This window comes from Brenneria izbisi (genome assembly GCF_025840185.1).
Lineage (GTDB): Bacteria > Pseudomonadota > Gammaproteobacteria > Enterobacterales > Enterobacteriaceae > Brenneria > Brenneria izbisi.
This window is the reverse complement of the sequence record NZ_JAMPJU010000015.1, coordinates 1-86,613: the sequence shown is the minus strand read 5'-3', so window position 1 is coordinate 86,613 and position 86,613 is coordinate 1. Positions and strand designations below refer to the sequence as shown.

General features: G+C 50.8%; 64 protein-coding genes, 1 tRNA gene and 2 pseudogenes. 42 read left to right on the top strand and 25 right to left on the bottom strand.

What is annotated here, in order from left to right; translation table 11 throughout:
• Window positions 1–74: 74 nt before the first annotated feature.
• Both pelN and NC856_RS15925 read left to right on the top strand, forming a co-directional pair.
• Window positions 75–1,305: pseudogene (gene pelN / locus NC856_RS15930) on the top strand (pectate lyase PelN); the annotation flags it as partial.
• Between the two features lie 215 nt (window positions 1,306–1,520).
• Window positions 1,521–2,414 carry a YcbJ family phosphotransferase gene (locus NC856_RS15925; RefSeq protein WP_264091436.1) on the top strand — a complete coding sequence of 298 codons (894 nt, stop codon included), beginning with the start codon at window positions 1,521–1,523 and terminating at the stop codon, window positions 2,412–2,414.
• On the opposite strand, the gene elyC is transcribed toward NC856_RS15925, so the two are convergent.
• Complete coding sequence (elyC, locus tag NC856_RS15920; RefSeq protein ID WP_264091435.1) at window positions 2,415–3,194, bottom strand: envelope biogenesis factor ElyC; 780 nt, start codon at window positions 3,192–3,194, stop codon at window positions 2,415–2,417. It abuts the gene before it with no gap.
• Between the two features lie 182 nt (window positions 3,195–3,376).
• Between elyC and cmoM the strand changes: the two genes are divergently transcribed.
• From cmoM to NC856_RS15885, 7 genes are all read left to right on the top strand, one after another.
• Window positions 3,377–4,162, top strand: a complete 786-nt coding sequence (cmoM, locus tag NC856_RS15915) for a tRNA uridine 5-oxyacetic acid(34) methyltransferase CmoM (protein ID WP_264091439.1) — start codon at window positions 3,377–3,379, stop codon at window positions 4,160–4,162.
• Window positions 4,159–5,484, top strand: coding sequence for a chromosome partition protein MukF (gene mukF, locus NC856_RS15910; protein WP_264091434.1), 1,326 nt, complete (start codon window positions 4,159–4,161; stop codon window positions 5,482–5,484). The genes cmoM and mukF overlap by 4 nt, the downstream gene beginning before the upstream one ends.
• Complete coding sequence (gene mukE, locus NC856_RS15905) at window positions 5,465–6,193, top strand: chromosome partition protein MukE (RefSeq protein WP_264091433.1); 729 nt, start codon at window positions 5,465–5,467, stop codon at window positions 6,191–6,193. Before mukF ends, mukE begins: the two co-directional genes overlap by 20 nt.
• Window positions 6,190–10,629, top strand: coding sequence for a chromosome partition protein MukB (mukB, locus tag NC856_RS15900; RefSeq protein ID WP_264091432.1), 4,440 nt, complete (start codon window positions 6,190–6,192; stop codon window positions 10,627–10,629). The genes mukE and mukB overlap by 4 nt, the downstream gene beginning before the upstream one ends.
• Before the next feature lie 332 nt (window positions 10,630–10,961).
• Window positions 10,962–12,701, top strand: a complete 1,740-nt coding sequence (gene ldtD, locus NC856_RS15895) for a L,D-transpeptidase (protein ID WP_264091431.1) — start codon at window positions 10,962–10,964, stop codon at window positions 12,699–12,701.
• 180 nt (window positions 12,702–12,881) lie between these two features.
• Window positions 12,882–13,430 (top strand): YcbK family protein, encoded by a 549-nt coding sequence (locus tag NC856_RS15890; RefSeq protein WP_264091430.1) that lies wholly within the window; start codon window positions 12,882–12,884, stop codon window positions 13,428–13,430.
• A 101-nt stretch (window positions 13,431–13,531) separates the two neighbouring features.
• A complete protein-coding gene (locus tag NC856_RS15885; protein ID WP_264091429.1) occupies window positions 13,532–14,179 on the top strand; it encodes an MBL fold metallo-hydrolase in 648 nt (215 codons plus the stop codon).
• 67 nt (window positions 14,180–14,246) lie between these two features.
• Here the strand turns inward: NC856_RS15885 and NC856_RS15880 are convergent, their stop codons facing one another.
• From NC856_RS15880 to pncB, 4 genes are all read right to left on the bottom strand, one after another.
• On the bottom strand, window positions 14,247–15,437 hold the full coding sequence (locus NC856_RS15880; protein WP_264091428.1) for an amino acid aminotransferase: 1,191 nt from the start codon (window positions 15,435–15,437) through the stop codon (window positions 14,247–14,249).
• Window positions 15,438–15,682: 245 nt separating this feature from the next.
• Entirely contained in the window at window positions 15,683–16,759 is a 1,077-nt protein-coding gene (locus NC856_RS15875) for a porin (RefSeq protein WP_318841740.1), read from the bottom strand.
• Window positions 16,760–17,052: 293 nt separating this feature from the next.
• Entirely contained in the window at window positions 17,053–18,453 is a 1,401-nt protein-coding gene (gene asnS / locus NC856_RS15870) for an asparagine--tRNA ligase (RefSeq protein WP_264091427.1), read from the bottom strand.
• Window positions 18,454–18,623: 170 nt separating this feature from the next.
• Window positions 18,624–19,829, bottom strand: a complete 1,206-nt coding sequence (pncB, locus tag NC856_RS15865; RefSeq protein WP_264091425.1) for a nicotinate phosphoribosyltransferase — start codon at window positions 19,827–19,829, stop codon at window positions 18,624–18,626.
• Between the two features lie 291 nt (window positions 19,830–20,120).
• Between pncB and pepN the strand changes: the two genes are divergently transcribed.
• The 3 genes from pepN (at window position 20,121) to NC856_RS15850 (ending at window position 24,765) form a co-directional block, all read left to right on the top strand.
• Entirely contained in the window at window positions 20,121–22,736 is a 2,616-nt protein-coding gene (pepN, locus tag NC856_RS15860; protein ID WP_264091424.1) for an aminopeptidase N, read from the top strand.
• A 207-nt stretch (window positions 22,737–22,943) separates the two neighbouring features.
• Window positions 22,944–23,954, top strand: a complete 1,011-nt coding sequence (gene pyrD, locus NC856_RS15855) for a quinone-dependent dihydroorotate dehydrogenase (RefSeq protein WP_264091423.1) — start codon at window positions 22,944–22,946, stop codon at window positions 23,952–23,954.
• A gap of 241 nt (window positions 23,955–24,195) precedes the next feature.
• Complete coding sequence (locus NC856_RS15850) at window positions 24,196–24,765, top strand: cell division protein ZapC (protein ID WP_264091422.1); 570 nt, start codon at window positions 24,196–24,198, stop codon at window positions 24,763–24,765.
• A 37-nt stretch (window positions 24,766–24,802) separates the two neighbouring features.
• On the opposite strand, the gene NC856_RS15845 is transcribed toward NC856_RS15850, so the two are convergent.
• On the bottom strand, window positions 24,803–25,906 hold the full coding sequence (locus NC856_RS15845; RefSeq protein WP_264091421.1) for a YcbX family protein: 1,104 nt from the start codon (window positions 25,904–25,906) through the stop codon (window positions 24,803–24,805).
• Between the two features lie 110 nt (window positions 25,907–26,016).
• Between NC856_RS15845 and rlmKL the strand changes: the two genes are divergently transcribed.
• From rlmKL to rmf, 6 genes are all read left to right on the top strand, one after another.
• Window positions 26,017–28,134 carry a bifunctional 23S rRNA (guanine(2069)-N(7))-methyltransferase RlmK/23S rRNA (guanine(2445)-N(2))-methyltransferase RlmL gene (gene rlmKL / locus NC856_RS15840; RefSeq protein WP_264091420.1) on the top strand — a complete coding sequence of 706 codons (2,118 nt, stop codon included), beginning with the start codon at window positions 26,017–26,019 and terminating at the stop codon, window positions 28,132–28,134.
• A gap of 3 nt (window positions 28,135–28,137) precedes the next feature.
• Window positions 28,138–30,051 carry an ABC transporter ATP-binding protein gene (locus NC856_RS15835; protein ID WP_264091419.1) on the top strand — a complete coding sequence of 638 codons (1,914 nt, stop codon included), beginning with the start codon at window positions 28,138–28,140 and terminating at the stop codon, window positions 30,049–30,051.
• 159 nt (window positions 30,052–30,210) lie between these two features.
• On the top strand, window positions 30,211–31,509 hold the full coding sequence (gene pqiA, locus NC856_RS15830) for a membrane integrity-associated transporter subunit PqiA (RefSeq protein ID WP_264091417.1): 1,299 nt from the start codon (window positions 30,211–30,213) through the stop codon (window positions 31,507–31,509).
• Window positions 31,469–33,136 (top strand): intermembrane transport protein PqiB, encoded by a 1,668-nt coding sequence (gene pqiB / locus NC856_RS15825; protein WP_404802340.1) that lies wholly within the window; start codon window positions 31,469–31,471, stop codon window positions 33,134–33,136. The genes pqiA and pqiB overlap by 41 nt, the downstream gene beginning before the upstream one ends.
• The gene (gene pqiC, locus NC856_RS15820) at window positions 33,136–33,717 is read left to right on the top strand and encodes a membrane integrity-associated transporter subunit PqiC (protein WP_264091413.1); all 582 of its coding nucleotides are present in this window, start codon (window positions 33,136–33,138) and stop codon (window positions 33,715–33,717) included. The genes pqiB and pqiC overlap by 1 nt, the downstream gene beginning before the upstream one ends.
• A gap of 281 nt (window positions 33,718–33,998) precedes the next feature.
• On the top strand, window positions 33,999–34,166 hold the full coding sequence (rmf, locus tag NC856_RS15815; protein WP_009113168.1) for a ribosome modulation factor: 168 nt from the start codon (window positions 33,999–34,001) through the stop codon (window positions 34,164–34,166).
• Window positions 34,167–34,318: 152 nt separating this feature from the next.
• Here rmf and NC856_RS15810 read toward each other — a convergent pair.
• Window positions 34,319–34,408 (bottom strand) — tRNA-Ser (locus tag NC856_RS15810).
• A gap of 266 nt (window positions 34,409–34,674) precedes the next feature.
• Between NC856_RS15810 and NC856_RS15805 the strand changes: the two genes are divergently transcribed.
• Entirely contained in the window at window positions 34,675–35,412 is a 738-nt protein-coding gene (locus NC856_RS15805) for a phosphatase (protein ID WP_264091411.1), read from the top strand.
• Window positions 35,413–35,444: 32 nt separating this feature from the next.
• Window positions 35,445–36,020 (top strand): TorD/DmsD family molecular chaperone, encoded by a 576-nt coding sequence (locus NC856_RS15800; protein ID WP_264091410.1) that lies wholly within the window; start codon window positions 35,445–35,447, stop codon window positions 36,018–36,020.
• A 60-nt stretch (window positions 36,021–36,080) separates the two neighbouring features.
• On the opposite strand, the gene NC856_RS15795 is transcribed toward NC856_RS15800, so the two are convergent.
• The 3 genes from NC856_RS15795 to mdtH form a co-directional block, all read right to left on the bottom strand.
• Window positions 36,081–36,644: a lipoprotein gene (locus tag NC856_RS15795; RefSeq protein ID WP_264091409.1), complete on the bottom strand. Its 564-nt coding sequence runs from the start codon at window positions 36,642–36,644 to the stop codon at window positions 36,081–36,083.
• Between the two features lie 213 nt (window positions 36,645–36,857).
• Window positions 36,858–37,505, bottom strand: a complete 648-nt coding sequence (grxB, locus tag NC856_RS15790) for a glutaredoxin 2 (protein ID WP_264091408.1) — start codon at window positions 37,503–37,505, stop codon at window positions 36,858–36,860.
• Between the two features lie 238 nt (window positions 37,506–37,743).
• The gene (gene mdtH, locus NC856_RS15785) at window positions 37,744–38,949 is read right to left on the bottom strand and encodes a multidrug efflux MFS transporter MdtH (RefSeq protein ID WP_264091406.1); all 1,206 of its coding nucleotides are present in this window, start codon (window positions 38,947–38,949) and stop codon (window positions 37,744–37,746) included.
• 307 nt (window positions 38,950–39,256) lie between these two features.
• On the opposite strand from mdtH, the gene rimJ reads away from it, so the two are divergent.
• Entirely contained in the window at window positions 39,257–39,841 is a 585-nt protein-coding gene (rimJ, locus tag NC856_RS15780; protein ID WP_264091405.1) for a ribosomal protein S5-alanine N-acetyltransferase, read from the top strand.
• Window positions 39,842–40,096: 255 nt separating this feature from the next.
• Entirely contained in the window at window positions 40,097–41,635 is a 1,539-nt protein-coding gene (gene murJ / locus NC856_RS15775; RefSeq protein ID WP_264091403.1) for a murein biosynthesis integral membrane protein MurJ, read from the top strand.
• A 69-nt stretch (window positions 41,636–41,704) separates the two neighbouring features.
• Here the strand turns inward: murJ and argS are convergent, their stop codons facing one another.
• Window positions 41,705–43,435: an arginine--tRNA ligase gene (gene argS, locus NC856_RS15770; protein WP_264091402.1), complete on the bottom strand. Its 1,731-nt coding sequence runs from the start codon at window positions 43,433–43,435 to the stop codon at window positions 41,705–41,707.
• Window positions 43,436–44,066: 631 nt separating this feature from the next.
• Between argS and NC856_RS15765 the strand changes: the two genes are divergently transcribed.
• Together NC856_RS15765 and cutC are read left to right on the top strand one after the other, a co-directional pair.
• Window positions 44,067–44,612 (top strand): VOC family protein, encoded by a 546-nt coding sequence (locus NC856_RS15765; protein WP_264091401.1) that lies wholly within the window; start codon window positions 44,067–44,069, stop codon window positions 44,610–44,612.
• A 206-nt stretch (window positions 44,613–44,818) separates the two neighbouring features.
• Window positions 44,819–45,580 carry a copper homeostasis protein CutC gene (gene cutC, locus NC856_RS15760; RefSeq protein ID WP_264091400.1) on the top strand — a complete coding sequence of 254 codons (762 nt, stop codon included), beginning with the start codon at window positions 44,819–44,821 and terminating at the stop codon, window positions 45,578–45,580.
• Window positions 45,581–45,822: 242 nt separating this feature from the next.
• Here the strand turns inward: cutC and cmoB are convergent, their stop codons facing one another.
• From cmoB to NC856_RS15740, 4 genes are all read right to left on the bottom strand, one after another.
• Entirely contained in the window at window positions 45,823–46,794 is a 972-nt protein-coding gene (gene cmoB, locus NC856_RS15755) for a tRNA 5-methoxyuridine(34)/uridine 5-oxyacetic acid(34) synthase CmoB (protein WP_264091399.1), read from the bottom strand.
• A complete protein-coding gene (gene cmoA, locus NC856_RS15750; RefSeq protein ID WP_264091398.1) occupies window positions 46,791–47,534 on the bottom strand; it encodes a carboxy-S-adenosyl-L-methionine synthase CmoA in 744 nt (247 codons plus the stop codon). Before cmoA ends, cmoB begins: the two co-directional genes overlap by 4 nt.
• Window positions 47,535–47,718: 184 nt before the next feature.
• Complete coding sequence (locus NC856_RS15745) at window positions 47,719–48,114, bottom strand: MAPEG family protein (RefSeq protein ID WP_264091397.1); 396 nt, start codon at window positions 48,112–48,114, stop codon at window positions 47,719–47,721.
• A 178-nt stretch (window positions 48,115–48,292) separates the two neighbouring features.
• Window positions 48,293–49,108 carry a DUF72 domain-containing protein gene (locus tag NC856_RS15740; RefSeq protein WP_264091396.1) on the bottom strand — a complete coding sequence of 272 codons (816 nt, stop codon included), beginning with the start codon at window positions 49,106–49,108 and terminating at the stop codon, window positions 48,293–48,295.
• Window positions 49,109–49,226: 118 nt separating this feature from the next.
• Here NC856_RS15740 and NC856_RS15735 point away from each other — a divergent pair, with 118 nt between their 5' ends.
• From NC856_RS15735 to NC856_RS15720, 4 genes are all read left to right on the top strand, one after another.
• A complete protein-coding gene (locus tag NC856_RS15735) occupies window positions 49,227–49,388 on the top strand; it encodes a YnfU family zinc-binding protein (RefSeq protein ID WP_264091395.1) in 162 nt (53 codons plus the stop codon).
• Between the two features lie 73 nt (window positions 49,389–49,461).
• Window positions 49,462–49,620, top strand: a complete 159-nt coding sequence (locus tag NC856_RS15730; protein WP_264091394.1) for a hypothetical protein — start codon at window positions 49,462–49,464, stop codon at window positions 49,618–49,620.
• A gap of 164 nt (window positions 49,621–49,784) precedes the next feature.
• The gene (gene lpxL / locus NC856_RS15725; RefSeq protein ID WP_264091437.1) at window positions 49,785–50,708 is read left to right on the top strand and encodes an LpxL/LpxP family Kdo(2)-lipid IV(A) lauroyl/palmitoleoyl acyltransferase; all 924 of its coding nucleotides are present in this window, start codon (window positions 49,785–49,787) and stop codon (window positions 50,706–50,708) included.
• 278 nt (window positions 50,709–50,986) lie between these two features.
• Entirely contained in the window at window positions 50,987–59,584 is an 8,598-nt protein-coding gene (locus NC856_RS15720; RefSeq protein ID WP_264091393.1) for a GH36-type glycosyl hydrolase domain-containing protein, read from the top strand.
• 77 nt (window positions 59,585–59,661) lie between these two features.
• Here the strand turns inward: NC856_RS15720 and NC856_RS15715 are convergent, their stop codons facing one another.
• Window positions 59,662–60,879, bottom strand: a complete 1,218-nt coding sequence (locus NC856_RS15715; protein ID WP_264091392.1) for an EAL and HDOD domain-containing protein — start codon at window positions 60,877–60,879, stop codon at window positions 59,662–59,664.
• 494 nt (window positions 60,880–61,373) lie between these two features.
• Here NC856_RS15715 and aspS point away from each other — a divergent pair, with 494 nt between their 5' ends.
• The 6 genes from aspS (at window position 61,374) to ruvB (ending at window position 66,686) form a co-directional block, all read left to right on the top strand.
• A complete protein-coding gene (aspS, locus tag NC856_RS15710) occupies window positions 61,374–63,170 on the top strand; it encodes an aspartate--tRNA ligase (RefSeq protein ID WP_264091391.1) in 1,797 nt (598 codons plus the stop codon).
• Between the two features lies 1 nt (window position 63,171).
• Window positions 63,172–63,615, top strand: a complete 444-nt coding sequence (gene nudB / locus NC856_RS15705; protein ID WP_264091390.1) for a dihydroneopterin triphosphate diphosphatase — start codon at window positions 63,172–63,174, stop codon at window positions 63,613–63,615.
• A 23-nt stretch (window positions 63,616–63,638) separates the two neighbouring features.
• Window positions 63,639–64,382: a YebC/PmpR family DNA-binding transcriptional regulator gene (locus NC856_RS15700; RefSeq protein ID WP_264091389.1), complete on the top strand. Its 744-nt coding sequence runs from the start codon at window positions 63,639–63,641 to the stop codon at window positions 64,380–64,382.
• Window positions 64,383–64,445: 63 nt separating this feature from the next.
• On the top strand, window positions 64,446–64,967 hold the full coding sequence (gene ruvC, locus NC856_RS15695) for a crossover junction endodeoxyribonuclease RuvC (RefSeq protein WP_264091388.1): 522 nt from the start codon (window positions 64,446–64,448) through the stop codon (window positions 64,965–64,967).
• 86 nt (window positions 64,968–65,053) lie between these two features.
• Window positions 65,054–65,674: a Holliday junction branch migration protein RuvA gene (gene ruvA / locus NC856_RS15690; RefSeq protein WP_264091386.1), complete on the top strand. Its 621-nt coding sequence runs from the start codon at window positions 65,054–65,056 to the stop codon at window positions 65,672–65,674.
• A 7-nt stretch (window positions 65,675–65,681) separates the two neighbouring features.
• Window positions 65,682–66,686, top strand: coding sequence for a Holliday junction branch migration DNA helicase RuvB (gene ruvB / locus NC856_RS15685; protein ID WP_113869235.1), 1,005 nt, complete (start codon window positions 65,682–65,684; stop codon window positions 66,684–66,686).
• 57 nt (window positions 66,687–66,743) lie between these two features.
• Here ruvB and znuB read toward each other — a convergent pair whose 3' ends face one another.
• Both znuB and znuC read right to left on the bottom strand, forming a co-directional pair.
• The gene (gene znuB / locus NC856_RS15680) at window positions 66,744–67,529 is read right to left on the bottom strand and encodes a zinc ABC transporter permease subunit ZnuB (RefSeq protein ID WP_264091385.1); all 786 of its coding nucleotides are present in this window, start codon (window positions 67,527–67,529) and stop codon (window positions 66,744–66,746) included.
• On the bottom strand, window positions 67,526–68,308 hold the full coding sequence (znuC, locus tag NC856_RS15675; protein WP_264091383.1) for a zinc ABC transporter ATP-binding protein ZnuC: 783 nt from the start codon (window positions 68,306–68,308) through the stop codon (window positions 67,526–67,528). Before znuC ends, znuB begins: the two co-directional genes overlap by 4 nt.
• Window positions 68,309–68,384: 76 nt before the next feature.
• Between znuC and znuA the strand changes: the two genes are divergently transcribed.
• The 3 genes from znuA to lpxM all read left to right on the top strand — a co-directional run bounded on the left by znuA (window position 68,385) and on the right by lpxM (window position 71,803).
• Entirely contained in the window at window positions 68,385–69,359 is a 975-nt protein-coding gene (znuA, locus tag NC856_RS15670; protein WP_264091381.1) for a zinc ABC transporter substrate-binding protein ZnuA, read from the top strand.
• Between the two features lie 12 nt (window positions 69,360–69,371).
• Window positions 69,372–70,694 carry a murein DD-endopeptidase MepM gene (gene mepM, locus NC856_RS15665; protein WP_264091379.1) on the top strand — a complete coding sequence of 441 codons (1,323 nt, stop codon included), beginning with the start codon at window positions 69,372–69,374 and terminating at the stop codon, window positions 70,692–70,694.
• Between the two features lie 140 nt (window positions 70,695–70,834).
• Window positions 70,835–71,803 (top strand): lauroyl-Kdo(2)-lipid IV(A) myristoyltransferase, encoded by a 969-nt coding sequence (gene lpxM, locus NC856_RS15660; RefSeq protein WP_264091378.1) that lies wholly within the window; start codon window positions 70,835–70,837, stop codon window positions 71,801–71,803.
• A 106-nt stretch (window positions 71,804–71,909) separates the two neighbouring features.
• Here the strand turns inward: lpxM and pyk are convergent, their stop codons facing one another.
• Both pyk and NC856_RS15650 read right to left on the bottom strand, forming a co-directional pair.
• Entirely contained in the window at window positions 71,910–73,352 is a 1,443-nt protein-coding gene (gene pyk, locus NC856_RS15655) for a pyruvate kinase (RefSeq protein WP_264091377.1), read from the bottom strand.
• 225 nt (window positions 73,353–73,577) lie between these two features.
• Complete coding sequence (locus NC856_RS15650; RefSeq protein WP_264091376.1) at window positions 73,578–74,447, bottom strand: MurR/RpiR family transcriptional regulator; 870 nt, start codon at window positions 74,445–74,447, stop codon at window positions 73,578–73,580.
• A 363-nt stretch (window positions 74,448–74,810) separates the two neighbouring features.
• Between NC856_RS15650 and zwf the strand changes: the two genes are divergently transcribed.
• The gene (gene zwf, locus NC856_RS15645; RefSeq protein WP_264091375.1) at window positions 74,811–76,286 is read left to right on the top strand and encodes a glucose-6-phosphate dehydrogenase; all 1,476 of its coding nucleotides are present in this window, start codon (window positions 74,811–74,813) and stop codon (window positions 76,284–76,286) included.
• A gap of 112 nt (window positions 76,287–76,398) precedes the next feature.
• Window positions 76,399–77,040, top strand: a complete 642-nt coding sequence (locus NC856_RS15640; protein ID WP_264091373.1) for a bifunctional 4-hydroxy-2-oxoglutarate aldolase/2-dehydro-3-deoxy-phosphogluconate aldolase — start codon at window positions 76,399–76,401, stop codon at window positions 77,038–77,040.
• Between the two features lie 61 nt (window positions 77,041–77,101).
• Here the strand turns inward: NC856_RS15640 and purT are convergent, their stop codons facing one another.
• Window positions 77,102–78,280, bottom strand: a complete 1,179-nt coding sequence (gene purT / locus NC856_RS15635) for a formate-dependent phosphoribosylglycinamide formyltransferase (RefSeq protein ID WP_264091372.1) — start codon at window positions 78,278–78,280, stop codon at window positions 77,102–77,104.
• Window positions 78,281–78,533: 253 nt separating this feature from the next.
• On the opposite strand from purT, the gene NC856_RS15630 reads away from it, so the two are divergent.
• Window positions 78,534–80,576, top strand: coding sequence for a S9 family peptidase (locus tag NC856_RS15630; protein ID WP_264091371.1), 2,043 nt, complete (start codon window positions 78,534–78,536; stop codon window positions 80,574–80,576).
• Window positions 80,577–80,864: 288 nt separating this feature from the next.
• Here the strand turns inward: NC856_RS15630 and NC856_RS15625 are convergent, their stop codons facing one another.
• A complete protein-coding gene (locus tag NC856_RS15625; RefSeq protein ID WP_264091370.1) occupies window positions 80,865–81,095 on the bottom strand; it encodes a DNA polymerase III subunit theta in 231 nt (76 codons plus the stop codon).
• A 410-nt stretch (window positions 81,096–81,505) separates the two neighbouring features.
• On the opposite strand from NC856_RS15625, the gene ftnA reads away from it, so the two are divergent.
• Both ftnA and NC856_RS15615 read left to right on the top strand, forming a co-directional pair.
• Window positions 81,506–82,018, top strand: coding sequence for a non-heme ferritin (gene ftnA, locus NC856_RS15620; RefSeq protein ID WP_264091369.1), 513 nt, complete (start codon window positions 81,506–81,508; stop codon window positions 82,016–82,018).
• Between the two features lie 322 nt (window positions 82,019–82,340).
• Window positions 82,341–82,694: a YebY family protein gene (locus NC856_RS15615; protein ID WP_264091368.1), complete on the top strand. Its 354-nt coding sequence runs from the start codon at window positions 82,341–82,343 to the stop codon at window positions 82,692–82,694.
• A gap of 328 nt (window positions 82,695–83,022) precedes the next feature.
• On the opposite strand, the pseudogene NC856_RS15610 reads toward NC856_RS15615, so the two are convergent.
• From NC856_RS15610 to NC856_RS15600, 3 genes and pseudogenes are all read right to left on the bottom strand, one after another.
• Window positions 83,023–83,157, bottom strand: a pseudogene (locus NC856_RS15610) (tyrosine-type recombinase/integrase); the annotation flags it as partial.
• A gap of 418 nt (window positions 83,158–83,575) precedes the next feature.
• Entirely contained in the window at window positions 83,576–85,519 is a 1,944-nt protein-coding gene (locus tag NC856_RS15605) for an acyltransferase family protein (RefSeq protein ID WP_264091367.1), read from the bottom strand.
• Window positions 85,520–86,208: 689 nt separating this feature from the next.
• Window positions 86,209–86,613: tyrosine-type recombinase/integrase (locus tag NC856_RS15600; RefSeq protein WP_264091366.1), on the bottom strand; the 405-nt coding region annotated here is incomplete at its 5' end.

Below are 86,613 nucleotides of genomic sequence, written 5' to 3'. Positions count from 1 at the left end.
TTGGCGATTGATCAGATCGCACAATTCGGACTGAGTTCCCTTCAGGTGATCTACTATTTTGCGAAGTTATTTAGTATATGGCGCCAAATGGCGATGATAAAAACAACGGTAGTAAAGGTTCGCCCTGGAAAAGCATTGACCGGGCGCAAAGGACGTTGAAAGCCGGTGACCGTTTGTGGATCCGCGGCGGGAAATATGTCTTCACCAAGGGGCTGAATGTTTGTAAGACGCAGACTGATACAGTAAATACCATTACATTAAGTAAAAGTGGCGCGGCGAATAAACGGATTGAGTATTGGGCTTATAATAGAGAAGTACCCGTATTTGATTTTAGTCAGATGCGGGATGATTGCCGGGTTAAAGGATTCAATGTCGTGGCAAACTGGATTTCGTTGAAGGGGCTTGAAATTACGGGCGTTCCACAGCGAAATAAGCGTAACCATGAATCATGGGGCGTATGGATAAAAGGCAGTAATAATATTTTTGAACGGCCTAATATTCACCATATTATGGGGGCCGAACTTTTTTTTTGCAGAATGGCGCGAATAATCTGTTCCTTAATTCCGATTCTCACCATAATTATGATCCACTGACGTCGAATGGCGCAGGCCAAAGCGCCGATGGTTTTGGCGCTCATATTTCTGCTAATCAACCGGGGAATATTTTCCGCGGCTGTCGCGCATGGTCAAATTCGGATGACGGATTCGATCTGATTAATGCTTATTCCCCGGTGGTTATTGAGAATTCCTGGGCCTGGTCACATGGTTATCTGCCGGGCACCACCACCTCGTTAGCCGCAGGTAATGGCAACGGCTTTAAAATAGGCGGATACGGCGGCATATATGTCAAAAATGCGGTTAGTCATACGGTGCGTAATTCCGTTGCATTTCGGAATAAGGCGGCGGGTTTCTATGCTAACCACCATCCCGTTGCGAATGTTTTTTCAATAATACGGGGTTTAAAAACAATCCGAACTTCAATTTACGTGGCATTAACGCCAGGGGCCAGGCGATTGGGCTTGGAACATTGCGTAACAACATTTCTTATGGCGGCAAATCACTCTCTTATTCTAAGGGTGCTAACATGAGATATAACTCATGGGATCTGAACATCAAGGTATCAGATGCCGATTTTGAGAGCGTCTCGGTTAGCAGGTGGGATGCGCCGCGGCAAGCCAATGGCAGCTTGCCTGTACTGAAAAATTTGCATCTGGCTGCTGGTAGCGCATTGATTAATAAAGGGGGCAACGTGAGAATACCTTATAAAGGTGCAGCGCCGGATCTGGGCGCATTCGAACGCGAATAAGTTGTTTGCGCACGCTTTTCTGCGCGTAATGTCTGATGGCGGACGACAATTATCCGGCTTCAGTTTACGTTCGGGAAAGTGTTTTCCATCGGCTTTGCCCGCCCGACCTGAGTACCACTGATCTGGTTTTATTTGATCTGCATTGGGGAAATTGTCATCCGCTGACCGCATCATGACAACCGGGTCGCTTCTGCTCAGTCGAGGGTTTGCCGTTTATGGAACAGTTGAAAGCGGAATTAAGTGCGGTATTAGGGGAAAGCCTGAGCCGTCTTGAACGTATTAGCGAGCAACCCTATGCGGATTTATATGCTTTGTACGATAAGGAAGGTCATGCTATTCCTTTACTCGCTAAAAGTTATATATGTCAGGGGGTTGCTCAGCAGGAAGCGTATAAGTTGTCCATGCTGGCGCGTGAAGGCGATGTTCGTCTGCCTACGGTATACGGTTTGGTCATTACCCAGCAAGCGCCTTATAAAGAACTGCTGCTGATCGAGCGCCTGCGCGGGGTGTCGGTTGAAGCGCCGACCCGTACTGCACAGCGCTGGGCGTTGCTGATGGATCAAATTGTGGAGAATGTGCTGGCCTGGCATCGTATTGATAGCCATGGCTGTGTCGGCTCTGTTGATAGCACTCAGGAAAACGAGTGGGTTAGCTGGTATAAGCAACGTCTGGAAGTGTTGTGGTCCACTCTGCTCAATATTACCGCGCCGCTGTTAACACAAGCCGATCGCAGCCTGCTGTATCGTTCCCGTCAGGAATTACCCGCGTTATTTGATGATTTTCATGACAGTTGTGTGTTGGTACACGGCAATCTCTCGTTACGTAGTATGTTGAAGGATGCTCGCACCGATCAATTACTGGCGATGATTAATCCAGGAATGATGCTTTGGGCGCCCAGAGAGTATGAGCTTTTCCGGCTTTGTGAGTCAGGGATGCCGCAACAGTTGTTATATCACTACCTGAAGAAAGCGCCGGTGGCGGAATCCTTTGTGTACCGGCGCTGGTTGTATGTCATCTGGGAAGCGGTTTCCCGCTACATCCACACCGGACAACTGGATCGGCAACTTTTCGATATCGCATCACGTGAGCTTGCGCCCTGGCTTGAGTAGCTATTGCGCTGGTGTTGTTTGCGTTCCTTTCAGGCGTTGCCAGATTCGCCCCAGGGTTTCATACCAGGCCCGTTCGCTATGAGAGAGGTAATAGGCTGATGGGAAGATTTTTTCCCACGGGTTAAGGGCGGTGGTGATGGCTAACTGGTTAGCTGGCGCAGGCATGGGATTAAGTCCCGCCGCCTGGAAAAATTGCATGGCGCGCGGTAAATGATTTGCCGAGGTGACCAGCCAGAACGGTTGCGAACCGACGATTTTCGCGGTGCCGGCCGCTTCCTCTTCCGTATCCCTTGCGGTATCCACCAGCAGAATATCCTGTGGCGGTACTCCCAGACTTTCGGCAACCAGCGCCGCGGTTTTAGCGCTGCTGAGCGGATTCCCGCGCGCTGCCGCACCGGTGAAAATCATTTTTGCCCCAGGATTGGCATGATAGAGACGAATTCCTTCGGTGACGCGCGGCAGGCTGTTGCTGATGAGGTTGGAACTGGGCGCCCAGTCAGGGTTATAGGTATAGCCGCCGCCCAGCACCACGATATAATCGGCCTGAGATCGATCGGCTTGCCAGGTAGGATAGCGTGTTTCCAGCGGCAGCAGCAGGCGATCGGCAATCGGCTGGATGCTGATCAACATCAGGATAAGCCAGCTTGCCAGAATCAGCGTTTTGCCAGTGCGTTGGCGACGGGTGAACCACAGCAGCAGTAAGCCGACGCCCATCACCAACAACAGCAATGGAAGGGGCTGCAACAGGCCGCCGACAAATTTTTTTAGCGCGAAAAGCATAAAATGGCATTCCTTTTGGGTGAAAAAACCGCAACCGGGCAGATATTATGCGGTAAGACGATTTATTCTAAGTCAGCCTGTGCGAAAATGGCAGGTCAAAGCATCCGCGCTGCTATATTGCCGGGCGCTCTTTATTTGCCCTGAATACTAATGCGGGACCATTAATGCGGAACCATAGAGCCATGCAGGATCGCAACTTTAACGACATCGCAGAAAAATTTGCCCAGAACATTTATGGCACAACCAAAGGTACACTGCGACAAGCGGTTTTATGGCAGGATCTGGCAGGTCTGCTCGACCGGTTTTCGGCACGGCCATTGAATATTCTGGATGCGGGCGGCGGCGAGGGGCATATGGCCTGCCGTCTGGCAGCTTTAGGACATCAGGTCTTGTTGTGCGATTTATCAGATGAGATGATTCAGCGCGCTAAACAGGCGGCGTCCACACAAAATGTGATCCACAATATGCGTTTCGTACAAAGCGCCGCGCAGGATATCGCGCAATATATGGAAAGGCCCGCCGATCTGATATTGTTTCATGCGGTGCTGGAATGGGTGGCGCAGCCGAGGCAGGCGCTGGAAAAACTGAATGAGTGTCTGTCGCCGGGGGGCGCATTATCCCTGATGTTTTATAACCAACACGGTTTGCTGATGCGCAATATGGTGTTGGGTAATTTTGCCTATGTGCAGGCCGGAATGCCCAAGCGTAAGCGACGGTCATTGTCACCGGATCATCCGCTGGAGCCTCAGCAGGTTTACGGGTGGCTTGAAGCGATGGGGCTGTCGATCAGCGGTAAAACCGGCGTCCGGGTATTTCACGATTATTTGCAGAATAAACAGCAACAACGTGATAATTTTGCTGAGATTCTTGAGCTTGAACAGCGTTATTGCCGGCAGGAACCCTTCGTCAGTTTGGGTCGTTATATCCATGTCATGGCGCATAAACCCCATTTGAAGGATGCATTATGAGTGATTTTTCCCAGACTGTACCCGAACTGGTCGCCTGGGCACGAAAAAATGATTTTTCCCTTTCCCTTCCCACTGAGCGGCTGGCCTTTTTACTGGCGATAGCCACGCTCAATGGCGAACGGATGGATGGTGAAATGAGCGAAGGCGAACTGGTTGATGCGTTTCGCCATGTCAGTCAGGGATTTGAACAAACGAATGAAACCATTACGGTTCGTGCCAATAACGCTATCAACGATTTGGTGCGCCAGCGATTGCTCAACCGCTTTACCAGCGAACAGGCGGAAGGCCATGCCATCTATCGGCTGACGCCGCTGGGCATCGGCATCACCGACTACTATATTCGGCAGCGAGAGTTTTCCGCGCTGCGCCTTTCCATGCAGCTTTCGATTGTGGCTCAGGAGCTCAGCCGGGCGGCGGATGCGGCGCAAGAGGGCGGCGATGCGTTTCATTGGCATCGCAATGTGTTCGCGCCGTTGAAATACTCGGTCGCGGAAATTTTTGACAGTATCGATTTATCCCAGCGCGTAATGGATGAGCAACAACAGGGCGTGAAAGAGGATATTGCCGCGCTGTTGAATCAGGACTGGCGAGCGGCGATCAGCAGTTGCGAACAGTTGCTGACGGAAACCTCAAGCACTTTGCGTGAGTTGCAGGATACGCTGGAGGCCGCGGGTGACAAGCTTCAGGCCAGCCTGCTGAGTATTCAGGACGCAATCCTCAATAATCCCCACAATCTGGAGTTTGTCGATAAGCTGGTCTTTGATCTGCAAGGCAAACTTGATCGCATTGTCAGTTGGGGCCAGCAAACCATTGATTTATGGATTGGCTATGATCGGCATGTGCATAAATTTATCCGTACCGCCATTGATATGGATAAAAACCGGGTATTCGCCCAACGCCTGCGTCAGTCGCTGCAAAGCTATTTTGACCACCCCTGGGCGCTCACCTTCGCCAATGCCGATCGCCTGCTGGATATGCGCGATGAAGAGTTGACGTTGCGCAGCGACGAGGTGACCGGGGAATTGCCGCCCGATCTGGAATATGAAGAATTCAGTGAAATACGCGAGCAGTTGATTGCGTTGGTCGAACAGTCGTTACAGAAATATAAAGAGCAGCAAATACCGCTTAATTTAAGCGATGTGATGCGCGATTATCTTGCGCAGTATCCTCGTTACCAGCACTTTGATGTTGCCCGAATCGTGGTCGACCAGGCGGTGCGTCTGGGCGTGGCCGAAGCAGATTTCACCGGATTGCCTGCATTGTGGCAGGTAATCAATGATTACGGAGCCAAGGTACAGGCCCATGTCATCGACAAATATTGAACATATCATGCCAGCCAGACTGGTCACGGCGCTGTCGAATATGCTGTTTCCCACGCTGGACAGTCAGCTACGCTCAGGCCGTCATATCGGCATTGAAGAGTTGGAAAACCATGCGTTCCTGATGGATTTTCAGGAAGAACTGGAAACGTTTTACAGCCGCTATAACGTCGAACTGATCCGTGCGCCGGAAGGTTTCTTCTATCTGCGTCCGCGATCCACCACATTAATTCCGCGTTCGGTGCTGTCCGAACTGGATATGATGGTGGGGAAAATTCTGTGCTATCTCTACCTTAGCCCGGAGCGTTTGGCGCACGAGGGGATTTTCAGCCAGCAGGAATTGTATGAAGAGTTGCTCAGCCTGGCGGATGAAAACAAATTACTCAAGCTGGTTAATCAGCGTTCAACAGGTTCCGATCTGGATCGTCAGAAATTACAGGAAAAAGTAAGAACCTCGCTGAATCGCTTGCGAAGGCTGGGGATGATCTACTTTATGGGCAACGACGGCAGCAAGTTTCGTATCACCGAGTCGGTGTTCCGTTTCGGCGCCGATGTCCGCAGCGGCGATGACGCGCGCGAGGCGCAATTACGGATGATCCGTGATGGTGAAGCGATGCCGGTTGACGGCAACCTGTCACTGAAAGATGAAAGCGACGAAAATGATCGCACAGACGATACCCCGCCTGAGAGTATTGAGGATGAACAGGAATGATTGAACGCGGTAAATTTCGCTCACTGACGCTGGTCAACTGGAATGGTTTTTTCGCCCGCACGTTTGATCTGGATGAACTGGTCACCACGTTGTCGGGCGGTAATGGGGCCGGGAAATCCACCACAATGGCGGCGTTTATTACGGCTTTGATCCCCGATCTGACGTTGTTGCACTTCAGAAACACCACGGAAGCAGGCGCCACCAGTGGTTCCCGTGATAAAGGGTTGCACGGCAAATTGCGCGCCGGCGTATGTTATTCCACGCTGGATGTGGTCAATTCCCGTCATCAGCGCGTGCTGGTGGGGGTTCGTTTGCAGCAGGTCGCCGGACGTGATCGCAAAGTCGATATCAAACCGTTTACCATTCAGGGGCTGCCCACCTCAATGCAGCCAACGCAATTGCTGACCCAGACGGTGGGCGATCGTCAGGCGCGGGTGCTGTCCCTGGCGGAACTGAAAGAACGTGTTGAAGAGATGGAAGGCGTACAGTTCAAGCAGTTCAATTCCATTACCGATTACCACTCCCTGATGTTTGATCTGGGGGTGGTGCCGCGTCGTCTGCGTTCCGCCGCCGACCGCAGCAAGTTCTATCGTTTGATTGAAGCCTCGTTGTATGGCGGTATTTCCAGCGCCATTACCCGCTCATTGCGTGATTATCTGCTGCCGGAAAACAGCGGGGTGCGCAAGGCGTTTCAGGATATGGAAGCGGCGTTGCGTGAAAACCGCATGACGCTGGAAGCGATTCGCGTTACCCAGTCCGATCGTGATCTGTTCAAACATTTGATTTCCGAAGCGACATCCTATGTGGCCGCCGACTACATGCGTCATGCCAATGAACGCCGAATTCATCTGGATAGCGCGCTGGAACTGCGGCGCGACCTGTTCGGCAGCCGTAAGCAGCTTTCCGCCGAGCAATATCGTCATGTAGAAATGGCGCGTGAACTGGAAGAACAGAGCGGGGCGGAAAATGATCTGGAAACGGATTATCAGGCGGCCAGCGATCACCTGAATCTGGTGCAGACCGCGCTGCGTCAACAGGAAAAAATCGAGCGGTATAACGCGGATCTGGAAGAGCTTAGCTACCGTCTCGAAGAGCAAAATGAGATTGTTGAAGAAGCGCGCGAACAGCAGACGGAAAATGAAGCGCGCGCCGATGCCGCCGAGCAGGAAGTGGATGAACTGAAAAGCCAGTTGGCGGACTATCAGCAGGCGCTGGACGTACAGCAGACGCGTGCGATTCAGTATCAGCAGGCGCAACAAGCGCTGGAGCGCGCCCGCGCCTTATGTCAATTGCCGGATCTGACGGCGGATAACGCTGATGAATGGCTGGACAGTTATCAGGCGAAAGAGCAGGAAGCCACGGAAATGTTGCTGATGCTTGAGCAAAAGCTGAGCGTGGCCGATGCCGCGCATAGCCAGTTTGAGCAGGCATATGATTTGGTTTCCCGCATTGCCGGCGCGGTCAGTCGCAGCGAGGCCTGGCAGGTGGCGCGCGATTTGTTGCGCGAGAGTTCTTCCCAGCGCTATCAGGCCGAGCAGGTGCAACCGTTGCGGATGCGTTTATCGGAACTGGAGCAGCGTCTGCGTGAGCAGCAGGATGCCGAGCGCTTGTTGCAGGAGTTCAACAAACGCTACGGGCAGGATTGCCAACCGGAAGAACTGGATTCCCTGCAACAGGAACTGGATGCGCAGATCGAATCGTTGTCCTCGCTGGTAGCCGAGGCCGGCGAGCGTCGTATGGCGTTGCGCCAGGAACTGGAACAGATCCAGCAACGTATTCAGCAGTTGACCGCTCGCGCACCGGTGTGGCTGGCCGCGCAGGAAACGTTGACCCAACTGAGCGAGCAAAGCGGCGAAACATTCGCGGACGGTCGTCAGGTGACGGCGTTCATGCAGCAATTGCTGGAGCGCGAGCGCGAAACCACGGTGGAGCGCGATGAGATCGCGACGCGCAAACGCCAGATTGAAGCCCAGATCGAACGGCTGAGTCAGCCTGGCGGTTCGGAAGATCCGCGCCTGAATGCGTTGGCGGAGCGCTTTGGTGGCGTCCTGCTGTCAGAGATTTATGACGATGTCACGCTGGATGATGCGCCTTATTTTTCCGCGCTTTACGGCCCTTCGCGGCATGGGATTGTGGTCGCGGATCTGTCGCTGGTGCGGGAACAATTGGCGGGGCTGGAAGATTGCCCGGAAGACTTATATCTGATCGAAGGTGATCCGCAGTCGTTCGACGACAGCGTGTTTGCGGTGGAGGAACTGGAGCGCGCGGTGGTGGTGAAAGTCGCGGAGCGTCAGTGGCGCTATTCCCGTTTCCCGGAGGTGCCGCTGTTTGGGCGGGCGGCGCGTGAAATGCGGCTGGAAAGTCTGCGTGATGAGCGTGAAGCACTGGCGGAACAGTATGCGACCCTCTCGTTTGATGTGCAAAAGACGCAACGTTTACATCAATCGTTCAGCCGTTTTATCGGTACGCATCTGGCCGTCGCGTTTGACGACGACCCGGAAGCGGATATTCGCGACTTAACTTCCCGCCGTGGTGAGCTAGAGCGCGCTATCGCCAACTTTGATGGTGAAAATCAGCAGCAACGTCAGCAGTACGAACAGGCAAAAGAACTCAGCGCCATGCTGAACAAGTTGATCCCGCGCATCAGCCTGCTGGCCGATGACAGCCTGTATGATCGGGTTGAAGAAATTCGCGCGGAGTTAGAAGAAACCGAAGAGTCGGCGCGTTTTATTCAGCAACATGGCGCGACGTTGACAAAACTGGAGCCGATGATTTCGGTGCTACAAAACGATCCACAGCAGCATGAGCAGCTAACAGAAGACTATGCGCAGGCGCAGAATGCGCAGCGCCACGCCAAACAACAGGCATTTTCCCTTACGGAAGTGGTGCAGCGTCGGGCACATTTCAGCTACACCGATGCTGTCGGAATGCTGAGCGAAAACAGCGATTTGAACGACAAACTGCGTCAACGTCTGGAACAGGTGGAAGCCGAACGGACGAAAGCCCGTGAGCAACTGCGCCAGCATCAGTCACTGTTGACGCAATACAGTCAGTTGCAGGCTTCACTGAAAAGCGCCTATGACGCCAAACGCGACATGCTGAAAGAACTGACCCAGGAGCTTGAGGATATTGGCGTTCGCGCCGATCCTGATGCCGAATCGCGTGCTCGTCAGCGCCGCGACGAACTGCATGCCGCGTTGAGCGCCAATCGTTCGCGCCGTAATCAGTTGGAAAAACAACTCACGTTCTGCGAAGCGGAAATGGAAAGCCTGCAAAAGAAACTGCGTAAGCTGGAACGTGATTATCATCAGATGCGTGAGCAGGTGGTCAGCGCGAAAGCGGGTTGGTGCGCAGTGATGCGTCTGGTTAAAGATAACGGCGTGGAGCGTCGCTTGCATCGCCGTGAATTGGCCTACATGGATGGCGAAGCACTGCGCTCGATGTCGGATAAGGCATTGGGCGCCTTGCGTCTGGCGGTAGCGGATAACGAACATCTGCGTGATGTCCTGCGTCTTTCAGAAGATCCCAAGCGTCCTGAGCGTAAAATTCAGTTTTATATCGCGGTATACCAGCACCTGCGCGAACGTATCCGGCAGGATATCATCCGCACTGATGATCCGGTCGAAGCCATTGAACAGATGGAAATCGAGCTTAATCGTCTGACCGAAGAACTGACGGCGCGTGAACAAATGCTGGCAATCAGTTCACGCAGCGTGGCGAACATTATCCGCAAGACCATCCAGCGCGAACAGAACCGTATTCGGATGTTGAATCAGGGGCTGCAATCGGTGGCGTTTGGTCAGGTAAAAAGTGTGCGTCTGAACGTAAATGTGCGTGAAACGCATACCACGCTGTTGAATGTGTTGGCGGAACAACAAGAGATCCATCAGGATCTGTTCAACAGTAACCGGCTGACCTTTTCTGAGGCGCTGGCGAAGCTGTATCAACGGCTGAACCCGGAAATCGACATGGGCCAACGGACGCCGCAAACCATTGGCGAGGAACTGCTGGATTACCGTAACTATCTGGAAATGGAAGTTGAGGTTAACCGTGGCGCCGATGGCTGGTTACGTGCCGAAAGCGGCGCTTTGTCAACCGGGGAAGCGATTGGGACGGGAATGTCGATTCTGGTCATGGTGGTTCAGAGTTGGGAAGAAGAGTCCAAGCGGTTACGCGGCAAAGATATTTCGCCGTGTCGTTTACTGTTTCTGGATGAGGCGGCGCGCCTGGATGCTAAATCGATCGCGACCTTGTTCGAACTCTGTGATCGTCTGGAAATGCAGTTGATCATCGCCGCGCCGGAAAATATCAGCCCGGAAAAAGGCACGACATATAAGCTGGTGCGCAAGGTGCATCAAAACCATGAGCATGTGCATGTGGTGGGCTTACGTGGTTTTGCAAGCGACGCGCCGGAAATTGCTGAACGGGCTTCTTAGCATCTTTTTTGCCGATATTGGATGATAAAGCCGCTTTTTTAAGCGGCTTTACTTTTGGGGCGTGATTGAGATTGGCGTATCGATAATAAATAACTCGCCAGTCCAGTAAGATAATCGAGTGATGAGAGAAGCAAAATTATTTTTCTCTTTATATACTGATGAACAGACGGAGGAATTATTCCAGTCTGAAAGGGAATATTCGGCGTATTGAATATCACCACTTAAAATCATAATTTTTTCTTTGCAATAATTGAATTCGGTTATTTTATTTCCACTATCAAAACCGTTTGTCGTGGAAGAAATGAGTGTTAATGCGTACAGGGGATAACGGGATGTTGTTATATAAGCGAAAAATGCAGAGGCTACTGTGGAGCGCTGGTTATATTTGGGTATGTGGCCTGCTTCCTTCTTTTTCGGTACTGGCAGCATTACCCCAGGCGGCTGTTGCACAAGGCAGCGGGACGGTTTCGACGGAGCCGGTTTTAACAGATCAAAGCAGGGCATCTTTATTGGCGGCATTGCCTAAATCGGTGACGCCGAAATATCTCTCCGAACTGTCATCATTATATGCTGTTCAGGCTATGCAACCCATGTGGGCCGATAGCCGCGCCGTGCAGCAATTTCAACAACAACTGGCCGAGTTAGCGATCGCCGGGGTTCAGCCTCAGTTTACCACTTGGATCACCTGGCTGACCGATCCGCAAATCACCGGTTTTGCTCGCGACATTGTATTATCCGATGCCATGCTGGGATATTTGCAGTTTGTTTCCGAGGTTGAGCGCAATGGCAATAGCTGGTTGTACAGCAGTGTGCCTTATCGTCTGCAATCCCCCTCGGCCAGCGTGGTGGATCAATGGCAACAGTCAGTGAGTTCAGGGAGCAGCGCGGCATATATCGCTTCTCTGGCGCCTCAGCATTCGCAATATGCCAAGATGCATGATGCGTTGAAAAATATGCTGATGGATAATCGCCCCTGGCCGAAATTAAATTCCACTGAAACACTGCGTCCTGAACAACAAAGTCAGGAATTAGCGGTACTGCGAGAAATATTGCAACGCACCGGCATGTTAACGGCGACACAAAATATTGCGCTGTTTAGTGATCCTTCGTCAAGCTCAGAGCAGGAAGCGACAATTGCTGACAACACCGCCATAAACCCGGAGAACCGTTATACCGGCGAACTGGTTGAGGCGGTCAAACGTTTCCAGCACTGGCAAGGGCTGGCGGCTGACGGCGTGATCGGTAAACGAACTCGCGACTGGCTGAATGTCTCACCACAGATGCGGGCAACATTGCTGGCGTTAAATATCCAGCGGTTGCGTTTGCTGCCGGACAATGTCAACACCGGCATCATGGTGAATATCCCCAATTATTCGCTGATTTACTATCAGGATGGCGCTGAACGATTGTCATCGCGGGTGATTGTGGGGCAACCTAAACGTAAAACGCCTTTGATGCGTAGCTCGCTCTATAATGTGGTGGTCAACCCGCCGTGGAATGTTCCCACTTCGCTGACGCGGCAGGATATTATTCCCAAGGTGATTCAGGACCCTGGTTATTTGCAGCGTCACGGTTACACTGTGCTGTCCGGTTGGAGTCAGGATTCGGAAGAGATTGATCCGTCAATGATTGAATGGCCGATGGTTTCGCCAGAGCGTTTTCCTTACCGTTTGCGTCAGGCGCCTGGCGCCAATAACTCGTTGGGACGCTATAAGTTCAATATGCCGAATTCAGAAGCCATTTATCTGCACGATACGCCGAATCATAATCTGTTTCAGCGTGATATCCGGGCGCTGAGTTCGGGATGTGTGCGCGTTAACAAGGCATCTGAACTGGCGGGGATGCTATTGCAGGATGCCGGCTGGAATAACGCGCGCATCTCTTCAACGCTGGATCAGGGCAATACCACCTATGTGCCGATGAAGCACCGTATCCCGGTCAGCTTGTACTATTTAACCGCATGGGTGGCAGAGGATGGCAAACCTCAGTTCAGAACAGATATTTACAATTATGATGCTACGGCGCGTTCTGGTACGCACATCCTGCCAAAAGCGGGATTATTACTGCTGTAAGTATTGAAAATAGCGTGACTTAGCGTTGTGGACATCGATTTTACTCACCGGGGATGATTGCGATCCCCGTCAAACACGTGGATAAAGCGGGTTGACTCACTTTTCATAGCCAGTTAAGGTTCAAAATTGTGTATTTTGTGTACCCCATCAATACCGTTTTTATCCAGGATAACTCGTTCTATGGAACATATTGACAATCATCGGCGCAAATGGCTTGCGCTGGGTGGCGTAGCATTAGGGATGACATTGCTTCCCGGTCAGGTATTCGCCACATTATCGACACCGCGCCCACGTACTTTAATACTGAATAACCTAAATACCGGCGAACATCTCAAAGCAGAGTTTTTCGATGGCAGAAACTACATTAAAGAAGAACTGTCCCGTTTGAATCACTTCTTCCGCGATTATCGGGCAAATAAAGTTAAAGCGATTGATCCACTCCTTTTTGATCAGCTATACCGTTTACAAGTGATGTTGGAAACACGTAAACCGGTACAGTTGATTTCCGGCTATCGGGCCATTGATACCAATAATGAGCTACGGGCGCACCGCAAAGGCGTGGCCAAACAAAGCTATCACACGAAAGGACAAGCTATGGACTTTCACATCGAAGGTATTCAGCTTGCCAATCTGCGTAAAGCGGCATTAAAAATGCGGGCCGGGGGAGTGGGTTACTATCCCCGCAGCAATTTTGTTCATATTGATACCGGCCCGGTGCGCACCTGGTAGTATTTCTGGTTATGATGGGATGTCACAACATTATTTACCCTGACAACCGCCGTTGCATTTGATGTAACGGCGGTTGTCAGTTTGTTCTAAACTGGAGCGGTATGAAATATCAAATAGTCCCTGTTACGGCGTTCAGCCAGAACTGTACGTTACTGTGGTGTGAAACGACGAACGAGGCCGCTATTGTCGATCCCGGCGGTGAGGCGGAAAAAATTAAACGGGCGGTCGCCAACGCTGGCATCATCGTAAAGCAAATCTTGCTGACCCACGGACATTTAGACCACGTTGGTGCGGCGGCTGAACTTGCGGAACATTATCAGGCGCCGATTGTTGGTCCTCACGTTGCAGATACCTTCTGGCTGGAAGGGTTGCCGGTGCAGAGTCGTATGTTTGGGTTGGATGAATGTGCGCCGTTAACGCCTTCTCGTTGGTTGCAAGAAGGGGATAAGGTCAATGTAGGTAATGTCACGCTGAAGGTATTTCACTGTCCCGGTCATACGCCAGGTCATATTGTCTTTTTTGATCAGGTTTCACGGCTGGCTCAGGTTGGCGATGTGATTTTCAATGGCGGCGTAGGGCGTACCGATTTCCCCCAGGGCGACCATCAGGCGTTGATTGCTTCGATCAAGAATACGTTATTTCCCTTAGGCGATGATGTCACGTTCATACCCGGTCACGGTCCAATCTCGACGTTAGGTCAGGAGCGTAAAACCAACCCATTCGTGCGTGATGAACCGGCGATTTGGTAGTTTTATAGAGAATAAATACATAAAAAAGCCGACTAATTTGTCGGCTTTTTCGTTAATAACACGCGGGTTACAGCACCGCGACGATGGACTCACACAGTGGTGCCATGTTTTCAGGTGTCATGCCGGCCACATTGATACGGCCTGAGTTAACGGCATAGACGCCAAACTCATCACGCAGACGCAGTACCTGTTCTTTATTCAACCCGCTGAATGAGAACATGCCATTTTGGTTAATGATGAAAGAGAAATCCTGTTTGGCGCCTTTTTCCTGAAGCGTGTTCACAAACAACTGACGCATACGTTGAATACGTTCGCGCATGGCGGTCAGTTCCTGTTCCCAGATGGCGCGCAGCGCATCGTTGCCCAGAATGGTGGCGACCACCGTGGCGCCGTGTGACGGCGGATTGGAATAGTTGGCGCGGATCGCGGCTTTCACCTGACTGGCGACTTTATCGGCGGTATCTGCATCGGCGGCAACCACGGTACAGGCGCCTACGCGCTCGTTATACAGCCCGAAATTCTTGGAATACGAGCTACAAACGATCAATTCATGGTGTTTGGCGGCAAAGATGCGCAAACCTTCCGCATCTTCCTCCAGACCACGGGCAAAACCCTGATAGGCGAAATCGAACAGCGGCAGCCAACCTTTCTGTACGGAAAGGTCCGCCAGCGTATTCCATTGTTCAGCCGTAGGATCGATCCCAGTCGGGTTATGGCAGCAACCGTGGAAAAGCACCACGTCGCCAGCTTGCGCGGCATTAAGGCTGCTCAGCAAGCCGTCAAAGTCCAGCGAGTGATTGGCGGCATCGTAGTAATTATATTCGCAGATTTCCAGTCCGACCGCGGAGAACACATTTTTATGATTTGGCCAGGTTGGGTTGCTGATCCAGATGCGTTTTGCGGATGTCTGATTAGCGATGAAATCAGCCGCGACACGCAGCGCGCCAGTACCGCCTGGCGTTTGCGCCGTCCGCGCGCGTTTATCGGCAATAATGCTGCTTTGTTTTCCAAACAGCAGTTCCTGTGTACAACGGCCAAAGGCGGGAAGGCCGTCGATGCCCAAATAATTTTTTGTCGTCTCGTTTTCCAACAGGAACTGCTCGGCTTTTTTAACGCTGGTCAATACTGGTGTTTTACCCGTTTCATCTTTGTATACGCCAATCCCCAGGTTGATTTTATTCGAACGATCATCAGCGCGGAAAAGGTCGGTCAGTCCAAGAATAGGATCGGCGGGTGCGGCGGAGATATTTTCAAACATTGGTAGGGTATTCCATGACAGAGTGTAAGAAAGTAATCTCAGATTACCGCCAGTATCAGGCTTTGCCAACCGCCGGTTTAAAAAAGAAAGGGAAATAATCAGGGAAATGCGATAGACAAAATAAAAGACTGATTAACAGAAAATAGCGGGGCTTTAAAAGCAAAAAGTAAAAACAAAAAGACAGAGCCGAAGCTCTGCCTTTTCTGCACAATAAACGGTTAAACCGTTATGTGATATGTGTCAACTTAGAACTGATAAGTCAGACCAACTGCAACGGTATCATCCGTGCCAGCGCCATAGGTGTCTTTGTCGGAATCAATCAGGTTGATATCATATTCAACATAGGTGGACATATTTTTGTTGAACGCGTAAGTCGCACCAAGGCTAATATATTTGGTCAAATATGCATTGTTACCGTTAGAATCATCTTTGGCTTTAGAAGAAACATAACCCAGAGAAGGTGTCAAACCAAAATCAAAGGTATATTGAGCAACAGCTTCAAATACTTTGGTTTTATCTGCAAACACAGTTGTAGTATTGTTACCCGTCACACGGCTCAGATTGCGATATTGTCCATACGTCGCAGCAATGTAGATATTATTGGCATCATATTTAGCTGTAGTCGCCCATGCATCTGCTCTTGAACCTTTGCCGTCAGCGGATTGCGCATCAGTACGGTCATAAGAACCATAAGAACCAGCGACACCTAAGCCCATGTCAGATACATAGCTTAAAGATGTACCCCAACCGTCACCATTAGATCTTCTTGGGTTAGTACGTTCATTCTTACCAATGTATTGTAAGCCGAAGTCAAGTCCGTCGACTAAACCAAAGAAATCAGAATTACGGTAAGTCGCCACACCAGACGTACGACCTGTCAGACCATCCGTGTAGCTGGAATCACCACCGAATTCTGGCAGTACGTCGGTCCATGCCAACGCATCGTAAACAATCGCAAGGTTACGACCATAGTCAAAAGAACCATAGTCGCCAAATTTCAGACCAGCAAACGCATAACGGGTTTTGTCACCACCAGCGCCGGCACCCTCTTCTTCTGATTGGTTAGCATTGAATTGATATTCAAAACGACCATAACCAATCAGTTGATCGCTAATCTGGGTTTCACCTTTGAAGCCAAGACGAGCATAGGTTTGGTCGCCGTCATCATTTTGGCTGTTGTTATCAGCAAAGTAATGCAAAGCCGTTACGCGGCCATACAGATCCAGCTTGTTGCCGTCCTTATTGTAGACTTCTGCTGCATTCGCTGCACCAGCGGCTAACAGAGCCGGAACTACCACTGCAAGAATATTGCGCTTCATCATTATTACCCTCATTGGTGTTGTTTAGAACCTGCAACTGCCATCAATAATCCCAAAAGGAACTATCCTGAACATTTAGTGTCTTCCTGTGTCAGAACGCAGTTTTCCATTCACACGCCCGTTAATCCACCCAGAAAATGATACTAACTTCGTAATCCAGTAACTAATGGAAAATATGTATTTCAAAATGTAAATGAAAATGAACTTTGTGATCCATAACTAAAATTAACAAAAAAGAGTCGGGCAGCCCGACTCTTTTTTCCTACATATTTGTTTTACTTATATTAAATTTTTATTTAGAAACTGGCGTTTCTCGGCGTGCGCGGGAACGGGATGACATCGCGTACATTTTGTACCCCGGTAACGTAAGCGATCAGACGTTCGAATCCCAATCCAAACCCGGAATGAGGAATGGTGCCGTAACGTCGCAAATCACGATACCACCAGTAGTCTTCTTTATTCAGTCCCATCTCTTGCAAACGGATATCTAACTGGTCCAGCCGCTCTTCACGTTGAGAACCACCGATAATTTCACCGATGCCCGGCGCCAGCACATCCATGGCGGCAACGGTTTTCCCATCGCCGTTCATCCGCATATAGAAGGCTTTGATGTCTTTCGGATAGTTTTTAACCACCACCGGCGCTTTGAAATGTTTCTCCGCCAGATAACGCTCGTGTTCGGAAGAGAGGTCAACACCCCAGTAAACCGGGTTTTCAAACGACTGGCCACAGTTCAGCAAGATGTCTACCGCGTCGGTATAGTCCACCTGAGCAAAGTCAGAGGTGATAAAGCTTTCCAGACGGCTGATCGCCTCTTTATCCACCCGCTCAGCGAAGAACGCCATATCATCCGCGCGTTCATCAAGAACAGCCTGAAAGACATATTTAAGCAGACTTTCCGCCAGACCAGCGATATCGTCCAGTGACGCAAAAGCGACTTCCGGCTCGATCATCCAGAACTCGGCCAGGTGACGGCTGGTATTGGAGTTTTCCGCCCGGAACGTTGGGCCAAAGGTATACACTTTGGAAAGCGCGCACGCGTATGCTTCACCATTCAACTGACCGGATACGGTAAGAAACGCTTCTTTGCCGAAAAAGTCTTCGCTGAAATCGATTTTGCCTTGCTCGGTACGCGGCAGGTTTTCCAGATCGAGGGTGGAAACGCGGAACATTTCTCCCGCGCCTTCTGTATCGGAGGCGGTGATCAGCGGCGTTGAAACCCAGAAATAGCCATTTTCATGGAAAAAACGGTGAATAGCCTGAGCCAGTGTATGACGAACACGGGCGACGGCGCCGATCAGATTGGTGCGCGGGCGCAAGTGCGCCACTTCGCGCAGATATTCAATGCTGTGGCGTTTGGCCGCCATCGGGTAGGTATCGGGATCATCAACCCAGCCAACCACCTTGACGGCGCTCGCCTGCAACTCAAAACTCTGGCCTTCGCCGGGGGAAGCCACCACTTTTCCCGTTACTTCCACGGAACAACCGGTGGTCAGGCGCAGAACGTCATTCTGATAATTGGAGAGATTATTATTAACGACAGCCTGTAATGGATTAAAGCAGGAGCCGTCATAAACGGCAACAAAGGAAATACCGGCCTTAGAATCTCTCCGGGTACGTACCCAGCCGCGCACGGTGACTTCACTGTCAACGACGACACGGCCTTGCAGTACGTCGACTACAGGCACTACGCTCATAAAATTCTCTCTTCAATTAAATATTATTTAAAAACAGTGGATGGCCCTGAAAAGGGTAACTCGCTATGTTACTTGCCGTCGGGCAGGAAACAAGCAGAAATCACCGGAATGCTATAAGTTTTATGCATTCCTGTTGATCTGGGCTAAAAGTTAGGCGGGGTTGCAAGGGTTCAACTGGCTTTTCTGATGCGGGGCAGGTCGAATGCTTTGCGCAATTCGCATACAAAAGCTTGATCCTGACAAATCGTTTTGCCGGGGCTATCGGAAAGCTTGGCCACCGGCTTACCGTTGCACTCTACCAGTTTAATCACGATATTCAACGGGTTAACCTCCTGAATGTCGCAAGTCAGGCGCGTGCCAATACCAAATACAAGATTGATGCGCGGCCAGAAATGACGATACAGTTTGAGCGCTTTATCAAGATTGAGGTTATCGGAAAATACCAGCGTTTTGCTCATCGGATCGATATCTAAACGCTGATAATGGGCAATCGCTTTTTCTCCCCAATCCATCGGATCGCCGGAGTCATGCCGCAGCCCTTGATAGGATTCGGCAAAGTGGAAGTCGAAATCGCGCAGGAAGGCATCCATGGTGATGCAGTCAGTCAGCGCAATGCCCAACTGATCGGGATATTCGTTGAGCCACATCTGTAAGGCGGCGCGCTGGCTGTTGGCAAGCACTGGACTGATTTGCTGATGCGCCTGAAACCATTCATGGGCCTGCGTACCAACGGGCGTCAGTGCTAAGCGGCGCGCCAGATCGTAGTTGCTGGTGCCGATTAAATATGGGAACTCGGCCTGCAACTGACTGACGATCGCCTGTTGCACATCGCGTGAAAAACGACGACGCGTACCAAAATCCATCAGTTTGAACTGGCTGAGGTCGGCATCGGCGCTGATCCGGCGAAAATGAGCCAGGGTTTTATCAAGCTGCGCGACAGCCTGCTCAGGGCCGACGCGCGGAGTACGATTCCGGTGCACCACTTCACTGATCACCGCCAGCAACGGAACTTCCCACAGGATGACTTCGTGCCAAGGTCCGGCAATGCGAATATCCAGTTTGCCGTGGTTATTCCTGATGCTGACCTGCTGGGGATTGAAACGAAACGTTCTCAGCCAGTTTAGATAATCCTGCCTGAAGAAAGGCAGAGAACAAAGGTAGGCAAGCTCTTCGTCGTTCAGCGACAAAAAGCGCATCAGAGCAACCTGCTCGGTTATCTCTTCAGCATAGATCCCCAACTGTTCATCACCGCGACAGCGGAATTCAGCCGCAACGTCGACATGATAATAATGGTGATACACCGCCTGCTGCATATGCAGCTTGTAAGCATCGGTATCCAGTAATGACGTTAGAATCGGAGAAGTGTGTAAAGTCATAATGCGTTACAGGCATCCTCGTTAGACGCATATCCATTTTCATGACCATCGTTTTCAGGACAGTCGGCAAGGTTCGAGCAGTATACCTTGATTCTTATTTTTTTACCGTATCACAACATTATGTTGAGCCAACGGCGCGAAGCAAACCTGCTCTGACAAGGATTATCTTCATATTATCTTGGTAACATCAGCGTAACAGGAATAGACTCTGTTTCTAAAGCCATTTGTTTCTAAAACGATTTGTTTCTAAAACCATTTGTTTCTAAAACCATGAGGAGATGGAAACGTTATATGAATCAACAGTTGCAAGTGAAATATCGTCACGACTATCGGGCGCCGGATTACACCATTACGGATATTGCTCTGGATTTTGAACTGCATGCGGAAAAAACCCGCGTAAAAGCCGTCAGCCAGGTGGTATTACAAGGGGAGGCGGGCGCGCCGCTCAAGCTGGACGGAGAGGGTCTGACACTGGTGAGTTTGAATGTTGATGGCGTGGCATGGCCGCACTATGACCAACGGGATGACGGACTGATACTGACGCAGTTGCCCGCCAGATTTACGCTCGCTATCGAAACCGATATCAACCCGGCGGCCAACAGCGCGCTGGAAGGGTTATATCAGTCAGGCGACGCGTTGTGCACCCAGTGCGAAGCGGAAGGTTTCCGGCATATCACTTATTATCTCGACCGCCCCGATGTGTTAGCCAAATTCACCACGCGGATCACCGCCGACAAAGCCCGCTATCCGTATTTGCTGTCCAATGGCAACCGCATGGCCCAGGGAGAACTGGAAGGCGGTCGTCATTGGATTGAATGGCAGGATCCGTTCCCTAAACCCTGTTACCTGTTTGCACTGGTCGCTGGTGATTTTGATGTGTTGCAGGATAGCTTCACCACCCGTTCCGGGCGTGAAGTGGCGTTGGCGCTTTATGTGGATCGCGGCAATCTCGATCGCGCTGACTGGGCGATGACCTCGCTGAAAAACGCCATGAAATGGGATGAAACCCGGTTTGGCCTCGAATATGATCTTGATATCTATATGATCGTGGCCGTGGATTTCTTCAATATGGGCGCCATGGAAAACAAAGGGTTGAACGTGTTCAACTCCAGATATGTGCTGGCGAAAGCGGAAACCGCCACAGATAAAGACTATTTGAATATTGAAGCGGTAATCGGTCATGAGTATTTCCATAACTGGACCGGCAACCGCGTCACCTGTCGTGACTGGTTCCAGCTTAGTCTGAAAGAGGGGCTGACGGTATTCCGCGATCAGGAGTTCAGTTCTGATTTGGGGTCACGCCCAGTTAACCGCATTAATAATGTGCGCGTTATGCGCGGCGCGCAGTTTGCCGAGGATGCCGGCCCGATGTCGCATCCGATACGTCCCGATCAGGTGATAGAAATGAATAACTTCTATACCCTGACGGTGTATGAGAAGGGCGCGGAAGTGATCCGTATGATGCACACCTTATTAGGCGAAGAGAAATTCCAGGCCGGGATGCGTCTCTACTTCGAACGTCATGATGGCAGCGCCGCCACCTGCGATGATTTTGTTCAGGCGATGGAAGCGGCGTCAGGGGTGGATCTGTCACAGTTCCGCCGCTGGTACAGCCAATCAGGTACGCCGGTGCTGACCATTCGTGATGATTACGATCCGCAAACACAGCAATATTTGCTGAGCGTCAGCCAGAAGACGCCGGTAGGCGCGGATAAGCAGAGCAAGTTGCCGCTGCATATCCCGCTGGATATTGAACTGTACGATCAGCAAGGGCAGGTGATCCCGCTACAGAAAGCAGGGAAAAAGTTATCGTCGGTATTAAATGTGACGGAATCCGAGCAGACCTTTATTTTCGATCAGGTTCCTTGTCAGCCGGTGCCTTCTTTATTACGCGAGTTTTCCGCGCCGGTAAAACTGAATTACGCCTGGAGTGATGCGCAACTGACTTTCCTGATGCGTCACGCCAGCAATGCGTTTTCCCGTTGGGACGCGGCGCAGAGTCTGCTGGCCAATTACATCCGGCTGAATGTTTCCCGCTATCAGCAAAAGCAGGCGCTTTCCTTACCGATGCATGTGGTGGATGCGTTTCGCGGCGTGTTGCTGGATGAGAAACTGGATCCGATGCTAGCCTCTCAGATCCTGACATTGCCCAGTGAAAATGAGATCGCCGAACTGTTTGAGATGATCGATCCCGCGGCGATAGCCGCTGTGCGCGATGGTATGGTGCGGGCGATGGCCAAAGAGATGGCGGATGAATGGCTGGCGCTTTATCACGTCAACCGGATGTCTGAATATCGGATTGAACATGCGGATATGGGTAAACGCGCATTGCGTAATGTGTGTCTGCATTATCTGGCAGTTGGCGACGCGGTTCAGGCCGATAAACTGGTAACGACGCAGTTCGCCCAGGCAGATAACATGACTGATTCGCTGGCGGCATTGTCCGCGGCGGTGAGCGCCCAATTACCTTGTGGCGAGGAACTGATGTCGCGGTTTGATGAGCGCTGGCATCAGGATGGTCTGGTGATGGACAAATGGTTCACGTTGCAGGCCACCAGCCCGGCGGCGGATGTATTGAGCCGGGTGCGGGCATTGCTGCAACACCGCTCGTTCAGCCTGAATAATCCTAACCGTCTGCGTTCGCTGGTGGGGTCGTTTACCGCCGCTAATCCTGCGGCTTTCCACGCGGAGGATGGCAGCGGTTACCGTTTCCTGAGTGAGATCCTGACCGATTTGAACACGCGTAACCCGCAGGTCGCGGCACGGTTGATCGAACCATTGATCCGCCTGAAACGCTATGATGCCAAACGGCAGGCATTGATGCGTGAGTCGCTGGAACAGCTTAAAATGCTGGAAAACCTGTCAGGCGATCTGTTCGAGAAGATCAGTAAAGCGCTGCAAGACTAAAAGCGAACCTTTATCGATTTACTCTTTCTTTTATGTCATCGAGTGCCTGTCAACGCAGGCACTTATTTCGATCATCTATTTCGATCATCACGCCCGAACAAATGTTTTACTTTACGCCGCGTTTACTTTACGTCGTGATAGAATTACCATCACGCGCAAACCGTATTCCGACTTTGTTTATTTGCGATAGGGATCCCAGGAGACGATATGTTCTATCCCGTTATCAGGAAAGCGTTATTTCAGCTTGATCCAGAACGAGCACATGATCTGACCTTCCAGCAATTACGCCGTATCACCCATACGCCCTTTGAATTTCTCGTCCGTCAGTCTGTTCCCACCAAACCAGTCACCTGCATGGGGCTATCATTTAAAAACCCGCTGGGTCTGGCCGCCGGTCTTGATAAAGACGGGGAGTGTATTGATGCGCTGGGCGCGATGGGATTCGGATTTATTGAGGTGGGAACGGTGACGCCTCGTCCACAAGCCGGTAATGATAAACCGAGGTTGTTCCGAATTGTTGAAGCGGAAGGGTTAATTAACCGCATGGGTTTCAATAATAAGGGCGTCGATTATCTGGTTGAGAATGTCAAGAAGACCGGTTTCGGCGGCGTAATAGGGATCAATATCGGTAAAAATAAAGATACGCCGGTTGAGCAGGGCAAAGAGGATTATTTGATCTGCATGGATAAAATTTATCCTTATGCGGGTTATATCGCGATCAATATTTCCTCACCCAATACCCCAGGATTGCGTAGCTTGCAATATGGCGAGGCGCTGGACGATCTTTTGCAATCAATAAAAAATAAGCAATCCGAATTACAGGCTAAGTATCAGAAATATGTTCCAGTGGCAGTAAAGATCGCGCCGGATCTTTCTGAGGAAGAATTGATCCAGGTTGCCGATAGTCTGGTGCGGCATAACATTGATGGCGTTATTGCCACCAATACCACGCTCGATAGAAAATTGATTCAGGGATTAAATCATTGTGGTCAAACCGGCGGATTAAGCGGTCGGCCTTTACAGTTGCACAGTACGGAAATTATCCGTCGTTTATCACAGGAATTATCTGGGCGCTTACCCATTATCGGCGTCGGTGGTATTGATTCCCTGATGGCGGCCCGCGAGAAATTGGATGCTGGCGCGACGTTGATTCAGATCTATTCCGGCTTTATTTTCCGTGGACCGGCTCTGATAAAAGATATCGTTACACATATTTAAACTTTTCCTGTCTTTGATTTATCTCCGGGGGTTTATTTATTCCCCCGGCTAGTCTATATTTTATCCGTTCAAGCTAATAAACGATCACTCTTAGCCTGATTTTTATGACGCGCTATTTTGCCCGTCACCGGCGATGTTAAAAGTTTCTCCGGGAATTTTTTTATTGCAGCATTCTGCAATCAGTTATTTCTGATTCTTTTTAACTAAAGAGCGTTTTAACACAGAGCGAAGGATAAATAAGATGAAGTTAAAACCTGATGATAACTGGCGCTGGTATTTTGATGCCGAACACGATCGCCTGATGTTGGATTTGGCAAACGGCATGTTATTCCGTTCGCGCTTTCCCTCTAAAATGCTGACGCCGGATGCGTTTAATGAATGCGCTTTCTGCGTCGAGGATGCGGCTTTATTTTTTACCTATAACGAAAAGTGTCAGAAGATGGCATTAACGCGCTCGCTGCAAAACGAATTAATATTGAATGCGCTGGTGGCCAGTCGTTTTCTTAAGCCGTTAATGCCAAAAAGCTGGCACTTCATCCAACAGCATGTGCCGCATACGTATGCGCCGCAGACCGGAGATCTGGTTCAGGTGCAAGTCAGCGAGAGTGAGGAAACCGCCTGTTTTCTGGTCGCTGAGGTGGGTGAGAAAGCCAGCTTGTGTCTGTTGGCGCAAGAACATTTAATGTTGAATGCGAAGACGATGATATTGAGCGATGCCATCAAAATCATGCATGACAGATTATTGCCAGCGACTGAGCAGCATGCGACGGAACAGGTATCTTCCGCGTTTCAATATGCCAAAGTTGTTTAACGCCTCTGGCATCATGTTCTTTATCGCGGGCTGATATTTATTGCAGATTGATATCGCCGAGTGGAATACAGCTACAGGCGAGAATGGCGCCATTTTCCCCGATTGCACTTTTTTTGAGCGCGGAAACCTCCCCACTGATTAACGTCATCTTACAGCAGCCGCATACGCCGGCACGACACGAGTAGGGTACACGCACGCCGTGTTGTTCCAGTTGCTCCAGCAGGATTTGCTGATTATTTCCCGGCAAGCGCTTTCCCTGATATTCAATGGTTAGCGTCTGTTCGCTTTGCGCGTTGACCGCGATGCTTTCAGCGACGTTGCCCGCGTAATAAGGGCGCGGCGGTTTGGTGGCAAGAACATCCAGCATATCGCCGACGCGAATAATACCGCTGTTGCGGGCAATCAGATTCAGACCAAAATCGACATCGCCGTTTTCAGCGGTGCGGAAGGATTGCAATGTCGCCAGAGGTTCGCACGACGGGTGCTTTCTACCCTGCTCAATGCTGACGGTGGTCAGAACGCAACGGCTGCAAGGCTTGGCGACATCAAAAATGACATCGCCGATCCGCACTGTTTGCCAGCTATCCTCGGCGAACGCCGCCGCGCCGGTCACGACCAGATTGGGGCGAAACTGTTCGAGTTTGATCCCCGCCGGACAGCGCTGACGCAGATCCTGAAAGGAAGCCTCGTTGATTAACAGAAACGGATAACCGTCGGCAAACGCGAGCGGGATGTCGGGATGGCGCTTGACCCGGCGTGATGGCGCGTCGCCAGCCCAACGCAATTGCACCGGACGTTGAAAATAAGTGCTCAGCCAGGCGTTTACCGCATCCGGGGCTACCCATGAGGTAAAGTGATTTCCCCAAACTTCGGTGGGTTGCGGCATATTGACAAAATCAGTGACGCGAACATTGGCGCTTTGTCCGTCCGGCGCAGAGATAAACAGCCCATCGGGTAACAGCGCGGGGGTGAACAACACCATTTGCGGATATTGGCGGGCGGTAATAAAGGTGCCATCGGTTTCGGTGATCATGAAGGTTCGGTCCTGCGCCAATCCGCTGGCGCTGGCCATGGCATGAGACAACTGCAAACCACGCATGGATTTTACCGGATGAATATAGAGCCGCGTTACGCCGATCACTACTGATTCCTTGTCGCTATAAAACGGCAACTTTATGACAAGCGTCCCGGATTAGCTATAATGCGCGTCAATTTTCTTTTTGGCGCCATCTCTTTGGTGATTGTGACGATATGAATGCTCTGTTTGCCAGCACTGCCCGTGGCCTGGAAGAACTATTAAAAAGCGAACTTGAAGCGCTGGGCGCCCAGGCTTGCGCCGTGGTGCAAGGCGGGGTGCATTTTCAGGGCGATAATCGCCTGTTGTATCAGAGCCTGTTGTGGAGTCGGCTGGCTTCGCGCATTTTACTGCCGCTCAATGAATTCAAGGTGTACAGCGATTTGGATTTGTACCTTGGCGTACAAGCGATCGACTGGCCGACGATTTTTGCTGTCGATAAAACCTTTGCCGTGCATTTTACCGGCACTAACGATGATATCCGCAATAGCCAGTATGGGGCGTTGAAAGTGAAAGACGCCATTGTGGACAGCTTCACCCGCAAAACCGGACAACGCCCGGATGTGGCGAAACAACAACCGGATATTCGCATCAATGTCTTTTTACAGCGCGATACCGCCAGCGTAGCATTGGATCTGAGCGGCGAAGGCTTGCACCAGCGTGGTTATCGCGATCAGGCTGGATTGGCGCCGCTGAAAGAAAATCTGGCGGCGGCGATTGTTCTGCGCTCTGGTTGGCAAACCGGCGAGCCGATGGTCGATCCGATGTGTGGTTCCGGCACGCTGCTGATTGAGGCGGCGATGATCGCCGCCGATCGCGCGCCTGGTCTGTATCGTTCCCGCTGGGGATTCAATGCCTGGTTGCAACACGATGCCGAACTGTGGCGTGACGTGACGGCGCAGGCGCAGCAGCGCGCCCGCCTGGGCCAGCGTGAGACGACGTCGCGCTTTTTTGGTTCAGATATCGATCGGCGGGTGATCGACATTGCCAGGGCCAATGCCCGTCGCGCCGGGGTAGCGGAATTGATCTCGTTTACGGTAAACGATGTGGCGCAGCTCCAGAATCCACTACCAGCAGGAGCGAAAGGCACCGTACTCAGCAACCCGCCTTACGGCGAACGTCTGGAGAGCGAACCGGCATTGATTGCGTTGCACAACCTACTGGGCCGCAAAATGAAAAGCGATTTTGGCGGCTGGCAACTGTCGTTGTTCAGTGCCTCGCCGGAACTGTTGAGTTGTCTGCAATTGCGCGCAGAGCGTCAGTTCAAAGCCAAAAACGGTCCGCTGGATTGCGTGCAGAAGAACTATCAGCTTGCTGAAAGTCAGGGACAGGCAAGCGGCCAGATTGCCGAGGATTTTGCCAATCGTCTGCGTAAAAATCTGCGTAAACTGGAGAAATGGGCGAAGCAGCAGGGCATTGAGTGTTACCGTCTCTACGATGCCGACCTGCCCGAATACAACGTGGCGGTCGATCGTTACGGCAGTTGGGTGGTGGTGCAGGAATACGCGCCGCCGAAAACCATTGATGCGCAGAAAGCGCGTCAGCGTCTGTTCGATGTGATCAATGCGACGCTGAGCGTATTGGAATTGCCGTCCAACCGGTTGATTTTGAAAACCCGCGAACGACAGAAAGGTAAAAGCCAGTATGAGAAACTGGCGCAGAAAGGCGAATTTTTACGGGTAGAAGAGTATAACGCTAAGCTGTGGGTCAACCTGACTGACTATCTGGACACCGGTCTGTTTCTCGATCATCGCATCGCGCGCAAAATGCTGGGCGAAATGAGCAACGGGAAAGATTTCCTCAACCTGTTCGCCTATACCGGCACGGCCAGCGTTCATGCCGGATTGGGCGGGGCGCGCACCACCACGACGGTGGATATGTCGCGCACCTATCTGGAATGGGCGGAAAAAAACCTGCGCGCCAATGGCCTGACCGGACGCCAGCATCGTTTAATTCATGCCGATTGCCTGTCATGGCTGCGTGAAGCCAATGAACAGTTTGACGTTATTTTTATCGATCCGCCGACGTTTTCGAACTCGAAACGCATGGAGGATACCTTTGATGTCCAGCGTGATCATCTGGCGTTAATGAAAGATCTTAAACGACTGCTACGTCGAGGCGGCACGATCATGTTTTCCAACAATAAACGCGGCTTCCAGATGGATATGCCGGGATTGGCGGCGTTGGGGCTGGCGGCGAAAGAGATTACCTCGCTGACGCAATCACAGGATTTTGCCCGCAACCGTCAAATTCATAACTGCTGGTTGCTGACGCATACTGGCGAGGAAAAGTAACAGATGTCATTAATCAGTATATCGGGCGCGTGGCTGTCATTTAGCGATGCTCCGTTGTTAGACAATACCGAACTTCATATTGAAGAAAACGAACGCGTTTGTCTGGTGGGCCGCAATGGAGCGGGCAAGTCCACGTTGCTAAAGATATTGGCGAAAGAAATTCCGCTGGATGATGGACGCATTACCTATGAGCAGGATCTGATTGTCGCCCGTTTGCAGCAAGATCCGCCGCGTAATGTGGCTGGCAGCGTGTTCGACTTTGTCGCCGAGGGGGTGGCGGAGCAGGCGGATTACCTGAAAAAATATCATGCGACGTTGCGCCTGATTGAAACCGATCCCAGCGACAATCATCTGAATCAGTTGGCGAAGTTGCAGGAGATTCTTGAGCATCAGGGGCTATGGCAATTGGAAAGCCGTATCCACGAAGTATTGGCGCAACTCGGTCTGGATGCCGATGCGTCTCTGTCCTCGTTGTCCGGCGGCTGGTTGCGTAAAGCCGCGCTGGGACGGGCTCTGGTCAGCGCGCCACGCGTATTGCTGTTGGACGAACCGACCAACCATCTGGATATCGAAACCATCGACTGGCTGGAAACTTTCCTGAAAACCTTTCAGGGCAGCATGGTCTTTATCTCGCACGACCGTTCGTTTATTCGCAACATGGCGACCCGGATTGTCGATCTTGACCGCGGCAAGCTGGTGTCCTGGCCGGGAAATTACGATAAGTATCTGGCTGGCAAAGAAGAAGCGTTGCGGGTGGAAGAACTGCAAAACGCCGAGTTTGATCGCAAACTGGCGCAAGAGGAAGTCTGGATTCGTCAGGGGATCAAAGCGCGCCGCACCCGCAATGAAGGTCGCGTCCGGGCGCTGAAAGCCCTGCGCAATGAACGTTCGCAACGGCGCGAGGTGATGGGCGCGGCAAAAATGCAGGTAGAGGAAGCCGCCCGCTCCGGTAAAATTGTGTTTGAACTGGAAGAGGTGAACTATCAGATCGATAATAAGGTTCTGACCCGCAATTTTTCCGCTCAGGTGCAGCGCGGCGATAAAATCGCGCTGGTCGGGCCGAATGGCTGCGGTAAAACCACATTACTGAAACTGATGTTGGGGGAATTGACACCCACCAGCGGACGAGTGCATTGCGGCACCAAGCTGGAAGTGGCTTATTTTGATCAGCACCGCGCCGAGTTGGATCCTGAACGTACCGTGATGGATAACCTGGCGGAAGGGAAACAGGAAGTCATGGTAAATGGTCGTCCGCGCCATGTGCTCGGCTACCTGCAAGACTTTCTGTTCCACCCGAAACGCGCGATGACGCCGGTGAAGGCGCTGTCAGGCGGCGAGCGCAACCGCTTATTGCTGGCGCGGTTATTTCTTAAACCCAGCAACCTGTTGATTCTTGATGAGCCCACCAATGATCTGGATGTGGAAACGCTGGAGTTACTGGAAGAATTGATCGACAGTTATCAGGGGACGGTGCTGCTGGTCAGCCATGATCGTCAGTTTGTTGATAACTCGGTGACGGAATGCTGGATCTTTGAGGGCGACGGGGTGATATCCCGTTATGTCGGCGGTTATTACGACGCGCAGCAACAACGCGCGGAATCGACGCCGCTGCGCGCCGCCGCCCCGACGCCAAGGAGCGCGACGACGACGTCTGCCGCCAATAGCGCACCGCCCGCTAAACGCAATGCGGGTAAACTAAGTTATAACCAACAGCGTGAATTGGAGCAGTTACCGCTGAAAATCGAGCAACTGGAACAGGAAATCAACGAACTGCAAGCGCAGATGAACGATGTGGGGTTTTTCAGCCGTCCGCGTGAGGAAACACAACGGGTGCTGAATGCGTTTGCCGCGGCGGAAGCTTCGCTGGAATCCTGTTTTGAACGTTGGGAAGCGCTGGAGGCACAAAGGAATGGCTAATCGTTATATCCCATCTTCTCCTATGATGAGGGCCGGCGACGCGAACCACTTTTCCAGCGGGGAAGTATGTTCGTGTGGTAATCGCCACTTGAAATGATGACGGGTATCGTCGAAACGGTCTGATATTGTCCTTGCGGCAGGCCAGGAAGGAGGCTATGCGTGTGTTCCCATAATCATGTTCACGAAGACGATATTCATGAGCACCAACATGACGATTACATATTGTGTCCGCACTGTGATCTGCTGGTCAGGTTGCCAGTCCTGTCGTACGGACAGAAAGCGACCTGTCCGCAATGCAAAGCCACGTTGACCAGTTATCAGATCGAGCCGCGCAAACGTCCGGTTGGGTATGCGCTAAGTGCCTTATTGATGCTGGTGTTGTCAAATCTGTTTCCGTTTGTGTCAATGCGCGTTGCCGGCATTAGCAGCGAAATCAGTCTGTTTGAAATACCCAAAGTCATGGTGGCGGAGAATTATGCCAGCGTCGCCACCCTGTTTATGTTATTTGTCCAACTAGTTCCTGCGTTCTGCATGGCGAGTGTGATTTTTCTCTGTCTGCATATCTCAATGCCGCTGGCGCTAAAGAAAGCGATGGGTAAGGCCCTGTTTCATCTGAAAAGCTGGGGGATGGCGGAAATTTTTCTGGCGGGCGTGCTGGTAAGTTTTGTCAAGCTGATTGCATACGGCGATATTGGCATCGGCACCAGCTTTATACCGTTTGTGCTGTTCTGCCTGTTGCAACTACTGACGTTTCAGAGTCTTGATCGCCGCTGGCTGTGGAATGACATTGTGGCGCCGCCCGTGTTGCCGGCAGCGCCGCAACCCGGCGTCAGCGGTTTGTCACAGGGATTCCGCTCATGTTCATGTTGTACGGCGATTTTGCCTGCGCATCAGTTGGTTTGCCCGCGCTGTCACAGTCATGGACATGCGCGCCGCAAGAACAGTCTGCAATGGACGATGGCGCTGCTGATTACTTCGATCTTGCTGTATATCCCCTCGAACCTGATGCCGATCATGGTGACGGAAGCGTTGGGGGATCGAATGGGATCCACCATCATGTCTGGCGTGGTGCTACTGTGGAGCTCCGGCTCATATCCGGTAGCGATGGTGATTTTTATTGCCAGCATTATGGTGCCTTCGTTGAAAATGCTGGCGCTGGGCTGGTTGTGCTGGATCGCCAACGGCAACGGCAAGCGCGACAGCGAGCGGATGCATGTGGTGTATGAAATCGTCGAATTTGTAGGACGTTGGTCAATGATCGATGTGTTTGTCATCGCCGTCTTATCGGCGCTGGTGAGGATTGGCCGGTTAATGAGCATTTATCCCGCGGTGGGAGCGGTACTGTTTGCCGCAGTGGTGATCTTGACCATGTTTGCGGCGATGACTTTCGATCCTCGTTTATTGTGGGATCGTCGTGATGATGTTTTCAATAAGGAGTCTTCCGTTGACGAAAGATAACTATGCCGTTGCGGATGTAGAAACGATCAAACGTTGGTCGCCGGTCTGGATTGTGCCGATTGTGACGGTACTGATCGGCGCCTGGATATTATTTTATCATTTCAGCCATCAAGGGCCGCAAATCACACTCGTCACCAGTAATGCCGAGGGGCTTGAGGCGGGAAAAACCATGATCAAGAGTCGTAGCGTGGATGTCGGCGTGGTGGAAAGCGTCATGCTGAGCGATGATCTTCATCAGGTAGAAGTTAAGGCGCGCTTGCATGACGGCATGGATAAGCTGTTGAAAGAGGATTCAGCTTTCTGGGTGGTGAAGCCGCAGGTAGGTCGTGCCGGCGTATCTGGGTTGGGGACGCTGCTGTCAGGCGCCTATATTGAACTTCAGCCTGGCTCTCACGCCAAGGAAAAAAGAGAGTTCGCGCTGTTGGATACGCCGCCGTTAGCATCACCGGACGCCAAAGGAATTCGCGTGATCCTGGACAGCGAACAGGCCGGTCAGTTGAACGTTGGCGATCCGGTGCTGTTTCGGGGCTATCGTGTCGGTTCGGTTGAAACCAGCGAGTTTGATCCGCAAGCGCGGAAAATGCGTTATCAGCTATTTATCGCGGCGCCGAATGACACTCTGGTGACCACTAACGTGCGTTTCTGGAAAGACAGCGGCGTGGCGTTTGATATGTCTGCGCAGGGAATGCGCCTGGAAATGGGATCGTTGGCGACGCTGTTCAGCGGCGGGGTGAGTTTTGATGTGCCGACCGGGTGGGCAGTTGGGAATCCGGCAGAACAACGGTCGCAGTATCGACTGTTCGACAGCCAACGCAGCATCCAGGATTCGCTGTATACCGAATACAAAGAATATATCCTGTTCTTTGGCGAATCTATCCGCGGGTTGCAAGCTGGCGCGCCGGTTGAATTCCGTGGTATTCGGCTGGGCACGGTAGTGGACGCGCCATTCTTCCCTAAAGGCTGGCGGCAGGATATTGATGATGATTACCGTATCCCGGTATTGATCCGTATTGAACCGGATCGATTCGATAAGAAGCTGGGCGGCGATTTTAACTTTGAACAGCATCTGAGTCGTGCGCAGCCCCTTGGATTAAGGGCGGCGTTGAAATCGGCCAACCTGCTGACCGGAGCGCTGTATATCGACTTTGATTTTTATCCCAAAGAGAAAAGGAATAAAAAACTGGCCAATATTGATGGTTATCCGGTGCTGCCGACCATCGACGGCGGACTATCTCAGATTCAACAAAAGTTGATGTCGGTACTCGACAAGATCAATGGGTTACCGCTTAATCCGATGGTGACTGAAGCGACGCAGACATTGGCGGAGAGTCAGGCCACGTTGCGAGAGATGCAGAAAACGCTGGCATCGCTCAATCAGATAACCTCCAGTAAAGCCATGCAGGATTTGCCGCAGGATATGCAGCAGACCTTACGTGAGCTTAACCGCAGCATGAAAGGCTTCCAGCCCGGATCGCCGGCTTACAACAACATGGTGGCGGATATGCAACGTCTGGATCAGGTGCTGCGTGAATTGCAACCGGTATTGCGCACCTTGAATGAGAAAAGCAATGCATTGATCTTTGAAGCGCCGACTGGCAAAGATCCTCAGCCGAAGAGGGCAAAATAATGATGAAAGCATGGACTCTGGCAATGGTGCTGTTCCTGAGCGCTTGCAGTAGCAGTTCGCAAAAATCTTACTATCAGTTACCGGTTGTTTCACCGGCGGGCTCATCGGGCGTAACCACCGCTAATTCCCGGCAATTGTGGCTTGAACATGTCAGCGTAGCCGATTATCTGGGCAATGCCGGACTGGTTTATCAGACCAGTGATGTACAGTACGTTATCGCCAGCGATAACCTGTGGGCGAGCCCGCTGGATCAGCAACTCCGGCAATTACTGGTAACTGATCTGGAAAGCAGGCTGCCCGGCTGGTTGGTGACGGCGCAACCGCAGGGAAGCGAGCAGTCGGTATTAAATGTCACGGTCACGGCGTTTCATGGCCGCTACGATGGTAATGTCGTGATACGCGGCGAATGGGTATTGAATCAGTCTGGCGAGGTCATTAAGCGCCCGTTCGATATCATTTTACCGCAGCCGGAAGATGGTTATGACGCATTGGTCAAAACGTTGGCGCAAGGCTGGGGACAAGTGGCGCAATCCATTGCCCAATCCGCCGCGCAGTCGGTTGATCAATCCGTCGTTCCTTGAACAATCAAGCTATCCGCTGACCGGGTTGCAGGCTTAACCCGATCATATGTGGCCTCAACCGCTGAAAAGATATGATCTGTTTCCAGCGGTTTTTTTCAATTCATTAGTTGACGCTTCTCTTTTTTCCTGAGGAAAACTCTTATTTGTAGATCACAAATATGACATTGGCGTGAATTTTGCGCCTTGATCTTTGCCGACAGAATGGCTATTGATAGTTTGTGACTGCTTATAAAGTAGTCATTGTTTTCTTTCCACCAGATAAATAATGAGGGAAATAAGGCATGAAGAGACAGAAACGCGATCGCCTGGAACGGGCTCATTCACGTGGCTATCAAGCGGGTATTTCCGGCAGACCGAGGGAACTTTGTCCCTATCAATCAATAAATGCCCGGTCCTACTGGTTGGGAGGCTGGCGACAAGCCATGGAGGACAAAGCGGTTACCGCTTAACCGTCTTGTCATGATGAGGGAACGCCTCCGCTTTTGCGGAGGCTTTTATATAGTACGTCGGGCAGGGCGCGGGATACGGACTCACTACTGTCTCACTACGTCTAAAAGAAAATGCCCTGGACGTGAGTCAAGGGCATTTTCTTTTCGCTATATGGCGGTGAGGGAGGGATTCGAACCCTCGATACGTTTTCACGTATACACACTTTCCAGGCGTGCTCCTTCAGCCTCTCGGACACCTCACCGGCGTCAGCAGTACGTTATACCGCGACGGCGCTAATGTAGGGAAATTGCGTAACAGCGTCAACAAACTTCTGCCCTAATGCGCGCGTTTAGCTAAACTTAAGGCAATTTGTTGCTTTACTCGCCAGTTCCGCTGTTTGTATCGTTTAACCTCTTCCCATAAACAATGTTTTAATTGTGTTAATCTTGGGTTATTGAATTGTTTTGTCGGCGGTGTGATAAAGCTAAAAATGTTATGCTGCTGACTTAATGCTGACCAGGAGAAAACATGTATCCCGTCGATTTACATATGCATACCGTTGCCAGTACCCACGCATATAGCACGCTGCATGACTATATCGCTGAGGCGCAGCAAAAAAATATTCGCCTGTTCGCTATTACAGATCATGGCCCGGATATGGCCGATGCGCCGCACTATTGGCATTTTATGAATATGCGCGTCTGGCCACGGTTGGTTGATGGTGTGGGTATTCTGCGTGGCATCGAGGCCAATATAAAAAACAGGCAAGGTGAGATTGATTGCACCGGGCCGATGTTGGAGCAGGTCGATTTAATTATTGCCGGGTTTCATGAACCGGTTTTTCCACCTCAGGATCGCGATACCCATACGGAAGCGATGATTGCTACCATGGCGAATGGCGATGCGCATATCATTAGTCACCCCGGCAACCCGAAATTCCCCGTAGACATTCGGGCTATCGCGGAAGCTGCCGCTAAATATCATGTTGCGCTGGAGATCAATAACTCATCCTTTATGCATTCCCGCCAGGGAAGCGAACCGAATTGTCGTGCCATTGCCGAAGCAGTGCGTGATGCCGGCGGGGTACTTTCTTTAGGTTCTGATTCCCATATTGCCTTTTCTCTGGGAGACTTCACCCACTGCGAACGTATTTTGCAGGAAGTGAATTTTCCGCAGACGCGGATTTTAAACGTAAGCCCCCGACGAGTGCTGGATTTTCTTGAACAGCGAGGCAGACCGGCAATCGCCGAGTTAGCTGATTTGTGACATTGTCACTTAAATAATTAACAGGTTTTTGAATGAACGAGTTTTCTATTGTGTGCCGTATATTGGGCACGTTGTTTTATCGTCAGCCGCAAGATCCGGTATTAGCGCCGGTGCTCACGCTCATTAAAGAGGGCAAACTTCAGCAGCATTGGCCGCTGGATCAGGAGTCCTTGCTGGAGCGGCTGGAAAAAGGCGTCGATCTTACAGCGATGGCAGCGGATTATCAGGCGTTGTTTATTGGTGATAATTGCGCCGTACCGCCCTGGCGTTCCGCCTATGAAACTGATGATGAACAGTCGGATGTGCGCAGCTTTTTGCAGGCGCGTGGTATGCCGTTGAATGTCGGGGCGGTCGATCACTTTGGCGCGCTGTTGCTGGCGGCATCCTGGCTGGAGGATCACTCACAGGAAGATGAAACAGCGGCACAGATCGCCTTGTTTGATGATTATTTGTTGCCCTGGAGTCATCGTTTTCTGGGTAAGGTGGAAAGCCATGCCGTAACGCCATTTTATCGCACACTGGCGGTCGTTTGCCGTGAGGCGTTGGATGCTATGCGTGATGAGTTGGAAGAAGACGTTAATAACACGGCGGATAACAACGAAGAATAGCCGGAAAATTGGATGGGCGCTGGCGGAAATCATGCCGCCAACGCTGTTGAACGGGCGCGGTTAGTCGGTGAACAGAATGACTATTTGTCCCGGTTTGATTTCAATGCCTTTAGCCATTTTCTTTGCTAGCGCTTCGGTAGTGCTGTTATCCGCATTCAGAATGTAAGCTGGCTTTTGATCAAAATAACTTTTCAGCGATTGATCCAGATAAGGACTTAAGGTCTTTATCATTGTCTGCATTTTTTCCGGCTGAACGGTGTAATCCACCAGTTCCATCTCTTTGAGATAGATCGCACCCTGGGTTTTATCGAATACCGGCTGGGCTTTCAGGGTCAGTTTCAGGTCGGCGTTCTGGTTGCCGAGCAGCGAACTGATGTCCACTTTGGCGTTGCCTGATAGGGTTATTTTCCCTGGTTCGGCTCTGCCAATCTGACTGGCTAAATCGGTCAGCACGATATTGGCATCCACTACGCCGGGAACGCCCAACTGTTTTTTGTAATCATTGTGTTTTTGCAGGTACTCGTTCACTTCCTGTTCGCTCAGTGTGTATTGCGTCAGTTTGTTGCAACCGCTTAGCGAAAAAACAAGCAGCAATGCCATTGCCGCTATTCCTAACTTCTTCATTTCATTAACCTCAATCAGGTTTTTTTGGTGTGTAATCCAGTTATTCACATGCAAGCACAGCGTGCATGTTTACCCCGGCCAGACCAATCAGATAGCACTGAAAATAAGGTGTCTGGCGCGCGCGGACAGAGCACTGGTGAACGTTATCCTATGCGACGCGGAGAATGCCGCTTCATGGCGAAGCGGCAAAACAAGGGTTTATTGCATCAAGATTTATTGCGCCAGACTGCTCAGCAAGGTGATCTGAGTCTGTTTGGCCATATTGTCGCGGTAGGCGGTAACCCGTGACGGCGGCGTGACGCCAGCGACAATCGACAAGGAGCGCAGCAGCGGGAACAGATGGATATCGTCCGTCGACAGTTCGCCATTGCAGCCATTGGATCGAACGATCAGCGGGTCCAGTTCCTGTAAGTCGTTATTCAGCTTTTTAATCAAACCGGGTGAATGGTCAAGGTGTTCCGCAAAACTGCCTATCTGGGCTTCTTTTTTGCTGATGAAATACTGACGGGCGGAAGCCGCGGCAAACTCCTCGAATGCCGCCTGAGCAAAACGCGGAATAATCAGACGTGTCGTATAATCGGATACTTTGCGCAACCAGGCGTCGATTGCCGGATTGGTCGGTCCGGTCAGAAGCGGTTTCTGGTCATAATTATCGATGAAATGAACAATATCCATACTTTCCGGCATGAAGCTGCCATCGTCTTTTTGCAGGATCGGCACCATTTTTTCGCCAATCATTTTCTTGGGCGTCGCCTCATCATCATTGGCTAATATTTGCAGTTCAACAGGGATATTCTTCAGGCCGAAAATCATCCGGGCTTTTACACAAAAGGGGCAGTGATCGTAAATATATAACTTCATACTTGTTATCCTTTGGTTCACTGATGTACCCGTTGTCTGCGATGTGGCGGCATGTTTGCGCATGGCTGGCGTACGCGCAACACCGACAGAATGTCACATCACGACGCGGGGTATAAGGCAATGGCCGCAAATGCGGCCGGGCATATACGCCACAAATAATCGATAACAATTATTTGAATGTATTGGGAAAGTATGGAGTGCTTTACCGGTGAGATCAAATCATCGGTAAAGCCAAAATCTAGCGGCCACTCAACATCGCCGGTTCGATGCGGCGTTGATTGAACTGCCAGTGAAGCACGGCCAGCGTGAGAAAACCAATGGCGCCCAGCATAAACCAGGGGAGCTCCGGCTGATTCAGGGCATGCCCGGCATCAAACAGCCAGCCACCGCCGCTATAGCCAATCATGCCGCCCAGCGCCAGCCCAAGACGACTGAATCCCATATAACTGCCTCTGGCGCGGGCATCGGCCAGTGACGCGCTCAGTGTTTCACGCGCGGGCTCTGCAATGATGGCGCCGAGATAAAACAGGCTGATGAGCATCAGCAACGTTTGCAAACCGCTGGTCAGGCCGATCGGGAACATACTCATTGACATGAGAAACAGACCGGCCATCAGGCGTTGTTCCAGCCGGAAACGTTTTTCGCTCCAGCGTGCGAGGGGGTAGAGCAGTGTTAGCGATAGCATCGCTTCAATCGCATACATCCATTTTACCGCGCTGGGGGTGCCGGCGATTTCATTCACCATCAGAGGCAACATCAACAGCACCTGCGTCGCCAACATATAATAACCGGTCAGGGTCAGCACATAGGTCAGGAAGCGCCGATCGCGAATAACGCGCGTCATGCCTTCCAGAATAGGGGTTTTAACCGTCGAGATACGGTATGCGGGCAACAACCACAGATTCACCAGGGCCGCCAGGACGAAGATCACCGCGCCCACCCAGCAGACGATTTCGAAGTCGTACTGAAGCAGCCAACTGCCGAGCAGGGCGCCGATCACCGCACCCGCACTGTCCTGCACCATCAGCAGGGAGTAAAATCGACCACGTTCATGCGGACGAACCAGTTTGATGACCAGCGCGGTGCGTGGCGGATCGAAAAGCGTTCCGCCCAAACCTGACAGGAGGCAGGAGAGCCACAAGAGCCAGGGTTCATCGGCAATCGCCATGAAAATGAAACTGACGGCGCGTAACAACATTCCCGCGGCGATCATCGGCCTGGCGCCGAAACGGTCGGCAATGGCACCGCCGAAAATGCCCAGCCCTTGTTGAATCAACTGGCGCAACCCCAGCGCAATACCGACTAACAATGCCGCCCAGCCAAGCTGATCGACAAAACGAATGGAAATAAGGGGAAAAACAACGAAAAACCCCAGAACCACCAGCATATTATCCAGCAATAAAAAATATTTGCCCAGACTCCGAGCTCGCGACATCAGCGGCATGTATCACCACAAAAAAGGAAAAATAACCGACGTGATTATTTTGTACCCTATTTCCTATTTGGGATAGCCCGTTAATAGATAATATTTTTTTATCGACGGAACGTTATCTGAGTAGCACTTTCAGCATAAAAAATAATTTTACCGATTCGATTGGACAATAACTCGGCGATGGAGATTTTACGCCAGAGAATTTATGCGGTTATAGTGAGTATCATCAGTCATATGCGGTATTTTCTGCTGTCAGAAAATATTTGTTTTAACCCCGATAAATTTTACTTATCGAAGCAACGGCTATTTGGGGGAAGGAATGTTTGGCTATCGTTCTATGCCAGCAAAAGTTCATTTAGTCACCGATCGGTTAGTGGTGCGTTTAGCTCATGAGCGTGATGCATGGCGGCTGGCTGAGTACTATGCGGAAAATCGTGATTTTCTCAGGCCCTGGGAACCGGTGCGTGATGTCAGCCATTGCTACCCGTCCGGCTGGCAGGCGCGGCTGAGTGTCATCAACGATATGCATAAACAGGGCAGCGCCTACTATTTTTTGCTGCTGGACCCCAATGAAAATGAGGTCATGGGCGTGGCTAATTTTAGCAACGTGCTGCGCGGCGCATTTCATGCCTGCTATCTTGGCTACTCGCTGGGGCAAAAATGGCAAGGGCAGGGGCTGATGTATGAGGCGCTGAAACCCGCGTTACGTTACATGCAGCGCCACCAGCATATGCACAGGATCATGGCTAACCATATGCCGCATAATCATCGTAGCGGTAATTTGCTGGTCAGGCTGGGGTTCGAACGCGAAGGTTACGCGAAAGACTATCTGTTGATTGACGGCAAATGGCAGGATCATGTTTTGACCGTACTGATCAACCATGAGTGGATACCGCAGCGTTAAGGAATAATGATGAAATATCAGCCATGTGTACCAGCAGCCAGCGTGATTGGCTGTCTGTTGGAAGAGCGGCCGCCACCGCTGGGGAAACGCGTTACGAACGATCGAAGAGAATGCTGAGAAAAAGCTGAAATATTCAGCGATGGTTACAATGTTCGGTAGCTATTACACGCGCAATGCGTAGACTAACCGGATCCCGCAATCAGGATGATCCCAACGTGGTCAATAATCGTCCTCGGACATTTCAGAATTAATCGGATGAATTTACTTAAATCACTGAGCGCCGTCAGCGCCATGACCATGCTGTCACGCATTTTAGGTTTTGTGCGTGATGCCATTATCGCCCGCGTTTTCGGGGCTGGCATGGTGGCGGACTCCTTCTTTATTGCATTTAAACTGCCCAATCTGCTGCGGCGCATTTTTGCCGAAGGGGCATTTTCCCAGGCTTTTATCCCTATTTTGGCGGAGTACAAGAGTCAGCAGGGTGAAGAAGCGACGCGTACCTTTCTTGCCTATGTCTCCGGTATGTTGACGCTGGCGCTGGCATTGGTGACCATCGCCGGCATGCTGGCCGCGCCCTGGGTGATTATGGTGACCGCGCCCGGTTTCGCCGCCACGCCGGAGCGTTTTGAACTGACCACCGCGCTGCTGCGCGTGACGTTCCCTTACATCTTGCTGATTTCGCTGGCGTCGATGGCGGGCTCGGTACTGAATAACTGGAACCGTTTCTCCGTACCGGCGTTTGCTCCCACGCTGCTCAATGTCAGCATGATCGGTTTTTCGCTGTTTGCCGCGCCCTATTTCAATCCGCCGGTCATGGCGCTGGCGTGGGCCGTGCTGGTTGGCGGCCTGCTCCAGTTGGGCTACCAACTACCCTATCTGAAAAAGATTGGCATGCTGGTGTTGCCGCGTATTAAGTGGCGCGAGCCAGGCGTCTGGCGGGTGATGAGGCTGATGGGGCCAGCTATCCTTGGCGTCTCTGTCAGCCAGATCTCACTGATCATCAACACTATTTTCGCCTCCTTTCTGGTTGAAGGTTCGGTGTCGTGGATGTATTACGCCGACAGGTTGATGGAGTTTCCTTCCGGGGTGCTGGGGGTGGCGCTGGGCACCATCCTGCTGCCTTCATTGGCGAAAAGCTTTGCCAGCGGCAACGTTGATGAGTATTCGCGCTTGATGGATTGGGGATTGCGGCTGTGCTTTGTTCTGGCGTTGCCGAGTGCGGTGGCGTTAGGCATTTTGGCGCAGCCATTAACCGTGTCGCTGTTTCAGTACGGCGAATTTAACGCCTTTGATGCGGCGATGACGCAGCGCGCGCTGATTGCCTATTCGGTGGGGCTGATGGGGTTGATCGTCGTCAAGGTTCTGGTGCCTGGTTTTTACTCACGGCAGGATATCAAAACGCCGGTGAAAATTGCGATCGTCACGTTGATTCTGACGCAGATCATGAACCTGATTTTCATCGGGCCGTTGCAGCACGCGGGGTTGGCGCTGTCTATCGGGTTGGCGTCCTGTATCAATGCGGGCTTGTTGTTCTGGCAGTTGCGTAAGCAGGATATTTTTCATCCGCAGCCAGGTTGGACGCCTTTTCTGCTAAAACTGGGCGTGGCGGTCGTGGTGATGGCGCTGGTGCTGATTGGCCTGTTGTGGTGGATGCCGGCTTGGGATATCGGCAGCATGACGCATCGCATAGCACGTCTGATGGTCATGGTGGTTGCAGGGGCGGGCGCGTACTTCGTTACGCTGGCGCTGTTAGGCTTTCGTCCGCGGGATTTTGCCCGACATAGTGCTGGCTGAAACGCCGCATAAGCAAACGCCATTGGCTGTGCCAATGGCGTTTGCTGTGTAATGCCGGACAATCAGGCGTTACATCTTCTCGACCGTTTCGATACCCAATGTATCCAGACCTTGTTTGAGCGTTTTGGCGGTCAGCAACGCAAGTTTAAGGCGGCTCTGACGGACATCCTCATTCTCCGCATTCAGGATCGGACAATGCTCATAGAAGCCGGAGAACAGACCCGCCACATCGTAAAGATAGGCGCACATGACGTGCGGCGTCCCCTCACGCGCCACGGTGGTGATCGTCTCTTCAAATTGTAGTAAACGAGTTGCCAGCGCCAATTCGCGATCTTCGGTCAGTTGTACGGGCTGAGTCAACGCCGCTTCCTGCACACCAGCGCGTTTAAAGATCGATGCCACGCGAGTATAGGCGTATTGCATATAAGGGGCGGTGTTGCCTTCGAATGCCAGCATGTTGTCCCAGTCAAACACGTAATCGGTGGTACGGCTTTTCGACAGGTCGGCATATTTGATGGCGCCGATGGAAACCACATTCGCCAGTGCGCTTAACTCATCCGCGGACATCTCCGGGTTTTTGGCGGCGATAAGCTTGTAGGCTCGCTCATAGGCTTCATCCAGCAAATCAACCAGCTTGATGGTGCCGCCGGCACGCGTTTTAAACGGTTTGCCGTCTTTCCCCAGCATCATGCCGAACATGTGATGCTCCAGGCTGACGCTGTCGGGAACATAACCGGCTTTACGCACAATGGCCCAGGCTTGCATCAAGTGCTGGTGCTGACGGGAATCGATATAGTAGAGCACACGATCGGCATGCAGCGTTTCGTAGCGATATTTCGCGCAGGCGATATCTGTGGTGGTGTAAAGGTAGCCGCCATCTTTTTTCTGGATGATGACGCCCATCGGTTCGCCTTCCTTGTTTTTAAATTCATCAAGAAATACGACTGTCGCGCCTTCGCTTTCAACCGCCAGACCTTTCGCTTTAAGATCAGCCACAATGTCTGGCAACAGGCTGTTGTACAGGCTTTCACCCATCACATCGTCTTTGGTCAACGTGACATTGAGACGCTCATAATTAAGCTGGTTCTGCGTCATGGTGATATCGACGAGCTTGCGCCACATCTGACGGCAATACTCATCGCCGCCCTGAAGTTTTACCACGTAGCCGCGCGCGCGCTCGGCAAATTCGGCCTCTTCGTCATAGTGTTTTTTCGCTTCACGATAGAATGCCTCAAGATCCGACAGATCCATCTCGCTGGCGTTTTCATTCTGCACTTTCTCAAGATAGGCGATTAACATACCGAACTGCGTACCCCAGTCGCCGACGTGGTTGGCGCGAATCACATTATGGCCGAGAAACGTCAATGTGCGGACAGCCGCGTCACCGATGATGGTGGAGCGCAGGTGACCGACGTGCATCTCTTTGGCCACGTTGGGCGCGGAATAGTCGATAACAATGGTTTGCGGCTTAACCGGGGCGACCCCAAGTTTTGGCGCGTTCAGCACGTTCTCTACCTGACCGGCGACCCATCGTTTATCAAGAAAAATGTTGATAAAACCTGGGCCTGCGATTTCTGTTTTCGCGGCAATGCCATCCAGCGTTAAATGCTGGAGCACCTTTTCCGCCAACTGGCGTGGGGGCATGCCAAGTGTCTTTGCCACAACCATAACACCATTCGCTTGGTAATCGCCAAACTGTGCTTTTGCGGACTGACGAACTTGCGCTTCGCTGTTGAGCGGCGCACCCGCCGCGGCCAAGGCCTGACTGACTTTTTCGGAGAGAAGAGCCTGAATATTCACCGGGTTACCTTAAATAAAAAACCAAGCCCTGCTTATACCATATTTGCCTTTATGAGTCAGCAAACGGGCGTATTGGCAGCAGAACATGACAGGCTCACAATGAAGTGGAAAACGGATGATAGGGAAGTTAAAAAGTGGATTATCTTTATTAGTGTGGAACGGAATGCGGCAGAATAATTAATTATTTATTTAACGTTTTCGGCTGCGAGGATTGGCGCCGATTTTAAGCTCATTTCTAGTTTTAAAGTGACGAAAAATCGCATATGCTGCAATTATCACCAGCAATATTGAAATAATTAACAAAATCATATCCTTCACCCTCTCTGTATATTAACTTGAATCAGAGTATCTTGTTTTTTTTCATCGTACAATGGGGTGCTTTTTATTTAAGATAACTCCCAGATAACATGATGAGAGTTATCTCAATTATCCGAAGTCGCTAAGTTTTTTATTTATTAATCATGCTGTTGGGTTTTTTATCCCATTGTATTTAATGTTTTATTTTTTTTATTAAATAGATTTAAGATATAAATCATTTACTGATTACATCAAAGATTTTTATGAATCTGGATGTGATTGATGTATGGATTTATATAAAATATCGTTAAAAATCAGTTAGGAGTTTTCTTGCATGCTGTCTGAAACATTAACCCAGGATTTGGCGCGTTTTGAAAAGGAGCTCATGGCATTGGCTGCGGATCTTCAACTTGATTTAATGTCATTTCATGCCGATCACCTCTCTCTGCGCTGCCATCAGCACAGCACGGCGGAACGCTGGAAAACCGAACTGTCGGGTAACGGCGCATTGCTATCCGAGAAGATGATTAATGGCCGCGCCATCTGTCTTTTCATATTAGATTCGGTAATCAAAATCGGGCCATGGGAAATTGATTGCATTGAATTACCCTGGCCGGGTAAGCAGCATTATCCCCATGAAGGGTGGGAACATATAGAACTGGTATTACCGGGCGATGCGGCAACATTGCATCAACGGGCGTTGGCTTGTTTATCTGATGAAGCATTACGCGCGCCAGGGATAAAGCTTAAATTCAGTTCACCGCAAGGTGAGAACGAGCGGCTTCCCAATCCCACGTTGGCGGTTACCAGAGGAAAAGTCACCCTCAAATTTCATCCTTATGATATTCGCGATATTGTCGCCAGCGAAAATGGCGAATAGGCAATAAAGAAAAGTTGCAGGTCGTTTAGATCATAACGACCTGACGTGGATACATTAACGAAATTGTGGTTTATGTCATATTTATTTCGCCGAGCGTTACCTTCATTGTGACTCTTGTCTACTCATAAAACGAGCCTGAATGTCATAGTTAACTATTCCCTTTAAGGAAAATATTTGGTGTTCATTGGTTTGAAATAGAGGTGGCTATGACAAAACTGGAAGTATGTTGTTACAGCGTCGAGTGCGCGATAACGGCGGCGCAGTCTGGCGCGGATCGTATTGAGCTTTGCGCCGGACAACGAGAGGGCGGTTTAACGCCCGGATATGGCATGTTGCGTCTTGCCCGCGACCAGGTAACGATTCCCGTTCATCCGATTGTCCGGCCCCGTGGTGGTGATTTCTGCTATAGCGAAACAGAATTTGCAACGATCAAATATGAGGTGGAACAAATCAAGGCGATGGGATTTCCGGGGCTGGTGGTGGGGATACTGGATCCAGAAGGACACATCGATTTGCCCCGAATGAAGCAAATCATGTCGCTGGCGCAAGGCATGTCGGTGACATTTCATCGCGCTTTCGATATGTGCCTCAACCCGCATCTGGCATTAGAGCAACTAACGGATTTGGGCGTGTCCCGCATCCTGACGTCAGGGCAACAGCAGACGGCGGAAAATGGATTGATATTATTACGTGAACTAACTCAGGCTAGTCGTGGTCCAATCATTATGGCTGGTTCCGGTGTTCGTCTCACCAACCTGCAAAAGTTCCAGCAAAGCGGCATTCAGGAGTTGCACAGTTCAGCCGGACAGCAGACGCCATCCGTGATGCGCTACCGAAAAATCGGTGTTTCCATGTGCGGAGATAATACCGACATGGATGAATTCAGTCGGTATCGCGTGGATGCTGATGTGGTAGCCGCCATGAAGCGGGCGTTGAGCCCGGATCGTGAAACCTCACCCGTTTCGTGATATTCGTCGGTTAGTTAGCGTCAGCGAGACTGACAATGTCTGTCTCGTGATCACTCATTTATCCCTTGCCGCGCAGCATACCATCCGGTTTGCTTGCGAGTACCAGGCCCCGGCGTGTTGTCGGGGCTTTTTTTCTTTAAATTAATTGGTTAATGAGTATTCCGCGGTATGGAAAATCAATGTTTAGAGTGAGTAAATACTCAGGCGCGCTATTTGTGATGACAAACATTGCTACGCGATAACTAAGGTTTCCGGGCAACCAATACCGCGCGCAACGGGGCCGGATAGCCTTCCACCGTCTTGCTTTGATCGTTGGGATCAAGAAAATCCGCCAGTGACTCGGTAATCATCCAATCAGTGCGTCGTTGTTCCTGCGTGGTTGTGGTACAAACATCCACCACCTGCACATCAATAAAGCCGCATTTTTCCAGCCACCTTGTGAGTGCCGCAGCGGAAGGAATGAAATAGACGTTGCGCATCTGCGCATAGCGTTCTCCAGGCACCAGCACCTGATGTTCATCACCTTCAACCACTAGCGTTTCCAGTACTAACTCACCGCCAGATACCAGTTGATTTTTCAACTGCCATAGATGGTCGAGCGGTGAACGGCGGTGATAGAGCACGCCCATTGAGAATACGGTATCAAATGCCGCCAGTTCAGGTAATTGCTCAATGCCAAGCGGCAATACGTGAGCGCGTTGATCGTCGCCAAGCAACTTGCGAACCGCTTCAAACTGACACAAAAACAACTGCATGGGATCGATGCCGATCGCCATGCGCGCGCCTTCTCCCACCATGCGCCATAGGTGATAACCGCTGCCGCAACCGACATCCAGGATCAGACGATCTTTTAACGGACGGATGTGCGGCAACACGCGCGTCCATTTCCAGTCAGAACGCCATTCGGTGTTGATATTTACGCCATAAAGAGAAAACGGGCCTTTGCGCCAGGGCATCAGATTGCGTAACAGCATGTCAATGCCTTCACGTTGACCGGTGGAAATATCGGGTTCCATGCGGGCGGTGACGCTGTGCGTCAGATCCAGCGAAGTTGGTGTTAATGCGGGAAGGTGTTCAAGCGTGTTAAACCATAGCTTGAATTTCCCATGCAAGGACTCTTGCTGCCAGCGGCTCAACTGCGGAGGCAACGTATTCAACCAGTGACTTAACGGCCCTTTGGCGATTTGCTGATAAAAATTGCCGAAATCGATCATGCGGACTTCCCTGTTTTGACGGCTAATAAAGAACCGAAATTAAAGCACTGGAACCAGACTTCGCGGTGCTCGAAACCGGCCAGTTTTAAACGCTCCTTATGAGTTTCCACTGAATCCGTCAGCATCACATTTTCCAGCATGCTGCGTTTCTGACTGATTTCTAATTCGCTGTAACCGTTGGCCCGTTTGAAATCAAAGTGCATGTTGAACAGCAACTCGCCGATTTCTGCATCGGAAAAACTGAATTTTTCCGACAACACCAAAACGCCGCCGGGATTGAGACCCTGATAGATGCGGTTCAACAGCAATTGCCGGTTGGCGGTTTCCAGAAACTGGAGTGTAAAGTTCAGCACTACCATCGAGGCATTTTCTATTTCGATATCCAGAATATCGGACTCAATGATGTCCACCGGCGTCGTGGAGCGGAAGGCGTCGATGTGGTTGCGGCAACGCTTGATCATCGCCGGCGAGTTATCGACCGCGATAATTTTGCAACCCGGCACGCGAATATTTCGTCTCATCGACAGCGTGGCCGCTCCCAAAGAGCAACCCAGATCGTAAACCTGACTTTCAGGCTGAACAAAGCGTTCGGCAAGCATGCCAATCATGGAGATAATGTTGGAATAGCCGGGAACAGAGCGCTGAATCATGTCGGGAAACACCTCGGCGACCCGTTCGTCGAAGGTCCAGTCGCCCAGATTGGCAATAGGGGCGGAAAAAAGCATATCGCGGTTTGGCATGACGGAAATAAGGCTGAGCAAAGAATCGAAGAGCGATATTCTAGCAGAATGAAACAATAAAGCATGCGCTGTTGTCTCGACAACGCACATGGTTATGACGATACGAGGCTAATGGAACGCAGAAAACGGATGAAGGAGGGCGGTTTCATCCGTAGCGCTAAGTGACCTGCTGGTGAGTCGCGGATCAGTACAAGGTAAACATCAGTTCCCAGGGTAAATAATAGAGATTGATCAATATCATCAATACCAGCGACACATAGGTGGCCATCATGCCTGTTCGCCGCCAGCGGAATTCACGATGGCGCAGGCCGTGATAGTGCAATAAACGCCCGATGATCAGTGATAGTCCGCAGATATGAATCATTGCAACTATCGCGCCATTCATTTCCATCAGAACCAACAAGATAGCGCCAATGGGAATGTATTCCACGGCATTACCATGCACGCGAATGGCCGTTTGAAGCTCATAAAAACCGCCATCACCGTAGGCTACGCGGTACTGCATTCTGAGTTTAACGACATCAAGGGACAGCTTTATCAACAACAATGCGCCAAGCACTACGTAGAGCGCGCTTACCATTTTTCACTCCATAACCTAACCGAAACCGGTTGGCGGAATAATAGCTTTCCCTGACAGAACTGTCGCCTGCCAAGCCAATTATTTTTATCTGAATTATATGACACGCATCCTACCATAAATAAAAAGCATGGCCGGATACGCAGACGACAGGCGAAACGACATGTTTAAAACGACATGTTTAAAACAACGAAGTCTGCTGTGGCCAGCCCGGTATCGGGGGGACGGCAGGCAGGACGTCAGCCAGCAAGGGCCAGAGTTGCTGGGCCAGTCGGGGCGCGTTGCCGATATCGGGGGTATGAATAAACAAAAATGGTTGTGCGGATTGCCACTGCGGTAGCTTATTCAGCCACGATTGAAACCAATGCCGATTCTCCAGGGCATTCTCACTGCCAATAAAGCGAATGATCGGTTGTGCCGCGGTTAACACGGCATGTACCGGCAGACGCGGCTTTTTGCGCTGGGCTTCACGCATGGCAAGGCTGTCTGGCGCCGCATGGTGGACCGGGCGACTATCAAGAATGACGCGATTGACGCCGCGCTGTTGTAAACCCTGATTCAGACGGCGCTCTTCATCGCCTTTGGCGAAAAACAGCGGATGCCTGACTTCTACTCCGTAGCAGAAGGTCTGCGGCAAGGTATCGAGAAACTGCCACAGTACATGCAGTTGTGTCGGGCTGAACGCGGCGGGCAGTTGGATCCAGAGTTGTCCGATGCGCTCGGCCAAGGGCGCCAGACACTGATAGAAACTCAGCACGTCGTTATCGCAATGCTGTAAAGCCGCCTGATGGCTGATGCGGGAGGGAAATTTAAAGCAGAAACGAAAATCATCGTGTGTCATATCACGCCAACGCAGCACCACATCACGGGAAGGCAGGGCATAGAATGTGGTATTGCCTTCCACACAGTTAAAATAGCGGGCGTAATCAGCCAGATCGTACAGCCCTAAGCGACTCCAGGCCGCATGTTGCCACTGCGGTAAACCGACAAATAACATAATCTCGATCTTCTTCGCTAAAATTACATGGTTAGTTTTATATACTAAGAATGTATCAGGAGCTATTGGTGAAATTAAGGTGTACACTGAATATCCATACAGTTTCAAGGTAAAAAATATGTTTATTTTGAATGTCCTTCGGATGTTCAGTCGCGGATCAGTTAAAGTAGCTTGTCCCATATGTGCCCATGTCACTGAGCAAAGTAGAAACCGACTGCGTGAAAACATCACGATTATTTGTCCTAAATGTGGCTTATATTTTCTGCCAAGAGATAAATAAAAAATATCGCTCAAAATTCATTTTCCATCGGTCACCGTACAGGCTTAATCCCCGCCAATACAGGAACATTTCCATGACAGAAGAAGAACTGAAAGTATTTTTATTTACACAGACCTGTGTGATTCTTTCCGGCGTACTGGCGGCAAGGGAAGGGCAACCATTGATTATTCAGCAGCGATTTAGCAAAGTTTATGAATTGCTGGCGGAAGAATACGAAAAATTACGTGCATAAAAATATTTTTATCCTGCCCGGAGCGACCTTACATATGAATAAAAAGGGTTTTTCTCTCCGTTAAAAAATCACAGAGCGTAAATTATAAATGTCATTTGGAAGTAATTTTATTTCATTAAAATATTACGCTGTAGATAACAGACTGATAATTAGAGATAAGCATGATGATTAACCGCTGCAACGTATTTTTTAACTATGCTCATCCCCGCTACTGGTTATTATGGCTTGGTCTGGGATTGTTATTTCTGTTGGTTCAATTACCTTATCCCGCACTGGTCAGATTTGGCGGTTGGCTGGGACGCCAGTCGATACGTTTTTTAAAGCGTCGCGCGGCGATTGCCCGACGTAATCTGACTCTTTGCTTTCCTGATATCACCCTCCAGCAACTCGAAATTAAATTAACCGATAATTTTTCCTCTCTGGGAATCGCATTGCTGGAGACGGGGATGGCATGGTTCTGGTCCGATCGACGCATCAAAAAGTGGTTTGATATCGCGGGGTTGGCGCATCTGCACGCAGCAGAAAATAAACGCAACGGCGTTATCGTTATTGGTGTGCATTTCATGACGCTGGAATTACATTTCCGTATTTTGGGCCATTGCAAACCGATGATCGTTATGTATCGGCCTCATAACAATAAAGTCATGGAACGAGTGCAAAAATGGGGACGTTCAAGATCGGGAAATATCTTGGTTGACCGAAAAAAATTGGTCTTGATGGTTCATGCATTAAAAAATGGCGGGGTGGTGTGGTTTGCTCCCGATCAGGATCCGGGGATAAAGGGCAGCGTATTTGTCCCATTTTTTGGGGTGGATCGTGCCGCCACCAGCAATGGGACATTTATTATCGCTAAGCATGCCAGACCTGAATTGGTGACAGCGGTGGTGATCCGTAAACCTGGCGGACAGGGCTATCAATTGATCATTTCTTCTGTATTGGAAAATTATCCTTATGACGACAGCCTGTCGGCGGCGGATTATCTGAATAAAACGATTGAAGATGAAATTATGCGCGCGCCAGAGCAATATCTTTGGTTACACCGGCGTTTTAAAACACGGCCTCAAGGTGATCCCCCTCTGTATATCTAATGCATTATTTTTCAATCATGTTTATTGTCGTCCCGACTTCTTCGGTTTTGTGGCCGGTTTCTGTTTCGAACCAACGTTTAATGGCCTGACATTTATCAACTATACTTATTTTCTGCCGCGCTGATCTCGGTCGCCTTTTTTTTCACGGCCTGAGCAAACTGAACACGTATTTCCTGTATCAAGTGCCGACAATCCTGCGCCAATAAGGTTTGCCAGCTTTCTGGACGTTACCTTCAAAGTGGCCTTGCGTATTTTTACGTTGAGGCTGAAAGGCGATTATGAAAATATTTTCCCGCGTATTTCCCTTCTTACGTCAAGACGCAGCGTCACCCTGGAATGACATTCGACCTGTCAGAGGCGATCTGTTTGGCATGGAGCGGCTGGAGCAGCATGGGCGCACTCTGGCCGCTGCCCAGCCCGTGACGTTATCTCCTCCGCATGTTACCTCGTTACACCATCGCTTGAATGACAATGCGAAAGTGTTGCTGGCCGCTTACCGCGCCAGCGCTCACGAGTTGGAGGAAGGCGGTAACGTTGTACCCGCTGCCGAGTGGTTATTGGATAACTATCATCTGGTTTCGGCGCAAATTCGTGAAATTCGTGAAGATTTGCCTCCCCGTTATTACCGGCAATTGCCTAAATTGTCGCAGGGGCCTTTTACCGGTTATCCGCGGGTATTTGGCCTGGTGTGGGCGTTCATCGCCCATACTGACAGCCATGTCGATCCTGAAGCCTTACGCCGCTTCATTATGGCCTATCAGGAAGTTCAGCCCTTGACGATAGGTGAGCTTTGGGCGGTCGCCATCACCCTGCGTATCGTATTGATAGAAAACCTGCGACGCCTGGCCGACCAAATGACCGTGGGGAGACGGGAGCGCGCCAAGGCGGAACAGGTGGCGAATAACCTGTTGCGAGCGGGCGATTACCCCCTTGCTTCCGATATCCTTGCTTCTTATAACGATGTGCCGTTGTCAGAGACGTTTGCTGCTCAACTGAGTAAGCGATTACGCGATCATGATCCCAGAACCACGCCTGTGTTGGGTTGGCTTGAACAGCGGCTTAAACAGCAGGGAAGCTCAATGGAAGACGTGGTGCAACATGCGCAACAGCGTCTGGGCGTCTCTAACGTCACGGTGCGCAATATCATTACCAGTATGCGATTGATTTCTGATATCGACTGGGCGACATTTTTTGAAAGTGTCAGTCTGGTTGATGCGCGCCTACGCGCTGGCAGCGAATTTGCGGCGATGGATTTTTCCACCCGTAATTTATATCGTAGCGCGATTGAGCAACTCGCCCGGCAAGCGCCATGCACGGAGCTTGATATTACGGAACAGGCGCTGCTGTTGGCGCAACAAGTGCCGGTTTCCCCGTTATCTGATGATCCGGGCGAACGTAAACGTGAGCCCGGCTACTATCTGATTGCGGAAGGCCGACCACAACTTGAAGCCGCGATTGGTTTCCGGCCCGCTTTTTTACTGCGTTTTAATCGATTTACCCTGCGTGTTGGGATGGTCGGTTATATCGCGATGATCGGATTTTTTACCGCACTCCTGCTGGCAGGCTGGGGGGGCATTCTGTCCGCATCCTCCGTTGCGAACGGTTGGCTGTTATTGATCGGTGTTATCAGCATCATTCCCTTTTCTGAAGTCGCTACGGCGTGGGTCAACCGGCTTATCACCTGGCTATTTGGCGCCGCGCCCCTGCCTGGGCTGGCGTTATTGCATGGCGTGCCGAGGCATTGCCGGACGCTGGTGGTGGTGCCGACTCTGCTGACCAGCGAACAGGACATGCTGCAACAGGTGGAGCAATTGGAGGTGCATTATCTCTCCAGTGGAGAAGGGGATATGACCTTTGCCCTGTTGACAGACGGCGTGGATGCCGAAACGGAAATCCTGGCTGGCGATCAACATCTGTTAACGCAGGCATTGCTGGCGCTACAACAGCTTAATGAGCGTTATGGGGCAGGGCCTGCCGGTGAGCGGTTTCTATTGTTGCACCGCAGAAGATTGTTCAATCCCAGTGAAAAAGTATGGATGGGATGGGAGCGTAAACGGGGAAAACTGCACGAGCTTAACCGGTTGTTACGCGGCGCGACGGATACCAGTTTTACGCCGATAAATGAGCATCCCGTCCAGGTGCCAGCTGATGTGCGCTATGTGATTACGCTGGATGCCGATACCCGTTTACCGCGCGCTACCGCCCTGAAGTTGGTGGGTAAAATGGCTCACCCGCTTAACCAGCCTCGCTGGGATAGCGGTGGTGAGAATATTGTGGCCGGTTACGCTATTCTGCAACCGCGGATTACCCCTTCTCTGCCGGCGGGACACGAAACGTCGCTCTATCAGCGTATTTTCTCCGCGCCTGGGGGAATCAACCCCTACGAAGCCGCCGTGTCCGATGTTTATCAGGATTTATTCGGCGAAGGTTCCTACACCGGCAAAGGCATCTATGATATCGACGCGTTCGAGCGCGCGCTTCGGGGACGAATCCCAGAGAACAGACTACTCAGTCACGACCTGTTTGAAGGCATTTATGCCCGCGCGGGGCTGGCTTCGGATGTTGAACTGGTGGAAACCTTTCCTTCCCGCTATGACGTCATCGTAAAACGGCAACATCGCTGGACGCGCGGCGACTGGCAACTGCTGCCCTGGATTTTGGGGCTGGTGCGCACGGCGTCAGGTGAAAAAGTACGTTTACCCGCGGTTGGCCGTTGGAAAATGATCGACAATTTGCGGCGTGCGCTGTTCGCGCCGAGTCTGTTATTGATACTGATATGTTGTGCCGCGTTGCCGCTAAGCGCGGCATGGAAAGGCATGGTTATCGTTCTGCTGATATTGGCGTTTCCTGCCTGTCTGCCAGCGTTGTGGGATGCGGTGTCACGTTGGCTGCGCGGCTTGACCCGACAACAACCGCTTAGTCAGAGCCGACCTTTTCGTCATTTGCTTAGCGACCTCAAACTGGCGTTGTTCCAGGTTGTCCTCACATTGTCCTTTCTGGCCGATCAAAGTTGGCGCGCAATTGATGCTTTCGTGCGCACGTTGACGCGGTTAACGGTTACCCGGCGGCATCTGCTGGAATGGACGACGGCGGCCCAGTCTGGTAGCCGTCCACGTCTGACATTGACGGGTTTTTATCGTCAGATGATCGGCGGGATGGCGCTGGGTGGCGCGGTCGTGGGAGGGGCATTGCTGGTATCGCCGCAGAACTGGCCGCTATGGTTGCCGCTGGGCGTGTTGTGGTTGACCGCCCCGGCGCTGGCGCTGTGGGTGAGTGGCGGGCGCACGATGACTCGTCAGGAAAATATTGATGACGCGGATAAACAGACATTACGCTTAATCGCCCGTCGTACCTGGCGTTTTTTCACCACCTTTGTCACGCAACAAGAACATTACCTGCCGCCGGATAACTTCCAGGAGCAGCCGCGACCAGTGGTGGCGCACCGGACTTCGCCGACGAATATCGGGCTGTATTTACTCTCTACCGTGGCGGCGCGGGATTTCGGCTGGATAAGTCTTACTGAGATGCTCGATCGGCTCAGCGCGACCTTGACCACCATGGAACGACTACCGCGTTTTAAAGGCCATTTTTTTAACTGGTATGACACGCGGGATCTGCAAACCCTGCATCCGGCGTATGTTTCCTCGGTCGATAGCGGCAACCTGGCGGGAAATCTGATTGTCCTGGCGAATGCTTGCGAGTTATGGCAGGAAGAAAACCGCCTACAGGATTGGCGGGAACCGCTGACCGATCACCTGCAACTGATTCGCGAATCGCTGTTGTCGCATAAAGAAACGCGGGGTGAAACCGCGCTATTCAGGCCGTTGGCGAAAATCGGCATGTTGCTGAATCGTCATCTGTCAGCGGAACGCCTGTTGCCGGAAGCGATTTTGCAACTGGAACAATTGCGGCGGCAGGCGGATAGGTTATTGCCGCCCGCGGATGATGGAAGTGTGGCTGAGCCGTTTTTCTGGATTGATGCAACCCACACGATGCTTGTGGCGCATGAGCGTGAGCGGCAATATTCCGCGGTTGAGAGCGCATCTGTGATTGAACGGCTGCAAGCGTTGGCGTTGCGTGCGCGGAAGATGGCGATGGAAATGGACTTTGCGTTTCTTGTCGATCCAGAACGCAAACTGTTGTCGATCGGCTATTTAATGTCAGAAAACCAACTCGATGTCAGTTGTTACGATCTGCTGGCTTCTGAAGCCCGGCTAGCCAGCCTGTTTGCCATTGCGAAAGGCGATGTCAGTTCCCGCCACTGGTTTCGACTGGGACGTTCGGCGGTTCGCACCGGCAAGGGTTCCGCGCTGATGTCCTGGTCTGGATCGATGTTTGAATATTTGATGCCGTCACTGGTGATGCGCGCGCCGATTGGGAGCGTGCTGGAACAAACCACACGCGCGATCGTCGCGCAACAGCAGGCGTATGGTCGGGCGTTATCTGTGCCGTGGGGTATTTCAGAATCAGCTTATAATGCGCGAGATATCGATTTTACCTATCAATATTCAAATTTTGGTGTGCCAGGTTTGGGGTTAAAACGCGGGCTGGCGGATAATCTGGTGGTGGCGCCTTATGCCACCGGTTTAGCCACGATGATTGACCCGGTGGCCGCCTGTCGAAATTATGCGCGTTTAGCGACGATGGGCGCGTCAGGGCGCTATGGTTTTTATGAAGCGCTGGATTTCACGCCTTCCCGTCTGCCGGATAATGAAAAATTCGCTATCGTTTACAGTTTTATGGCGCACCATCAGGGAATGACGTTGGTTGCTATCGCCAACACGTTGCATAACGGCAATATGCGCCGCCGCTTCCACCGCGAACCCGTAATCCAGTCATGTGAGCTCTTGTTGCAGGAAAGCTTGCCGGTACATGTCGCGCTTGCTGAACCGCAGGTGGAAGAGGTGAAAGTTGGCGGCGGGGAAAGGCGTAATGAAATGACGATGTTGCGTCGCTTCTCCGCCTCGCCTACTGGCGCGCCAATTACCCATTTGCTGTCGAATGGCCGCTATGCGGTGATGCTAACCACCACCGGTTCCGGTTATAGCCACTGGCGCGAATTAGCGATTACCCGCTGGCGGGAGGACAGCACTCAGGATGCATGGGGCAGTTTTGTGCTGCTGCGTGATACGCGCAGCAATCGAATCTGGTCTGCGGGCGAGCAACGCCAGTTAAGTGAGTCGGCAGGCAATTTGCCGGTTTCGGCCGGTATGATTAGCAGTATCGGCGCGCCGATGCATCGTTATGAAGTGGTTTTTGGCGAAGACCATGCATCTTACATTCGTCATGAACGTTCGCTGACCACCACGCTTGATGTGCTGGTGTCGGGGGAAAGCGATGGCGAAGTTCGTCGGGTAACATTGACGAACAGCGGACGGCGGCGGCGTGACATCGAACTGACATCCTACGCGGAAATCGTGTTGGCCCCGCCCAGCGCCGACATCGCGCATACCGCGTTTTCCCGCCTGTTTGTGCAAACGGAATATCTGGCGGAATTCTCCGCCCTGATTGCGACCCGACGCCCTCGTTCACCGGGTGAACCCCCGGTCTGGGCGGCCCATTTCGCAGTGTTGGAAGGGGCGGTTGGCAGCAAAATGCAGTATGAATCAGACCGGGCCCGGTTTATTGGCAAAGGGCAGTCGGTTATGACGGCGGATGCCATTGTCGGGCATCAGGCGTTATCCAATACCACCGGCACGGTACTCGATCCCATTTTTTCACTACGCCAGCAGGTGCGCATTCCCGCCGGTAAAACGGTGCGGGTGGCATTTTGGACCGTGGTCGCCGCATCGCGCGAAGCATTGATTGATGTGATTGATAAACATCACGATCGCAGCGCCTATGAGCGAGATAAAACCTTTGCCTGGACGCAAGCTCAGGTGCAATTGCGCCATCTGGGGGTGAAATCGGAAGAAGCCGCGGATTTTCAGCGTTTGGCGGCACCTATTATCTATACCGACCCGCGTTTTCGCGCGCCGTCGGCGTCCATCGTGGATGGCGCGGGCAAGCAGTCCGGTTTGTGGTCAATGTCGATTTCCGGCGATCTGCCGATTGTATTGCTGCGCATTGATGATATTGACGATATGGCGCAGGTGCATCAGTTACTGAGAGCTCACGAATACTGGCGCATGAAGTTACTGAATGTGGATTTGGTTATCATCAACGAGCGTTCATCGTCTTATATTCAGGATTTGCAGATAGCCATTGAAACCGCCATCCGCAGCAGTCAATCAAGGCCGCGTCTGGGCGGCGCATCAACGCGCGGCGAGGTATTTGCGCTGCGCGCTGATTTAATGTCGACGGAATCAAGGGCGTTGTTGCTGTCAATCGCGCGGGTATCGCTGATTGCCCGCCGGGGGCCCATTTCCTATCAGTTGGAATTGGTTCCGCCTGCGCCGCGCGCGAGCCAACCGGAAAACGCCGCGCCATCAAAGGGGCTGCCTGGCCAGACGCCACGCCCAGAGGAACTGGCGTTCTTTAACGGTATTGGCGGATTTGATCGGCAAGGGCGGGAATATGTCACCGTACTGGATGCGCAACATACCACGCCAGCGCCGTGGATTAATGTTATCGCCAATCCAACATTTGGATTTCAGGTTTCCGCGCAAGGAAGCGGTTACACCTGGGCGGAAAATAGCCGTGAAAACCAACTGACGCCTTGGGGAAACGATGCGGTGATTGATCCCGGCGGCGAGGCGCTTTATATCCATGATGATATGAGCGGCGTGTTATGGACGCCGACAGCATGGCCGATTAATGACGGTGGATGTTATGTTGCCCGTCATGGTTTTGGTTACAGCCGTTTTACTCACCATGCCAATAATATTGAGTCAGAATTACTGCAATACGTCCCGCTGATGGACCCGATAAAAATCTCTCGCCTGCGGTTGCGCAATACCTCAACGCAGGCCCGGCAACTGACGATCACGGCTTATGCGGAATGGGTGTTGGGCGCTTCGCGTAGCGCCAGCGCGCCTTATCTGTTAAGTCATGTGGATGCGCAAACCGGGGCCATGCTGGTGCGAAATCCGTGGTCAGGCAGTTTCCCCGGACGGATCGGTTTCGCTGATTTGTCGGGCGCGCAGTCATCGTTCACCGCAGACAGAACGGAGTTTCTGGGGCGAAACGGACACATGAGGGCGCCGGCGGCGTTGGTGAAACATCGCCGGTTAAGCGGGAATACTGCGGCGGGAGGGGATCCCTGTGGCGCGCTACAGACCACGGTCAGCATCGCGCCGGGAGAGCAAGTCGAGATCGTCTGGTTTATCGGGCAGGAAGAATCGGTTGAACAGGTCGGCGATCTGATTGGGAAATATCGGCAGTGCGATCTGGATCAGGTTCTGTGCGATGTTGAAGCTCACTGGGAAACAGTGACGGGGGCGATCAGGGTGAAAACGCCCGATAGCGCCATGGATATCATGCTGAATGGGTGGCTGTTGTATCAAACCCTGTCTTGTCGTATTCAGGCCCGTTGCGGATTTTATCAGGCAAGCGGCGCTTATGGCTTTCGCGACCAGCTTCAGGACGGCATGGCATTAACCTTTTCACAACCTCAGGCGACGCGGCGACACTTGTTACGCGCCGCGGGCCGACAATTCGCCGAGGGAGATGTGCAGCATTGGTGGCTGCCGCATTCTGGCGCCGGGGTGAGAACACACATCTCTGACGATCGGGTGTGGCTGGCGTTCGCGACCGCCACCTATGTGCAGGTGAGTCAGGATTATGACGTGCTTAGCGAACAGGTCGGCTTTCTGGAAGGCCCGCCGGTCGCCGTGGGGGAACATGATGCGTTCTTCCAACCGATGCAATCCGCCCAAACCGCCACACTATTTGAACATTGCGCTCGCGGTCTGGATCAATGCCTGCAATTGACGGGGGAGCATGGTTTACCCCTTATCGGCGCAGGGGACTGGAACGACGGTATGAATCGTGTCGGCGAGGGGGGAAAAGGCGAGAGCGTCTGGCTCGGCTGGTTGCTGATTCATACCATTGCCTGTTTTGCGCCATTGGCCGACCGGTATGATGCCGAGCGCGCGGCGCGCTGGCGACAGCATGCTGAATCCGTCAGGGCGGCTATTGAAGCGTCAGCCTGGGATGGCGCCTGGTATCGCCGGGCGACGTTTGATGACGGCACCTGGCTGGGCAGCAGCAGTAATGATGAATGTGTCATTGATTCCATCGCACAATCATGGGCGGTGCTTTCCGGGGCAGCGGATAGCGAACGGGCAGCGACAGCCATGGCATCGCTGGAAAAATATCTTCTTCGTTGGGAAGACGGGTTGGCGCTGTTGTTTACGCCGCCCTTTGATCGCACTGCTCATGATCCCGGTTATATTAAAGGCTATCCGCCGGGATTACGTGAGAATGGCGGTCAATATACCCATGCGGCGATGTGGTCGGTGCTCGCTTTTACCCAATTGGGCGACGGGAATAAGGCGGCTGAACTGTTTGCCTTGCTCAACCCGATTAATCATGGCTCGACCGCGGAGCAGGTGGCCCGCTACCGCGTTGAACCTTATGTCATTGCCGCGGATGTATATTCCGTCGCGCCGCATAGCGGACGCGGCGGCTGGACCTGGTATACCGGTTCGGCTGGGTGGATGTACCGCGCTGGCGTTGAAGGGATCCTGGGGATCCGTCGTGAAGGCAGCTTGCTGGTGCTCAGCCCCTGTATCCCGGATGACTGGCCCGGTTTTGAGGCGCAGGTAACCCTGGGGGATTGTCGCTATCTTATCAGCGTGACAAATGATCATCAGCGTTGTCAGGGGATGTCTCAGGTAACGCTGGATGAGGTAGAGGTGCCGCTTAATGGTCAACAAAAACAGATAAAGATCGAACTAATGAAAGGAAATCATCATCTTCAACTCAGGTTGTAAACAACGGGATGATGATTAAGTTTTATGTTGAGTGAGCGGTGAGCGTATGCACGAGCACTCAACATAGACTCAAAATATTATAGAATTTCATCTGCCCACTGCGTCGCCTTCATTATCATATGGAAAAAATCGGTTTCATTGATTTCCAGGCAATCCAGATAATCACTCAGGTGGTCCCATTCCTGTTGTTCGTATTCATAAGCCACGGTCAGATAGACGGCAAACTCACCGATATTATGCAACAATGCTTGATTGATCTTATCGGATAACGTTATCTCAGAGAGTAATAAAGGCATAGGATAATCAAGCACCGCATCAAGCAGTGATAATAAACCGCACAGGAAAGCTTCGGTCGCATCACCTTCATCTTCAAGTTTGAGGTGTAATAATTCCAGTAATCTGGCCCGGATTAAACTGGTGCGATAAAGTTCGCTGGGTTTTTTCGCATTGCAGTTCGTTATACTCACTAGAGAAACAAAGCGTTTAAGCTCTTTTTGCCCGAGTAATATCGCAATGGCGCGAAAAGGCATGGCAGAGGCGGTGATGCCGAAACGAGTATTGTATTTAATGTTTGTGACATAGCGCATCAATTTATAATACAACGATAAATCTGCACAGATTAACTCTTCAATTCTGGCATAGTTCAGTTCAGGCTGATTGATTTCTTTCAACAGATTGATGGTGCTATTTGAGTTGTTAATCAATCTTTTAGATTTCATCACTTCCGGCACGCTGAAAAAATAACCTTGAAACAATGAAATACCTATCTTTTTGCTTTGCAGGTATTGCTCATGTTTTTCTACTTTTTCAGCAAGGTAGGTCAGGTTATGGTGTTTGGTTTTATTGATGAAGCTTTCAATTTCATCGAATGTCGATTGGTTTAAATCAAATTTGATGATGTCAACAAAAGGCAGAAATCTGTTCCATTCGGAACTCATCGTGAAGTCATCAAGGGCGAATATGAATCCTTTCCTTTTCATTTTTTTTATTTCCAGGAGTAATTCATTATCGGGTACGGCGCTTTCCAGGATCTCAATAACCACCTTATCAGGGGGTAATATTTCTGCCTGACCGGTTATCAACATTTCATAGGGAAAATTGACGTAGCAAAGTTTTTCGCCAACCAATTTTGTCAACGGACTTGTTAAAAACTGATCGGATATCAGTTGGGCCGTGGCGAATTCAGCACTGACATCCGGGAATTTATTGGTGACATCAATGCGAAAAAAAAGCTCATAGGCAACGGTTTGCAGACGCTGGTTTAAAATGGGTTGGCGGGCAACAAAGGAATACATAATCAGGCTCCGTGTATAATATTCACATTAGCCACTCCTGTGAATCTCGGCGATGACGCGTTGGCTTCATTGTGTAATCGTGCAGGGAAAATTCGTAAATCCTAATTCTAGCAGATTCTGTTCGATGAGTGATTGCGCGACCCCGTTAGCGGTTTCCTGTCGCTTCATTTCATTCCTGGCGTCACAGGCTATCGTCCATCACCTGTCATCTACAGCGCGTGGTACTCGCCGACATTTTCCTGTAACAATTAGTCTTACATTTTTGAACGTTTTATTAACCGATGCTGAAATTTATCGAAAAGAGTGGGCAGGCAAGGCGCGGAGCGCTACCTTGACACTTATCGTGCGGGCGAATTTCCTTTATAATGCTCGCCTTTTTTCACCGGACTCTAATCCAGAAAAACCATGCCGTTCAGCAACAATATCACGCTCTTTTCGGTTGTCGCGTACAGCGAAAATAGGTGGGTTGTGCGGCTGAGTAAAAGGACATCGTAATGCGTACTAAATATTGCGGGCAGTTGAATTCGTCCCATGTTGGCCAGGAAGTGACATTGTGTGGTTGGGTTAACCGCCGCCGCGATCTGGGCGGCTTGATTTTTATTGATATGCGCGATCGTGAAGGGGTGGTTCAGGTGTTCTTTGATCCTGACCGTCAGGACGCATTTAAATTGGCATCCGAATTACGCAACGAATTCTGCATTCAACTTACCGGTGTGGTGCGTGCTCGCCCTGATAGTCAGATCAACAAAGAGATGGCGACGGGTGAGATTGAAATTTTCGCCAGCGATCTGACCATCATTAACCGCGCAGAACCGTTGCCGCTGGATTCCAACCAGACCAACACCGAAGAAGCGCGTCTCAAATATCGTTATCTGGATTTACGCCGACCTGAAATGGCGCAGCGCCTGAAAGCCCGTGCGCGTATTACCAGCTTTGTTCGTCGTTTTATGGACGATCATGGTTTTCTGGATATCGAAACCCCGATGCTGACCAAAGCCACGCCGGAAGGCGCTCGCGATTATCTGGTGCCGAGCCGTGTTCACAAAGGCAAATTCTATGCGCTGCCGCAGTCGCCGCAGTTGTTCAAGCAGTTGCTGATGATGTCCGGTTTTGATCGCTACTATCAAATCGTTAAATGTTTCCGTGATGAGGATTTACGCGCCGACCGCCAACCTGAGTTCACCCAGATCGATGTGGAAACCTCATTCATGACCGCGCCGCAAGTGCGTGAAGTGATGGAGAAACTGGTGCGTGCGTTGTGGTTGGACGTGAAGGGCGTGGATCTGGGCGATTTCCCGGTGATGACCTTCGCGGAAGCGATGCGTCGCTTTGGTTCTGACAAACCGGATCTGCGTAACCCGCTGGAACTGGTGGATGTGGCTGATCTGGTCAAACATGTTGAATTTAAAGTATTCGCTGGCCCGGCCAATGATGCCAAAGGGCGGGTCGCCGTTATCCGCGTACCGGGCGGCGCCCAACTGAGCCGTAAGCAAATTGACGAGTATGGAAAATTTGTTGAAATCTATGGCGCCAAAGGGCTGGCCTACATCAAGGTCAACGATCGCGCCAAAGGTCTGGAAGGCGTACAGAGTCCGGTCGCCAAGTTCCTCAGTGAAGATGTGCTGACCGCTGTGCTGGAACGCACCGCCGCCGCTGACGGCGATATGCTGTTCTTTGGCGCGGATAGCGCCAAAGTGGTGACCGATGCGCTGGGCGCGTTGCGTCTTAAGCTGGGCCGCGATCTGAATCTGACCGCAGACGGAAGTTGGCGACCGCTGTGGGTTATCGACTTCCCGATGTTTGAAGAAGATGAAGAGGGCGGTCTGGCGGCGATGCATCATCCGTTTACCGCGCCGCGCGATATGTCGCCTTCCGAACTGGCCGCCAGCCCGGTTTCGGCCATCGCCAATGCTTACGATATGGTTATCAACGGTTATGAAGTGGGCGGGGGATCCGTGCGTATCCATAACGGCGAAATGCAGCAAACGGTATTCGGTATCCTGGGTATCAATGAACATGAGCAACGAGAGAAGTTCGGCTTCTTGCTGGATGCGTTGAAGTTCGGCACGCCGCCGCACGCGGGTCTGGCATTTGGTCTGGACCGTTTGGTGATGCTGTTGACCGGTACGGATAACATTCGTGATGTCATTGCCTTCCCGAAAACCACGGCGGCGGCCTGTCTGATGACGGAAGCGCCGAGTTTCGCCAATCCAGCGGCGTTGGACGAGTTGTCCATCGCGGTGGTAGGCAAAGGGAAAATCGCTCAGGATAGTCATTCAGAGAACGCGTGATATGGCATACAAGCGACCCGTTTCGGTTCTGGTGGTAATTTATGCCCGTGACACCGGGCGGGTGTTGATGTTGCAACGGCGTGATGATCCTGCTTTCTGGCAGTCGGTGACTGGCAGTATAGAGGAAGGGGAAAGCGCGTTGTTCGCCGCACAGCGTGAAGTTAAAGAGGAAGTTAATATTGATATATCCGCTGAGGCGTTATCACTCTTTGACTGTCAGCGCTGTATCGAGTTTGAGCTATTTGCTCATTTGAGACATCGCTATGCGCCAGGGGTGACGCGCAATACGGAGCATTGGTTCTGTCTGGCGTTGCCCACAGAGCGAAAGGTGGTTATTACCGAACACCTCGCCTACCAGTGGCTGGGAGCGCCCCGTGCGGCGCAGTTGACCAAGTCATGGAGTAACCGGCAGGCGATTGAGGAATTTGTTATTTATCCGGCCTGAACAGGCTTTTTTCGGAGATTTTTATGGCAGGTCATAGTAAGTGGGCTAATACAAAACATCGTAAAGCAGCGCAAGACGCCAAACGCGGCAAGATATTCACCAAAATTATCCGCGAACTGGTCACCGCCGCCCGGTTGGGCGGCGGCGATCCGGGATCGAACCCGCGTCTGCGCGCTGCGATCGATAAAGCACTGTCCAACAACATGACGCGCGATACCCTAAACCGCGCCATTGCCCGCGGCGTGGGGGGCGACGAAGACAACAACATGGAAACCATCATTTATGAAGGTTACGGTCCCGGCGGTACGGCGGTGATGGTGGAGTGTCTGAGCGACAACCGTAATCGTACCGTTTCCGAGGTTCGCCATGCGTTTACCAAATGCGGCGGTAATCTGGGAACCGACGGCTCGGTCGCCTACCTGTTCAGTAAGAAAGGCGTAATCGCTTATGCACCGGGTCTGGATGAGGATACGGTCATGGATGCGGCGCTGGAAGCGGGCGCTGATGACGTGGTGACGTATGATGACGGCGCGATTGACGTTTTCACCCCGTGGGAAACCTTCGGGGAAGTGAAAGACGCATTGGACGCGGCTGGTCTGGTGGCTGAATCCGCGGAAGTTTCCATGATCCCTTCCACCAAAGCGGACATGGATGCCGAAACCGCACCGAAACTGATGCGTCTTATTGATATGCTGGAAGATTGCGATGACGTGCAGGAGGTTTACCATAACGGCGAGATCTCCGACGAGGTGGCGGAACTGCTGTGATGGCAACCCGATAATGCAGGGGGAACCACGCCTGATTGATAAACGAACCGGTGGAGCGATGCGATGACGATTATTCTGGGCATCGATCCCGGTTCGCGCGTAACGGGTTACGGCATCGTTCGTCAGCAAGGACGTCAACTGACTTACCTGGGCAGCGGTTGTATCCGCACCGTGGTGGATGACATGCCGACACGACTTAAACTGATTTACGCAGGCGTCAGTGAAATTATCACGCAATTTCGACCGGACTGTCTGGCAATCGAACAGGTGTTCATGGCCAAGAACCCGGACTCGGCGTTAAAGCTGGGGCAGGCACGCGGAGCGGCGATTGTCGCCGCTGTCAATCAGGACATTCCGGTGGCGGAATACGCCGCCCGGCTGGTAAAACAAACGGTAGTGGGCACCGGCGCGGCGGATAAAAAGCAGGTGCAGCATATGGTGCGTTCGTTACTGAAACTGTCCGCCAGTCCGCAGGCCGATGCCGCCGATGCGCTGGCTATCGCCATTACTCACTGCCATTTCAACCATAGCCTGATTCGTGCCGCGACCGGGAAAATCAATCCGCTGGCGGGCCGGTTACGCTGAATTACAAGGCTGGATATTTATCCAGCCTTATTTATGCTATAAGCTATACCCTATTCTTTGCTGATAAACGTAAAAGGAAGATCAACGTGATAGGTCGTCTCCGAGGCATTATTCTGGAAAAACAGCCGCCGCAGGTGCTGATAGAAGCGAACGGCGTTGGCTATGAAGTCCACATGCCGATGACTTGCTTTTACGAACTCCCTGATTTGGCGCAGGAAGCGGTGATTTTTACCCACTTTGTGGTGCGCGAGGACGCGCAACTGTTATTCGGTTTCAACGATAAACAAGAGAGAGCGCTGTTCCGTGAACTGATCAAAGTGAACGGCGTGGGGCCGAAACTGGCGCTGGCAATCCTTTCCGGCATGTCCGCCACCCAGTTTGTCAGCGCGGTTGAACGGGAAGAGATCAACGCACTGGTGAAATTACCGGGCGTGGGTAAGAAAACCGCCGAGCGGCTGGTGGTCGAAATGAAAGATCGTTTTAAAGGACTCAGTGGCGATCTGTTCAATTCGACAAGCGAAGCGCCGGTAAAACCGTCTTCCTCCTCCGTAAACAATGAATCCGGCGATCCTGAGGCAGAAGCCGCTTCCGCACTGATTGCGCTGGGCTATAAACCTCAGGAAGCAAGCAGGATGGTGGCCAGGGTTGCTCATCCTGATGCGGATTGTGAGACTCTGATCAGAGACGCGTTGCGCGCGGCGCTGTGAGGTATGCATGATTGAAGCTGATCGTTTGATATCCGCCGAAGCGATTCCCGAAGAGGAAAGCATAGACCGCGCGATCCGTCCGAAATTGTTGTCGGAATACGTGGGACAACCGCAGGTTTGTGAACAGATGGAGATTTTCATCCAGGCGGCGCGTAAACGCGGCGATGCGCTGGATCATCTGCTGATTTTTGGCCCGCCGGGGCTGGGTAAAACGACGCTGGCGAATATTGTCGCCAATGAAATGGGCGTCAATCTGCGTACCACTTCCGGGCCGATATTAGAGAAGGCCGGGGATCTGGCGGCGTTGTTGACCAACCTTGAACCCCACGATGTGCTGTTTATTGATGAGATTCATCGCCTGTCGCCGGTGGTGGAAGAGATCCTGTATCCAGCGATGGAAGATTATCAACTGGATATCATGATTGGCGAAGGGCCGGCGGCGCGTTCCATCAAACTTGATTTACCGCCCTTTACGCTTATCGGCGCGACGACGCGCGCGGGATCGTTGACCTCGCCGCTACGCGATCGCTTTGGTATTGTGCAGCGTCTGGAGTTTTATAAGGTCGCCGATTTACAGCATATTGTCAGCCGCAGCGCGCAATGTCTGGGGCTGGATCTGACTTACGACGGCGCGTTGGAAGTGGCCCGGCGCTCACGCGGAACGCCGCGCATCGCCAACCGGTTGCTGCGCCGGGTACGGGACTTTTCGGAAGTCAAATCCGCAGGGGCGATCACCGCGGAGGTGGCAACGCGGGCGCTGGATATGCTGGCGGTGGATACCGAGGGGTTCGACTATATGGATCGCAAGTTGCTGCTGGCGATCATCGAGAAGTTTACCGGCGGCCCGGTGGGGCTGGATAATCTGGCGGCGGCGATTGGCGAGGAGCGGGAAACCATTGAAGATGTGTTGGAGCCATTTTTGATTCAACAGGGCTTTATTCAGCGCACATCGCGCGGACGCATGGCGACGCAACATGCGTATCGTCATTTCGGTTTGACGCGCGAGGAATAAATGCTCGCGCGGCGCGCAGCCTGGCAATAACCTGTTTCACAACCCGCTAGCTTGCGATCAGGCGGGTTGTTTCTTGATTAAACTGGCAATGAACAGCATCGATGCGCACAACACCACGGACGGTCCCGCCGGGGTGTTGTAAAGCGCGGAAAACGCCAGACCGCCAGTAATGGCAACCATGCCGAATCCTACCGCAAATCCAGCCATCTGTTCCGGCGTGCGGGCAAAACGTCGGGCGCTGGCTGCGGGAATGATCAATAGTGAAGTAATGATCAACGCGCCGACAAACTTCATGGCGATGCCGATAGTCAATGCCGTGACCAGCATCAGGAGCAGTTTACCGCGCTGAAGTTTCACGCCATCGACATGCGCCAGTTCAGGACTGATGGTCATGGAGAGCAGGGCGCGCCATTGCCACATCATCACCGCCGTCACCAGTGTCACGCCGGCACCGATAATCCAGAGATCGTCCGAGGTTACCGAGAGCAAATCGCCAAACAGGTAAGCCATCAGATCAACGCGTACATTATCCATCAGGCTGACGACCACCAGCCCCAGTGACAGCGCGCTGTGCGCCATAATGCCCAGCAAGGTATCGATAGCCAGATACGGACGCCGCTCCAGCCACACCAGCCCCAACGCCAATGCCAGCGTCACGGCAATGACGGCATAAAAAAGATGAATATCCAGCAGCAGACCGAAAGCCACCCCTAGCAACGAGGCATGGGCCAGGGTATCGCCGAAATAGGACATCCGTCGCCAGACCACAAAGGAGCCAAGCGGACCTGCCGCCACGGACAGAAACATGCCTGCCAGCCAACCGGGAAGGAGAAGCTCAATCATTGGTCGCGCTCCCTTGTTTCTTCAGCACAATCTTCTTTCTTCTTCTTCAGTACAATCCGGCCATGTAAATCATGACGATGATTATGCTGATGACGATAAATCGCCAGTTGTTCCGCGCCGCGATGACCGAACATGGCCAAAAATTCGGGGTGCAGAGAAACCACTTCCGGGGTGCCGGAGCAACAGATATGTTGATTGAGGCATAGCACTTCATCGGTTTTTGCCATCACCAGATGGAGATCGTGTGAAACCATCAGTACGCCGCAATTGAATTCCCGCCGCAACTGATTGATTAAATCATAAAGGGCAAGCTGACCGTTCACATCCACCCCTTGCGTCGGCTCATCCAACACCAAAAGCTGCGGTTGACTCAGTAGTGCTCGCGCCAGCAAGACGCGTTGTGTTTCGCCGCCAGACAGTTTTTGCATCGGTTGTTCCAGCAGATGAGTCGCCTGAACGCGCTCAAGCGCGGGCAAAATATCCGACTGTTTCACGCTGGGACGCAGGCGCATAAAACGGTTGACGGTTAGCGGCAGCGTGGCATCAAGATGCAGTCTCTGCGGCACGTAGCCAATGCGCAGCCCCGGCGTTTGTCGTACTGAACCGGAGGTCGGGGACAGCAGCCCCAGAACGACGCGCACCAACGTTGATTTTCCTGCGCCGTTCGGCCCAAGAAGCGTAAGAATTCGTCCCGCCTGTAAACTTAGCGAGATAGCCGACAGCACTTTCCGGCTGCCAAATGACACGGAAATATTATTGAGTGATACCAAAGTGGACATATAATTCGAGTTGCACAGATTTTGTAATGTTATAATATAACAAATCACACATTAAATGTCGATGAGATAGCCTTCGATGCAAAAGCGTATTCAGCAAAAAAAATGGTTAAAAAGTGTGTTTGTCGCCAGCGCCCTGATCACAACGGGAGCGTCGATCACCGTCGCTTCCGCCGCTGTGGTGACCTCAATCCGTCCGTTGGGATTTATTGCTTCGGCAATAACGGAAGGCATAACACCAGCCGAGGTATTGCTGCCTGATGGCGCATCGCCCCACGATTATGCCTTGCGCCCGTCCGATGTCCAGCGATTACGATCCGCCGAACTGGTTATTTGGGTCGGCCCTGAATTGGAAACATTTTTAGGGAAACCGCTATCACAGATCGCGGCTGGCAAACAGATTACGCTGGCGAACGTGTCTGGCATCAAGGCCGACATGATCAAAGAATCGGCCCAGCAACATGACCACGACGCTGACCACGCAAGCGGGCAGTCCGAGCATGAAACAGAGGACGATGGACACCATCATGGCGAGTACAATATGCACATTTGGCTCTCGCCAGAGATGTCAAAACAGGCGGCAATGGCCATTCATGCAAAATTATTGGAACTTATGCCGCAAAATAAAGACAAACTAGACGCGAATCTGCTTTATTTCACGGATAAAATCGCGCAGACAGATGAAAAAGTTGCTAAGATGCTAGCGCCTGTGCAGGGCAAGGGATATTTCGTGTTTCATGATGCCTATGGGTATTTTGAGAAACACTACGGTTTAAGCCCGTTGGGGCATTTTACAATTAATCCCGCGATTCAACCTGGCGCACAGCGCTTACATCATATTCGAACACAGTTGGTTGAGCATAAAGCCGTATGTGTTTTTGCTGAACCACAATTCAGGCCAGCCGTTATTAATGCTGTCGCCAAGGGAACTGACGTGCGCTCGGGCGTGCTGGATCCATTGGGAAGCAATATCGCACTGGGTAAAGATAGCTATGCGAATTTCCTGTTGCAGTTATCAAACCAGTACCGCGGCTGTCTGGAGGAAAAATCATGAGGATACGAATAAGTGCAGCAGATAGTCCGAACTATCGCTCTGGCGTATAACAGCTTACCTCGGCCCCATCGCGTCATGTTGGGGTCGCTTACCGTTGTGACATTGGCCGTTGCTGTTTGGCGGCCTTTTGTTTATCCCCCTGTCAATGATGCCCCGGTGGTGGTGAAAGATATCGCATTGGAAGCCAACCAATTGCGGACGCTTACCCCGGAAGCCAGCGAACCGATCGATCAGCCTGCGCCGGATGACGAAATTCCGCAGGACGAACTGGATGACAAAGTCACTGATGAAAGCAACATCCATGAATATGTCGTGTCAACGGGCGATACGCTGAGCAGTATTCTTACCCAGTATGGCATTGATATTGCCGATATCACGCAGCTTGCAGAGCAAAATAAAGATCTGCGTAATCTGAAAATTGGGCAGCAAATCTCCTGGGAACTGGGTGAAAAGGGCGAATTGCAGAGTTTGACCTGGCAAATGTCCCGCCGTGAAACCCGTATCTATGAGCGTGTCGGCGCTGATTTCAAAGAAAGAATCGAGATGCTGAAAGGAGAGTGGCGTAACGCCGTTCTCAATGGTCGGTTGAATGGTAGTTTCGTCAACAGCGCCAGAAACGCGGGGCTGAGCAATAGTGAAGTCAGCGCTGTGATCAAAGCGCTACAATGGCAACTGGATTTTCGTAAGTTACGCAAAGATGACACCTTCTCCGTGCTACTGTCCCGGGAAATACTGGACGGTAAGAGCGAGCAAAGCGAACTATTGGGTGTGCGTCTGAATACTGGCGGAAAAGATTATTATGCGATTCGTGCGGAAGACGGCAAATTCTACGATCGCGAAGGCTCTGGTTTAACGCGTGGTTTTATGCGTTTCCCCACCATGAAACAGTTCCGCATTTCTTCCAATTTCAGCCCTCGTCGTATTAATCCGGTGACCGGTCGTGTCGCGCCGCACAAAGGTGTCGATTTCGCGATGCCGATAGGCACGCCGGTGTTGGCGGTTGGCGATGGCGAAGTGCTGATTGCCAAGCGCAGCGGCGCGGCGGGTAATTATGTGGTCATTCGTCACGGGCGGCAGTACACCACACGCTTTATGCACCTGAACCGCATTCTGGTGAAACCAGGGCAGAAAGTGAAACGTGGCGATCGCATCGGTTTATCAGGCAATACCGGTCGTTCCACCGGACCACACCTGCATTATGAATTCTGGATCAACCAGCAGGCAGTCAATCCGCTAACGGCCAAGTTGCCGCGTTCCGAAGGGCTGACGGGTAAAGAGCGCCGCGATTACCTGGCTAAGGTAAATGAAGTGATCCCACAGCTAGCGTTTGATTAACCCCAGGCGATGTTTTTTCTGCCGGTAGCTTGCTGCCGGCGTTTTCATTTATAGGTTCCTGATTTTTGGTTGTGCTTTTATGATAGCGCCACAGCCATTGGCAATTGTCATTACCTTTGATTTGTATAAAGAGTTTATGCATGGAAAACGAGAAGAAAATGGGTGCTGAGTTTATCCCTCAGTTTCAACGAGCCTTTTATCATCCGCGTTATTGGGGCGTTTGGCTGGGCGTTGGCTTAATGGCGGCAGCCGCTTATGTTCCTGCGCGATTAAGAAATCCGATTCTGGGCGGAATGGGGCGTTTTGTTGGCCGCTTGTCGAAAGGCGCCCGCCGCCGGGCCCGCATTAATCTGTTGTACTGCATGCCTGAATTGACCGAGGCACAACGTGAAACCATTATCGATGATATGTTCGCAACAGCCCCTCAATCGATGATCATGATGGTGGAAGTGGGGATTCGTAATCCCAGAAATGTGGAAAAATATGTGCGCTGGCATGGCGAAGAAATAGTGAATAAATTGAAACAGCAGCAACGGAATGTGATCTTTCTGGTGCCGCATGGCTGGGGTGTGGATATTCCGGCAATGTTGATGTCGTCGCGTGGCCAGCCTATGGCCGCGATGTTCCACAATCAAAAAAATGCTCTGGTGGATTACTGGTGGAATCGTCTGCGCCGCCGTTTTGGTGGGCGGATTCATGCGCGTAATGATGGCATCAAACCATTTATCAGTTCAGTACGTAACGGATGCTGGGGATATTATCTACCGGATCAGGATCATGGCCCGGAACACAGCGAGTTTGTTGATTTCTTCGCCACTTACAAGGCGACGCTGCCCGCGCTGGGGCGTTTGATGAAAGTTTGCCGGGCCGATATCGTCCCGCTGTTTCCGGTGTATAACGCCAAAACGTGCTGTCTTGATGTCTTTATTCGCCCGCCGATGGATGATTTGGCGGATGCTGATGATGAGCGTATTGCCCGTCGCATGAATGAAGAAGTGGAAATTCTGGTCAGACCGAATCCAGAACAATATACGTGGATACTGAAACTGCTAAAAACCCGCAAACCGGGTGAAATTGAACCCTATTGCCGTGATGATCTTTATAAGTAATTGCGTTTCCACCACCGACGATGCGTTTTGCTGATAATTAAAAAGCCGGATGATAAGGGTTATCATCCGGCTTTGATGATCAACGCCCCGGCGCAGCGATGTGCGATTATTCCACGCGCAGAATACGGATGGTGTTGGTCGTACCGATCGTCCCCATCACATCGCCTTGCGTCACAATAACCAGATCCCCGGACATCAGGTAACCTTTATCGCGCAGCAGGATAACCGCATCGTTGGCTGCGGCGACGCCGTCGGTGTAGCTGTCGAAATGGACTGGCGTCACGCCGCGATACAGCGCTGTCAGGTTCAGCGTATGCTCATGGCGCGACATGGCAAAAATCGGCAGGCCGGAACTGATGCGAGACATCATCAGCGCGGTGCGGCCTGATTCGGTCATGGCTATCAGCGCTGTTACCCCTTTCAGATGGTTAGCGGCATACATGGAAGACATGGCGATTGACTCTTCCGTGTTATCAAACTGCACGTCGAGACGATGCTTGGAAACATTGATGCTGGGTATTTTCTCCGCGCCAATACATACTTGCGCCATCGCTGAGACGGTTTCCGCCGGATATTGTCCCGCCGCGGTTTCGGCGGAAAGCATCACCGCATCGGTGCCATCCAGCACGGCGTTGGCAACATCCATGACTTCGGCGCGGGTGGGCATTGGGTTGGTGATCATGGACTCCATCATCTGCGTAGCGGTGATGACCGCACGGTTTAACTGACGCGCACGGCGGATCAACTTCTTCTGAATACCCACCAGTTCGGGATCGCCGATCTCGACGCCCAAATCTCCACGCGCCACCATCACGACATCAGAAGCCAGAATAATGTCATCCATGGCTTCATCGGAACAGACCGCTTCCGCACGCTCGACTTTGGACACGATTTTGGCATGGCAGCCTGCGTCACGCGCCAGACGACGGGCATAGTTCAGATCTTCACCAGTGCGTGGGAAGGAGACGGCCAGATAATCCACGCCGATTTTTGCCGCGGTGATAATGTCAGCCTTATCTTTTTCGGTTAAGGCTTCGGCGGACAGGCCGCCGCCCAACTTGTTGATCCCTTTGTTATTTGACAGCGGACCGCCGACAGTGACTTCGGTATAGACTTTCATGCCTTCAACCTGAAGGACTTTCAATTGTACGCGACCATCATCCAATAACAGGATGTCGCCCGGAACCACGTCGGCCGGCAGACCTTTATAGTCGATACCGACTTTCTCTTTATCGCCTTCGCCTTTGGATAAGTTGGCATCCAACAGAAATTTGTCGCCCACATTCAGGAAAATTTTGCCTTCCTTAAAGGTGGACACCCGAATTTTCGGTCCCTGCAAATCGCCAAGAATGGCGACATGACGGCCTAGTCTGGCCGCAATTTCACGAACTTTGTTGGCACGTAATTGATGGTCTTCCGGCGTGCCGTGCGAAAAATTCATGCGTACTACATTAGCGCCCGCGTTAATAATCTTTTCAAGATTATTGTCACGGTCAGTAGCTGGCCCCAGGGTGGTAACAATTTTGGTTCTTCTGAGCCGTCTGGACATGTATAACTCCGTTGACTTGTGAAGCGGTAGTGTTGCGATTAATGTCAGGTAACGCGGTAAAATGTAACTTTACAACAAAACTATTTCATCCATAGCGTCTTGAATCATCGTTGCGCCGATGAGATATCCGTTACCCGAGTGCCGAGTTGAGTCTGGGTTGTTATTATCTGTTTTAGTTCTATCACTAGAATAGTGCAAAAATAAAATAGCCTAAGTATTAATAAATTATCGGAAAAGGTTGCCTAATCCTTCCTCTTTATCAAACCGCGATTCGCGTAATGCTTCCTTGACTCGCTTCAAGTTATCGCGGAATTTTGTTCCGCGCCGTAGCGTAAAGCCGGTAGCCAGTACATCAATGAGCGTGAGTTGCGCAATACGCGAAACCATCGGCATGTAGACATCGGTATCCTCTGGCACATCAACCCGTAGCGTCAATGATGCTTCGCGGGCCAACGGCGTGCCGACCGAAGTGATCGCGATAACGATGGCGTCGTTCTCTCTTGCCAACCGCGCCATTTCCACCAGGCTTTTTGTGCGCCCGGTATGCGAAATCAGCACCACGACATCGCCGTCGCTGGAGTTCATGCAACTCATGCGCTGCATGACGATATCGTCAAAATAAACCACGGGAATATTGAAACGAAAGAACTTGTTCATTGCATCATGAGCGACGGCGGCGGACGCGCCGAAGCCAAAAAAAGAAATCTTTTTCGCCTGGGTGAGCAGATCCACCGCCCGGTTGACGGCGGCAATATCCAGACAGGATTGTACATGCTCCAGCCCAGCCATGGTCGATTCAAAGATTTTGCTGGTATAAGCCTCTACACTATCATCTTCTTCGACGTTACGGTTCACATAAGGTGTGCCGTTCGCCAGACTTTGAGCCAGATGTAGTTTAAAATCAGGAAAGCCTTTGGTTTCAAGACGACGACAGAAGCGATTGACGGTGGGCTCGCTGACATTAGCCATCTTAGCCAGCGTAGCGATACTTGAGTGAATTGCTGTTTGCGGAGCGTTCAGGATAACTTCAGCAACCTTTCTTTCAGACTTGCTCAAGAGTTCCAAATGACTCTGAATTTTTTCCAGCATATTCATATAACAATGGCCATATAAATTTTCCGATTTCAACTAAAGGCGCAACTGATGCGGACTTGGTGAAAATATACTACGACCCTGCAACGGTTGGCAGAGAAAAAAGGGGGAAGTTGGACGCTTTTTTTGCCAGAACATGACTTGTGTCTAACTTTCAGAAAAGTAATCCGCTGTCAGAAACGATAAAAAATTTCTGTTTGGGGCATCGGCAATCAGCATGGCGGCAAGGATCATCAGTCAGTTTTTAATGAGCCGCCGCGCGCCCGCATCGGATTTTGAGCCGTTGTTACGGTTTACTGGTTATAGTCAAAAAGAGTACATTATCGCTGTAATAAAATTACAGCATCCTGCAACGAGGAGATGATCATGGCGGTTACGTCTACAGCCCAGGCATGCGACCTGGTTATTTTCGGCGCGAAAGGCGATTTGGCGCGCCGCAAATTGCTGCCTTCCCTGTATCAGTTGGAAAAAGCGGGCCATATCCACCCGGAAACCCGGATTATTGGCGTCGGCAGAGCCGAGTGGGATAAGAAAGCGTATACCGGCGTGGTGCGTGAAGCGCTGGAAACGTTCATGAAAGAACCCATCGACGAAGCGCTGTGGGATACGCTGAGTAACCGGTTGGCGTTCTGTAACCTTGATGTTGAAGATACGAAAAACTTTAGCAAACTGGGCAAGATGCTTGACCAGAAAAATCGCACCACCATCAATTATTTCGCCATGCCGCCCAGCACTTTTGGCGCGATTTGCCGCGGTCTGGGCGCTGCCGGGTTAAACAAGGAACCGGCGCGCGTGGTGATGGAAAAACCGTTGGGCAAAGATCTGGCGTCTTCATGCGTGATTAACGATCAGGTTGCCGAGTTTTTCGATGAGTGTCAGGTCTATCGCATCGACCATTATTTAGGCAAGGAAACGGTATTGAACTTGTTGGCATTGCGTTTTGCCAACTCGCTGTTTTCCGCAAACTGGGATAACCGCACCATCGATCATGTGCAGATCACCGTCGCGGAAGAAGTGGGCATTGAGGGGCGCTGGGGCTATTTTGACCAGGCAGGACAGATGCGCGACATGATCCAGAACCATCTGTTGCAGATCCTGACCATGATTGCCATGTCGCCGCCGTCTGATTTGACCACCGACCGCATCCGTGATGAGAAAGTGAAAGTATTGCGTTCGCTGCGTCGTATCGATCGCAGCAACGTGCATGAAACGACCGTGCGCGGACAATACACCGCTGGCTTCGTTCAGGGAAACAAAGTGCCGGGCTATCTGGAAGAAGACGGCGCGAACAGAACCAGCAGCACCGAAACCTTTGTGGCGATCCGCGTGGATATTGATGACTGGCGCTGGTCTGGCGTGCCGTTCTACCTGCGTACCGGTAAACGGTTGCCGACGAAATGTTCCGAAGTCGTGGTGTATTTCAAAAATCCGGCGCTCAATCTATTCCATGATTCTTACCAGCAATTGCCGCAGAACAAGCTGATTATTCGCTTGCAGCCGGATGAAGGCGTGGAAATCCAGATCCTGAACAAAATTCCAGGGCTGGAGCACAAGCATCGTCTGCAAACGGTCAAATTGGATTTGAGCTTCTCGGAAACGTTTAATCAACAGCATCTGGCGGATGCTTATGAGCGTCTGTTGCTGGAAACCATGCGGGGTATTCAGGCGCTGTTTGTGCGCCGTGATGAAGTGGAAGAAGCCTGGAAATGGGTGGATTCCATCATGGATGCCTGGTCGATGGATAATGACGCGCCGAAGCCTTATCAGGCGGGAAGCTGGGGGCCGGTGGCTTCCGTTGCGATGATCACCCGTGATGGGCGTTCCTGGAACGAGTTTGAATAATAATAAAGCGTAAACAACGCGGTCGGACATCTGTATGCGATGCAGATCCCTGTGGCAGGGGCGCGCTGTCTAATTAAATGGTGCCTGTGGGCATGAGTGGAGATAACTTTTGATGAAAAACTGGAAAACCAGCGCGGAACAGATTTTGACCGCGGGGCCTGTGGTGCCTGTTATTGTGGTCAATAAACTGGAGCACGCCGTACCGATGGCAAAAGCGTTGGTCGCGGGTGGCGTTCGCGTTCTGGAACTGACATTGCGTACCGACTGTGCGATAGAAGCAATTCGCGTTATCGCGCAAGAAGTGCCTGACGCTATCGTTGGCGCAGGAACGGTCACCAATCCTCAGCAACTGGCAGCTGTCGTCGAAGCCGGCGCCCAATTCGCCATCAGCCCTGGGTTGACCGAACCGTTGTTGAAAGCGGCCACCGCCGGCGCCATTCCGTTGATCCCCGGTATCAGTACGGTTTCTGAATTGATGCTGGGTATGGATTACGGTTTGCGGGAGTTCAAGTTTTTCCCGGCGGAAGCCAATGGCGGCGTGAAAGCGTTACAGGCCATCGCCGGCCCGTTCGCGCATATCCGTTTCTGTCCGACGGGCGGAATTACACCGAATAACTACCGCGATTATCTGGCGCTGAAAAGCGTACTGTGCGTAGGCGGCTCCTGGCTGGTGCCGAACGATGCGTTGGAAAGCGGTGACTACGCGCGGATCACCGAACTGGCGCGTGAAGCGGTTGCAGGCGCGAAAGCGTAATTCGATCCTGCCGGTTTGCATAAGCCACCCAAAAAATCGGGTGGCTTTTTTTATCGTACTTTTAGCCGCTGACCTTGATCGCCACTGCCGCTTTTTTCGCTAATTCCACCGCATCGTCCGTAGTTTCCGCCGTTGCCAGCGCCACGCCCATGCGACGCTGTCCGCTGATGTCGGGCTTGCCGAACAGCCGGATCTGGGTGTGCGGCAGCAGGGCGCTTTCCAGGCCCTGATAACGAACATTGCGGCTATCCAGTTGCGGCAGGATCACGGCAGACGCCGCTGCACCGTATTGACGGATCGCGCCGATCGGCAAGCCGAGAAACGCACGTACATGTAAAGCGAATTCCGACAGATCCTGAGAAATCATCGTGACCATGCCGGTATCGTGCGGGCGAGGGGAGACTTCGCTGAAGATCACTTCGTCGCCACAAACGAACAGTTCAACGCCGAACAGACCATAACCGCCCAGCGCTTTAACCACCTGAGAGGCGATCGCCTGCGCACGTTGCTGCGCCAGCGCGCTCATTTGTTGCGGCTGCCAGGACTCACGATAATCGCCGTCTTCCTGACGATGGCCAATCGGCTCACAGAAATGAATCCCGTCAACAGCGTGAATGGTCAGCAGCGTGATCTCGAAATCGAACCTGACCAGACCTTCAACGATAACCCGTCCGCCGCCGGCGCGACCGCCTTGTTGCGCGTACTGCCAGGCTTTTTCCAACTGTTGTGGTTCGCGGATCAGGCTTTGACCTTTGCCGGATGAACTCATCACCGGCTTAACAATGCAAGGATAGCCGATATCCGTCACCGCCTGCCGGAAACTGGTTTCACTGTCCGCAAAACGGTAGGTGGAGGTCGGCACGCCCAATTGTTCCGCCGCCAGACGACGAATACCTTCGCGATTCATCGTCAGAAGGGTGGCTTGCGCGCACGGCACCACCTGGTGGCCTTGCTCTTCCAGTTTCACCAGCATATCGGTGGCGATGGCTTCAATCTCAGGGACGATGTAATCTGGACGCTCCGCTTCAACCAGTGCTTTTAACGCTTCGCCATCCAGCATGTTAATGACGTGGCTGCGATGTGCGACTTGCATCGCTGGCGCATCGGCATAGCGATCAACTGCGATAACTTCAATCCCCAGGCGTTGACACTCAATCGCCACTTCTTTGCCTAGTTCACCGGAACCGAGCAACATCACGCGTGTGGCGTCGGTACGCAGGGCCGTTCCAATTGTTAACATAACGTCTACCTGATCGGGTTGTAAAAAATTGCCGCTTGCGACGGTCTGTAAGGTGACGGGCAGGACGCCCATCGTAAAAATGCGCGCAGTATAAACGAAAACGTTTGCGTACGCACCACGCGCCATAAGCGTGCGACGGCTGGACAAAAAGTCAGAGAATGGTGGGGCCTTGCTTGGCATCGCCGGAGAATCATGCAACCCTGCATAAAGTTAAAAGATTTTTATTCCATAACGAGAGGGGGAATCAAACGTAATGAGCGCACCGCAAGCAGAAAAAAGACCCCATCCGCTGACTGCGTATGGCGACACGCGTATCGATAACTACTATTGGCTGCGTGATGACCAGCGAGCCGACCCGCAGGTATTGGATTATCTGCAACAGGAAAACCGTTACTGTAACGAAGTGATGGCGCCTTATCGCGATCTTCAACAGGAACTGTATGACGAAATGGTTAAACGGATACCGTCTGAAGATATGTCTGTGCCTTATGTACGCAATGGTTATCGCTACCAGAGTCATTATGAGCCGGGCAAAGAATATCCGATTTATCGGCGTCAGACTGAACAGGACTCGACTGCATGGGAAACGTTGCTGGATGGTAATCAGCGAGCGGAGAATCATGATTTCTACAGCCTGGGCGCATTGAAAGTCAGCCCCAATAACCAGATTCTGGTGCTGTCAGAGGATTTTCTGTCCCGCCGGCAATATGATATTCGCTTTCGTGACCTGACAACGGGGAAATGGCTGCCGGATGTGATTGCAAAGGTTTCTGCCGGCGCCGAGTGGTCAGCCGATTCCACTGCTATCTATTATGTGCGCAAGCACCCGCAGACCTTGCTGCCGTATCAGGTTTATCGGCATCAGTTAGGCTGCGATCCCGCGAATGATGAACTGGTGTATGAAGAAACGGATGACACCTATTACGTCAGCCTGGGAAAAACCACGTCAGAGCGGTACATCACCCTCTACCTGAGCAGCACAACAACGACGGAAGTTCTGTTGATCGACGCGGCGGATGCGACGGCATTGCCGCAGGTCTTCATTCCACGTCGTAAAGACCATGAATATGCGGTAGATCATTATCAGAACTCGTTTTATCTGCGCTCCAACCGGGAAGGGAAAAACTTTGGTCTTTATCGGTCGCAAAAATCTGGCGAAAGCGAACTGGAGACCCTGATTGCGCCGTGTGAGCATCGCGTACTGGAGGGATTCGAGCTTTTCCGCGACTGGCTGGTCGTTGAGGAAAGAGAACGCGGTTTGACCAGCCTGCGACAGATCCACTGGCAAACGCGGGAAGAGAAAACCACGACGTTCAATGACGCCAGTTATGTCACCTGGATCGCCTATAATCCGTCCCCGGAAACCGCCTTGCTGCGCTATGGTTATGCATCAATGACGACGCCAAGCTCCCTGTATGAACTGAATATGGATACCGGGCAGCAGCAGTTGTTGAAGCAGGCTGAAGTAAAAAATTTTACGCCGGATAACTACCAGAGTGAGCGTCTGTGGATCAAGGCACGAGATGGCGTGGACATTCCGGTGTCGTTGGTCTATCACCGTAAACACTTCAAGCCGGGGCGCAATCCGATATTGGTCTATGGTTACGGCGCCTATGGCAGCAGCATGGACCCGGACTTTAGCGTCAGCCGATTAAGTTTGCTGGATCGCGGATTCGTCTTTGCATTGACGCATATTCGTGGCGGTGGCGAGTTGGGGCAGCAGTGGTATGACGATGGACGACTGTTGAATAAAATGAACTCATTTACTGACTTCATTGATGTTTCTCAGGCGTTAGTCGAGCAAAGTTACGGTGACAGGCAAAGTATGTTCGCCATGGGCGGTAGCGCCGGTGGATTATTGATGGGCGCAGTGGTCAATCTGGCGCCGGGTCTGTTTAAAGGTGTGGTGGCTCAGGTGCCGTTCGTGGATGTTCTGACGACCATGCTGGATGAGTCCATCCCATTAACCACCGGGGAATATGAAGAGTGGGGCGATCCAAACGACTGCGACTATTACGACTATATCCGGCAATATAGCCCGTATGATGGCATTCTGAAACAGGACTATCCCCACATGCTGGTGACCACCGGGTTGCATGACTCACAGGTCCAGTACTGGGAACCGGCAAAATGGGTAGCCAAGTTACGCGATATGAAGACGGATAATCGGTGGTTGCTGATGTATACCGATATGGACGCCGGGCATGGCGGCAAGTCAGGGCGCTTTAAACATTATGAAGATATTGCGCTGGAGTACGCGTTTTTACTGATGGTATTGGATAAGTCAGGCGGTTAACGTCCATTATGCATCAGAGTAAACCCGCTGAGGAGGCGGGTTTACCGATCAGCATCGTGACGTTAGTTAATGTCAGACTGAGGTTGAGCTTTCTTGGCCTTTTTATCCGCACGCTTTTCCTCTGCGGTTTTCAAGGGTTTTTTCTTGCTGTTCTTTTTGCTATCCATTCCTTTACTCATAGATTACCTCGCTTGTAAAAGGTTGGTTTGCTCGACCATTAACCGCTTGTTTTGTGTAATATGCAAGGAGGAAATCGGTTTTTATTGCGCAGCGGCTGAACCAAAAACGCTATTTGCTTTTAGGTTCATAGGGAAGGCGTGAGAACTGAAGTGAAAGCTGACGATAAACGGCAACGCGCTCACGAAAATAACCGCGCAGGTGTTCGGGTTGCTCCTTTTCCACCAATTCAGGAATGACAGGCATGTTATAGCGCTCCTTGAAAGCCACCCCTGATGCCGCTAAATCAACATTGACCTTATCCATCTCTTCTTTAGAAAGTTCAGCCAGGTTATGTCCCATCGCGTGTTCTCCTGATTAATCGTGACGATATGCTGGCGTCACGGTAAAGCAGCACCAACGAAATCGCAAGTTTTCGCGCGGCGCTTTCTCTCTTGCTGTCATATTGGCTGTGTTATTTGCCTTATCGAGAATGCAACAAATAGATTTTTTATTTATGCGTATCACTGACGTCGATTAATTGACTAAGTTTTATTTGGTTATCATTTTACAGCATTTTAAAACTATTGGATTTATCGATAATGATTCTGATTGATAATAAAAATGATTATCAATCAGTAAATGGTAATTTTTTGATTTTAAAGTTAAAAATTATTTATTGTTAATTAAGTTAATAAGATGTTTTTTATTCTCGCACTTCAAGGCATAATAGCCCTCAATTAATTTACCGGTCAGAGAAATAAGAGGTGTATATGTTAAAAAAAGAAATGATTCAAAAACTGAATGAGCAACTTAACCTGGAATTCTATTCTGCGAACTTGTATTTGCAAATGAGTGCCTGGTGTGGCGATAAAGGTTTTGAAGGGGCTTCCGCATTTTTGAAAGCCCATTCTCAGGAAGAGATGCAGCATATGCAGCGTTTATTCGACTACCTGGACGACACCGGCAGCCTGCCTATCCTGGGCGCCATCGCCGCGCCGCCGATAGAATTCACATCATTGTCTGACGTTTTCAAGCTGACTTATGAGCATGAACAACTTATCACCGGAAAAATCAACGAACTGGCGCATGCCGCGATGACGTTGCAAGATTATTCAACCTTCAATTTCCTGCAATGGTACGTTGCTGAGCAGCATGAAGAAGAAAAATTGTTCAAATCCATTCTTGATAAGCTGTCGCTGGTTAACACTAACGAAGGTGGACTGTTCTTCATCGATCAGGATTTGAAGAAAATGTCTGCTGGCGTGTCAGGTTCAGCAACCTGACGTTATAGCAATCTCAGCTAGCATGGGGTTCTTGCCCCATGCTGCTTCCTTTCCTCGTTTATGCCTCTGATTTTTCCTTATCCCTCGCATACTGAATCTCCGAAGCCCCATGGTGTTTTCGCACCGTACGCACACATTCTGTTATTGGCGGGCCAGCACGGTTTGCCGCTCGACTTCATGGGATACTATCGCTATGATCGTTTCATCGATTTACAGGCAACCTTATGTTTTATAAGGTCTGAAATTTGTATTGTTTCGAGCCGGACGGTTGGTAAATATGATGTTGTACAATCGTCGGGACAATCCTGTTCAGGAACCTCTGATGAAGAAACTATTGCTATCTATTGTGCTCGCTTCTCTGTCTGTGAATGCATTCGCCGCAGCAAAACTGGCAAACATCAGCCGTCTGCAATATGGAGAGCAGTGGGCCTTTACGCGAGAAGAAGTCCAGTTGATATGTCGACCCGGCAATGCGTTATATGCATTACACACTGGGACACTGATGCAATACCCGCTTAATGACGCGGCGACGGAGCAAATGAAGAGCGGTCAGGTAAACGCTAAACCGATAGATGAAATCTGGCTTGATGATCCTAAAAATCCCGGTCAAAAGAAAAGTCTGCAACCTTTTATTGAACGAGCAGAGCAACTCTGCCAGCCGGATAAACCAACCTAAAGTGATTAATTTTCATTTAGTTGTTAATTAACTGATGCTGAATGGTTATTGTGAAGTGTGAAATCTGTGCCATTTGTGATGCGTTGAAGCTGGAAAATGCGAGGGAGTTTACTATGCTTAAATGACAAGGCTAGTACAGCTTGTATAAATGCCAACTTTTAGCGCACGGCTCTCTCCCAAGAGCCATTTCCCTAGACCGGATACAGGAATCGTATTCGGTCTTTTTTTAATTGATTGATTTATAACGGATTTATTTTAACTGACCCGAAAATGCCCGAAAATGCCCGAAAATGCCCGAAATCGGCCCTAAATTCTATATCCGGTCTTTTTATAAATAGGTGTATTCTTTGCCTCTGGTATCCAGATACTTATCTGTCATTTTGGCCGATTTGTGGCCCAATAGCTTCTGTGCAAACTCCTTTCCTCGTTCCTTCTCATAGCGCCGACCGACCAGACTTCGTAGGTGTGACGTCCTCTCGCCGCTGTTATTCTGACCCCAAAAGACGGATACATTTTTTGGTAAGGAGACCGAGACTGTTTTCAGACAATCAAATTTGGCGATATACATACGCGAGAGCAGTCAAAACTAATGATGGCTGGGAACTATTGGACAAAAATAATTCGTCGTATAAATATCTTACGGTAAATATTTTAAAGATAGCGGTTACTAATAGTTATATTAGCTTCATTATTCAGAGGCGAACAGATTGAATTCTAGACTTAGCTGTTGATGTTTACTATCTTGCAAAGCAGTATGGTATCCGTGCGTCTGTGTAATTATCCGACGTATCAAAAAATACCTATGCGTTTAACGTAGTTCATCAATTTATGCTGCAATATGGTATGCATGCGCCGATTTCATCGTCGCATGCAGTTTACATCTATCTAGATAAGGCACCTGAGAACATTGGGGATAATTTTCTGTTTCCTAATTCACTTAAATGGTCATCGTCGAAATAGAATACGTCAGTCCCCTTATTTCCGTAGCATTTGTTATTTTCACATAGATATTTTGTCACATCAAGTATTTCTACGCCACAATTATTCCTCGCAATATTTTGTGCATATATTACATCTTTGTTTCTCTCATGGTAATCGCTTATTTCTATAAATATATCAACTATTTCACGATTAAACATCAAATCATGTGATAATTTTTTTGGTATATCAAAATTCATTTCTGGAACTGGAGTGGTTAAGTATACTTTTCTGTTTTTTGATATTTCACATGAGGTATGTATAATTGATGAAATATATTCTTCTCTGCTTTCTTTTGTGACCGAGTCATATTTTTTGGAAAAATATACTGCTGGCTTTCCGTACAAACTCGCTGGATTTTCGCCTTTTAATGTGCCAAGCGCGTACATTGAAGATCTGTTGATTATGATAACTGGAATATCTTGCTGTATTTTGCTAATTATTTCAATAGCATATTTATTAAACCCCTCGCAATCATGGCCATCTCTTTTGGCACCAATAAGGGTTGGACAGCCTGCATAAGCCAGTTCAAGAACACTTCCATTGCCATTAAATGAGTCGACTACAGAATTAACTATCGCATCAGCATGACTGTCTCCTAATACGATGGCTTTTAAATCACCTTTGCCAAGGATACAGTTTGATATATCAGTTTTTATTCCGGAAGCGGCTAAACATTTTTCCCCATTTGGATTTTTATCATTTGAGCTAGAAGCAACTAGTTCTAGATCTTTGTTTATCCTTCCTTCATATTTTTGATATATTGCTACTATTGATAATAATGATGCCATCATAACAAATGATAGGCTATATGCTATTTTTACAACGAGTGATTTATTAGATAATGCTCGCCTTGTCGGGACTTCAATTAAGAAATATGACGTGGCCCCCAACACTATAGAGGTAATAATACCAAGTAGCACATATATGTGCGAGCTTAAAAAACCACCATATGATAAAAATACGACGACAGGCCAGTGCCATAAATACAATGAGTAAGACCAGTTTCCTAGAGTTTGAGCTATAAAATTCCCAGTTAAAATTGAATTTTTTCTGTCTGAAAATAATACTAAAACACAACCTAATACTGGCACAAGAGCTGATAGTCCGGGCCAATCTAAATAAGTGTCAAAGAAAAAAACAGAATAGAAAATAAGTGAGAACCCAATTAGTTCAAAATGCCATGTTAGTTTTTTCCTTCTGGAAAAAAACCATGTGAGTCCGCCAGCAAGCATTTCCCATGCCCGCGCTGGGAATAAAAAGAAGGCAGCGGTAGGCCACTTTGGTGATGCATAGTATGATACTAATAATGAAATTATAGAAAAAAATATAAGACCAAGAATTGCTGCTTTCTTTCCACCCATTTTCCATAAAAACAACACCATTATTGGCAGTATTATGTAGAATTGCATCTCCACGGAAAGAGACCATGTATGAAGCAGCCATTTTTCATGTGACTCCGCATCAAAATAACCCGCCTCTCTCCAAAATTTTATATTCGATAAAAATAAAATTGCTGATAATGAATGTGTTGAAAGGTTATTGTAATCAATTGAAGGAAGCCAAAACCAGCCAATGATTAGGAGGAATATACATAACGAAAATAAAGCTGGTAATATTCTTATTAATCTAGATAGATAGAATAAAATAAAAGAAAATGATTCTTTTTCAAATCCAGATACAATGATTTTAGTCATTAAAAATCCAGAAATAACAAAAAAAACATCAACGCCTATAAATCCTCCGGAAAATCCAGTTATATTGAAATGATATAGCACAACAAATATAACTGCCCAAGCTCTAAGTCCATTGATGTCGTTTCTAAACTCTTTTATTTTGATTGTCATTTTCAGAACTCTTCTTTCTAAATTTATTATCTTGGTATATAGTAACTATGGATAATGTATCTTGTCTGCTGTACCCCACATTTCTCTATCGATGAAAAGCGCATGATTCAGACGAAAGTACATAGCAAAAATGCATAGAACTAGTGCAATAAATGATCAAAATTGATCTGTTTTCCATGCTGCTAGTTAACGAAAATAAATTGCAAAAAAACAAACTAAAACTTACTTCCTGTATAGTAAATGTATTTCAATATTATGTCGAGTGCGTCTTCAAGCTCCGTAACCGGATCAGTGTGAATCGCCAGCGCTTCGCTTTCCCTGATGTGTACAGCGACTTAAAACTCCCGAGTCCTCAATGACAGCATACGACCCGACAAGGCATAGTGTCAGCATGTCATTGTCGTCGAGTATGCAGATTGTCGTTCCGTGATAATCGATTTGTCTCATAAATTGCGCCTGACATTTTCCCGTCGATTTACAAAAAATCTAACATGTATTTGATTTCAAAGGATAGAGAAAGATGGTGTTTTTGATGGGTTTTTAGACTACATGTGAGAAATAATTTATATTATTCAAAAAGATAATTATTACATGGCGCATAAAAGAATCGTATCTTGTCTTTTTTAATTAATTGATTTTTAATAATTTTATTTTTAATGTCCGAAAATGTCCTAAATTCGATATCTGGCCTAAATCTCTATCCACTTTTTTTTACGACTCTCAAGATAGATATTTGTCATTTTCATGGACTTGTGCCAGAGTGATTTTTGAGCAAACTCTTTCCCATATTCGGCCTTATAAAGCCGTGAAGAGAGACTGCGGAGTTCATGAAAACTCGGCGCTGATTTCTCGTAAACCAGATCCGTTGCTTTGAGCGCTTTGACGAATGCTTTAATGATCGAGTCGGCATTAGGTGCGCCTGGTATTCTGCCCGATTTTCGGCTACTTGAGCTAATTAGATAGCCACTCTTACTATTCTCAAGGCAATGCTGTATGACTTCATCTACATATGTGTTCATACTAAATAACTTCGCAAAATAGTAGATCACCTGAAGGGAACTCAGTCCGAATTGTGCGATCTGATCAATCGCCAA

Coding starts and splice junctions, on each gene's coding strand:
- NC856_RS15925 (WP_264091436.1), top strand. CDS start 1,521: ATGGAACAGTTGAAAGCGGAATTAAGTGCGGTATTAGGGGAAAGCCTG.
- elyC (WP_264091435.1), bottom strand. CDS start 3,194: ATGCTTTTCGCGCTAAAAAAATTTGTCGGCGGCCTGTTGCAGCCCCTT.
- cmoM (WP_264091439.1), top strand. CDS start 3,377: ATGCAGGATCGCAACTTTAACGACATCGCAGAAAAATTTGCCCAGAAC.
- mukF (WP_264091434.1), top strand. CDS start 4,159: ATGAGTGATTTTTCCCAGACTGTACCCGAACTGGTCGCCTGGGCACGA.
- mukE (WP_264091433.1), top strand. CDS start 5,465: ATGTCATCGACAAATATTGAACATATCATGCCAGCCAGACTGGTCACG.
- mukB (WP_264091432.1), top strand. CDS start 6,190: ATGATTGAACGCGGTAAATTTCGCTCACTGACGCTGGTCAACTGGAAT.
- ldtD (WP_264091431.1), top strand. CDS start 10,962: ATGTTGTTATATAAGCGAAAAATGCAGAGGCTACTGTGGAGCGCTGGT.
- NC856_RS15890 (WP_264091430.1), top strand. CDS start 12,882: ATGGAACATATTGACAATCATCGGCGCAAATGGCTTGCGCTGGGTGGC.
- NC856_RS15885 (WP_264091429.1), top strand. CDS start 13,532: ATGAAATATCAAATAGTCCCTGTTACGGCGTTCAGCCAGAACTGTACG.
- NC856_RS15880 (WP_264091428.1), bottom strand. CDS start 15,437: ATGTTTGAAAATATCTCCGCCGCACCCGCCGATCCTATTCTTGGACTG.
- NC856_RS15875 (WP_318841740.1), bottom strand. CDS start 16,759: ATGATGAAGCGCAATATTCTTGCAGTGGTAGTTCCGGCTCTGTTAGCC.
- asnS (WP_264091427.1), bottom strand. CDS start 18,453: ATGAGCGTAGTGCCTGTAGTCGACGTACTGCAAGGCCGTGTCGTCGTT.
- pncB (WP_264091425.1), bottom strand. CDS start 19,829: ATGACTTTACACACTTCTCCGATTCTAACGTCATTACTGGATACCGAT.
- pepN (WP_264091424.1), top strand. CDS start 20,121: ATGAATCAACAGTTGCAAGTGAAATATCGTCACGACTATCGGGCGCCG.
- pyrD (WP_264091423.1), top strand. CDS start 22,944: ATGTTCTATCCCGTTATCAGGAAAGCGTTATTTCAGCTTGATCCAGAA.
- NC856_RS15850 (WP_264091422.1), top strand. CDS start 24,196: ATGAAGTTAAAACCTGATGATAACTGGCGCTGGTATTTTGATGCCGAA.
- rlmKL (WP_264091420.1), top strand. CDS start 26,017: ATGAATGCTCTGTTTGCCAGCACTGCCCGTGGCCTGGAAGAACTATTA.
- NC856_RS15835 (WP_264091419.1), top strand. CDS start 28,138: ATGTCATTAATCAGTATATCGGGCGCGTGGCTGTCATTTAGCGATGCT.
- pqiB (WP_404802340.1), top strand. CDS start 31,469: ATGATGTTTTCAATAAGGAGTCTTCCGTTGACGAAAGATAACTATGCC.
- pqiC (WP_264091413.1), top strand. CDS start 33,136: ATGATGAAAGCATGGACTCTGGCAATGGTGCTGTTCCTGAGCGCTTGC.
- rmf (WP_009113168.1), top strand. CDS start 33,999: ATGAAGAGACAGAAACGCGATCGCCTGGAACGGGCTCATTCACGTGGC.
- NC856_RS15805 (WP_264091411.1), top strand. CDS start 34,675: ATGTATCCCGTCGATTTACATATGCATACCGTTGCCAGTACCCACGCA.
- NC856_RS15800 (WP_264091410.1), top strand. CDS start 35,445: ATGAACGAGTTTTCTATTGTGTGCCGTATATTGGGCACGTTGTTTTAT.
- NC856_RS15795 (WP_264091409.1), bottom strand. CDS start 36,644: ATGAAGAAGTTAGGAATAGCGGCAATGGCATTGCTGCTTGTTTTTTCG.
- grxB (WP_264091408.1), bottom strand. CDS start 37,505: ATGAAGTTATATATTTACGATCACTGCCCCTTTTGTGTAAAAGCCCGG.
- mdtH (WP_264091406.1), bottom strand. CDS start 38,949: ATGCCGCTGATGTCGCGAGCTCGGAGTCTGGGCAAATATTTTTTATTG.
- rimJ (WP_264091405.1), top strand. CDS start 39,257: ATGTTTGGCTATCGTTCTATGCCAGCAAAAGTTCATTTAGTCACCGAT.
- murJ (WP_264091403.1), top strand. CDS start 40,097: ATGAATTTACTTAAATCACTGAGCGCCGTCAGCGCCATGACCATGCTG.
- NC856_RS15765 (WP_264091401.1), top strand. CDS start 44,067: ATGCTGTCTGAAACATTAACCCAGGATTTGGCGCGTTTTGAAAAGGAG.
- cutC (WP_264091400.1), top strand. CDS start 44,819: ATGACAAAACTGGAAGTATGTTGTTACAGCGTCGAGTGCGCGATAACG.
- cmoB (WP_264091399.1), bottom strand. CDS start 46,794: ATGATCGATTTCGGCAATTTTTATCAGCAAATCGCCAAAGGGCCGTTA.
- cmoA (WP_264091398.1), bottom strand. CDS start 47,534: ATGCCAAACCGCGATATGCTTTTTTCCGCCCCTATTGCCAATCTGGGC.
- NC856_RS15745 (WP_264091397.1), bottom strand. CDS start 48,114: ATGGTAAGCGCGCTCTACGTAGTGCTTGGCGCATTGTTGTTGATAAAG.
- NC856_RS15740 (WP_264091396.1), bottom strand. CDS start 49,108: ATGTTATTTGTCGGTTTACCGCAGTGGCAACATGCGGCCTGGAGTCGC.
- NC856_RS15735 (WP_264091395.1), top strand. CDS start 49,227: ATGTTTATTTTGAATGTCCTTCGGATGTTCAGTCGCGGATCAGTTAAA.
- NC856_RS15730 (WP_264091394.1), top strand. CDS start 49,462: ATGACAGAAGAAGAACTGAAAGTATTTTTATTTACACAGACCTGTGTG.
- lpxL (WP_264091437.1), top strand. CDS start 49,785: ATGATTAACCGCTGCAACGTATTTTTTAACTATGCTCATCCCCGCTAC.
- NC856_RS15720 (WP_264091393.1), top strand. CDS start 50,987: ATGAAAATATTTTCCCGCGTATTTCCCTTCTTACGTCAAGACGCAGCG.
- NC856_RS15715 (WP_264091392.1), bottom strand. CDS start 60,879: ATGTATTCCTTTGTTGCCCGCCAACCCATTTTAAACCAGCGTCTGCAA.
- aspS (WP_264091391.1), top strand. CDS start 61,374: ATGCGTACTAAATATTGCGGGCAGTTGAATTCGTCCCATGTTGGCCAG.
- nudB (WP_264091390.1), top strand. CDS start 63,172: ATGGCATACAAGCGACCCGTTTCGGTTCTGGTGGTAATTTATGCCCGT.
- NC856_RS15700 (WP_264091389.1), top strand. CDS start 63,639: ATGGCAGGTCATAGTAAGTGGGCTAATACAAAACATCGTAAAGCAGCG.
- ruvC (WP_264091388.1), top strand. CDS start 64,446: ATGACGATTATTCTGGGCATCGATCCCGGTTCGCGCGTAACGGGTTAC.
- ruvB (WP_113869235.1), top strand. CDS start 65,682: ATGATTGAAGCTGATCGTTTGATATCCGCCGAAGCGATTCCCGAAGAG.
- znuB (WP_264091385.1), bottom strand. CDS start 67,529: ATGATTGAGCTTCTCCTTCCCGGTTGGCTGGCAGGCATGTTTCTGTCC.
- znuC (WP_264091383.1), bottom strand. CDS start 68,308: ATGTCCACTTTGGTATCACTCAATAATATTTCCGTGTCATTTGGCAGC.
- znuA (WP_264091381.1), top strand. CDS start 68,385: ATGCAAAAGCGTATTCAGCAAAAAAAATGGTTAAAAAGTGTGTTTGTC.
- lpxM (WP_264091378.1), top strand. CDS start 70,835: ATGGAAAACGAGAAGAAAATGGGTGCTGAGTTTATCCCTCAGTTTCAA.
- pyk (WP_264091377.1), bottom strand. CDS start 73,352: ATGTCCAGACGGCTCAGAAGAACCAAAATTGTTACCACCCTGGGGCCA.
- NC856_RS15650 (WP_264091376.1), bottom strand. CDS start 74,447: ATGAATATGCTGGAAAAAATTCAGAGTCATTTGGAACTCTTGAGCAAG.
- zwf (WP_264091375.1), top strand. CDS start 74,811: ATGGCGGTTACGTCTACAGCCCAGGCATGCGACCTGGTTATTTTCGGC.
- NC856_RS15640 (WP_264091373.1), top strand. CDS start 76,399: ATGAAAAACTGGAAAACCAGCGCGGAACAGATTTTGACCGCGGGGCCT.
- purT (WP_264091372.1), bottom strand. CDS start 78,280: ATGTTAACAATTGGAACGGCCCTGCGTACCGACGCCACACGCGTGATG.
- NC856_RS15630 (WP_264091371.1), top strand. CDS start 78,534: ATGAGCGCACCGCAAGCAGAAAAAAGACCCCATCCGCTGACTGCGTAT.
- NC856_RS15625 (WP_264091370.1), bottom strand. CDS start 81,095: ATGGGACATAACCTGGCTGAACTTTCTAAAGAAGAGATGGATAAGGTC.
- ftnA (WP_264091369.1), top strand. CDS start 81,506: ATGTTAAAAAAAGAAATGATTCAAAAACTGAATGAGCAACTTAACCTG.
- NC856_RS15615 (WP_264091368.1), top strand. CDS start 82,341: ATGAAGAAACTATTGCTATCTATTGTGCTCGCTTCTCTGTCTGTGAAT.
- NC856_RS15605 (WP_264091367.1), bottom strand. CDS start 85,519: ATGACAATCAAAATAAAAGAGTTTAGAAACGACATCAATGGACTTAGA.